Origin of the sequence: Microbacterium sp. NPDC057944 (genome assembly GCF_042887445.1) — a bacterium.
Classification (GTDB): Bacteria; Actinomycetota; Actinomycetes; order Actinomycetales; family Microbacteriaceae; genus Microbacterium; species Microbacterium natoriense.
Window position 1 is genome coordinate 675,800 of sequence record NZ_JBHVPJ010000001.1, and the last position, 112,652, is coordinate 788,451.

Below are 112,652 nucleotides of genomic sequence, written 5' to 3' on the forward strand. Positions count from 1 at the left end.
TCGCCCCGCGGCGCCGCGGGGGGCACACCAGGGCCCCCCCCCCCCCCCCCGGAGGCGCCACTTCTTGACCCCTCAACGCGAGCGCGAGCGCGTCAACGCGAGCGCGCGCGAGCGAGCGAGGGAGCGAGGGAGCGGGCGTCAGTCGACGACCCAGCCCAGGCGGTCGCCGTTCTGCTCGAGCCAGGCGTCGACGGCATCCGCTTCCTTGCCCTCGCCGTACTGGTTGACGACGAGGTCTTCCAACGAGCCGTACTGCTCGTCGTCCAGACGGATCTTCTCGATGAGCGCTGCGGCCTCGGGGAACTCCTTCGCGAAGCCCTTCGTGCCGAGGAAGTGCAGCCCCTCGGCCTCCCCCATCGCGCCCTTCGGATCCTCGAGATCCTTCACGGGGAACGCGTCGTTGGCCCAGAAGGGGCGCCACAGCGTGACCACGATGTCCTCCTGCTTCTCGGTCGCGGCCTTCAGCTCGGTGAGCATGGCCGCGGTCGAGGAGGTGAGCAGCGAGTACTCGCCGTCGAGCCCGTAGGCCGACAGCATCTTGACCGTCTGCTTCGTGAGGCCCGCACCGGGCTCGATGCCGACGATCTTGCCGCCGAAGTCCGCGCCCTTGCCCGCGAGGTCTTCGATCGAGTCGATGTCGGAGTACTCCGGCACGGCGATCGTGAGCTTCGCGTTGTCGTAGTACGCGCCGAGGTCTTCGATCGAGTCGGCGTACTTGGTCATGTACTCGGCGTGCGTCAGCTCGGGCCAGGCCGACGGGTAGAGGTCGACGTCGCCCTGAGCGAGCCCCGCGTAGAGCGGCCCCGCCTCGGTGAGAGTCTTCATCTTCACGTCGTAGCCGAGCTTGCCGAGCTGGTCCTGCAGCAGGTACGCGGTGCTGAGGCCGTCGGTCCAGCTGGGCAGGTACCCGAGCGTGATGGTGCCCTTGTCTCCCGTGCTCTGCCCACCGGTCGACCCGCCGCCGGTGAGGCCGCTGGTGCCTCCGGCGCCGTCGGTCGCGCAGCCGACGAGGGCGAGGGATGCCGCGGCGACGAGGGCCGCGGAGATGAGGATCCTGTTCTTAGGCATTCTGCAGCTCCTTCTCTTCGGCGGGCGTCTCGGGCTCAGCGGCGCTTCCGGCTGCGGATGCCGCGTCGGCGCTCTCGGCGGAGCGGCGGTGGGCCAGCATCCAGAGCAGCGACGAGGGGTTCTGCCCCAGCGAGCCGAGGGAGGCGGTGACGCGGTCGAGGAAGACGGCGATGAGCACGACGCCCAGACCGGCCTCGACGCCCTTGGCGATGTTGACGGTGGAGATCGCCTCGACGACCATCTTCCCGAGGCCGTCGGCCCCGGCCATACCGGCGATCACGGCCATCGAGAGGGCCAGCATGATCACCTGGTTCACTCCGGCGAGGATCGTCGGCATCGCGAGCGGAAGCTGGATGCCGCGCAGGATCTGCGCGGGGGTCGCGCCGAAGGCCTGACCGGCCTCGACGGTCTCGGAGTCGACCCCGCGGATGCCGAGCTCGGTGAGTCGCACGCCAGGGGGCAGGGCGAAGATGACGGTCGCGACGAGACCCGGCACCACGCCGATGCTGAAGAACACGATCGCGGGGATCAGGTACACGAACGCGGGCATGGTCTGCATGAAGTCGAGCACCGGCTTCAGCACCGCGCGCACGGTCGGGTTGCGGGCCGACCAGATGCCGAGCGGGATCGCGATCAGCACCGCGACGATCGCGGCGACGAGCACCAGGGCCAGCGTCTGCATGGCGGGCACCCACAGGCCCATCGCGACGATGAGGCCGAAGGAGATCACGGTGCCGATGGCGAGCTGCCAGGAGCGCACGAGCCACGCGATGAGGGCCGCCACGGCGATCACGACGAAGAAGTACGGCAGCAGCAGAAGGTACGTGAGGCCCTCGACGAGCGACGTCACGACGAACGAGACGACTCCGAGGAGGCCGTCGAGGTTGTCCTTGATCCAGTCGACGGCGGATTCGACCCACGTGCCGACGGGGAGATGGAAGTTCATCGGGTGGCCTCCTCGGCGCTGTCATCCGTGCGTTCGAGTCCGCGCTCCACGACGGGGAACGTCGCGGGCTCCGCGGTCCAGCCGTCGTCGAGCACGGCGTCGATCTCGGCCTGCGGCATCGGCATGAGCGGCAGGGTGAGTTCGCCCGTCGCGCCGGGGCCGGGGCCCAGGGCGGCGAGGAGGGTGACGCGGGGGATGACCCCGACCAGGCGGCCGGCGGAATCCGTCACCGCGAGCGGCACGGGGGACTCGACCGAGGGGATGAAGAGGTTCATCAGCACCTCGTCCTCGTTCACGGCGAGCGGCACCGGCTTGAGGATCGAGTCCAGCGTGGTGATGCCCTTGCGCACGAGCTTCACGGCGTCGCGGTCGGTCACGATGCCGACGAGCTGGCGGTCGCGGCCGACCACGTACGTCGCCGACATGTAGGCGTCGCGCATCTGGCGCAGCGCCGTGCGGGGGCCGGCGGTGTGCGCCACGACGGGACGAGGGCGCTCCATGACGTTCGCGGCGGTGAGCACACGGGCACGGTCGACGTCCTGCACGAACTGCTCGACGTAGTCGTTCGCGGGGTCGGTGAGGATGTCCTCCGGTGTGCCGATCTGCACGATGCGGCCGTCGCGCATGACCGCGATCCGGTCGCCGAGGAACATCGCCTCGTTGAGGTCGTGCGTGATGAACACGATCGTCTTCTGGAGCTTCTGCTGCAGTTCGAGCAGCTGCTCCTGCATCTCGCGGCGGATCAGCGGATCGAGCGCGCTGAACGCCTCGTCCATCAGCAGGATGTCGGTGTCGGCGGCGAGCGCGCGGGCGATGCCGACGCGCTGCTGCATGCCGCCGGAGAGCTCGGAGGGCAGCTTGTCGCCCTGGCCTTCGAGACCCACGAGGGTCAGGATCTCCTCGGCCTTCGCGAGACGCTCGCCCCTGGGCATCCCCTTGAGCTCCAGCGGGTAGGCGACGTTCGCGGCCACCGTTCGGTGCGGGAGCAGGGCGAAGTGCTGGAACACCATCGAGATGCGGTCGCGGCGGATCTCCCGCAGCCGCGAGGCCGGGATGCCGGTGATCGGGTCTCCTGCGACGATGACGCTGCCGTCGGTCGCCTCGTGCAGCCCGTTGAGCATGCGGATGATGGTGGACTTGCCGGAGCCGGACAGCCCCATGATGACGAAGATCTCACCGCGGTTCACGGTGAAGCCGGCGTCGATGACGGCGGCGGTTCCGGCGTCGACCACGTCGGTGCGGCTCTCTCCGGACTTCAGTCGACGGACGGCCTGGTTCGGATTCTTCCCGAAGACCTTGTACAGATGGCGCGCTTCAAGTGCGATTTCGGACACGTTTCCCCCGCGGCGCGCCCTGTGGGGCGAGCCCGCTTCGGTTACGCCCGGGTGACGTTCACGGGGCCGTTTCGAGTGCTTCGCTGTGGCGGCGCTGGCGAGGGATTTCGGATCCCTCGCAGAGAACATCGACCGTACGCCCGCGCCTCTTCGCAGCACAGCACATCGAAAGAAGGACGCGGCCGCGGACTGATCTTGGGCCGTCAGGCCCTCAACCCAACCTAACGAAATGGCCGGTCAGGGGCAAATCCGCAATTCTGATCACTGTTCGGTTTCGTCGGCTGACCGGGGGATTGAACGGGGTGGACGAGTATGGTCTCCCCCATGAGGATCTGGCTGTCGGCGTGGGAGTGGTCGTGCTGCGGAGAGCCGTTCGAGACCGGTTCGGAGGTCACGCTGGGCGTCAGCGCAGAGGTCGGAGAATGGTTCGAGAAGACCCTGGGCGAGGTGTTCGCGAGCGCCCTCGACGGCGTCGAGATGCACCACGAAGACGATCCGCTCCCGCAGGTCACGGGGATCGTGACGAGCATCGCAGTAGTCTGGCGGCGGCACGAGGACGGCGGCCGGATCTCCGATCCCGTGAACCTCGACCCGATCCCGCGGGTCCCCTGGCGCGAGGAGGGACGAAGGCCCGCCGGCTACCTCGTCGACCTGGACGTCTCACACTGATCGCCGACGCCGCCCGCCGCGCCCGCGATCAGTCGGGCAGCAGCCGTTTCGTGAGCGCCTGAACGTCGCCGTCGAGGCCGTCCAGCCGGTGCTCGACCCGATCGAGCCGCTTCTCGATGCCGACGAACCGACGATCCACCTCGTCGAAGCGCCGATCGACTTCCTCGAACCTTCGATCCACCTGCTCGAACCGATGATCCACGCTCTCGAACCTGACGATCATCTCCGTCTGCAGGCCCTCGATCTTCGTGTTCACCGTGGCAAACTGCGCGGAGATCGTGCGCATCATCAACTGCGTGGACAGCGCGATCGTTCCGGTGAGGGCTGCGGCGAGGATGCCGAGCGCGGTCCATATCTGAGGTTCTGTCACGGTGAGCACCTTTCCATCCTCCGGGCTGAGGGCTTCAGATTGCCAGCCATCGAAGTGAGGGAAAGTCCCTGTCAGCGCAGAATTCCGGATGCTGTGGAGAACTCGCGGGACGGCTCGATTGTGAAGGAGGAGTGGGGCGCTCTGCAGAGAGCGATCAGCGCCGGATGCTGCGGGTCACCGTGAACTTCGGGGTGCGCAGCACCTGCTCCGTCTCGCCGATCAGCCGCGACAGCTCCGCCCGGTATCCGAGGGAGGAGTTGTACACGGTCCACAGCTCGCCGCCGGGGCGCAGCATCCGCGCCGCCGCCTCGAACAGCCGGGTCGCCGCCCCGGTGTGGATGCTGGCGCCGAGGTGGAACGGCGGGTTCAGCAGCACGACGTCCGCGCTCGCATCGGCCAGAGCCGAACCGGCATCGTCGTGGGTGACCGTGATGCGGTCCACGAGCGCGTTCGCCTCGACGGTCGCTCGCGCCGACGCCACGGCGGACGCCGAGCGGTCCGTCGCGATCACCCGCGCCCCCGGATGGGCGAGCGCGTAGGAGACCGCGAGCACGCCGGTGCCGCAGCCCAGGTCGATCACGGTCGGCGCCCCGTCCAGAACTCCGGAGATCGGCGCCGAAAGTGACGCATCACGGCTCTCCGGGGCCCCTGTCGCCGTGCTTCTCCGGAGTTCTGGAGCCGCATCGGCGAGCGCGTCGAGCAGCACACGGGTACCGATGTCGATCCGGGAGCCGGCGAACGCCCCGCCGTGCGCGACGACCGTGAGGCCGCCGTGCACCATCGACACCGGGAACGGCGCGGCCGCGGGAGCCGGCAGCGGCGCCGAGGCCACGATCAGCCGGGACTTCCGCTCCGCCCGCTGCGGCTGCACCTCCGCGAAGCGCCGAGCGAGCACGTCGTTCTGCGCGAGGGTCATGTGCTTGACCCGCCCTCCGGCCACCAGAACGGCGTCGGGCGCGGCCCAGCGGGCCACGGCATCCGTGATCTCCTCCAGCTCCGCGAGCGCCTTGGGCAGCTGCAGCAGCACGAGCCGCGCGCCGTCGAGCAGCGAACGGTCGAGCTCGTGCGGCGCGAAGCCGCTCAGCCCCAGCTCCTCGGCGTTGCGCAGCAGGGCGCGCCGCCCCGTCGCGAGGTCCTGGTGCACGCGCACGCCGGTGCGACCGGCATCCGTCAGCGCCAGCGTGATCGCGCCGTACTCGTCGCCGATGACCGCGATCTCCTCGCCGGGGATGCCGAGCGCGAGCGCTCTTTCCACGAGCAGCAGGTCGGTGGCGTCGTGGGCCTGGAGGTTCTCGGCCTCGACGTCGGGCCATCGCCGCAGGCGGTCGTAGGGGAAGTCGGGCACCTCCCCACGATACGCGGCCGTCGCCTACCCGACCTCGCGGGCGATGCGCGCGGCCGTGCGCTCCAGCAGCGGGATGCGGTGGGCGAGATCGTCGAGGTCCTGCACCATCCGGATCGCGGTGAGCGACAGGGCGCCGACCACGCCCATCGCGGTGCGGATCGGCACGGCGACGCAGTTCACGAAGTCCTCGAACTCGGCGTCGTCGACCGCCCATCCGCGGGCCGAGATGACGTCGAGCTCGGCGTCGAGGGCGGAGCGCGAGGTCAGCGTGCGCGCGGTGTGCGCGGTCCAGTCGGTGCCGGCGAGCACGGCATCCCTCCTGTGCTCGTCGAGATCCGCGAGGATCGCCTTGCCCACCCCCGTGCAGTGCGGGAGCACGCGCGATCCGATGCGGGAGTACATCCGCACACCGCCCTGATCCTCGACCTTGTCGACGTAGACGATGGTGTCGTCGATGAGCGCGGCCACGTGCAGCGTGTTGCCGACGACCTCGTGCAGCTCGCGCAGGTGCACGGACGCCGCCCTGCGCAGGTCGAGGTTCTCGAGCGCGATCTGGGCGAGCGAGACGAGGTGGAACGCCAGCACGTACGCCCCGTCTGCCCGTCGGCGCACGTACCCCACGTCCTCCAGGGTCTGCAGCTCGCGGAACATGGTCGAGCGGTGCAGACCGAATTCGGTCGCGAGCTCCGCCACGCTCTTCGGCCTCGCCGCGATCGAGTCGATGATGAGGGCGGCCCTGCGCACGCTCTGAGACACGGCGGGGCCTAGAAGAAGGTCCGCACAAGCTCGACCACGCGGTCGTCCTCAGCGGACGCGACGACGGGCAGATAGTGCCACTTGTCGAAGGCGGTGCAGGGGTGGGAGAGACCGAGACGGACGACGTCGCCGATGCCGACCCCGGCATCCGTCAATCGCAGGAAGGTGTGCTGGTCGTTCATCGACGACACCGTCGCACCGGCGAGCGGGGCGAGGGCCGCCCCCGGGTCGGCGGCGACACCCTGCGGCGTCGGCAGCCCCTCGTCGAACGGCAGGTCGCGCTTGCCCCCGTCGAGCAGCGCGAGCCCCGGCTCGGGGTGCGAGACGACGCGGGTCCAGCCGTGCATGGCCGAGCGCAGGATGCCGTGCTCGCCGTCGTACGTCTCGTCGAGCGGGGAGATGCCCCGGTAGAAGCCGTCGTCGTGCACGATGTAGGCGCCGGAGCGGAGGGTCCAGCGGGTGCGCTCCCCACGGGCGATGGCGGGCGCGTAGACCTCGGCCACGAGGTCGAAGTACGCGCTGCCTCCGGCCGTCACGAACACGTCGCCCTCGTCGTCGTAGAGGTCGGCGAGGGAGTCGTGCAGCGCGATCTGGTCGCCGAGGTAGCGGCGCACGGCGGCGAGCGCCTCCGGCGAGCGGTCGTGCCCGAGGCTGCCCTCGTAACCGGCGACCCCGGCCAGCCGCAGGACGTCGGATGCCGCGATCAGCCGTGCGATCTCGCCGGCCTCGTCGAGGGTGCGGGCGCCGGTGCGACCTCCGGGCGCTCCGAGCTCGACGCACACGTCCACGCGGCGGGGCACGCCGATCTCGCGCAGGGCGCTCTGCATCCGCTCCACCGTGTCGACGGAGTCCGCCCAGCTGAGGAAACGGAACTCCGGGTCTGCCAGCTCCTCGGCGAGCCAGCGCAGCGAACGGGGGTCGACCACGGCGTTCGCGAGCATGATCTCCTCGAGGCCGAAGGTGCGCGCCGCGCGCACCTGATCCATGTTCGCGAGGGTGATGCCGGGGCATCCGGCGTCGAGCTGGCGCTGCCAGAGCGCAGGGGCCATCGTCGTCTTGCCGTGGGGCATCAGCTCGAGCCTCCGCTCGCGCGTCCAGGCGGCCATGACGTCGACGTTGCTGCGCATGGCGCTGTCGTCGAGCGCGATGAGAGGGGTCCAGAACTCGGAGAGGCGTGGCGCGGTGGCGAGGAACGCGTCGACGGTCATCCCGAACGCGCGCTCCGGGATACCCTTGTCTCTGGCCGAGAGGCGCTCAGCGCCGAGTCCGTCGAGCAGCAGTCGCTGTGCCATGGGTTCCTCCTCATACGGGTTCTGCGTCGAACCTACCCCCGGATGCGCCGGTGTGCACATGCTGCAACGCTCGTTGCGGGGACTGCACACGCTCGACATCATGGCACTCATGACCCCTGCCGCCACGCCGGCCCTGATCGCGATCGGGGAGACCATGCTCCTCGTCACCCCTCGCGACGCGACCCCCCTCGCCGACGCCGACGACGTGCGCCTGAGCATCGGGGGTGCCGAGTCGAACGTCGCCGCCCACGTCGCGATCCTCGGCGAGAGCTCCGCCTGGGTGAGCCGCCTCGGGGACGAGGTGCTCGGGCACCGCGTGCACCGCGCCATCGCATCGCGGGGCGTCGACACCCGCTGGGTCGGGTTCGACGCGGATGCCCCCACCGGGGTCTACTTCAAGGATCCAGGCAGCGGCGTGCGCTACTACCGTGCGGGATCCGCCGCCTCGCGCATGACGCCGGACTCCGTCGCCGCCGTGCCCCTCGAAGACGCGCGGATCGTGCACGTCTCCGGCATCACCCCCGCGCTCTCCGCGAGCTGCGCGGCGATGATCGAGGCCGTGATCACGCGGGTGTCCGCGAGCCCCGCCCTGCTGAGCTTCGACGTGAACCATCGCGCCGCGCTGTGGTCGGCATCCGATGCCGCCCCCGCGCTGCTCGCCCTCGCGAACCGCGCCGACATCGTGTTCGTCGGCCTGGACGAGGCCGAGACCCTGTGGGGATGCCGCACCGCCGCCGACGTGCGCACCCTCCTGCCCTCCCCCGCGCATGTCGTCGTGAAGGACGGCGACGTGGGTGCGACGGAGTTCTCCGCCGACGGCGTCGTGTTCGCACCGGCCATCCCGACCGAGGTCGTGGAGGCCGTCGGCGCGGGAGACGCGTTCGCCGCGGGGTACCTGGCCGGGATGCTGCAGGGTCGGTCTCCGCAGGAGAGCCTGCGGGCAGGGCACGAGCGCGCGCACCTGGTGCTGCAGTCGACCGAGGACGTAGTCGGCGCCGCGCAGACGGATGCCATGGGCTGACCGCCCGCGGTCGATGACGAGAACGGCCGCCCCCGCGGCCCGTGAGAGAAGAGACCGGCTGCCGCGGCGGCCGCGACGAGAAAGGGAAGACGATGGACAACTCCGGTTTCGAGGAGCTCTTCGGCGGCGCGCGGCTGATGGCGATCCTGCGCGGCATGGGCGTCGAGCGCAGCCTGGCGGTGTCGACGACCGCGTGGGACCTCGGCATCGACATGGTCGAGCTGCCCATCCAGACGCCGGAGGACCTCGAGGCGCTGCGCGCGGTCGCGGCGGCGGCTCGCGAACGGGGCAAGATCGTCGGCGCCGGCACCGTGGTGTCGCTCGAGCACGTCGCCCAGGCGACCGCGGCGGGCGCGTCCTTCACCGTGAGCCCCGGACTCGACCTCGAGGTCGTCCGGGCATCGCACGAGGCCGGGATGCCGAGCATGCCCGGCGTCGCCACGGCGAGCGAGGTGCAGCTCGCCCTCAAGGCCGGGCTGACCTGGGTGAAGGCGTTCCCGGCATCCGTGCTCGGGACGCCGTGGCTCACCGCCATGCAGGGCCCCTTCCCGCAGGCGAGGTTCGTGACCACGGGCGGCATGAACGCCGCCAACGCCGGCGACTACCTGAAGGCGGGCGCGAGCGTCGTCGCCGTCGGCACCGCGCTGGAGGACCCGGCGCAGCTCCCCCTCCTCGCCGCTCTGCTCGACGGCTCGGACTCCTGAGCCGCCGCACACCCCGACAACGCCTCCAGAGAGCCTCCCCGACGCCTTCGCCGGGGAGGCTCTCTCGCGTGAGACCTACCCGGCCGTGAAGGAGATGTTCGACGAGTACCAGGTGGTCAGCGCACGTTCGGCGTCTTCGCGAGCGCGATCGTTCTCGCGCTCGCCGGCCGAGGTCAGGTACGCCGGATCCTCACCGACCGAGTGCGCCGTGTCGTCAGGCTGATTCTCTCGAGACATGCCCACACGATACGTCGACAGGTCGGTCGCTGTCACGAGATCGAAGGAGGATGCAGCTTCACGCGACCTCTTGACACACCTCCCGGTTGCATGGTTACCTAGTCAAGTAACTAACCCACCAACCATCGGAGGACTCGTGATCGAAGAAGGCAAGCCCCTCTTCCTCCAGATCGCCGAGCAGATCGAGGACTCGATCCTCGACGGCTCGCTGGCCGAGGAGTCCCAGGCGCCTTCGACGAACGAGCTCGCCGCGTTCTACCGGATCAATCCGGCCACCGCAGCGAAGGGAGTCGCAATGCTCACCGACAAGGGCGTGCTGTACAAGCGCCGCGGCATCGGCATGTTCGTCGCCGCCGGCGCGAAGGACCTGCTCCTCGGGGAGCGCCGTTCCGCGTTCGCCGAGCGCTACATCGACCCGCTCCTCACCGAGGCCCGCACGCTCGGCCTCGACGCCACCGACCTCGCGGCACTGCTCGCCGAGCGCGCCGCCCGCACCGAAGGGAACCCCGCATGACCGCGGTCATCGAGGTGCAGAACCTCACCAAGAGATACCGGGACAAGAGGGCGCTCGACGACGTGTCGCTGTCGCTCGAGCCCGGCGCGATCTACGGCCTCCTCGGCCGCAACGGCGCCGGCAAGACGACGCTCATGTCGATCCTCACCGCGCAGAACTTCGAGACGTCCGGCTCCGTACGGGTGTTCGGCGAGCACCCGTACGAGAACGCCCGCGTGCTCGGTCGGATCTGCTTCGTCCGCGAGGGGCAGAAGTACCCCGACGACGCGACGCCCCGGCACGCGTTCTCGGCCGCACGCCTGTTCTTCCCGCACTGGGACCAGACGCTCGCCGACCGGCTGACCGCCGAGTTCCAGCTCCCGCTGAAGCAGCGCATCAAGAAGCTCTCGCGAGGGCAGCTCTCCGCCGTCGGCGTGATCATCGGCCTCGCCTCGCGCGCCGAGCTCACGTTCTTCGACGAGCCCTACCTCGGTCTCGACGCCGTCGCCAGGCAGATCTTCTACGACCGGCTGCTCGAGGACTACGCGGAGCACCCGCGCACCGTCATCCTGTCGTCGCACCTGATCGACGAGGTCTCCAACCTCATCGAGAAGGTCATCGTGATCGACAACGGCCGGATCATCCTCAACGAAGACACGGATGCCGTGCGCGACCGCGCCGTCACCGTGGTCGGCGACGCCGCCAGAGTCGACGCCTGGGCCGCCGGCCGCGAGGTCCTTCATCGCGAGGCGCTCGGGAGGGTCGCCTCCGTCACCACGCTCGGCGAGCTCAGCGCCGCTGATCGGGCGGGGGTCGCCGCCGCCGGCCTCGACCTCGCCCCGGTATCGCTGCAGCAGCTCGTCGTGCGGCTCACCCAGCGCGGCGACGTCACCGCCGCCGAGAAAGAGGAGGTGCGCTGATGCGACGCACACTCAACGTCGTCCGTCTGCAGATGATCAACCGGCAGACCTTCATCTGGACGCCGCTGATCATCCTGGTCGGGGCGACCCTGCTCTCGATCCTCGTGTACGCGATGATCCCGGTCGACACCCCGAAGTACGGCGGCGCCGGGCAGGCGCCGCTCTGGTACTTCATGGCGATCGGCATCGGGGCGATGACCTACACCTTCCCGTTCTCGCAGGCGCTGAGCATCACGCGCCGGGAATTCTTCCTCGGGACGATGCTCACCGCGGTGCTCGCCAGCGCCCTCATGGGGGTGCTGTTCCTGATCGGCGGCGGCATCGAGGTGCTCACGCACGGCTACGGCGTGAACGGCTACGTCTTCTACCTGGACTGGCTGTGGGAGGCCGGCCCGCTCGGCGCCTTCGTGGTCTACTTCACGCTCGCCCTCGGCCTCTTCGTGCTCGGCTTCACCGGGGCGACGATCTTCAAGACCTGGGGGCTCACCGTCCTCACGATCTCGTGGGTGGCCGTGGCGCTGCTGCTCGTCGGTCTGGGGTTCCTGGCGACGAAGCTCGACTGGTGGGGCGGCTTCTGGGAGGGCGTGATGACCCTCGGGGCCCTCGGCCTCGCGCTCTGGGGCCTCGTGGTCACCGTCGGCCTGATGGGGATCTCGTTCCTCGCCTTCCGGAGGGCGCTCCCCTAGACGATCGGAGGACGGATGCCGCGGCTGCACGAACACGTGCGGTCGCGGTATCCGCGTTTCTGCGCGCGAGGGGTCAGATCGCGTCGTCGGCGGCCAGGAGGTCCATCTGCCAGGCGCGGCCGTCCGGATCGTCCTGGTCGTGGGCGTCGACGGCCTCGGTGATGACCTCGTCGATCCGCTCCAGCAGGGTGCTGAACTCGTCGGTCGTGAGACGCACCACGCGCTGCACGAAGGCCGCGTGCACCCCGGTCGCCCGACCGGCGACGTACTCGGGGGTCCACTCGACCACGCGTCGCATCATGTCCTGATGGTCCTCGGCGAGCGAGCGGATCATGACGCTGCCGAGGGCCTCGTCCGGCACCGGGCTCTCCGGGCCGCCGAGGTTCAGCGCCAGCTTGCGCCCGACCCAGACCCGGTCGCGTCGATCGCGCGCATGCTCGGGGGCCTCCTCGATGAGTCCGGCATCCGCCAGCACCCGCAGGTGGAAGCTCGCGCTGTTCGGGGCAATGCCGAGCTCCGCGGCGACATCAGCGGCCCGCAGGTGGTCGCGGCGCGCGAACAGGGCGATCATCTGCCGTCGCAGCGGGTTCGCGTACGCCTTGAGCATGTCCGACGTCATCCAGACCGGATCGACGCGCTTCTCCTCGCTCATCACGTCAGTGTATCCGCATCCACAGTTGCGCAATAGGAGTTGCGCAACTTCTCTTGCGTAACTATCGTGTGAGCATGACCACCGTGACCGCGCCCCACAGGCTGTGGCAGAACACCCGCTACCTCACCTGGCTCCTCAGCGACACGAGCAAGGGGCTCGCGGCATCCCTCTTCGGATTCGCCGTCCCGCTGCTCGCGCTCATCATCACGAACGACCCCGCACAGGCGGGCATCATCGGCGGCGCGGGCATGGTCGCGCGGCTGCTGACCACCCTCGCGGGCGGGATCCTGGCCGACCGGCACCGCCGCTTCCTCCTCATGCTCATCGGCTCCCTGCTCGGCGTGCTGCTGTCGGCGGCCTTCATGCTCCTCGCCCTCGCCGACGCGCTCACCTTCTCGACGCTGCTCGTCATCGACGTGCTGCTCGCCGCCCGCAGCGGACTCTTCGACGTCGCCGGCGAGAGCGCCATCAAGGAGATCGTCCCCGACGAGGCGATGGGCCGCGCGCAGGCCGCGAATCAGGGACGGGATGCCGCCCTCCAGCTCGTCGGAGGACCGCTCGGCGGCCTCCTGCTCGGCGTCGGCGGGTGGCTGGTCGGCGCGGTGATGGCGGCGTGCCACCTGGCCGCGGCCCTCACCGCATGGATGCTCCGCCGGGGCGCGCGTCGCGACGGGATCGCCGACACCGGCGCGGACGCAGAGTGGGAGAGGGGAAACCCGGACGAGGTACGCGGCGGGCGGCGTGTCGAGGTCGGACACGCGGATGCCGACGCGGATGCCCTGGGTCTTCCCACCGCATCCGCAGGTCATCCGGCATCCGCGAGTCAACCGGCATCCGTCGCGAAGACGACCGCGTGGACGGAGTTTCGCGAGGGCTTCTCGTGGCTGCTCTCGCGCCCCGACCTGCGCGGCGTCCTGTTCATCACCACGATCATCAACCTCGGCTTCAACGCGGCGATCACCACGGTGATCTACTCGCTGCAGCAATCCGGATACTCCGCGGTGTTCATCGGCACACTGTCGGCGGCGCTGGGCGGAACGATGCTGCTCGGCGCCATCGTGGCCCCGATGCTCGTCCCCCGGATCAGCGCGGGAACGCTGACGATCGTGAGCCTCGCATGCGCGACCGCGGGCATCGTCGCCATCTCGATGATCACCGAGCCCTGGCTGATCGTCGGCGTGCTCGCCGCATCGGTGTTCCTGCTGCCCGCGCTGAACGCCGCGCTGATGGGCTACTTCATGGTCGCCACCCCGTCGCGGCTGCTCGGCCGGGCCAACAGCGCCGCCGCCGTGCTGGGCATGGGAGCCATGCCGCTCGCCCCGCTCATCGCCGGCTTCGGACTCGCGTCGGCCGGACGCGAGTGGACCGTCATCGCGTGCGCCGTGCTGTGCCTCGTGGCCGTGGCCCTCGCCGTCGGCAACCGCGCGCTGCGGGCGCTCCCCACCGAGTCCGGCTGGACCGCGCACGCGAAGCAGTTCGAGTAGAGCGCACCGCGCCGCACCTGCGGGAGACTGGAGCGGACCGAAGGGGACGCTCATGACACGACGATGGCGGGATGCCGTGCTCCCGACGATCGGCCTCGTCGCCGCCGCGGTCGCCGTCAGCTGGACGATCACGTTCTCGGTGCCGGTCGTGGTGCCGACGGCATCCGACACCGCCGATGTCGCCTTCGGCTGGCCGCTCCCCTGGTACCACCAGGATCTGTCGCGCTTCGCCTACGCCGACCACCCCGTCGAGGTCACGGTCGTCGGCGACCGCGCAGACCCGGTGCCGACGAGCGTCGACTGGCTCGCCTTCTCGGGGAACGTCGCCCTCACGTCGCTCGTGCTGTGGCCCATCGCCCTCGTGCTCATCCGCGGCCTCGCGCGGCTGGTCCTGCGCGCGCGGGAGAACGACGCGCCGACGGGAGAGACTTGACCCTGACACTGTGGAAGAAGGGATAACGGAAGCATGTTATCCATCGGAGCCTTCGCGCAGATCGGCCAGGTGACCCACCGGATGCTTCGGCACTGGGACACCGCCGGTCTGCTCGTTCCCGCCCACGTGGACGAGTTCAGCGGCTACCGCTCGTACGACCCTTCGCAGCTGGAGAGGCTGCATCGGATCGTCGCGCTGCGCCAGCTCGGCTTCGGCCTCGACGACATCGCGCTGATCCTCGAACAGGGGATCGACGCGGAACGGATCGCGGCCATGCTGCGTCTGCGTCGCGCCGAGGTCGAGGAGGAGCACCGGGTCGCGGCCGCCCGACTCGTGGACGTGGAGCGGCGGCTCCATCTCATCGAAAGCGAGAACCAGATGTCACAGGTCGAGATCATCGAGAAGCCCCTCCCCGCCGTGCGGCTCGCCGCGCAGACGGCATCCGTGCCCGAACACGAGGTCGGCTCCACGGTCGGCCCCCTGTTCGAGAGCCTCGAGAACGTGCTCGGCGACGAGTGCGGCGCCCTGTCGACGCCGATCGCGCAGTACAGCCTCGGCGAGGACGGCATGGACATCACGGTCGGCTACGCCTACGGCGGCGAGCGCCGCGACGGGTTCGAGCTCGTCGACCTCCCCGCCGTCGAGCTCGCGATCTGCGGGGTGCACCTCGGCGCGATGGACCGCATCAGGGAGACCTGGAGCGCGGTGCACGCCGAGATCATCGCCCGGGGCTACGTGCCCAGCGGACCCTGCCGCGAGCTCTACGTGCGCGCCGTGTCGGAGGATCAGTCCGACTGGGTCACCGAGCTGCAGCAGCCCGTCGAGCGCCCGTGACGTGTCGGGTCAGAGTGCGCCGGTGAGGGCGGCCACTCCCACCAGCACCGACACCAGGGCGAGCACGAGAGCGATGCCGATGAGCACCGCGTGCACCCGAAGGAACGCAGTGGGGCGGCCGTCGGCATCCCTCGCCCTCGGGTCCTTCGCGACCCTCTTGTAGAACTGCGGCCAGACGATCGCATTGAACGCGGCGTTGAGGAAGAGGACGACGGCGAGGGGGATCACCCCTCCACGCTAACCGCATCCGTTCGCCGGATGCGCCGCCCGTCCGCGCGGGCAGCGCATCCGGCGACGACGCGTCAGGAAAACAACCGCGTCCATGTATCACGAACCTCTTGCCGCGCTCCTTACAGGTGTGATCACAATGGGACTCATGATCGACGGCGCACCCGACGCCGATCTCGATCCGGCAGCGGACGACGGGGCGGCGCGGTGGCAGCGTGCCGCAGCCTTCTTCGACGCATGGCGAGACGGCGACAGCCGCGCGATGGACGACCTCGTGCGACTGATGACACCTGTGCTCTGGCATGTCGTGCGCGCGTACGGGCTGGAGCGGATGCTCGCCGAGGACGTGGTGCAGACCACCTGGCTCCGTCTCGTGCGCGGGCGCGAGACGATCGCCGACTCGCGCGCCGTCGCCGCCTGGCTCACCACCACGGCGCGGCGCGAGGCGTGGAAGGTCGGCAAGGCCCACGGCAGGGTCGACACCACAGAGCCGGAAGACCTCGACGCCCTCCTCCCCGAGCAGTCCTCCGCCGAGGACCATGCGGCGACCGGCGACGAGAACCGCCGCCTGTGGGCCGCGGTGCGCGTGCTCGACGACCGCTGCCAGCGTCTGCTGCGCGTCGTGGCGTTCGACGACCGCCCCGACTACGCCCGCATCGCCGCCGACCTGTCGATGCCGATCGGCAGCATCGGTCCCACGCGCAAGCGCTGCCTCACCAAGCTGCGCGACCTGCTCGACCCTTCGCCGAGGGGAGGCCTCTCGTGAACGAGCACGACGATGCGGAGCTGTTCGCTCGACTGCGGTCGATGTGGTCGGATGTCGACCCCGTTCCCGCCTTCCTGATCGACCGCATGATCGCGGCGGTCGCCACCGACTCCCTGTCGGAGGAGTACGCGCTGCTCACCATCGTGGAGCGCCCGCTCAGCGAGGTGCGCGGAGAAGCGGATGCCCTCACCCTGCAGTTCAGCGACGGCACCACGAGCATCCTGCTGCACGTCACCTCGACCGCGAACGGCCGGCGCCGGGTCGACGGCTGGGTCGACACGGCCGCTGCGGAGATCATGCTCACGCAGGGCGACGCCGTCCGCACGACGGCCCCCTCCGAGACGGGGCGATTCGTGTTCGACGACGTGCCACCCGGGCTCACCCGCGTGCGCCTGTCCACCAGGATCGGCGACGACGTGCGCACCCTGTCGACCCCGCAGTTCGAACTGTGATCCGCTCCGCGCGGGCACGAGACGCGGGCACGCCCGCACCGAGAGGATGACCGATGGATCAGCCCAAGGGATGGACCTGGCAGGACCGAGCAGAAGGGTCGATCCGCCGCGGCTCGGCGCTCGACCCGAACGTCGAGCCGGTGGACGGCATCCGGGCGTTCCCCACCGCGTATCTGCCGGAGCGCCTGCTGATCACGCACGATGACGACAACGGGGCGTACGACCAGGAGGTCAAGACCCTGCACGAGGCCGCCGGGTCGTTCGGCTGGGAGCTCGTGCTCGAGGAGCCGGAGCTGCGACGGGGGCTGACCGCCGAGATCCCGTGGTTCGTGCGCGCCCATCTCACGACACCGGATCAGCCGGTACGAGGAGAATCGCCCGTTCCACCCGACGCCTGGCGGGTCCTGCAGCGCGCCCGCCGGATCTCCCGATCGCGGATGCCGCGGACGAGCCTCGAGCACGTGCTGTCGATCGACCCGGTCGGGCTCAACCCGTTCAGCCACACGAACCCGTTCAGCCACACCAACCCGTTCAGCCACACCAACCCCGCCGGCGGGGAGCGGGGCGGGGGCGGCAGCGACGACTACCTCGCGCCGGGGCGGGGCGCCAGGCAGCCCGTCTCCTGGCTGGGCGCCGCGCCCGCACGCGGGCCCGCCCCGCGCAAGGGGCGGCGGCCGGTCGTCGCGGTGCTCGACACGGGATGCGGGGTGCACGACTGGCTCCCCGACACCATCGTCACCAGGCAGGTCGACCTCGACGGCGTGCCGGTGGGCCTGACCGACGAGGCCGACCCCGAGCGCTACCCCGATCTGTACGGCCAGCTCGACGGCGAGATCGATGCGGTCGCCGGACACGGCACCTTCATCGCGGGGTTGATCCGTCAGGCGGCCCCGGATGCCGACATCCTGTCGATCCGGATGGCCGGAGCGCTCGGAGTGGTCGATGAGAGCACCTTCCTGACCACGCTCGCCCAGGTCGTGGAACTGCTGCGCCGCCACCGCGAGAACCCGAGGACGGGTCATCCGATCGACGTGCTCAATCTGTCGCTCGGCTACTACCACGAGACCCCGAGCGACGGGCTGTTCTCCCTCACGCTGAACGCCCTGTTGACCAGGGCGCGCGAGTTCGGCTGCGTCGTCGTCTGCTCCGCGGGCAACGACGCGATCGACCGACCAGCGTTCCCCGCGTCGCTGTGGGCGTGGCCTGGCGCTGACAACGGCATCCCGACCGATGACGACGCCCCACTGGTCTCGGTGGGAGCGCTCAACCCGTCGTCCCGGTCGGTCGCGCTGTTCTCGAACGTCGGGCCGTGGGTGCGCGTCTACGCCCCGGGTGCCGCGGTGGTGAGCACGTCGCCGGGCTTCGTCGGCGGCGAACAGGCGACCTCCCGCGCCGACGTCGACGGGCTGCGCCGGGAGACGCTCGATCCCGACGACTACCGCGGAGGCTTCGCGATCTGGAGCGGCACCTCGTTCGCCGCGCCGTATGTCGCCGGTCGCATCGCCGCACAGCTCGGGGTCGTCCCCCTCGGCGGTGTGAAGACGGACGCGGCGAGGGCCGCGGTGACGAAGGTGCTCGACGCCCTGCCGGCGCCGTACGACCGCCGCTGACGCGGATGCGCGGGGATCATCCTCGCGCATCCGTGCTCGCGCGCCCTTCCGCACTTCCCCAACCGCCCGCGAGAGGGCCATGCTGGAGGAATGGCCCTGTCTGCGAGCGCACTGCACCGACGCAGCATCGAGGCAGCGAACTCCCGCCAGTTCGGTCGAGCCCGAAAAGACCTGGCCGCGGCATCCGCCCGCACCGACGATGGCGACCTCCGCGCCCGCATCGACGGCACCACGGCGTTCATCCTCGATCAGACCGGTGAGCACGCCGCTGCGGAGAGCCTCCTCCACGAGCTGCTGGGGCGCCCCGGTCTGAGCACGAACACCGTCGCACTCCTCCGGGGCCAGCTGGGCACCCTCCTCATGCACGCGGGCCGTCTGGAGCGGGCGGAGGAGATGCTGTCACAGGCGATCGCGCTTCTCGGCGACGAGACGACCGAGGTCGCGAACCTCCTGATGAATCGGTCGATGGTGCTCATGCAGCGCCATGACCTCGACGGCTGCACGGCCGATCTGCAGCGCGCGATCGCCGTGTTCTCCGCGACCGGCGCCGAGGACGCGCTCGCCCGCGCCCGCCACAACCTCGGCTATGCGGCGCTGCTCGGCGGCGACCTGGTCGCGGCGCTCGCGCTGATGACCCGCTCCCGACCGGCGCTCGCGGCCACGAGCGATCTGGCCGCCGCGATCGGCGATCTCGACCGCGCCGAGGTGCTCCGCGACGCGGGTCTCACGACCGAGGCGGAGGCTCTGCTCGCCGAGGTGGCCGTGCAGTTCGGCGCGCAGCGGATGCGGCAGGCCCGCGGCGAGGCCGAGTTCCACCTCGCCCGCTCGCAGCTGCGGCACGATCCCCGCGCGGCCGAGCGGACGGCGCGCACCGCGGTCCGCCGCTTCACGGCGCTCGGCAGCGACGGATGGGCCACCCGCGCCGAGGCGGTGCGTCTCGACGCACGGTTGCGCGCAGGCGGGAGGACGGACCCTGCGGAGTTCGCGCGCACGGCATCCGCTCTCCGTCGCCGCGGCTTCCGCACCGAGGCCACGGGGCTCACGCTGACCGCACGGCTCGGCGGGCGCGGACGGATGCCGCGCCTTCCGCCCGACGCTCCCACACCGCTGCGGATGCATGCGCAGGAGGTCAGGGCGGTGCGCGCGTCTGCGGCGGGGCGGGATCGCGAGGCGCTGCGCGCGGCCGCCGACGGGCTGGAGCTGCTCACGACGTGGCAGCAGTCGTTCGGAGCGCTCGACCTGCAGGCATCCGTCGCGATGCACGGCGCCGATCTGATGTTCGCGGGGCTCGCCGCCGCGGCGCGCACGGGCGACCCGGCCGTGCTGTTCGAGTGGTCCGAGCGCGCACGGCACCTGAGCCAGCAGGTGGCGCCCGTCCGTCCGCCGCACGACCCTGAGCTCGCCGGCGACCTCGCCGAACTGCGGATGCTGCGCGCCGATCTCGCCGGAACCGACTGGTCGGGTGACGCCAGGGTGCGCGCACTCCGGGCGCGCGTGCGCGAACGGCAGTGGTCGACGACGGGCGTCGGCGGCACCCGCACACGTGTCGAGCTCGCCGACGCGCAGGGACGGATCGCCGACGACACCGCGATCCTCGCCTATGTGTTCACCGGTGCGGAGCTGCAGTGCGTCGTGGTGACGGCATCCGACTCCCGCATCGTGCCGCTCGACTGGCCCGGCGTGCGCGGGGCCCTCGACGGCCTCCGCGCCGACCTCGACGTCGCCGCCCTCACGCGCGGCGGACCGATGGCCGCGCTGGTGGAGCGCTCGCTCGACGAGCGCCTGCGCGTCCTCGACGACGCGCTGCTCGCCCCCGTGCGCGCGGCGGTGCAGGCACGGCGCTTCGCGCTGACGATCCCCGGCATCCTCGCCGGCATCCCCTGGGCCATGCTGCCTGGGCTCTCCGGGGTCCCGTTCACCCTGGCGACCTCGGTGTCGCGCTGGCTCGCCGACCGCCCGACCGCAGACCGGACGCGAGCGCCGAGGGCCGGGTTCGCCGCCGGGCCGCGCGTCCCCCGCGCGGAGGAGGAGATCAGACGGGCGGCCGCGGCGTGGCCATCGGCGACCCTGCTCACCGCCGACGACTCCCGCGTCACGAGCGTCACCGATCTCGCGGGGGAGTCCGACGTGCTGCACATCGCCGCGCACGGACGCCACGCGACGGGCAACCCGATGTTCTCCGGACTCGAGCTCGCCGACGGCACCCTGTTCGGCTACGACGTCGACCTCATCCCGCACGTGCCGGCGACGGTGCTGCTGTCGGCGTGCGAGCTGGGTCGCTCCTCGGTGCGCTGGGGAGAGGAGGCGCTCGGCATGACGCGGGTGTGGCTGCACGCGGGCACCGGATGCGTGATCGCGGCGCCCGTGATGGTGGCGGATGCCGTGGCCGGCGAGCTCCTCTCCGCCGTGCACGAGGGGCTGGCCTCGGGTGCCGACGCCGCGGACGCTCTGGCCGCGGCATCCCTCTCCACCGGGCTGCGCGCCCCCTTCCAGTGCCACGGGAACGGATTCTGAAGATTTTCTCCAATCGCTGTATCAGAACCGGGGGGACCCGCTCCTGATCTACAGAAGGTGCCATGCGAAAGGGCTTCGAGAAGGCGGAGCGCGGGAGGCGCAGTCGAACTGGGGAACCTGTGCACTGGGGAGTGCAGGGATACGACAGGCCACCATCTGCCCGGAGGTGCCGCGGTTGCAACCGCGGCACCTCCTTCATGGGCGCCCGCATGCCGCAGCACAGGGGTCATACGCACCTCACTGCGTTTCGTCTCGCTCCGGCAAGGGAGACGGTCTCGTTGAGCGAGGGAGCGCAGCGACCGAGACGAAACGCCTCACGGTCCCCGCGACCCTGGTCGAAGTCGTACTCACCACACCCGTTTCGTCTCGCTCCGCTCGCTCAACGACCCGCGGGGAGGGGAGACCCGGCAGACGCGACTCAGGATGCCGTGATGACCTCGTACCCGGCGGCGCGCAGCGCGGCGACGGCGTCGACGTCGGCGTCTTCGTCGGTCAGCACCACGGGGAACAGCTCCACCCCGCCGACGCTGGCGAAGGCCGTGACGCCGAGCTTGCTGCCGTCGGTCACGACGACCGCACGGCGCGCACGCTCGGCCATCATCCGGTTCACCGCGGCCTCGCGCTCGTCCTGCGTGGTGGCGCCGGCCGCGGCATCCATCCCGTTCACGCCGATGAACGCGAGATCGAGCCGGACGCCGCGGAGCAGCTGCTCCACGAAGGGGCCGACGAGCTCGTAGGTGCGCGAGTGGATCACCCCTCCCGTGACGACCACCTTGATGTCGGGGCGGGTCGCGAGCTGAGCCGCGATGTTGACCGCGTTCGTGACGACCGTGATGCCGCCGCCTGCGGCGAGGTCCTCCCGTGCGGCGATGGCCGCGGCGATCGCTGTCGTCGTCGTCCCGCCCGAGAGCCCGACGACCATGCCGGGCATGACGAGAGCGGCGGCCGCCTGGGCGATACTCTCCTTCTGCTGCGTGCGGAGGTGGCTCTTGTACCGGATGGGCAGCTCGTAGGCCACCGCCTGGGCCACCGCTCCGCCGTGCGTGCGGGTGAGCAGCCGCTGCTCCGCGAGGCTGTCGAGGTCGCGGCGGGTGGTCGCCGGCGATGCGCCGAAGCGCTCGACAAGCTCCTCGACCGTGACCTCGCCGGCGTCGGCGAGCAGGTCGAGGATAGCGTTGAGACGGGCGGCGCGCTTCATGTCACCATCCTGCCCGACCCGGCGCCGCGGTCGTCCTCACGATTCCAGGGCGAACAGCCGGAGCATCCGCGCGGCCTCGTCGGCCAGCGCCTCGCGCGCGGGCTTCAGGTACTTGCGCGAGTCGACGAGCGTCTCGTCGGCGGCGAGCGTCGACCGGACGGCCCTGGTGAAGAAGCCGTTCAGGTGCGTCGAGACGTTGATCTTCGTCATGCCTGCGCGCACGGCGTCGGCGATGACGGCATCCGCCACACCCGAGGAGCCGTGCAGCACCAGGGGCACGGAGAGCGCGGCGTGCAGACGGGCGATGAGGTCGAGGTCGAGGGATGCCGAGCGGTCGAGCATCGCGTGCGAGGAGCCGACCGCCACGGCCAGCGCGTCGACGCCCGTCGCCTCGACGAAGGCCCTGGCCTCGTCGGGGTCGGTGCGGACGCCGGGCGCGTGCGCGCCGTCCTTTCCGCCGACCTCGCCCAGCTCTCCCTCCACGTAGACGCCCGCGGCGTGCGCGCGTGCGGCCACCGCCGCGGTGAGGGCGACGTTGTCGTCGTAGGGGAGGGCGCCGCCGTCGAACATGACCGAGCCGAAGCCGAGGGCGATCGCCTCGTCGACGAGCTCCGGACGCTCGGCGTGGTCGAGGTGGACGGCGACCGGAGTCGATGAGCGCCGTGCGACCGCGAGCGTCGCGAGCGCAATCGGCTCGAGGGCGCCGTGGTAGTCGGCGCAGTTCTGCGAGATCTGCAGGATCACCGGGAGTCCAGCCAGCTCCGACGCGCGCACCAGCCCCTCGGCGGTCTCGAGGTGGATCACATTGAACGCGCCGATGCCGGTGCCGCGGGTCGCAGCATCCGTCACGAGTTCACGGGCGGAGACGAGGGTCATTCGCGGTCCTTCTGTTCGTACGGGCGCACGCTCAGTCGTGCGTCGAGGTCGGGCCAGGTGTCGGAGATCTCGCCGGCGAGGGGCATCAGCACCGCCGCGGCCGACCAGGAGGTCGCGCGGCGGAGGATCCGCTCGGGGTCGCGCTCGCCCTCCGCGTAGAGCACGGCGCATGCCGCGACACCGGCGTCGCCGGCGCCGGTCGGGTTGCCGGCGAGAGGCGCGTCGAGGCGGGCGTGCACGACGTCGGATGCCGTCACGGCGAGCATCCCGTCGGCCCCCAGCGACAGCAGCACGAGCTCCACGCCGCGCGCGATGAGCGAGCGGGCGCCCTCGACGGGGTCGGCGATGCTCGTGGCGTCGACGAGCTCCGCGGCGTTGGGCTTGAGGACGGACGCTCCGGCATCCGCCGCCTGCAGCAGCGCGGGGCCGGAGGTGTCGACGATGACCGGCACCCCGGCGTCCCGGCCGACGCCGATCAGGAGCGGGAGGAGCGTGCGGGGAGCACCGGGCGGAAGGCTCCCCGAGATCACCAGGACGTCGGCGGCGGGCAGCCGTTCGACGACCTCGGCGAGCAGGGCGCCCCATTCCTCGTCGGTCGGGTTGACGCCGCGCTCGTTGACGACGGTGGTGTCGCCGAGGTGCTCGTCGACGATCGCCACGCTCTGCCGCGTGGGTCCGGCGACCTGGACGAGCGCGTGGGGCACTCCGGAGAGCACGAGCTCGTCGGCGAAGTCGGCGCCCGCCCTGCCGCCGACCGTGGTCACGGCGACGACGTCAGCGCCCTGCGCGTGCGCGACTCTGGCGACGTTGAGGCCCTTGCCTCCGGCGCGTGCGGCGCCGGCATCCGCCCTGTGCGTCTCGCCGACCGTGAGGCGGTCGACGCGCCAGGTGAGGTCGAGCGCGGGGTTCGGGGTGACCGTGAGGATCATACGAGCTCCCTCGCGCGCAGCGCGGCGCCGATCAGCCCCGCGTTTCCGGAGAGCTCGGCGGGTACGAGCTCGGGCAGGCGGTGGAAGCTCAGTCGTGCGGCGAGTCGCGAGCGCAGTTCGTCGAACAGCGCCCCGCCGGCGCGCGACAGACCTCCGCCGATCACGACGGCCTCGGGCGCGACGACCGCGGTGAGTTGCGCGAGCGACATGGTCAGCGCGTCGAGCGCGGAGTTCCAGATGTCCGCTGCGATCTGGTCACCGGCGGCCGCGCGGGCGATCACGTCCTTCGCGCCGTCCGGCGTGACGCCGGTGGCTTCACGGTAGCGGCGGGCGATGGCTCCGGCCGAGGCCACGGCCTCCAGGCATCCGCGGGCGCCGCACGCGCAGATCGGACCGTCGGCGATCGGGGAGTGCCCGATCTCTCCGGCGTACCCGCCTGCGGTGTAGGGGACGCCGCCCACGAGGAGGGCGCCCGCGATGCCGGTGCCGATCACGAGGACGACGGAGTTCGCATAGGCGCGGGCGCCGCCGAGGCGGTGCTCCGCCCAGCTCGCGGCGCGCACATCGTGGTCGAAGCCCACGGGGAGACCCAGCTCCGCGGCCGCGAGGTCGCGGATGGGCGCGTCGTGCCACCCCAGGTTGCTGGCGAAGACGCCGAGCCCGGCATCCGCGTCGACGATGCCGGGAACCACGAGGCCGACCGCCTGCGGCACCACGTCGGGGTGGTCGGCCGTGAGCTCGGCGGCGAGCACGCCGAGGCGCTCGATCAGCACGCCGGTGCGGTCACCGTCGGCCACCGGCGTCGGCGTGCGGCGGAGACCTCGCGCGATGCCGTCGGCGTCGAACAGCGCGGACTTGATGTCGGTGCCGCCCACGTCGAACGCGAGCACCGGCGCCCCCTGTCCGAGCGACCGCACCGAGGCGAGTCGCTCGCCGGAGGCGTCCTTCACGACATCGGGTACGGGTGCGGTGTCGCTCGGATCAGGGGAGGCCATCATGCATCCAGGATGACGGAACGCGAGAGGTTGCGGGGCTGGTCGGGGTCAAGCCCGCGCACGACGGCGCGGTCGAGGGCCACGCGGTGCAGGCGCACGAGGTCGGCCATCGGGTCGATCGGGTTCTGCACGAAACGCGCCCCCGTGGCCTCGACCTGCGCCGCGAGCCCTTCGGGGGCCTCGCCGAACTGCCAGGTGACGCGGCCGGGGGCGGCGATCGCGATCGGGCCGTGGCGGTAGTCCATCGACGGGTACGACTCGGTCCACGACTGCGAGGACTCGCGCATCTTCAGCGCCGCCTCGTGGGCGAGGCCGATCGTCCAGCCGCGTCCGAGGAAGGAGTACTGGTCGGCATCCCGCAGTCCGTCGTCGTCGACGCCGGCGAGCACGCCCCTGGCGTCGTCGATCGCGCTGGTGAGGTCCTCGCCGAGCGAGGCGCGGAACAGTGCGAGGGCGGTCGTGGCGAAGCGGGTCTGCACGACCGACTTCTCGTCGGCGAACGGCAGCAGCACGGCCTCGTCGACGAGCGACACCAGCGGCGAGGTGGGGTCGCCGATCACGCCGACGACGGGGACGCGGCCCTTGATCTTCTCGACGAGCTCGAGCACCTCGGTGGTCGTGCCGGAGCGGGTGAGGGCGACGACCGCGTCGTAGTCGCGGTCGATGAACGCCTCGGATGCCGCGAACGCGTCGGTCTCGCCGAGGCCGGCGTTCTCGCGCAGCGCGGCGTAGGACTGGGCGATGAACCAGGAGGTGCCGCATCCGACGACCGCGATGCGTGCGCCGGCCGCCGGGAGGAGCGCCTGCTCGTCGCGCAGATCGGCCGCCCGCGCCCAGGTGTCGGGCTGCGAGTTGAGCTCTTCGCGCATGTGCGCGCCGGGCAGAAGTTCGGTCATGATCGACCCCTCCAGAGGAAAGTTTGCGTGATTGTGATTGTTTGAAGCTTGATTCGATCATAGTATGTCGTCAAAGAAGATCATTGCAAGGTTCTTCTTGATTTTGTTTGTTCTCCTGACAAATAATCGAACAAGTTCCACCGCCTCTCCGCTGATCCCGTCGACGAAGAGGTCGCCCAGAGCCCATCCGGCTCACATGGTCCCCCTTCCCGCAAGATCGGGGATCACACGCACCGTCGCGTGAAAGTGTTCGCGACTGTGCACTACCCGCCTCTCCACTGGAGGGCAGACCACCGCTCTCCTCCGAGGCGGCGGACACACACAGTGAGGAATGCAATACACATGAAGAAGTCACTGCGATTCGGCGCAGCCGCTGTTGCGGCCGTCGCCACGCTCTCGCTCGCTTCGTGCGGGTTCGGCGGCTCCACCGGCGGCGACGGCGGCGGCGATGCCGGCGGCGCGACCACGCTCGACCTCCTCGTCCCCAGCTACTCCGACGCCACCAAGGGCCTCTGGGAGGACGTCATCAAGGGGTTCGAGAAGGAGAACCCCGACATCAAGGTGAAGCTCGAGGTGCAGTCGTGGGACAACCTCGAGAAGGTCGTCTCCACCAAGATCCAGGCGAACGACGCCCCCGACATCTACAACGGCGGCCCCTTCGCCGGCTTCGTCGGCGATGACCTGCTGTACCCGGCCAAGGACGTCGTCTCGGCGGACACGTACTCTGACTTCCAGGACGCCTTCCTGAAGAACGCCGAGGTCGACGGCACCGCCTACGCCCTCCCGCTCATCGCATCGGCGCGCGCCCTGTTCGTGAACAACGCACTGCTGAAGCAGGCCGGTGTCGAGGCTCCGACCAACTGGGACGAGCTGCTGGATGCCGCGACCAAGGTCTCCGCACTCGGCGGCGGCGTCTCCGGCTACGGCATGCCGCTCGGCTCCGAAGAGGCTCAGGCCGAGGCGGCCGTGTGGCTGTGGGGCGGCGGCGGCTCGTTCGGCGACGCGAAGGACATCACGATCGACACCCCCGAGAACCTCGTCGGCGCCGAACAGATCAAGAAGATGATCGACGCGGGTGCGACGCAGGCCGACCCGGGCTCCACGCAGCGTTCGCCGCTGATGGACATCTTCATCCAGGGCAAGATCGGCATGCAGGTCGGCCTCCCGCCGACGGTCGGCCAGATCGAAGAGGGCAACCCCGACCTCGACTACTCGATCGTCCCGATCCCGACCAAGGACGGCTCGCCGTTCACGCTCGGCGTCATGGACCAGCTGATGGCGTTCCAGAACGACGGTGACAAGAAGGAGGCGATCACCAAGTTCTTCGACTACTACTACTCCGCCGACGTCTACGTGCCGTGGGTGCAGGCCGAGGGCTTCCTCCCCGTCACCAAGTCGGGCGCCGAGAAGCTCAACGGCGACGAGAAGCTGAAGCCGTTCCTCGACGTGCTGCCGGACGCGCAGTTCTACCCGTCGACGAACCCCAAGTGGTCGGCCACCGACGGCGCCTTCAAGTCGCTGTTCGGCCAGCTCCAGTCGCAGTCCGCCGCTGACGTCCTGAAGCAGATCCAGGCCCAGGTCGACGCGGGCTGATCCGCCGGAAAGGGAGAGGTTCGGGTACAACCATGAGCCAGACAACAGAGTCCTCGAACCTCGCGGGGGCGGCTGACAGCCGCCCCCGCACCCCGAAGGCCTCCGGCGCCGCACGCGGCAAGCCGGGCATGAAGGATCTCCTCCAGGCGCTGCCCTGGATCGCACCGGCCCTGGTGCTCATCATCGGCGTCGTGCTCTTCCCCGCCGGCGTGATGTTCTACAACTCGACCCGCGACATCTCGCTCTCGGGTCTCGACAAGGGGTCGGTCGGCCTCGAGAACTTCGCCACAGTGTTCGCATTCGCGGAGTTCTGGCCGATCTTCTTCCGCACCATCGTGTGGGTGGTGACCGTGGTGCTCTTCACGGTGCTCATCTCGCTCGCCCTCGCGCAGATCCTGAACAAGGCCTTCCCCGGCCGGCAGATCGTGCGGATGGCCGTGATCGTCCCGTGGGCGGCATCCGTCGTCATGACCACGATGGTCTTCTACTACAGCCTCGAGCCGTACTTCGGCATCTTCAACAAGTTCCTGTACGACATCGGGCTGTCCGACGACCAGGTCGGCTTCGGCTGGACCAAGAACCCCACCACGGCGTTCATCTGGTCGATCGTGATCGCGATCTTCGTCTCGCTCCCCTTCACGACCTACACGATCCTCGCCGGGCTCCAGACGGTGCCAGCCGACACCCTCGAGGCCGCGAAGATGGATGGAGCCGGAGCCACCCGCACCTACTGGACCATCGTCGTCCCCCAGCTGCGCAGCGCCCTCGCGGTCGCCATCCTCATCAACATCATCAACGTGTTCAACTCGCTGCCGATCCTGAAGGTCATGACCGGGTCGATCCCCGGCTACGGCGCCGACACGATCATGACGATGATCTTCAAGTACATCGAGCTGCAGAAGAAGGTCGACGTCGCCAGCGCCCTGTCGGTCGTCGCCTTCCTCATCGTGATCGTGATCGTCGCGATCTACGTCAAGGCCGTCAAGCCCATGAAGGAGGTCTGATCATGACCGTGACCGAGACCGCCCTCGTCACCACCCGCGGCACCGGGGCCCGTGCTCCGCAGATCGGCCGCAAGCGCCGCTACACCGAGGACCAGGTGTCGCTGCCCCGCGTCATCCTGCGCATGGCCGCCGGCCTGCTGGTGCTCCTGATCTTCGTGCTCCCGTACCTGATCATGTTCTTCGGCTCGGTGAAGACCAAGCCGCAGATCCGCTCCGTGAATCCCACCTACTTCCCCACGGAGTGGCACTGGGAGAACTTCGTCACGATGTGGTCGACGCCCGAGACGCCGCTGCCGTACAACCTGATCTCGACCATCATCATCGCCGTCTTCGCGACGCTCCTGGTGCTCGTCGTCTCACTGCCGGCCGCGTACTACACGGCCCGGTTCAAGTTCCCCGGCCGCATGGTGTTCCTGTTCCTGGTGATCGTGACGCAGATGCTGCAGCCCGCGGTGCTGACCTCGGGTCTGTTCCGTCAGTTCACGACACTGGGGCTCGGCGACACGTGGGCCGCGATGATCTTCATCAACGCCGCGTTCAACCTGTCGTTCGCGGTGTGGATCATGCATTCCTTCTTCGCCGGCATCCCCAAGGAGGTCGACGAGGCCGCGCAGATCGACGGCGCCGGGCGCTTCACGGTGCTGTTCAAGATCAACCTGCCGCTCGTGTGGCCGGGCATCGTGACCGCGATCGTGTTCACCTTCGTGGCCTGCTGGAACGAGTTCGCCGCATCGCTCGTCATCCTCTCCACCGACAAGAACCAGCCGCTCTCCGTGGCGCTGACCAAGTTCGTCGGCCAGTACGAGACAAGCTGGCAGTACGTGTTCGGCGTCTCGATCGTCGCGATCCTGCCGGTGGTCATCCTGTTCATGCTCATCGAGAAGCGCCTCGTCGGCGGCCTCACGGCGGGCTCCGTGAAGTAGGCCCCCGTTCGCCAGAAGGGCCCCGGATGCTGCGGCATCCGGGGCCCTTCTGCTGCGGGTCCTGGGGCGCTGTTTCCCGCGTTGCGCGCCCCTGCATGCGCTGCTCTCCTCCGGGTCGCGCGGCCCATCCCCGGGTTTGCGCGGCCCATCTCTGCACGCGCTGCACTTCTCCATGTCACGCGGCCCATCCCTGCACGCGCTGCAGACATATCGACAGCGTCTTCAGCGAACAGCAGCGCGGACCTACCCCGTCCGGGCCGGAACCCAGCGAACAGCAGCGCGAACTCAATCGAACAGCAGCGCGAAACCCAGCGAATAGCAGCGCGATACCCGACGGAACCCGACGCGACACGACGCGGGAGCGGATCAGTGAGCGGATGCCGTCCGCAGCTGGTCGGGGCTCCAGCGCACGCCGAGCGCCGCCGTGAGCGCGAACTGCGCCACACCCGTCGAGATGACGGCTCCCGCGTCGGCGTACCTCACCGGCACGCGCGCGGTGCCCGTCGCCGCGTAGTCGAGGTCGGCGCGCACGAGCTCCAGGAAGGGCTCGCCGAGCGCCCGCACGGGGCCGCCGATCACGACCTCCGCTGCGTCGAGCACCGCGGCGATGAGCTTGATCGTGCGGGCGAGCGCCCTGGCGCCCTCCGCGAACACGTGCTCGTCGACGCCCGCGGCGAGCGCGGTGATCACGCCGTCGTCCATGGCGTCGGTGAAGTCGTCGCCGAGCATCGCGGTCATCGACGACGCCGACTCCAGGCATCCGTAACGCCCGCACCGGCATTGCCGCGCCTCGTCGCCGAACTCGACCTGCACGTGCCCGATCTCGCCCGCACGGTCGCGGGGACCGGGGGCGAGCTCCCCGTCGAGGGTCACGGCCGCGCCGATGCCCACGCCGATGTGGATGAAGAGGCGGTAGCCCGATGCCTCATCCTCCATGGCGGCCTCGGCGATGGCCTCGGCATCCACGTCGTTCACGAGCAGGACGGGAACGTCGAGCAGCGACTCCAGCCGCTCGGCGAGGGGCACGTCGCTCCAGCCGAGCTGCACGCTCTCGAGCACCGAACGCCCGTCGGTCGTTCCGGGCAGCTGGGCGCCCGCGATGAGCAGCCGGTCGCCGTGCTCGGCCGCGATCTGCGCGACCGCGTCGCGGATCAGATCGTCGCGGCTCTCCGCCGTGTATTCGATCCGGCGCGTGTCCACCTCGGAGCCGTCCAGCGCCACGAGGGCGAGGCGTGCATCCGTCGGGCGGATCACCATGACGAGGATGAGGTGGTGCGCGGCATCCACGCTCAGGGTGGTGGCCCTCTTGCCGCCGGTGCTCGCGGCCTGCGCCCCCTCGACGACGAGGCGGCTCTCGATGAGCTCGGCGACCAGGGAGGATGCCGTGGCGGCCGTCAGCCCCGTCGCGCGGGCGATGCCGGCCCTGGTCTGCGCCCCTGACCCGCGGAACACGAGCTGCAGCGCACGGCGGAGGTTCGCCCGGCGCACGGACGCCTGCGTGTCGAGAGCATCATCGCTGTTCAGCATGGGCGGATTCCGTTGTCGAAAATGGTTGACAGGGATCGGGTCACTGCGTACCCTCGATCATAGTTTATTCAATAAACTAAGTTGACTGCCCCGGGCGGATGAGTGCTGCACACACCGTCGTCCGCCCGGGGAATCATCTCAGCGGCCTTCGGCGGCTTCGGTGTGATGACGGATGACCTCCGCCACGACGAACTTGAACCACTTCTCCGCGAACTCCGGGTCCAGATGGGCCTGCTCCGCGAGAGCGCGCAGTCGAGCGACCTGCTGCTCCTCGCGCCCTGGGTCGGATGCCGGCATCGCATGATCCGCCTTGAGGTGCCCGACCTGCTGCGTCGCGCGGAAGCGCTCGGCGAGCATGAAGATGAGCGCCGCATCGATGTTGTCGATGGTCGCGCGCAGTCGGAGAAGTTCGGACTTCGGGTCCACGGCGTCGGTCATGGTCTTACTCTACGGTCCCGCACCCGCCCGCTATCGTGAGCACATGAGCGAAGAAGAATCGGCGCCGTCCGAGAGCGCCACGGGCGCAGCATCCGTCCCCGTCGAGGAGACGGCGGCACCCGCCGCGCAGGCCCCTGCCCCGCTCACCCCGCGGCCGGTGGTGATCGAGCCGATGACGCCGAGCCGCTCGTTCTGGACCCGCATCGACCGCCCGTTCGTCTTCGGCTTCCTGGTGACGCTCGGGGGCCTCGGGGCGATCGTGCTCGGCCTCGCGGTGACGAGCCTGTCGACCGTGCTCATCTACATCGCCCTCGCCCTCTTCGCCGCCCTGGGCCTCGACCCGGCGGTGCGGTTCCTGGAGCGCAGAGGACTCTCCCGCTCGATCGCGGTGCTCGTCGTCATCCTCTCCCTGATCGTCATCGTGGCGCTCATCCTCTGGATGGTGCTCCCCATCGTCATCGAGCAGGTCGCGAGCTTCGTGCGCTCGGTGCCCTCGATGATCCAGGACTTCACGCGCAGCGACATCTACGCCACGCTCGAGAAGCAGTTCGGCGACCAGTTCGAAGACCTCGTCGCCGACATCCAGAAGTTCCTCACCAACCCGGGCAACATCGCCACGATCGGCGGGGGCGCGCTCAAGATCGGCGCCGGCATCGCGACGGGCATCTCCGGGGCGATCGTCGTGCTCGTGCTCACGCTGTACTTCGTCGCCACGCTCCCCGGCATCAAGACCTCCCTGCTGCGCCTCGCCCCCGCCCGTGACCGCGCCAGGGCTGCCGACATCACCGAGCAGATCACCGACTCAGTCGGCGGCTACGTCATGGGGATGGTCGTGCTCGCGTTCTTCAACGCACTGCTCGCGTTCCTGCTCTACCTGTTCCTCGGTCTGCCGTTCCCGCCGCTGATGGCCACGGTCGCGTTCTGCATCACCCTGATCCCGCTCGTCGGCTCGGTGATGTTCTGGATCATCGGCACCGGCCTCGCGCTGTTCACGAACCCGCTCGCCGCGCTGGTCTTCGGCATCGTGTACCTCGTGTACATGCAGGTCGAGGCGTACGTCATCACCCCGCGCGTGATGAACAGGGCGATCTCGATCCCCGGCTCGCTCGTGGTCATCGGCGCACTCGCCGGCGGCACGCTGCTCGGACTCCTCGGCGCACTCGTGGCGGTGCCGGTCGCGGCATCCATCCTCATCATCATCAACCAGGTCCTGGTGCCCCGGCAGGACGCCCGGGTGTAGTCGCAGCCCCGCTCTCGCATCGCGCGAAGGGGCGCATCCCGGGTCGATTCGGGATGCTCTGCGCTCTTCTAGGGGGTCAGAGATCCTGGTCGAGGATGCCGACGAACCGGCTTCCGACGCCCTCGAAGTAGCCGCGATGCAGCCCGTCGGCCGGTTTCGGGAGTTCGTCGGATGAGTGCTGGCGGCAGATCACGGAGGTGAACTCGGGCCACCACTTCTTCGGTCTCGCTGCCTCGGAATAGCCGCACACATCGCAGGTCAACGTGACCCAGACGGGGCGCGCGCCCTTCTTGCGGTTCGATCGGGACTGCACGAGCCATGCGGGCGGATCCTGCTCGAGCGCCGCGAGCTCGGACTCGCTCACGCCGTCGCCGAAACCGTGACGGTCGGCCATCTCCAGGGAGATGTCGAGCCGCTGGGCGAGATCGCGCTTCGAGATCATGCCGAAGTTTCCGTTGCCATACGCTCCATCCTCTCAGGCCGCTCCCTTCGGCCACACCGCACGTACACGGAAGGGGCCTTCGGACTGTCGTCCGAAGGCCCCTTCCGCACTCGATCAGACCAGGCCCTGCTCCTTCAGCCAGGCCTTCGCGATGTCGGCCGACGACTTCTGGTCGACCGTGCTCTGCACGTTGAGGGCGACGAGCTCATCGGCGGTGAGCTTGGCGCTGATCGCGTTGAGCACCTTCGACACCTTGTCGGAGATGTCGCTCGACACGATCGGCACGACGTTGGAGGCGAGGATCATGTTCTTCGGATCCTCCAGCGCCACGATGTCCTTCGTCTGGAAGGCCGGGTCGGCGGTGTAGATGTCGGCGACCTGGATCTCGCCCGCGAGCAGCGACTCGAGCGTCGTCGGACCGGTGGCCGAGAAGTCGAGGCTCACGCCGTAGATCTCCTTGGCCGCGGCGGGGCCGTAGGGGCGCTGCTCGAACTCGGGCGCGGCGCCGACCGTGACCGGCGTCGTGACCTTAGAGAGGTCGGCGATCGTCTTCAGGCCGTGCTCCTCGGCGAAGCTCTTGAGCACGGTGTAGGTGTCCTGGTCGGACGCCTCCGCGTAGTCGAGAGCGGTGAGCCCCTTGGGCAGCGCCTCCTTCAGAGCCGCGTACACGTCATCAGGGTTGGTGACGTCGGCGCCCTTGTCGAGGTACTCCAGCAGGCTGCCGGTGTACTCGGGGAAGACGTTGATCACCCCCGACTCGACCTCGGGCATGTACGCGTCGCGCTGACCGATGTTGAGCTTCTTCTCGACCGTGAAGCCGGCATCCTCGAGCGCCTGGGCGTAGATCTCGGCGATGATCTCGTTGGAGTAGTACGCCTGCGAGCCGACGACGATCGTGTCGCCGCCCCCGCTGGAGCTGGACTCGGACGGGGTGTCGAGCGGGTTGCTCGATCCACACGCCGAGAGGGCGAGTGCGGCGGCGGCGACCAGGCCGACCGCGAAGGCTGTGCGCGTGCGTCGTGCTGTGAACATGACTTCCTCTTCTCTGGGACTTCTGGGGTGTCGAGTGCTGTGGACGGATTCAGGCGGTGGCGGATGCCGCGACCGGCGCGGCGGCACGGCGGCGTGCCGGTCGACCGGTGCGCAGGCCGCGCGGAACGGCCGCGTGCTGTGCGGACGCGAGGAGCAGATCGACCAGGAGCGCCAGGACGGCGACGATGATCGCCCCGCCGAGCACCTGGTCGAAGCGGCGCAGCGGGATGCCCTGGATGATCGGCCAGCCGAGGCCGCCGAGATTGACGTACGCCGCGATGGTGACGGTGGCGATGACCTGCAGCAGCGCCGAGCGGATGCCGCCGACCAGGAGGGGCAGGCCGAGCGGAAGCTCCACCTTGAAGAAGATCTGCCACTCCGTCATGCCCATCGCCCGTGCCGCGTCGATCACGCGGCGGTCGATCGCCTCGAGCCCGGTGTATGCACCGGCGAGCAGCGAGGGGATCGCCAGCAGCACGAAGGTGATGACGGCCGCCTCCGGCACGTGGAGCACGCCGAGGAGCAGGACGAGCAGCACCATGAGCCCGAACGCGGGGATGGCGCGGGCCGCCCCCGAGACGGCGACCGCGATCTCACGGCCCCTTCCGGTATGGCCGATGAGCCAGCCCGCGGGCAGCGCGATCGCGGCGGCGATCAGCACGGAGACGAGCGTGAGGGCGAGGTGCTGGCCGAGCAGCACGGGCAGCGCGTAGCGTCCCTGCCACTGCTCGGGGGCGAACATCCAGGCGATGGCCTCGGCGAAGAGGTTCATGCGGCAGCCCTCGTGGTGACGGCGCGCGCGGTCGTCACCCGCGAAGAGGTGGAGCTCGCGCGGGTCCACGGCATGAGCGCCGTGCCGATGAGCAGCAGGATCAGGTCGATCACCAGGGCGATCACCACGACCGCGATGACGCCGGCGAACACCTCGGCGATGATGCGCCGTTCGAGACCGTTCGTGAAGAGATAGCCCAGGTTCGTCACGCCGATCAGGATGCCGACGGTCGCGAGCGAGATCGTGCTGACCGCGGTGACCCGGAGCCCCGCGAGGATCACCGGCCCCGCGAGCGGGAACTCCACGGCCCAGAACCTGCGGAACGGCCCGTACCCGATGGCCGTCGCCGCCTGTCGCACGTCATCGTCGACGGAGTCGAGGCCGTCGGACACCGCACGGACGAGGATCGCGACGGCGTAGATCGTGAGCGCGATCACGAGGTTGGTCGGGCTGGTGGCGAGGTACCCGAACGCCGCGGGCATGAGGATCAGCAGTGCAAGAGAGGGGATCGTGTAGAGCAGGCCCGTGAGCACGATGATCGGCCCGCGCACCAGCCGATACCGCCACGCCACCCATCCCAGCGGTAGCGACAGCACGAAGCCGAGCAGGATCGGGATGATGCTCTGGCGCAGGTGGTCGACCGTGAGCTCGAGGATCAGGCCGAGGTTGTCGACGATCCAGTTCACGGGGCCCCCGCCCCCTCGACGGGCTCGGGCACGGGGAGGCCCGCAGCATCCGATCCGACGATCGCGCCCTGCGTTCGGCCCTCGGAGTCGACGACGACCGTGCCGCGCGGAGTCTGCTTGAGGTGCAGCGCACGATGCCCGCGGTCGGCGCCGATGAAGGCGGAGACGAAGTCGTCTGCGGGATTCTCGATGATCTCGCTCGGGCTGCCCACCTGCACGATGCGCGCGCCCTTGTCGAGGATGACGACCTGATCGCCGAGCAGGAAAGCCTCGTCGATGTCGTGCGTGACGAAGACGACCGTCTTGTCGAGCTCGCGCTGCAGCCGGATCGTCTCCTGCTGGAGGTCGGCGCGGACGATCGGGTCGACGGCGCCGAAGGGCTCGTCCATCAGGAGGATGTTCGGGTCGGCCGCGAGCCCGCGCGCGACGCCGACGCGCTGCTGCTGGCCGCCGGAGAGCTGGCTCGGGTACCGGTCGGCGAGAGCGCGGTCGAGCCCGACCGTGTCGAGCAGCTCCCTCGCGCGCTCGTGTGCCGCCTTGCGGGCGACGCCGTTGAGCCGCAGCACCGTCGCCACGTTGTCGATCACGCTGAAGTGCGGCATGAGGCCCGAGTTCTGCATCACGTAGCCGATGCTCCGCCGCAGGGCCACGGGGTCGCCGCCGAGCACGCTGACGCCGTCGATCTCGACCTCGCCCGACGTGGGCTCGACCATGCGGTTGATCATGCGCAGCAGCGTCGTCTTGCCGCATCCGGACGATCCGACGAACACCGTGGTCTTGCGCGACGGCAGCACGAGGCTGAAGTCGTTCACGGCGAGAGTGCCGTCGGGGAATCTCTTGGTGACGTTGCGGAACTCGATCACGACGTTCTCCAGTCGGGGGTGCGCGCGACGTGCGCGATCAGGGTGCGACCTCGACGCCCGGCGCGAAGGCGACGTAGCCGGAGAAGTCCTTGCCGACACGGTCGAAGGCGGTCGGATACGGATGCGGGTAGGACCATGCGAGGTCGGCGTGCAGCTCGCCGCCGGCCTGCACCGAGTAGTACTGACACACGCCCTTCCACGGGCAGGTGTACGGGGTGGGGCTCTCCACGAGCGCCCCCTCGACGACGGATGCCGGCGGGAAGTACCAGTTGCCCTCGATGCGGATGAGATCGCTCTCGTCGGCCTCGGCGATGACGGTTCCTGCGAGTACAGCCTTCATGGTCCTGCCTCCTCGGATGTGGTTTCGAGCGTATAAGAGGTCACGGACATCAGGGCCGGGATCGCCCGGAGTCCGTCAATGTGCGACACATTCCCGCACCTGTTCGGAGCCGCCGCGCGTTCGGATTGCCTGCGCGGAACCCCGGATGCCGGTCGCATCCGCGCGGTGTCCGCCGACGAAACGGACTGCCGGCCGACACTCCGCAGCCGATGCGCTCACCGCGCTCATGCCGACTCCCCGTTCACGCCGACTCCCCGTTCACGCCGACTCCCCGCTCACGCCGACTCCCTGCCGTAGCCCTCCAGCAGCCGCAGCCAGACCTCGCTGATCGTCGGGTACGCCGGCACCGCGTGCCACAGCCGCGCGATCGGCACCTCGCCGACCACCGCGAGCGTGGCGGTCTGCACGAGCTCCGCCACCTCGGGCCCGACGAAGGTCGCGCCGACCACGACATCCCGCTCCGTGTCGATCACGAGCCTGGCCTGCCCCGCGAAGCCGTCTTCGTACAGGCTCGCCCCGGCGACCCAGCCGAGGTCGTAGTCCACGACGCGGATCGGGAGACCGGCATCCTGCGCCGCTTTCTCCGTCAGCCCGACCGAGGCGACCTCGGGGATCGAGAACGTCACCTGCGGCGCGGCGGCGTGGTCCGCCGTGGCGACATGGCGGCCCCAGGGCGCGTCGTCGACCTCGCCGCCGAGCGCGCGCGCCGCGATCACGTCTCCGGCGGCGCGCGCCTGGTACTTGCCCTGGTGGGTGAGCAGCACGCGTCCGTTCACGTCGCCGACCGCGTACAGCCAGTCGACCCCCGGCACGCGCAGGGTGTCGTCGACAGCGATCCACTTCCCCGGTTCGAGGCCGACCGTCTCCAGCCCGATGTCGTCGCTGCGCGGGGACCGCCCCGTCGCGACCAGGACCTCGGATGCCGTTACGGTCGAGCCGTCGGACAGCTCGATCCGCACCCCCTCCTCATCGCGGCGCACCGACGACGTGCCCGTCGACAGGCGCACGTCGACGCCGAGCTCCTTCAGGCCGGCGGCGACCCGCTCTCCGGCGAAGGGCTCCATCCCGCCCAGCAGCCCGCCGCGAGCGATGAGGGTGACCGTCGAGCCGAGGGCGGCGTAGGCGGTCGCCATCTCGACCGCGACGACCCCGCCGCCGATGACCGCGAGCGACTCCGGCAGCTCCTTCGCGCTGGTGGCCTCGCGGCTCGTCCACGGCGCCGACTCGGCGAGTCCGTCGATGGGAGGGACGACGGCATCCGATCCGGTGCTGATCGCGACGGCGTGCCGGGCGTGGAGCACGCGCTCGGTTCCATCGGCATCCGTCACCGTCACCTCGCGCTCACCCGTCAGGCGGCCGTGACCGCGCGCCAGGTCGATGTGCGCCGACTCGAGCCAGCGCACCTGGCCGTCGTCAGACCAGTTGCTGGTGAAGGAGTCGCGGCGGGCGAACACGGCGGCGACGTCGAGCTCTCCGGTGACGGCCTCGGCGGCGCCTGCGACGTGCTGCGCAGCCCGCAGCGCCTGCGCCGAGCGCAGCAGCGCCTTCGAGGGCATGCACGCCCAGTAGGAGCACTCGCCTCCGACGAGCTCGCTCTCCACGATGATCGCGGTGAGACCGCCCTGCACGGCGCGGTCGGCGACGTTCTCGCCGACCGGACCTCCGCCCAGGACGATCAGGTCGTACTCGTCGGTCTTCTCAGCAGTCATGCGTCGCACCTCTCCGTCGCCCAGTCTTGCTCAAGAGCAACGCGGAGTCACGGGGGTCTTGTTCCACCCGCCCGCCAGAACTCCGGAGATCCATCAGGTTCGGTGGCCCGCACGTGCGCCCCGCCCCTGAACCGCGGTGGTTCTCCGGAGTTCTGGCGGATGCCGCCGCGAACAGAGCGCCGGACGGACAGGCGTCCGCACCGAACACGCATTCGGGGGGCCGATGCGACCGCCGCGAACAGAGCCCCGGCGCGGTCAGCCCGCCGACACCTCCCGCGGCGCGAGCCGGGGAGCCAGCACCGCCGCAGCCAGGCCGATCGCCGCGGCCAGCGCGAACACCGCGGTGAACGGGTCGGCGACCGCCGCCGTTCCGGCGAACAGCACCCCCGTGAGCGCGAGCGCGAGCGCGCTGCCGAACGAGTCGGAGACGGTCATGGCCGCGCTGTTGAACCCCTGGTCCTCGGTCGAGGACATCCCCAGGGTCAGCGCGCTGCTCCGCGGACTCATGAGACCCATGCCGGCGCCCGCGACGATCCAGGCGACGACGATCACGATCGCCTCCGCCCTGAGCGCCGTGGCGACGAGCGACACCCCCACCCCGGCGAAGACCAGGGCGGTGCCGATCCGCACCGCCACGACGCTGTCCAGGCGCGCCCCCATGCGTCCCTGCACCGTCGCCGCGATCGACCACGCGAGTGCGCCGCCGGTCAGGGAGAGGCCGGCGATCGTCGGCGAGAGACCGTAGCGATCCATGAGCAGGTAGGGGATGTAGATCTGGGCGCCGAAATACGCCGCCGCGGTGAGTCCTCGCACCAGGATCACCGACGGGAGTCCTCGTCGGGCCCGCAGCGCCCCTGCCGGCAGCAGCGGGCGGACGGCGATCAGCGCCACGACGACGGCCGCCGCGGCGAGCGCCGGTCCCGCGCCGGGGACGTCTCCGAGCAGGTTGAGGCCGAGCACGGCGAGAGCGGCCAGCAGCGACCATCCGAGCCGGCCGAACGCCCAGGGCGTCGCCGCGTCGCCGCTCCGGGCGAGACCGCGGAGCGCCGGCACGACCATGAGGAGAGCGACGAGCACCAGCACCACGACGCCGAGGAACACCCAGTGCCAGCTCCACAGCTCGGTGACCGCGCCCGCGACGGACGGCCCGATCAGCGAGGGGATGACCCAGGCGGCGGCGAAGCCGGCGAAGATCGCGGGATGCAGGTCACGGGGGTAGACCTTCGCGACGACGACGTACAGCGCCACCATGAGTCCGCCGCTGCCGAGGCCCTGCGCGAAGCGGCCGACCACCAGGACCGCCATGCTGGGGGCGAGCCCGGCGACGAGGAGTCCGGCGACGAAGACCGCCACCGAGGTGTACAGGGGCTCGACCGGTCCTCGGCGATCCGCCCAGTTGCCCGCGACGACCATTCCGATCACGCCCGTGGCGAGGGGGCCGGCGAAGGCGAGGGCGTAGAGCCGCTCGCCGTCGAGCTCGGCACTCACGGTGGGCATCACCGTCGTGACGGCCAGCGACTCGAACGCCCCGAGGAAGACGAGCGCGCACGCGCCGATGGTGATCCAGAGGTACGCGCCGCTCATGATGCCGGGGGCGGCGGCCTTGGCGGTCGACACCCCTCCCGTGTCGAAGGTCATGGGTTCGACGCTAGAACCTCAACAATGGTTGAGGTCAAGCGGGGGATGCTCGGCACGTCGGCACGCCCGCGCAACCGATACATTGGAGTCTTTGCCGATGAGGAGTTTCCCGATGGATTGCGTACTGGCGGAGACGGGCACCGAGCCCAGTCTCCTTCTTCTGATCGTGGGCGTCGTGGCCGCCGTGACCGGAGCCGTCCTGCTTCTCCGAGGGAGGGGCCCGCGTCTCGTTCGGAGCACCTTCGCCCTCGGCGCGATCCTGCTGGGAGCAGCGGCCTTCACGGGGCTCGCCGCCGAGCCCGCGTCCGCGGCCGCGGATTGCCCTCCCGCACAGTCGCAGGCGCAGACGCCAGCACCAGCACCGGCACCGGCGGAGACGCCGTCACCCTCGCCGTCGCCGTCCGAGACGCCGATCACACCCCTCGTGATCGACGGCGAGGTCACCGCCGCGGTCGTCCAGACGTTCGACCAGGCCAGCGGAGTGTCGACGCTCGACTACACGGGATCCTTCGGACCGAGCGCCGCATCCACCGCCGCCATCCCCGCGGGGTCGACCGTGGAGTTCACGATCGTCAACCATGAGATCAACGGGGATCTGGGTACGGGCAGCGGGGCGATCGACCCTCGCCTCACCTGCACCCCTTCGTCTCTCCCCACGTCGCTGAACGCGGGAGGGGTCTTCGAGGAGACCGTCGTCGTGTCCTGCCAGACCACCGCGGCTCTGAACCCCGGGGACGCCCCCGCTGGCATCTCCCTGAGGGTGAGCCCCAGCCACAGCGGGTCGATCACGTCCGCCGTGGTGACCCTGCCCGGCGACGCCGACGCCACGAACAACACCCGCAGCCAGACGGTCGTCGGCCCCTGAACCGCCCGTCCCGGTGAGCGCAGAGCGCGGGGTCGCGGCGATCGCCTCGGCCCCGTGCTGACCTGCCGAGGACGCTGCCTGAGCACGCTCCACAGCCGCACGCACGTCGCCCCTGACGACGCGGTGCTCACTCCGCGCGCGGCATCAGCGCACAGGGCGACACCCTTCGACGAGACAGAGCTCACCGCGCGCGACCTCAGCGCACGGGCAGGAAGTGCGTCGGCGTGGGTGCCGGGGCCCGGTGGCGGATGCCGAGGGGCGCGCCCGTGCGCTCGTCGAGGTCGATCAGGCTGATCGTGTCGGAGCGCTGACCGGCGACGAGCAGCTTGCCCTGGTGCACGAGGTGGTGCCTCGGCCAGTCGACCCCGGAGTCGGCGAGCGCGATCGACTCGAGGGCCTCACCGGCGCCGCGCACGCGCAGCGCCGCGATCGTGTTGCTGCCGCGCAGCGCCGTGTAGAGGAACTGCCCGTCGCGCGTGCGGGCGAGCTCCGCGGGGAAGTCGACGCCGATCTCGGCGATCGGGCTCGACAGCACGGACGACACGACCGCCCAGGTGCCGTCAGGGCCCGCCGCGAGCGTGAAGACCTCGCAGGAGTACTCGGTGACCACGTGCAGATGCCCGCTGGGGTGCACGACCATGTGCCGCGGCCCCGTGCCCTTCGGCAGCACGACCTCGTGATCGAGCGCGAGGCCGCCGGCGGTCTGCCGCCAGATGCGCACGAGGTCGAAGCCGAGGTCGGTGGTCGCGATGCGGCCGTCGGGCAGGAAGGCGGCGGCGTGCGCGTGCGACTCACGGCCCTCGTCGCCGTAGGGGTCGGATGCCGCGGCCGCGGTTCCGGCCGGGGCTCCGGCTTCCGCCGCGGGCTCGCCCAGGAGCGCCGCGCGCAGTTCTGCGGCCTTGTTCGCGGCATCCGGGATCGGTCGTCCGGCGGCGTCGAGGCCGATGCGCACGACCCTGCCGTCTCCGTAGCAGCTGGCGATGAGCGAGGAGCCGTTCGGGGCGACGGCGACGTGGCACACGTACTGTCCGGCCTCGACGGGCTCGCCGAGCGGGGTGAGCGAGGACTCCCCGCTGCGGGCGAACGCCTGCACGGCGGCATCCCCCTCCAGCGCCGCGTAGACGATGTCGAGCGTGGGGTGCTGCGCCAGCCACGACGGCGACGGGGTCGACGTGACGGCGCCGCGGTAGCTCAGCGACGTCTCCGCGCCCTCATCCCCCGCGAGCAGGCCGATGCCGTCTGCGATGCCCTCCATCGCGGGGCCGTATCCGCCGAGCCAGAACCGCGTCATCCGTGTCTCCCTCTGTCACCGTCGATCCGGAAACCGCTTGCCGGACCGGGGACCAGCGTACGCCGGTCCCCGATCGCGCGCGCTCAGTCGAGCAGATCGTGACGGACGATGACCTGATCGCGCTCGGGGCCGACGCCGATCACCGAGATGCGCGTGTTGCTCATCGCCTCGAGTGCGAGCACGTAGTCCTGCGCGTTCTGCGGCAGATCCTCGAAGGTGCGCGCGACCGAGATGTCCTCGCTCCAGCCCGGGAAGTACTCGAGGATCGGGGTGGCGTGGTGGAAGTCGGTCTGGTTGACCGGGACCTCGTCGAACCGCACGCCGTCGACGTCGTAGGCGACGCACACGGGGATCTGCTCGAGTCCGGTGAGGATGTCGAGCTTGGTCAGCACGAGGTCGGTGATGCCGTTGATGCGGGTCGCGTAGCGCGTGATGGGGGCGTCGTACCAGCCGACGCGACGCGGACGGCCCGTGGTGGTGCCGAACTCGAAGCCCTGCTTGCGCAGCCACTCGCCCTGCTCGTCGAACAGCTCGGTCGGGAAGGGACCGGAGCCGACGCGCGTCGTGTACGCCTTGACGATACCGACGATGCGGTCGAGGGCTCCGGGGCCGACGCCGGATCCGGTGGACGCCCCGCCCGCCGTCGCCGACGAGGAGGTCACGAACGGGTAGGTGCCGTGGTCGATGTCGAGCATCGTCGCCTGGCCGCCTTCAAACACGACGACCTCGCCGCGCTCGAGGGCCTGCGCGATGAGGTAGCCGGTGTCGGCGACCATCGGGCGCAGACGCTCGGCGTAGGACAGCAGGTCCTCCACGATCTCGTCGGCGGTGATCGCACGGCGGTTGAAGATCTTCACCAGCAGGTGGTTCTTCTGGTCGAGGGCGCCCTCGACCTTCTGACGCAGGATGTTCTCGTCGAAGATGTCCTGCACGCGGATGCCGACGCGGTTGATCTTGTCGGCGTAGGCCGGACCGATGCCGCGGCCGGTGGTGCCGATCATGCGCTTGCCGAGGAAGCGCTCGGTGACCTTGTCGAGCGTGCGGTGGTACTGCGTGATGATGTGCGCGTTCGCGCTGACGCGCAGGCGCGACACGTCGATGCCGCGGGCCGCGAGGGCCTCCAGCTCGAAGAACAGCACCTCGAGGTCGATCACGACGCCGTTGCCGATCACGGGGTTCACCCCGGGCGACAGGATGCCGGACGGCAGCAGGTGCAGGGCGTACTTCTCGTCGCCGACGACCACGGTGTGCCCGGCGTTGTTGCCGCCGTTGAACTTGACGACCCAGTCGGTGCGCTCGCCGAGCAGGTCTGTGGCCTTGCCCTTGCCCTCATCGCCCCACTGGACGCCGACGATAACGATTCCTGGCATGGGAGACCCCCTTGCTTTCGCCGGGTTTGCACCGGCTGATGAGCTGGCCCTCTTCGGGCGACTCCATCCTATCGAAGGCTGGTTTCGGTCTTTCCGGGAGGAGCAGCCGCGCACGCTGGCGCGAATCCGTCGAGGGTTGGCGCTCCGGCCGGTCGACGGATGTCGGTGACCCGGAGCAGGATCGAAGGATGCCGGACACCGCCCAGAACCCCTCCACACGTCCGCCGCGCACGGGCGCACAGGGACCGCTCGTGCTCGTCGCGGCCCTGGTGACGGTGGTGCTGTGGGCCTCGGCGTTCATCGGCATCCGCGGGGCCGGTCCGCACTTCGACCCCGGAGCGCTCGCGCTGCTGCGCATGGCCGTCGGCGCCGTCGCCCTCGGGCTCATCGCGCTGCGCCGCGGCATCCGCCCTCCGTCTCGGCGGCAGATCCCTCTCGTGGTGCTGTGGGGCGTCGGCTGGTTCTGCGTCTACAACCTCGCGCTCAACGCCGCCGAGCGCACGCTCGACGCGGGCACGGCCGCGATGGTCGTGAACCTCGCCCCGCTCATGGTGGTCGTGTTCAGCGGGCTGTTCCTGCGCGAGGGCTTTCCGCGGCCCCTCGTCATCGGCGCGCCGATCGCCTTCCTCGGCGTGGTCCTGATCGGCATGAACACGTCGTCCGGAGACGGCTTCGACCTCACCGGCCTGCTGCTCGCCCTGCTCGCCGCCGTCATGTACGCAGGGTGCACGCTGCTGCAGAAGCACCTGCTCAGCGCCGGAGCCGACGCGACCACGCTGACGTGGTTCGGCGCCGTCGCGGGCACCGTGGCGCTCCTCCCCTGGACGGGCAGCCTCATCGGCGCACTGCAGACCGCACCGCTCGACGCGACGCTGTGGGTCATCTACCTCGGCATCTTCCCCACCGCGATCGCCTTCACGACCTGGGCCTACGTGCTGCAGCGGAGCACGGCGGGCCAGACGTCCGCCACCACCTACGTCGTCCCGGCGATCGCGATCCTGATGTCGTGGATGATCCTCGGCGAGGTGCCGACCCCGCTGATGTTCCTCGGCGGGGCGCTCTGCCTGCTCGGCGTGCTCGTCACGCGGATGACGTGGGGGCGGCGGGCGACGACAGCGCCCTGAGGGGTCGCCGAACACCGCCGCGGGGCAGGAACGCCCCGACCGGCTCTCAGAGCGCCGTGTCGACCCCGACGCCGTGCTGCGTGCGGAACCAGCGCTCAGCGGCATCCGCGTCGCCCAGGAGCATCGCGCTGCGCATCTCCTCGAAGCACTCGGCACGCATGGCGGCCGACCCCTCCTGCTGGCGGACGTGGCGGAGGTTGCGCGCCACGAGCAGGTTGGTCTCCGACATCATCCTGATGAAGACGGGGTTCCCCGACTTCGCCACCAGGAAGCCGATGAACGCCTGCGACTCGGTCATCAGCGCGTCGGAGTCGTCGGCCCTGGACGCCGCGATCATGCGGTCGAGGAAAGACACGGCCTCGACCAGCTCGTCGGCGCTCATCCGCCGCATCGCGAACTGGAGAGCGGTGCTCGCCTGCATCCCGATGTGCTCGAGAGTGCTGAGCACGTCGTCGTCGGTGACCTGGGTCACCCTGGTGTACCGGCTCGGCGACACCTCGACGAGCCCGACCCACGTGAGACGCTGCAGCGCCTCCCGAACGGGCGTGCGGGAGATGCCCAGAGCTGCGGCCACTTCCTTGTCGTTGACCTTCTCGCCCGGCTCGAGCACTCCGTCGACGATCGCGGACCCCACGAGGTCGAAGATCTGATCCGCCAATGCCATGCCCTCGACGGTGAACGGCCCCAACCGCGCGTCGAGTGACAGATTCGTATCCGTCATCTTGCTTTCCCAGCTCCTTCATCGGCGCCCACGGTCCCCTCGCGGCGCGCCGTCGATGATACGCCGCCCAGCTTGGGGCCACCTGGCAGCCGCGCGCTACAGTGTCGATCGGAGGACCGATGACAACCTGGTGGCCCTACGCACGACTCGCAGCGGCAGCTCTCGGCCTGGCGGCGATCATCCGTCAGCTGTGGCTGGCGATCGGCAACGCCCTCGCGGCACAGACGGAATGGGCGAGTCATCTCCCCACCGTCGTGACGAACTTCTTCAGCTACTTCACGATCCTCTCCAACCTCGCGGCGGTGCTGGTGCTCATCGCCGGAGCGGTGTGGGCTCTCCGCACGCGGGGCTCCGATACCCCGGAGCCCCGCTGGCTGGCCACCGCATTCGCGTGCGCGAGCACCTACATGATCGTCACCGGCATCGTCTACAACCTCCTGTTGAGGCAGTACCCGATCGCCGGCATCTCCGACGTCTGGACCAACGAGACACTGCACGTGATCATCCCCGTCGTGATGCTCGCAGACGTGCTGTTCGCGCCGCGGCGGCGAGCGCTCGGCTGGGCGACGATCTTCGAGGCCGCGATCTTCCCGATCGCGTGGGCCGTGTACACGCTGATCCGCGCGAACTTCATCACCGCCCCGATGGACGGCAACCCGTGGTGGTACCCCTACCCCTTCCTCAACCCGAACATCCAGCCCGGCGGCTACGTGACGGTCGCCCTGTACATCGTCGGCATCGCGGTCGCCATCATCGGCGTCGCGGCATTCGTGGTGTGGGTCGGCCGGCGCCGCGGCATCCGCCCGAACTGAATCGGCGCTCGCACCGAAGCTGAATCCCGGTATATTTGCTGGAGCATGCGCCGGCAGGGAGTGGTCGGCGCAGCGCACACAGGGCCACGGGCTCGCGATGAAGGGATCGGTCGGAGATGCATCAGGGGCAGGAGGGGCCCGATCCCGACGTCGCCGCGCCCGCAGGCGCCAGCAGGAAGGACAGCCGCCACGCGGCCGATTCGACCGCTGCTCTGCCCGCGGCAGGCGCGGTCGCACGCGCGCACGCCACCGTCGCCGGCTGGTCGCGCGGTCGCAAGGCGCTCGCGATCGTCTCCGCCGTCGGCGGCGTCGGCCTGATCTCGGTCGGCCTGCTCACCTCGGGCGGCGGCGATCTGTCGGCCCTCGCGAACATGCCGGTGACCACCTACGCCGATCGCGCCGAGACCGTGCAGGACACGAAGGTCCCCGTCGGCGAGCCCGACTCGAGCGACACGCCGGATGCCGGTGAGAAGACCGTCGACGACGATCGGGCCGACGACAAGGACGGCGGCAAGAAGACCGACGCGCCGACGTCCGAGGCCCCCGGATCCGATGCGGGCCCCGGGACTCCCGGCGGGAGCGCCCCTGGAGGGACGGATCCGGGCACGACGAACCCCGGGACGGGGACTCCGGGCACCGACCCGGGGACCACGCCGACGAATCCGGGCACGAACCCCGGGACCCCGACGAATCCGGGCACTCCGACCACACCGACCACACCGGGCACGAACCCCGGGACTCCGACGACCCCGACCACCCCGACCACGCCCCCGGCCCCCAAGCCCCTCGGGTTCGCGGGACTGGAGAAGCACTACACGCTGAGCCTCCTCGGCATCAAAGTCCTCGGCAGCTACACGCTCACCGTCACCGGTCAGCCGGGGGCATCGATCGCTGTGAAGTACGGGTCCGCCAACGCCGGAAGCACGAAGTTCGACGCGAACGGGCGGGCATCCATCACCCTGGGCGCGTCGCTCATCGACCTCGGTCTCTCCAACCCCACGATCCGCGTCTCGTACTCCGACGGCACGGCGGGCGCGGCCATCGAAGCACCCCGCGACTCGATCTGATCAGGAGCCGGATGCCGCGGCATCCGTCATGGGGACTTCTCTCCGGGACCATACGGAGGAGACCCGGTTACGCTGGTGCGGGGGATCGTCGTCGTGTCCCCGTGCGATCGAGGAGACACTGATGAACGAGCCGTACGCGCCCGGCCCCGCCACGGGTTCCACCCCGCCCCCGCCGCCCGCTCCACCGGCTCCGCCCGCACCGGCGATGCACGCCGCACCGCCGGCTCCTCCCGCCCCTCCTGCCCCCGCGACGCGGGCCGAGGCCGCATCGACCGCCCCCGCCGCGCCTCCGACTCAGGGACCCTCTTCCGACGAGCTCGCCCGCGCCGGGCGCGTGCTCCAGGTCGTCTCCGACGCGTACTCGGCCAAGATGGTCGGCCAGGAGCGTCTGCGCATGAGCCTGCTGATCTCGCTCATCGCCGGCGGCCACATCCTGCTCGAGAGCGTCCCCGGCCTCGCCAAGACCACCGCCGCGAGCACCCTCGCCGACACCGTCAAGGCGCGGTTCAAGCGCATCCAGTGCACCCCCGACCTGCTGCCCAGCGACATCACGGGCAACCAGATCTACGACGCGGCCACCGGGTCGTTCCGCACGGTGCTCGGCCCCGTGCACGCGAACTTCGTGCTGCTCGACGAGATCAACCGCTCCAGCGCGAAGACCCAGAGCGCCATGCTCGAGGCCATGCAGGAGCACCAGACCACCATCGGCGGGGAGGTGCACCACCTGCCGAAGCCGTTCCTCGTGATCGCCACGCAGAACCCCATCGAGCAGGAGGGCACGTACGAGCTCCCAGAGGCGCAGATGGACCGCTTTCTGCTCAAGGAGATCGTCGAGTACCCGAGCCCCGCCGAGGAGTTCGAGATCCTCGGCCGCATCGACTCGGGCGTGCTCGACCCCGACCGGCACGTCGAGAGCGCCGTGAGCCTCGACGACGTGCGGCTGCTGCAGGACGTCGCCTCGCGCATCTACGTCGACCCCGCCATCCGCAACTACATCGTGTCGCTGTCGTACGTGACCCGGAACCCCGCGCCGTACATCGGCGAGGAGCGCGCGCGGTACATCAAGTACGGCGCGAGCCCGCGCGCGAGCATCGCCTTCCTGCAGGCGTCGCGAGCGCTCGCCCTCCTCAACGGCCGCGCACACGTGCTGCCGGAGGACATCAGGGCGCTGCGCCACCTCGTGCTGCGCCACCGCGTGCTGCTGACGTTCGAGGCCGACGCCGAGGGCATCCGCAGCGAGGAGATCATCGACCAGATCTTCGCCGCCGTGCCCACCCCCTGAGAGCCCGCATGCCCAGCCTGATCACCCAGGTGAAGAGCAAGCTCTTCATCCACTCGTCGCGCAAGTCGCTGCACGCGCTCGACGGCGCCTACGCGTCGCTGCTGCACGGCCGAAGCCTCGACTTCGAGGACCTGCGCAAGTACGAGTACGGCGATCAGGTGCGCGACATCGACTGGCGCGCCACGGCCCGCCAGGGGACTCCGCTGGTCAAGCGGCACAGGGCGCAGCGCATGCACACCATCCTGTTCGCCGTCGACACCGGCCGCTCGATGGGCGCCCTCGCGCACGACGAGCGATCGAAGAAGGAGCTCGCGATCCTCGCCGCCGGTGTCCTCGGCGTGCTGGCGCTGCGCCACGGCGACGACTTCACGACCGTGTACGGCGACTCCGCCGGCATCCGCCGCCTCGCTCCCGGTCGCAGCGAGGGCGCCCTCGAGCACGCGCTGCGCACCATCGACTCCGCGATCGACGACAGCAGCGCCCCCAGCGACCGCGATGCCCTGCTGTCGTTCATCACGCGCACGATCTCGCGCCGCATGATCGTCGTGATCGTCACCGACGAGGCGCCGGTGACCGAGGACACGGAGCGGATGCTGCGCCGCCTCCGCGTGCAGCACGACGTGCTGTGGTTGACGGTGCGCGACGCCGAGGTCGTCCTCGACCACGCGACGCGCACGGTGCGCAGCGACGTGGACACGATGTGGGACGTGCCCGACTTCGTGCAGGGAGACGCCGAGATCGTGCGCGAGCTCACGGCGCAGACCGAGGCGGATGCCGCGCACCTCGCCGAGACCCTGAAGGGTCTGGAGATCAGCCACTCCGTTCTCGACGGCCAGGACGACGCCGTGACGCAGCTCCTGCAGCTGCTGAACCGGAGGTCCCATGCCCGGCTCTGACGAGCTCTACCCTCCGTTCCAGTACTCCGGCTGGTGGCTTCTGCTCGCCTTCGGCATCCTGGCGGTGCTCATCCTGGCCGCGTGGCTGCTCATCGTGCTGACCCGACCGCGCCGCGGGGTCGCCCAGCCGGATGCCGCGCACCCCGGGCCGCTCACCGTCGACGTGCTCTCGCAGCTGCGCATCGAGTACCTCGACCGGATCCAGCTCGTCGAGGCCGACTACCGCGCAGGGAAGCTCTCCGCCCGCAACGCGAACCTCGAGCTGAGCAGGGTCGTGCGCACCTTCGTGAACGAATACAGCGGGCTGGAGGCCCCCGTGCTCGCTCTGGACGACCTCGTCGCCCGCGGCGTGCACCCGGCGCTGATCGACGCCATGGGGCGCCACTACTACCCCAGCATCTTCCGCCCCGGTCCCGCGATCGATCCGGTCGCCGGCACCGAAGCCGCCAGGACGGTGGTGCGCTCATGGCACTAGCGAACGGGTGGATGATCCTCATCGCCGCCGGGGTCGTGCTCGCCGCCGTCGCGATCGGGCTGCTGCTCGGCCTGCGGGCGCGCGCCCGCACCGCGGCGGGAGAGCGGGCGCGCATCGCCCGCGCAGAGCGGCTGAGGTCGCTGCCCACGTTCCGTTCCGCCCTCCGTCGGCGGGTGCTCGGGCTCTCCGGCATCCTGATCCTCGGCGCGGTCGCGACGCTCGCCGCCGGCGCCGTCGCGGCGAGGCCGATGTCGTCGCAGACGATCCAGCCCGTGAACACGAGCCGCGACATCATGCTGTGCCTCGACGTGTCCGGGTCCATGAGCGAGGTCGACGTCGAGGTCCTCTCCGTCTTCGAGGAGCTGCTCGACGGCTTCAAGGGCGAGCGCATCGGACTCACGATCTTCAACAGCTCCCCGGTGCAGGTCTTCCCGCTCACCGACGACTACGCGTTCATCCGGGAGCACCTGCGAAGCATCCGCGAGAGCTTCGACTACGCCGACGAGATCCCCGAGCACTGGGTCGGCACCCTCAACGGCGACGGCGCCTCGCTCATCGGAGACGGCCTCGCCGCGTGCGCCATGGGCTTCGACCACCCCGACGACGAGCGCTCGCGCTCCGTCATCCTCGCCACGGACAACGAGATCAACGGCGCCTCGATCGTGACCCTCGACGAGGCGGCCGCATACGCCGGCTCGAACGGCGTGCGGGTGTTCGCCCTCAACCCGGTCGAGGGCAAGGACGCCGACGTGAGCGCCCAGCTCGCGCGGGCCGCCGAGAGCACCGGCGGCCAGGCGTACGGTCTGCGCGACACCACCACGGTCGGCGACATCATCACCCAGGTGCAGAAGCAGGAGGCCACCGCGCTCAAGGGGCAGGCCAGGGTCGTCTGGACCGACACCCCGAACCTGTGGATCGTCGTGCTCATGATCGTGACGCTCGCCTTCGTCGTCGTGGTCTGGAGGGTGCGACTGTGATCTTCCAGCCCGTCCTCAACGTCTTCCTGCTGCTGCTCTTCTTCGCGCCTGCGGTCGCGCTCGTCATCTGGGTGCTGACCCGGCGGAGCGAGGAGACCCGCGCCCCGCGCTGGCTGTGGGTCATGCGGCTGGTGATGCTGCTCGCGTGCTTCGCGATGCTGCTGCGCCCCGGCATCCCCGGGGGCTCGACGCAGACCCTCGCGACCGACACCGACATCGTGCTCGTCGTCGACACCACCGCGAGCATCGTCGCGGAGGACTGGGACGGCGGTGAGCCGCGCCTCGACGGCGTGCGCGCCGACATCCAGGCGATCGTCGCGGAGTACCCCGGCGCGCGCTTCGCGCTCATCACCTTCGACGCGGCCGCCGATCTGAGGATGCCGCTCACCACCGATACCACGGCGCTGATCTCCTCGCTCGACGTGCTGCGCCCCGAGGTCACCAGCCAGTCGCGCGGCAGCTCGGTCGGGATCGCGAACCGGATGCTCGACGACACCCTCTCGCAGGCCGCGAAGTCGTCTCCCGACCGCTCCCGCATGGTGTTCTACTTCGGCGACGGCGAGCAGACCGACGGCGGGACCCCCGAGTCGTTCGCCAGCAGCGCGAAGCGGACGGATGCCGGCGCGGTCTTCGGCTACGGCACCGAGGAGGGCGGGCCCATGCGCCTCACCACCGGCGGGGTCGACCCCTCAGCCGACGGCGGGTACATCCAGTACCAGGGCGAGGACGCGACGTCGGTGATCGACGAGAAGAACCTCACGACGATCGCGGAGCAGCTGGGCGTGCCGTACGAGCACAGGACGGTGGACTCCGCGCCGACGCTGCCCGCGGCTCCGTCGACGACCACGAGCTACGCGGCCTCGGGCGAGACGGGGAACGTCACCGAGCTCTACTGGATCGCCGCGCTCGTCATGATGGCGTTGCTCGCCGTCGAGCTCGCGCGTGCCACCATGCTCGTCGCCCGACTCCGGCTGCTGAGAGCGCCGGGGGCTTCCCGGTCGCCGAGCGAGCGCAGCGGGACGACGCGCCTCGACCAGAGCACGGGCGGTGAGTCATGACCGACGCACAGGCGGCGGCATCCGCTCTCCTCGCGGCCAACCGGCGACGCCGACTCGTCCGCCGGTGGGTCGCTGTCGGAACCCTTCCGCTGGCTCTCGTCGCGCTGCTCTTCGTGGGAAAGCTGCTGAGCATGTACGCCTTCGCCCACCAGGCGATCAGCTCGTACGTCGTCGACGACTACGCGGGCTCCGAGGCATCGGCCCGCAACCAGGAGTTCCTGAACTGGTTCGAGCCGTACAAGGCGCCCTTCAACGTCGGCACGGCGCTCGCGGGGGCCGAGAAGCTCCCCGAGGCCCGCGCGAAGCTGGAGGAGTCGCTGGCCCTCGCGCACGGCCTCGAGGTGTGCACCGTGAGGATCAACCTCGCTCTCGTCATCGAGCGCCAGGGAGACGCGGCACGCGAGGGCGGCGACGGCGCGGCCGCCGCCGAGTTCTACGGCGAGGCGCTGACCGTGACCGCGGAGACGCCGGCGGAGTGCGACAGTGAGGATGCGCAGAAGCAGTCGTCCGACCCTGACCGCGACATGAAGAAGACGACGGACGACCTCGAGGACCGCCTGAAGCAGAAGCAGCAGGAACAGCAGCAGGAGCAGCAGCCGAAGCCGGAGGAACAGCCCCAGAAGCCGCAGCCCTCGGAGGACAAGCTCGAGGACCTCAAGGAGAAGCTGGAGCAGGGCACGCAGGAGCGCGACCAGCAGCAGAACGGCGATGAGCCCGGCGGCTCCGGGACGGACAGGCCATGGTGATGGACAGGGAGAAGCAGCGCCAGCGCTACATCGCGGGCACGGAGGGCGCCCCTCCCGTGCCGCCGCCCGGCGGGTACCGCGGGGCACGGCGTCAGCAGGGCCCCGCGGTCGCCCCTGGCGCGCCGTATCCGGCCGTCCCTCCGGCATCCCCCGCGGGGGCGACCACTCCTGGTGAGGAGAAGAGGCCGGCCTCGGCGTTCGGCTGGGTCACGCTCGGCGTCGCCGCCCTGTTCGCGGTGATCCTGCTCGGCACCTTCCTCGCCGGGGCGACGGACGCCCTCTACGGCATCACCATGATCGCGCTGCAGCTCGCCGTTCTCGGCGTCGTGATCGCCTCCCTGTTCTCGGCACGCGCGCGGATGCTGGGCGGCATCGCCCTGATCATCACCCTCTTCTTCAACGTCGCCACCGTCGGGGGGATCAGCGCCCTGCGGACCTCGGCTGCCGGCACCTACGACGGCGTGAAGAGCGACGCGCAGAAGCACGAGGAGGCGTACCCGGGCATCAAGGGCACCGACCCGCAGGATTCTCTGAACCAGCAGTCCCTCGAAGAGGTGCGCGCCTCGGCAGACAGCCTGTTCGCCGACATCCGCACGGCTCTGACGGAGGAGTTCGGCTACGAGTGGGTGCAGGTCGGAGACGAGGACATCCGCCCGGAGCGCAACGGCTACGGCGGCGAGTCGATGCTCAGCGAGTACACGACCGCGAGCTGGGCGACCACCGAGCCGATCCAGGACTTCGACCGCAAGACGGCCGTGATGGGCGTGATCCAGAACGTCGTGATCCAGCACGGGATGTACGGCCTCTACGCGTTCAACGACCCCTCGACATCGAGCATCGACCCGTCGATGATGGCGAAGCTGTACGGCAGCGACGACCCGCGCACCCAGCACACCTGGGAGTCGTACTCCGAGAACTACCCGGAGCCCCTGCGGTTCTACGCCGACATCTACGACCTGTCGAACGATCAGGACGGCAGCTTCCTCACCACGAGGCAGGCGCAGAACGCCCGCACCGGCGAGCCGCTCGAAGGGCTGCAGCTGACGGTCATCGCCAGCGGTGTGCTGAGCGACGCCGACCGGGACGCGTTCGTGAAGAAGCTCGAGGAGTACCCGGGGTTCCCCTGAGTCGTCGGGAATCGCCGGAGAGCGCCTACGCCCTGGACCGCGAGGACTCCGGTTCCAGCCTGCCCAGGAAGTTCAGCACCACCTGGAGGCGATCCCTGACCTGCCACTTCGACATGACCTGACCCAGATACACCTTCACCGTCGCCTCGGCGAGATGGAGCTCCTCGCCGATCTCCCGGTTGGACAGACCGCGGGCGAGCAGTTCGACGATGGCGAGCTCACGCGTCGTCAGCGCTGGACGCTGAGGATGGGCGCGGGTTCCCTCCCGCTGCCATGAGGGGTCACCGACGATCCCGCGCAGAACCGTTCTGGAGGCAGCGACGTGACCCGCGACGACCTCGCCCAGGATGTAGGTGAACTCGTCTCGATCGGAGTCCTCGGAGACCACCGCGCGGGCTCCCGCACGGAAGTACTCCGACGCTCGGGTCACCCCGCCCGACGGCACGACCACGGCGACACGGGTCTCCGGCTGTCGACGCGCGAGCTGGGCGACGAACTCCTCGCAATCGCCCTTCAGCGATGCACTGTCCAGGATGAGGATGGACGCGGCTCGCTCTCCGCATGCCCGCACGATCCCACGGAGGCCGTCATCACGAGGCTCGACGACGTGCACGACGACGGAGTCGATGCCGTCGACTCCGGAGATGCGGTCTCGGATGCCGAGGGCCGTCAGAGGACTGGAGGTCACGATGACCACGTGTCGTTTCACCATCCGGTCACCACGACGCCCCGCGCGGTCCTCTCTTCGAGAGATGCCAGGTCACGGCCTCGTACCTCCCGGCGTCGCCGGGAGTCCTGCAGATTTCACTCATTGCCCAAAGCCCCCCGGCTGTATCCAATTCTTCTACCGACCTTATCAATTCGACGTCAGCGCCCACCCCTTACTTTCGTCACGATCACGAGTGGACGAAAGTCGCGACGCGCAGGGCGTCGGATCGGAGTCAGGCGCCGGTGCTCTCGGCCGGATCGGGCGACGTCCGAAGCCCCTTCAGCGCACGCACCACGGTGCGGAGCTCTCCACCGTCTCCGCTTCGGAGGAACAGGGTGACGAGGTGCGAGACGGCGACCACGACGACCGCGATGCCCGCGACCGGAGCGGCGACGAGAAGCGGCGTGAACGGAATCGCGAGCAGCAGCGGAGACAGAGGGCCTGCGGCGATCACGATCAGATCCGCCGCCGTGCCCGTGGAGCGCCAGATCAGTCGCGCCGAGGTCGGGGTCGCCCGCAGCAGGACAGGCTCCTCCGGCCCCGCGACGAGGCGCAGCGCCACCACGTGCCCGGCCTCGTGCGCGATCATCGAGACCCCGACGATGATCAGACACACGCACGCCCACCACAGCAGGGAGTTCTGCAGCATCCCGGCCGCGACGGAGACGAGCACCGCGGCGATGCACATCAGCGGATGCAGGAGCGCCAGGCGCAGCGCCGTCGCGCCTCCACCCCTGAGCCACCCTGACGGCAGCGGCACGGCGGTGACGAGCTCTACGGCGAAGGGCCCCGCGCCCCTCCCCGTCTGCGTCACGGATGCCAGACCCAGGTCGATGGCGCGGCGAGCCGACTCGAGATCGCTCGACGTGGAACCGTCGCCCACGATGAGCGGGGGCGACGGAATCCGCATCGCGAGGTCCGGGTACTCCCACCCCTCAACGGACACGATGACTCCGTCGATGGGATCGAGCCGGACTTCACGCACCCGCGTCGACCCGCTCGCCGCTCCTCGACGTCACGAGAACGTACATGCCGAGCGCGAGGAACAGCCACACCAGAGCGGGAAGAACCGGTGACTCGATCTTCGCCTCCGCGAAGACCCATCGTGTTCCGAAGGTCGACAGCGTCCACAGGCCCGCCGTCGTCGCGGAGGTGACGGTCGCCGACAGCGGCTGATCGACGGAGAAGGGCACGAGGACTCCGGCGAGCGCCGCGGAGCACCACATGCCCAGCCCGAGCATGGCGACGTCGAGGAGACGCTCTCCCGGAAGCCCGGCAAGAGCCATCATCACCAGATAGGGCGCGGCCATGACCGCCGACACGAGGAAGCACGCGACGAGTTTGGAGACCACCCAGAGCCGGGGGCGCCCGAGCACGGCGCCGCACCAGTGCGAGCGTCTCGTCGACCCGTACGAATACGCGCCGAGGGCGAACGCGACCACGACCGGGAGTGCGACGACCTGGTCCACTGCCGCGCTCGCCTCCGGCTGGAGGAACATCAACGGCAGCGCCACCGTGCTCAGACCGAGAACGAGGGATGAGACGACGAACTGCGGCAACCGGGTCAGCACGGCCACCTCGAACAGGAGAGCGCCCGTCCAGGATGAGCCGCGCTCGGGGATCCGGACTGAGGGCGATGCGTAGACCCGCCCGTCGAGCATGACCGTCGATCGGAGGACGGCCACCACGAGACCGACGGCGAGCAGCGACCACAGCGCCACGGCGCCCCAAGCGACGAGCTGTCTCGTCGCGTCACTGGCCTCCGGCTGCAGCACCTCGCTCATCGCCCGGGGGAGCAGGAGCAGAGACCAGAGATCGTCCCCGTCGATGCTCGGGCGGGGGATGAGGTCGCCCCCTGCCACGGCGAACACCGCGAGCAGGGTCACGCCGACCGCGAGCGCGAGCGAATAGGCGAGAGGCATCCGCGTGACGCGGATGAGGACGTCTCGGACGGTGAAGAACAGGCCGGGCACGAGCAGCGCGGTCAGCACGATCATGCCGAGGAACGCGCCCACCGATTCGATGCGGAATCGGGTCGGATCGACGAGCTCGACGAGCATCGGCAGCGTCGGAAAGCCGAAGACGATCGCGACCGCGAGCCCGAAGCCCATCGCGGGGAGGAGGGTGCCGACAGCAGACCGCCAGCGAGTGACGGGCAGGACGACGAGAACATTGGAGAGTCGGTCGCGCGGAGGCAGACTGGAGCACACGACGAGGAAGTACACCGTGGTCCCCGTCATCAGGCCGGCGAGTATCAGTCGGAGCAGAGAGCGCTGATCAGTGAGGGTCGCGGATGCCGGCGCCACCGATGCGACGAACGCCCCGAGCGTCCAGGCGAGGAAGGCGCTGAAGGCGACCATCGCCGCCCCGAACACGGCGACCGAGATCAGCAGTGTCCGCTCCCGGATGCCGAAGACCGACGCCAGCTCGCGCCGCCACAGACGAGCGCTGGTGCTCGCGATGGCGCCGACCTGACCGCCGCTCATCTGACCGCTGCGCGCGAACGCGCATAGACGGCCAGTGCGACACCGCCCAGCGTGATCACGACGATCATCAGCACGATCCCGACGAAGTTCGGCTCGAATGCGAGCCCCGGCGAACCGGTGGACGAATCGGCCCAGACCAGGAAGACCCCGGGGATCTCGATCCGAGTGGACTGCGTGAAGGCGAGGATGCTGGAGACGGCGAGGACGAGGATCGTGACGAACGTCCCCAGCGCGAATCCGACGATGCCTCCGAGTACGGCGGTTCTGGTCATCAGATGGTCCTTTCGAGCGAGTCTGCGATGAGCTGCTTCTTGCGGTCGGCATCCGCCTCGCGACCCGTCATCACGAGGAAGGCGGTCTCGAGGGACTCCCCGCGTCCGTGCCGATCGACCAGCTCCGACGGCGCCCCTTGGCCTGCGACGCTGCCGCGGTCGAGGATCACGACCGAGTCGCACATGGACTCCGCCCTCGCCAGGTCATGCGTCGCCATGAGGACCGATCGCCCGCTGCGGGCCATCGACTCGACCAGATGGCCCACGACGGCCGTGGCATCGGGGTCGAGACCTCGGAACGGCTCATCGAGGATCAAGAGCTCAGGCGAGTGCATGAGTGCCGCCGCGAGCTGGACCTTCCGCTTCATGCCGTGCGAGTACTCGAGGATCTGCTGCTCGACGGCATCGAGGACATCGAGGGAGTCCATGATCTGCAGACCGCGGTCGAGATCGGAGCGACCTCGCATGCGATCGTGGAAGGCGAGGTACTCCCGTCCGGTCAATGCCTCGGGGAGAGGCAGGTCGTCCGGAGCGAATCCGAGCAGCAGCTTGGCGCGCGGCTCGGTCGCGGTGATGCCCCCGACGGTGACGGTGCCATCGTCAGGGGTCACCACGCCAGTGAGCATGTGAAGACAGGTCGACTTTCCGGCCCCGTTCGGACCGAGCAATCCGGTCACCGAGCCGGCTCTCACCACGAAGCTGACGGAATCGACGACCGTGTTCCTTCCGTACCTCTTGGTGATGCCTCGTGCTTCCAGGCCGTCGACCGACGTCATCATGCTCCTTCTGTCGTCATTCCTACTTGAAGCAGCCCAGTCGGTACACGCCGCCCTTGGGCCCCGGCACCGCCAGCCCCGGCCAGCCGAGCCCGTTGGACTGGCAGAACCAGATGTAGGCCGCGATGGCCCCGATGACGACGGCGAGCGCAAGGAACGCCGCCACGGCGACCACGATGATCACGATCGCCGGGGCGATCGGGGTGACGCGGAGCTCCGCCTCGATGGAGCGGGCGACCCGCTGTCGGACCATGCCGACGACGCTTGCCGCCTCGACGAGAACTGGGATACTTGAGATGGAAGGCGGAATCAGACTTGTCATTGGTTTTCCCTTTCAATCGGTGCCGCTCTCCTGCATGAGAGCGGCACCACCTTATCCACGGGCGGATCCTCCGCTGAACAGACTTTCGTGTACGTCCTTACGACTTTGGTCGGCGACGATCGCGGCGGCAGAGTCCGACCGGGGTTCGCATCGTCGGCGCAGACGCCTGATCCGACGGCATCCGCTCCCCGCCGAAACAGCCGACACGCCGCCGATAGACTGGGAAGCATGTCCAAGGTTCTCCAGTCCCTGCCCGTCGGCGAGCGCGTCGGCATCGCCTTCTCCGGAGGACTCGACACCTCCGTCGCCGTCGCATGGATGCGCGACAAGGGCGCCGTCCCGTGCACCTACACCGGAGACCTCGGACAGCCCGACGAAGACGACATCGAGTCGATCCCCGGGCGCGCGCTCGAGTACGGGGCAGAGGTCGCCCGCCTCGTCGACGCGAAGACCGCGCTGGTCGAGGAGGGCTTCGTCGCCCTCGCCTGCGGCGCGTTCCACATCCGCTCCGGCGGCAAGACCTACTTCAACACCACGCCCCTCGGCCGCGCCGTCACCGGCACGATGCTCGTGCGCGCCATGAAGGAGGACGGCGTCGACATCTGGGGCGACGGCTCCACCTACAAGGGCAACGACATCGAGCGGTTCTACCGCTACGGTCTGCTCGCCAACCCGCGCCTGCGCATCTACAAGCCGTGGCTGGACGCCGACTTCGTCACCGAGCTCGGCGGCCGCAAGGAGATGAGCGACTGGCTCGTCGAGCACGGCTTCCCGTACCGCGACTCCGCCGAGAAGGCGTACTCGACCGACGCGAACATCTGGGGCGCGACCCACGAGGCCAAGACGCTCGAGCACCTGAACGTCTCGCTCGAGACCGTCGACCCGATCATGGGCGTCAAGTTCTGGGACCCTTCGGTCGCCATCGAGACCGAAGACGTCACCGTCACGTTCGAGGCCGGCCGCCCCGTCGCCATCAACGGCGTCGAGTACAGCGACCCGGTCGAGCTCGTCCACGAGGCCAACCGCATCGGCGGACGCCACGGCCTCGGCATGAGCGACCAGATCGAGAACCGCATCATCGAGGCGAAGTCGCGCGGCATCTACGAGGCCCCGGCCATGGCGCTGCTGTTCATCGCCTACGAGCGCCTCGTCAACGGCATCCTGAACGAAGACACCCTCGCGACGTACCACGAGCAGGGTCGCCGCCTCGGCCGCCTCATGTACGAGGGCCGCTGGCTCGAGCCGCAGTCGCTCATGCTGCGCGAGTCGATCCAGCGCTGGGTCGGCCTCACGATCTCCGGTTCCGTCACGATCCGCCTGCGCCGCGGCGACGACTGGACCATCCTCGACACGGTCTCCCCGAACCTCTCCTACGGCCCCGAGAAGCTGTCGATGGAGCGCGTCGGCGACGCCGCCTTCGGCCCCGTCGACCGCATCGGCCAGCTCACGATGCGCAACCTCGACATCGCCGACTCGCGCGCACGTCTGGAGCAGTACGCGGGCCTCGGCCTCGTCGGCGGCGCGACCGGCGAGCTGGTCGGACGCGTGACCGCGGGCGAGTCCACCGAGATCACCGGCGCCGTCGAGGGCTCGGTCTCCGAGGCCGACGAGACGCTGGCTGACGCCGTGGACACGGCCTCCGAGGGCGCCGCCTTCGACTCCGGCACCGACTGACACGTCGGTCGCTGAAGAGGGGGCGGATGCTGCGGCATCCGCCCCCTCTTTCTGCGTCGGCTCTGCGATCGGTCCGCCGGAACTCCGGAGATCTGCGTGAACCTCCACCGTCGGCGGCGGGTCTCTCCGCGGAGAACACGCCGAGCGGCCCCGCCGAGTCCACGATTCTCCGGAGTTCCGGGTCAGCGCGCGGGGTCAGCGTCGACGACGACGTATCTGTGGTGCGTCCCCTCGACGTCGAGCACGACCGTGACCTCGTCCTGCTGTTCTCCGCCGACGGTGATCACCGCCGTCGCACCCGACGGCGCCTCCGTCACCAGCTGCGCGACCCTGGTGGCCGCGGCATCGCCGAGAACGCGCTCGCCCTCCGCATCGGAGAGCATCGTGATCGACACGGCACGAGCCCTGGCCTGCGCCGCCGCCGCGTTCAGAGCGGGATGCTGCAGACGTGGAGAGCGGATGCGGTCGCGGATCGCGCCCTCCAGGATGCGGATGCCGGTGAGCGCCTCCTCCATGAGCTCGCCGCCGTCGCGCAGCATCCTCAGCATGGGCGAGACCTGCGCGCGGATCGCATCGAGCTCTCGCTGCAGGTCGCCTGACGCGGCGTCCAGCGCCCGGGTCATGCGCTCCGACTCGGCAGCCGCCGAACGATGCCTCCTCTCGCGGCCGACCATCCCGCGCAGGATGCCCCGCCACAGAAGCCCGAGCACGGCGACCGACACCGGGATCGCGAGCATGTTGGCCACTCCGCCGGCGTCCTGCCCTCCGATCTCCGCCCAGATCAGCACCGCGGCGACCTGCAGCGCCGTCCCGCTCAGACCCGTCACGAGGTTTCCGCGGGCGACCTGGAGCGCGACGAGGTACGCCGCGTAGTCGATGAGCCAGACGTCCTTCGCCGCGGTGCCCTCGATCAGCACGAGGAGCGTGATCGACAGCGTCGCGGCGGGGATGCTCAGCGCCCTGAGCCCCGTGAGCGGACGGTCCCGCGGATCCGTCAGCAGGACGGCGCCGGCGAGCGCGACGAGATAGGCGAGCATCAGCAGCGGGCGCGGCGGCGAGAAGTGACCGGCGAGGGCTCCGCTGGCCACACCGCTCGCCCACACCGCGACCATCACCCATCGCGCGGCGCGCGATGCGAGCCCCGACGCCCCGGTGCCCGTCGTGTTCACGGCATCCACGTCAGGATCACCTCCGTCCCGTCACCGGGCGCCGACCTGACCTCGGCGCTCCCGCCGGCGACGTCGCTCATCCGCCCCACGATGCTCCCGGAGAGGCCGAGACGGCCGGCAGCGGCGCTGGCCGCGTCGAACCCGACGCCGTCGTCGCGCACCACCGCCCTGATCGCGCCGCCCTCGACGCGGACGTCCACGTCGATGTTCTGCGCCTGCGCATGCCTCACGGCGTTGCGCAGCGCCTCGGCCGCGGCGCCCATCACCGCGGCGAGCGCCCGCACCGAGACGACCTGATCGTCGCCGGACGCGACCATCCTCGCCGTCGGCGCCACCCGCTCCAGGCGGACGCGCAACTGATCGGATGCCGCCCGCCCGTCGACCTGGGCGGTGTCGGCATCCGATGACGCCGCATCCAGCACGGTCAGCGCGTGCAGGGCCTCCTGCCGGAGGATGTCGGGCGCCGGACCGCGGAACAGGAGCGCGGCGGTGAACACCGACAGCACGTCGTCGTGGACGAAGCGGCTCAGCTCGGCCCTGCGGTGGGCTCTGGCGTCGCTGCGCGCCTGCAGCTCGGCGGCCTCGCGCGCGGCGGTCTCGGACTCGTGCAGGTTCGCCAGGGCGTTGCGGATGCCGTAAAGGATCACCGTGAATCCGATGTTGCTCATGTGCACCGGGGTGGCGACCGCGACGGCCTCGGAGACGCCGCCGGTGAAGATCCACGAGGAGAGGGCGACGGTCGCGCCGGATCCGACCGACAGGGAGAACGCGAGCGGGGCGCGGAAGGAGACGGCGAGCAGGCTGACCGCCGTCGGCTCCAGCAGCCACACCCACGGGATCACCGCAGGGTCGGTGCCGCGGTAGGCCGCGAAGGAGAGCAGCTGCAGTCCGATCACGAGCAGCGAGGCGCTCGGCCAGGCGACCCGCAGCACGCTCATCGGGAGCACCCGGCCCAGCGCGGCGAGCAGGAGGAAGGCGGCGATCGCCAGCAGGCCGAGGGCCGTCCACCACTCGGCGAAGTCGTCGAACTGCGCGACGAGCGGAGGCGCGGGGCTGCCGACGAACAGGATCGAGATCACGGCGAGCGTGGAACACAGGGAGATGAGCCACCCCACCTGACGATTCGCCCGCACCGTCGCCGCGGAGGCGCTCCGCATCAGCCGTCCCGTTCGACCAGGCCGTCTTCGACGGCGCGACGGAAGAGGTCGACCTTGGTCGGCGCCGCACGGTCGACGGATGCGTACTTCGTGCGGATGCGGCGGATGTGGTCGAGCACCGTGTCGCGGGAGATGAAGAGCGCGGCGCTGACGCGCTCCGCGGTCTCGCCCGAGGCGTAGAGCGCGAGGACCTCCGCCTCTCTGGCGCTCAGATGGGCGCTGACGAAGGCGCGGTCCTCGACGAGAGCGGCCGCCCAGTCAGGGGTCGCCACCTGGCCCCCGCTCAGCACCGTGAGCACCGAGCGCACCAGCGCGACCGGCACCTCCGACTTGCGGATCATCCCCGCGACGCCCGCCTTCGCCGCCTCGCGCACGAGCCGCGGCTGCTCGCCGCTGGTGTAGGCGAGGACAGGAGCCCCGGTGCGGGAGAGCAGGCGCATGTTCTCCGCCGGCGTGGAGCCGTCGGCGAGTTGGAGGTCGAGCAGGATCAGGTCGAATCTCCCGCCCCGCGCGAGCACGGCGGCCGCGGTGGATGCGCTGGCGACGACGTGGAGGTCGGGATGGGAGTTGATGATCGCCGTGACCCCCAGGGCCACCGCCGGGTGGTCGTCGATGATGGCGATGCGCGCTTTCATGCTTCTCGAACTCCCCAGGTGGATGCGTGCGGCACTACGCCCCCCACGGGGAAACTACCGCACTCCGATGCCGCTCCGCCACGGCGATATACCAAAGCGGGACCGTCGCCCCGGGGACCGAGGACCCTTCTCCCGACGTGCCCTCTCACTGTGGCACGGCTCCGCACTCGGCACCCCTCGAACTGACTGCCCCGATACCGTTGACCCGTCAGAACTGACTGCCTGTGAGTCCGCCCCATTAACTTGCACAACACTGTGCACTATAAGTTACGATAGTGACATGACCACCCGTGCACCCCGCCGCGATGCCGTGGAGAACCGCGCCGGCATCCTCGACGCCGCCCGCTCGACGCTGGCGAGCGACCCGCACGCCTCCGTCGACGTGATCGCCCGGAGCGCCGGACTCTCGCGTCGCACCCTCTACGGGCACTTCGACGACCGCGACGCCCTGATCCGCGAGATCATCTCCAGCGGTGCCCAGCGGTTCAACGCGATCGCCGAATCGGTGTCGGACCCCGACTGCCGCATCGCCCTCGCCCGTCTCGCCGCCCGCCTCTGGCGCGAGGCCGCGCATGTGCAGGTCGCCGCGGCGCTCGCCCTCGACGAGGCCCACGTCGAGCACACCGCCGACGCGCTCGTCCCGCTGCGCCGCACGGTCGCGAACCTCGTGACACGCGGGCAGGAAGACGGGAGCTTCCGCACCGACCTCGCCGCCCCCACCCTCGCGCGGCTGATCGAGGAGACCGCCCGCACGGCGATCGCCCGCACGGACGCCGCGAGCGAGGGCGCATCGAACCTCGCCGTCCGCGCCGTCCTCAGCATCGCCGGGCTCTCCTGGCGAGAGGTCGACGCCCTGCTCGCCGCTCATCCCGACATCATCACGACAGAGGCCCCATCATGAGAGATGTCACGTGGAGAACTGCGCTCGACACGACGATGAGCGCGCCGGAGGGGGCACGATGCACAACTCGCTGAGCGTCTTCCGGCGCGACGTCCGCCGCATCGCACGCGTGAGCAAGGCCTGGATCATCATCGTCGGCGTCATCGTCACGCCGTCCCTCTACGCGTGGTTCAACATCATCGCCTTCTGGGATCCGTACTCGAACACGCAGAACGTCTCCGTCGCGATCGTCAACCAGGACGAGGGGGCGACCTCCGACCTCACCGGACACATCGACGTCGGTGGCGAGCTCGTCGGCCAGCTCAAGGAGAACGACCAGCTGGGGTGGGAGTTCGTCGACGAGGACGAGGCCATGGACGCCGTCCGGAGCGGGAAGAGCTACGCGGCGATCATCATCCCCGCGGACTTCAGCCGCGACTTCGTCAGCATCACCACCGGCGACTTCCACCGCCCCGCTCTGCAGTACTTCGTCAACGAGAAGGCGAACGCGATCGCCCCGAAGATCACCGATGTCGGCGCCTCGACCCTCGACACCCAGATCAACAGCACCTTCGTGTCCGTCGTCGCCGAGGCCGTCACCGAGCAGCTGAAGAACGCGGGAGGAGACGCCGAGGCCAGGCTCGGGGATGCACGCGACGGGACGGTCGCGGCCCTCGACGACGCCGTCGGCAAGGTCGACACCGCCCGCCAGCGCATCACGGAGCTGCAGACCGGCCTGACCGGCGCCCAGTCCGGAATCGACAGCGCCGCGGTCGCGCTGCGCGATGTCGACAAGACCCTCGGAGAGGTGCAGAGCGCCGTCGCCCAGGCGCAGAAGATCGCCGCCGAGGCGCAGCAGGAGCTGCTCGCGTTCACCGATGAGGTGACCTCCGCCTACGTCTCCGGCGCCACCCTGCTCGCCGACGCGTCATCGAAGATGAACACCTCGATCGCCACGCTGTCGACGGGCCTGCACAAGGCGAACGTCGCGGTGGGCGGGGCGATCAGCGACCTCTCCGCGGTCATCGACTCCAACGCCAAGGCCCTCGACGAACTCCAGGCTGCGCTCGACGCCACCACCCCGGGATCCGACGCCGCCCAGCGGCTGAGCGAGGCGATCTCCGCCCTGCAGGAGCGCAACACCGCAGACGCGCAGGTGCTCGCACAGCTGAAGCAGCTGAACACCGACGTCTCCTCCACGATCGACTCCGTCACGGCCTCGGCGGATGCCGTCGATGCCGCCGTCGGCACGGCGGCGACCTCGGCCGGCGCCATCAGGGATGCGCTCACGCAGAGCATCCCTCAGCTCAACCACGCGATGTCGGTGCTGTCGTCCAGCGCGGATTCCTTCTCGGCCGCTCTGGGCGCCCAGCGCACCCAGCTGACGCAGGCGCAGGGACTGCTCGCCGGCCTCAAGACCCAGCTCACGTCGACCACCGCGGCACTCACCGCTCTCGACGACAACCTCGCCGCCGCGCAGTCCGGCCTCGGCGGGGTGCGCACCGACATCCTGGCGCTCAGCGCCGCCGACATCTGGAACCGGCTCAGCACGATCAGCGGACTGGACGCCGACCAGATCGCCCGGTTCATGGCCTCACCCGTCGAGGTCGAGGAGAACGTGCTGTTCCCGACGAAGTCATACGGATCGGCCATGGCCGCACTGTTCACCAACCTGTCGCTGTGGATCGGCGCGTTCGTGCTGATGGTCATCATGCGGCTCGAGGTCGACACCGAAGGGGTCGAGGGGGTCTCGGTGCGCCAGGCGTACCTCGGGCGCTGGATGCTGCTGGCGTCGATCGCCGTGTTCCAGGCCGTGCTCGTCTGCGTGGGCAACCTCGTCATCGGCGTGCAGACCGCGAACCCGTTCGCCTTCGTCGGGACCGGCGTGCTGATCGGCCTGGCCTACCTCAGCATCATCTACGCGCTGTCCGTGTGCTTCGGCATCGTCGGCAAGGGCCTGTGCATCCTGCTGGTGATCTTCCAGATCCCTGGCGCATCGGGGCTGTACCCGATCGAGATGATGCCGGACTTCTTCCGCGGGCTGTACCCGTTCCTGCCGTTCACCTACGGCATCGACGCACTGCGCGAGACCATCAGCGGCTTCTACGGCGGCCACTACTGGCGGTTCATGGGAGCGCTGGCCGTCTTCGTCGCACTGGCGTTCGTGCTCGGGCTGTTCCTGCGCCGCCGGCTGGGCAACTTCGCGCTGCTGTTCAACACCCGCCTCGCCGAGAGCCAGCTGTTCGTGAGTGAAGACGTGCAGATCACCGGCCGCCGGCGCACGCCGGAGATCATCCGCGCTCTGACCGACGGCGCCGGCTACCGCGCAGAGGTCGCGCAGCGCGCCCGACGGTTCACCGATCGGTATCCGACGGTGCTGCGCCTCACGCTGATCGTCGGCGTCGGAGGGATGGCCCTTCTCGCCCTCGCCGCGTGGCTCACGCCCGGCGCGAAGGCGACGATGCTCGGCCTGGGCGCGCTGTGGTGCCTGATCCTCATCGCCTTCCTGGTGACGCTGGAGTACGTCAAGCAGAGCATCCATCAGGCCGCCGAGGTGGCCGACCTGCCCGAGACAGACCTGCGCGAAGCTCTCGTCGTCGAGAACGGCCGCGGGGCGCTCCTGCTGGCCGACGCCGTCCCCCACGCGGGCGCCGAGGCCTCACCCGCTCGCACCGCCGTGCTGGAGCGGCCGGATGCCTTCGTCGATGACGCGGCCGACGACACGGCCGTCCTGGAGGAGCTGTTCATCGCCGACGGCATCGATCGCGAGCCCGACGCCGAGGCTCCCGACACCGAGGTGCTCGACGCACCGGCAGAGGCAGACGCCGACGCGGAGCCCCTGCAGACCGAGACGGATGCCGGACCGATCGACGCCGAGAAGACGGACCCGCCGGAGACCGGCCACGACGCGCACGACGGGGAGGACGACAAGTGAAGAACATCCTCAGCGTCTTCCTGTTCGACCTGCGACGGGCGACGAGCAATGTCATGACGGTCATCGTGCTGTTCGGCCTCGTCGTCATCCCCTCGCTGTTCACCTGGTTCAACGTCATCGCGAGCTGGAACCCGTTCGACAACACCAAGAACCTCACCGTCGCCGTCGCGAACACCGATGACGGGTATCAGAGCGATCTCATCCCTCTCCGCATCAACGTCGGCGAGCAGGTGCTGTCGGCGCTGCGGGCGAACGACGATCTGAACTGGGTGATCACCTCGGAGGAGAAGGCGATCGACGGCGCGAAGTCGGGCGAGTACTACGCCGCGATCGTGCTCCCGCCGAGCTTCAGCGCCGACATGATGACGTTCTACTCGAACGGCTCCGAGCGCACCTCGATCGAGTACTACACCAACGAGAAGAAGAACGCCCTGGCCCCGAAGATCACCGAGCAGGGTGCGGGGGAGGTCACGACGAGCATCAACGAGGTGTTCACGGAGACCCTCAGCGAGGCCGCGCTGAACATCATCACGTCGCTCTCCGGCTACCTCGACGACGCCGACACCCAGGCGATGCTGTCCCGGCTGCAGGCCCACGTCAGCCAGGTCGCCGCGCAGCTGCGTTCCGGGTCGGCGACGGCCGACATGTTCACCTCCCTGATCGCTTCGAGCCGGCCGCTGGTCGACAGCGCGTCGGCGCTGGCGACGGCATCCGGTGATGCGCTCCACGACGCCACCGGTGCACTGGGCGGCGGAACGGATGCCGCTCGAACGCTGAAGGACGTCCTCACATCCACCACGGCGTCGCTCGGCGACGCCCTCTCCGGCACGGCCGACAGCTACCAGGCCGTCGCCGACAGCATCGACGACGTGTTCGCGTCGATGAGCACCCAGTCGGGCGACGCCGCCGGGGCCGTCGGCGCCGTCGCGACGCGGGTCCAGACGCAGATCGACCAGTACCAGGCCCTGCGCGACACCCTCGTGAACGACGTCCGTCCGCAGCTGCCTCCGGCGACGCTGGACGAGTTCGACCGCGCCGTATCGCGGATCGAGGCCGCCATCGTCCGGCAGCAGGACCTGCACGACACCCTCGTGCAGACCGCGACGGACATCACCGACACGAACGCCGACGTCCAGGGCCGGCACCAGGAGATCACGGCTCTGATCGCGAGCGCGAAAGCGGCCGTGGAGGATGCGCGGAACGCGTACACGGGCAGCCTGCGGCCGAAGCTCGACGCCCTCGCCGACACCCTCTCGACCATCGGCGGCAGCATCGACTCGATCGAGTCGGATCTCTCCTCCGTGGCCGACTCGCTCTCCGGCTCGGACTCGCTGCGCACGGCGCTGACGAACGCCGAGTCGTTGACGACCGAGATCTCGGGTTCGCTCACCGAGACCGCCGATCGGTTCGACGCTCTCGCCGCCGCGTTGACGAAGGCCATCGACACCGGCGACCTCAGCGAGCTCACCGCGCTGATCGGCGCGGACCCGCATGCGCTCGCCACCCATCTCGCCGAGCCCGTCGAGCTCAAGCGGGTGCCCGTCTACTCGGTCGTGAGCTTCGGCGCCGCCATGACTCCGCTCTACACGACCCTCGCACTGTGGGTCGGAGCACTGCTGATCTCGGTGTCGATCCGCGTCGACCCTCCCCGTGGCGAGGGCTCCGGCCTGCCGGCGCTCTCCCCCACCCAGACGTATCTCGGCCGGTTCGGCATCTTCGCGGTCGTCGGGTTCCTGCAGAGCTCCCTGGTGTGCCTCGGCAGCGTGCTGTTCACTCAGGTGGAGCCGAAGCATCCGTTCCTGCTCATCCTGACCGGCTGGGTGATGTCGCTGGTGTTCACCCTGATCGTCTACACGTTCGTGGTGACGTTCGGGAACGCGGGGAAGGCGCTGGCCGTGCTGATGCTCGTCGTGCAGATCTCCAGTTCCGGTGGCGCCTACCCGCTGCAGGTGCTCCCGCAGTGGTTCCAGAACATCAGCCCGTTCCTTCCCGCGACGCACGCCGTCAACGCGATGCGCTCCGCGATCGCCGGCATCTATCACAACGACTTCTGGGTGTCGCTGGGCTGGCTGTCCGCCTTCATGCTGCCCGCCCTGCTGCTCGGTCTTGTGCTGCGTCTGCCGCTCATCGGCTTCAACCAGAAGCTGCTGCGCGCGCTGGCGTCCACGAAGCTCATGTGAGTCCCTGAGGGCCCCGGCCCTGAGTATGATGCGAGAACGCGTACTGACACGCGTCCTGGGGCTCGTGGGACTGAGTCTCACGACGCCACCCGAAAGAGTTCTCGACGATGACAACCGATTCGCCGGCTGCGGCCGCACCCTCGCGCTCCTCGCTGCCCGTCCGCATCGGGCGCATCGCGTTCCTCGTCCTCGCCGGCGTCGTCGTCATCGCGGTCGCCGCCGCCTTCTTCCTCACGTGGACGATCCAGCGCTCCTTCCCGCAGACCGACGGCGCGGTCGAGCTCACCGGGCTGACGTCCGAGGTCACCGTGCAGCGCGACGAGCGCGGCATCCCCACCATCACGGCGGACACGACGCATGATCTGTTCTACGCCGAGGGATACGTGCACGCGCAGGACCGGTTCTTCGAGATGGACTTCCGCCGCCATGTGACGTCCGGCCGCGTGGCCGAGATGTTCGGGGAGTCCCAGGTGGGCACCGACTCGTTCCTCCGCACCCTCGGCTGGCGCGAGGTCGCCGAAGCCGAGGTCGAGGCGATGGACGACACCACCCGCGGCTACTACGAGTCCTACGCCGATGGGGTCAATGCGTACCTCGCCTCGCGCTCCGGCGCCGAGCTCTCCCTCGAGTACGCGGTCCTCGGTCTGCAGAACGCCGACTACTCGCCCGAGCCGTGGACCCCCGCCGACTCGGTCGCCTGGCTCAAGGCGATGGCGTGGGACCTCCGCACCAACGTCGAGGACGAGACGGAGCGGGCGCTGCTCGCCTCCCAGCTCGCCGACGGATCCGCGACCGACGCGGAAGTGTCGTCGGCGCTCGATCAGCTCTACCCTCCGTATCCCTTCGACGAGAACCCGGTGATCGTGCCCAAGATCTCGACGGTGCCCGCGGTGGGGACGGACGCGGATGCCGTCGCCTACACCTCCGACGGCGCCGACGACGAGGTGCAGCGGGCGAGCACGACGATCGAGTGGCAGCAGGCGTCCGACGTGATCGAGGCCGCCAGCCTCCTCGTCGGCGACGTGGGCGAGGGCATCGGCTCGAACTCGTGGGTGGTGTCGGGCTCCCTCACCGAGAGCGGCCTCCCGCTGCTCTCGAACGACCCCCACCTCGGCTCGGCGCTCCCCTCGGTCTGGTACCAGGTGCAGCTCAAGTGCACCAAGGTCACCGACAGCTGCCCCTTCGACGTCGGCGGCTTCTCGTTCTCCGGACTCCCCGGCATCGTGATCGGGCACAACCAGCAGGTCGCGTGGGGCTTCACCAACCTGACCACGGATGTCACCGACCTGTACATCGAGAAGATCGACGGCGATCAGTACTGGCGTGACGGCGCCCTCGTGCCCCTCGAGGAGCGCACCGAGACGATCAAGGTCGCGGGCGGAGACGACGTCACCCTGAAGATCCGCTCCACCGTGCACGGACCGATCATCTCCGGGCTGGTCGACGACTTCACCGCCCTCGCCGACGACCCCGACCCCGCTCTGAGCGCGGGCGGCGCCGCGGCATCCGCCCCGTCGAGCGAGACCGAGTACGCCGTCAGCCTGCGCTGGACCGCCCTCGACCCCGGCACGGCCTCGACCGCGATCTTCGCCCTCTCGACCGCGAAGGACTTCGGCGACGTCCGCCGTGCGGCATCGCTGTTCGATGTGCCGGCGCAGAACCTCATCTACGCCGACACCGAGGGCAACATCGGCTACCAGGCGCCCGGCCGCCTGCCGATCCGCGGGGCCGGAGACGGATGGATGCCGCAGCCCGGCTGGGACAGCGCCTACGACTGGACCGGGTTCATCCCGTTCGAGGAGCTGCCGGTGTCGTACAACCCGAGCTCGGGGTACATCGTCACGGCCAACAACGCGATCGTCACCGACGACTACGCGCACTTCCTCACCAAGGACTGGGACTACGGCTACCGGGCGGGCCGCATCGCGCATCTGATCGAGCGACGAGCGGCTGAGGGCCCGCTGTCGGCCGCCGACATGCGCGACATCCAGATGGACAACGAGATGTGGATCGCGAAGAGCCTGACGGCCGCGATCGCAGACGTCGACGTGAAGGGAGCGGGTCCGAAGAAGGCGGTGGCCCTGCTGGACGGCTGGGACGCCCAGAACGACGCCACCTCCGCCGCCGCCGCGTACGCGAACGTGCTGTGGTCGAACCTCGTGCAGAACATCTTCGGCGAGCGCGAGCAGCCGCTGCCGATCGACGGCCAGGGGCGCCTGTTCACCGTCGTCGCTGCCCTGCTCGACGACCCCGCGGACCCGCTGTGGACGAACCCTCAGCTGAAGGTCGACGGCATGGACGAGATGCTGGCCCTCTCCGCCGAGGAGGCCTACGACGAGCTCGCCGGGCTGCAGGGCGACGACGTCTCCCGGTGGAACTGGGGCGACCTGCACGCGCTCAGCCTCGCCACCTCCACGTTCGGCTCCTCCGGCATCGCGCCGATCGAATGGCTCTTCAACCGCGGGCCCTACCCCGTCGGCGGCGGAGGGTCCGTCGTGAACGCGACCGGCTGGAAGCTCGGCACCTCCTACGCCACGACCACCGTGCCGTCGATGCGCATGGTCATCGACCTCTCCGACTTCGACTCCTCGACGTGGATCCACCTGACCGGAGCATCCGGCCATGCCTTCGACGCGCACTACACCGACCAGACCGCCGACTGGGCCGCAGGCGTGCAGAAGCCCTGGGCCTTCTCCCCGAAGGCGGTGGATGCCGCGACCGTGAACACCCTCGTGCTCACTCCGGCTGGCTGACCTGCGCCGTTCGGGCGGGGTATCCTTCGGGGCCGGCGCGCGGGTGCGGCTCAGACGGACGCCGCAGCGGAGTCGGATGCGGCGGCGGCACGACGGGCGATGACCCAGGTTCCTGACGCCGCGGCGAGGAAGATCACGGCCAGCATCGCCCACCCCGCGAAGCCGAAGGTGATCGCCGTGGCGTTCACCACGAGGGGGGCCGCGAGCGAGCCGAGCGAGAACCCCATGCCGAAGACGCCCTGGTACGCCCCCGCGCGCTTCGGGTCGGCGAGCTCGAAGCTGAGCCCCCAGCCGCCCGCCTGGGAGAGGATCTCCGCGAACGTGTAGGCGACGGTCGCGGCGACCAGCAGCAGGATCGCCGCCCACGCCGGCACTCCCGCCGCCAGCGCGTAGACGAGGCAGGCGACGACGATCAGGCCGCCCGCGATCAGGGTGACACGGCCGGCGGTGCGCAGGTCGTGGGTTCCGCGCGACGCACGCACCTGGAACATCACCACCAGGACGGTGTTCACGATCAGCAGCGCGGCGAACGTCACCTCTGGGGCGGCGGTCTCGCGAGTGATCCACAGGGGCACGCCGACCTCGAAGACGCCGAACTGCATCGCGAAGACACCCGTCAGGACGGTCAGCGCCAGGTACCGCGGGTTGCGCCAGGGAGAGCGTCGGCTCCAATCCGTGCGCTCGGCGAGGGCGGCGGCCGCGGCATCCGTGTCGATCGAACCGGTGGCGGTGACCGAGGGCTGCGGGGTCGCGCGCGCCGGTGCATCGACCTCGGCCGTCAGGCGCAGCAGCGGCAGAGAACCGACCGCGCACAGCAGTCCCGCCCCCACGATCACGATCCGGTAGGCCTCGGCCGTTCCCAGAGCGAGCGCGAACGCGCCGATCGCCGACCCCACGGCAATCGACACGTTGGTGACGGTGCGCAGCACGGCACGGGCATGCACCCGCCGTTCGGCCTGGAAGCCCCGGGCGATGATCGCCGACCGCGCCGAGTACCCCATCGAGTCGAAAAAGCCGGAGAGCGACGCCAGCAGCAGGGCCGAGGTGAAGTCGCCCGCGAACGCGTAGGCGGCGAGCAGCAGACCGCCGAGAGCCTCGAACACGAAGGTGAGCCGACGGGCGCTCCAGCGGTCGGCCGACCATCCGCCGAGGAAGGACGCCACGACACCGCATCCGCTCGACACCGCGAGGACGATCGCCGCCTCGCCCGCGCTCAGACCGACGATCTGCGTGAAGAAGAGGACGGTGACCGCGAGGAAGACGCCGCGGCCGATGCGAGACACGGCCACCGCCGTGACGAGGGCGCGGAGCACGGGATCGCTGAGGCTGTGGGCGATGCGGGCGGCGAGGCCCTTGGCCCCCTCCTCCGTCTGCGCCTCGTCGGCGTCTGGGCTGGAGGAGGGCACGATTCATCCTCGCACGGAGGGCGGCCGACCCCGCCGTTCCGGCCTGCGCCTTGTACATCTCCCCGTGCGCGGGGAGGGGTCTTCGGGTGCGGGAGCGGCGGCCGAGTCGTCGAGGGCGATCCGCGTCGACTAGCGTGGATGGGTGCCGAATCGCCTTCTCGCTCCTCAGGATGTTCCGGCACTGCTCGCCGAGTTCGAGCACGGCGGCGCGACCCTGATCACCGAGACCTTCGGGACCGGAGAGCGCACCTTCATCCTGCTGCACGGCATCGGCATGGGGCGCAGCGTCTACCTCGACGTGGTGCAGCGGCTGCGCGGGCGGGTCATCGCGGTCGACCTCCCCGGTTTCGGCGAGGCCCCCGAGCCCACGCGCACCCTCACCATGGAACGGCACGCCGATCTCGTCGCCGCCTACCTCCGCCACGCCGACGAAGCTCCGGTCGTCGTCATCGGACACTCGATGGGCAGCCAGATCGCCGCTGAGCTCGCGGCCCGGCATCCGTCCCTCGTGTCCGGCGTGGTGCTGGCGGGTCCGACGGTCGACAGCGCCTCGCGCAGCATCCGCGCCCAGGCCTCGTACCTGCTGCGCGACCTGCTCGGCGAACGGCCCGTCGTGCTCTGGCGCGGCGCCCGCGAGTACCTTCGCGGGGGACCGAACCTGCTGCGGAAGATCCGGGCCACCATCGTGCACGAGCCCGAGAAGGCCTACGCACGCATCGACCGCCCGACCCTCGTGCTGCGCGGCGAGCACGACCCGCTCGCGCCGATGAGCTGGTGCCAGCAGATCCTCACGCACATCCCGGGCGCCGAGCTCGAGGTGATCCCCGACCACGGCCACGGCACGCTCATCAGCGACGCCGGCCCCGCGGCATCCTTCATCCAGCGCTTCGCCGACCGGCTCTGATCCGGCCCTGGTCCAGGCCTGGCGCGGTTCCGATCCGGGTCAATTGCGGTCTGATTCGGGTCTGGTGCGGGTCTATTGCGGCCTGATCCCGGGTCGGTTCCCGGTCTGGTGCGAGTCTGAGACCGGCCTGATCCCGGGTCTGCTCCCGGTTTGGTGCGAGTCTGATTCCGGTCTGGTCCCGGGTCTGGTCCCGGGTCTGAGGCGACCGGGGCGGCGCGGTTCGGCGTTCACAACTCCTCACAAAATGCTCAGGAGAGCCGGATGCCGGGGGTTCTGACCCTGTTCACCTCAATCTGTGAGGAGTTGTGAACGGTTGGCGGCTGTGAGATTCGTCCCGAGAACACTGATCGCCGTAGCCAGCGACCGGCGCACCTGATCCGGAGCGTCCATGATCTCGCTCGCGAGAGGCCTCAAGGTCACGTAGCCGAGCTCTGCCGCAGCCATGTCACGGCGCCGATCCTCGACCTGCTTGTCCCATCCCTCATGGAACTCCTTGCTGTCGCACTCGATGATCAGCCAGCCCTCGACGACGAAGTCGACACGGCCGACACCCGCCAACAGCATCTGCGTCTCAAAGCGCACGCCCAGCGAGCGCAGGATGAGCCGCATGTACGTCTCCGGCCCTGACTCCGCTGACGGATCCACAAGCACGAGCAGGGATCTGTACCGAGACGGCAGCTCCGCGAAGACCTCTTCGAGTTGACGCCGAGTCATCACACCGTGATGCAGCACGCTATCCAGGGTGGCCAGCGCCGCACGAGGGTGCTGACAGCGGATCCCCTCGCGCACCGCATCGAAGACGGATGCGGCGTGCAGAGATCGTTCGCCCCCTCCGGTGTACCAGTGCACACGGGTACGCGAGCTGAGCGGCATCCGAAGGCGTGAGGCCCCATGTGCGACCTGCACGTGCAGTCGGTCGCAACGATGGACGAACACGCCGAAAGTACGGAGCAGTGAAAGGCACGATAGCCGTCCCCCGATCCGCACTGCCTCGATGACATCGTCATTCGTGCTCGGATCCGCGTACCGGTCCCTCCGGATTCGGCAGAGGATTCCGTTCCGCACGGCCGTCGCGATCTGACGTCCGCTCATGCCGTGCTCACGCAGTTCGGCTCGCCTGAAGACGACAGGGGCGTACGCGTTCACGACACGCTCTCTCACGGATGTTCTCGGTCGGATCATCGCTGAAGTCTGGCAACAGCGAAGAGATCGGGGAGCGCCGGTTAGGCGATTGTGAACAAGTTTGCCCCGAGGGCGACTTGGGGAGGAGAAGTGGCATCGATGGGCCGCGTTCACAACTCCTCAAGGATCGTCGCGGCCGGCGGCGGGAGTGGCGGGACTTCCTGCAGGGAGAGAGGTCCGGCAGCGAACTTTGAGGAGTTGTGAACAGACGCGCCGGATCCACATGCACGGATCGGCCGGTGCCGAATCGGCCGGTGCCGGATCGGCCGGTGCCGGATCGGCCGGCCTGCCCGGGAACGGCTACCCGGCGCCGGGTGGGGTCTGCTTCGAGTCGGCGAGCTCGTCGACGACGAGGTGACGCTGGTCGATCGATCCGTTGCGGTACGCCTGGCGACCGACCATGTGCGCCGACAGGGGTGCGGTCGCGAACTGCATCAGCACGATGGGCGCGACGAGCACGAGGCCGAAGAGGATGCCGCCGACGGAGCGCTGCGACAGCGCGATCGCGATGCAGATCAGCAGCAGTCCGAGCACCTGGGGCTTGGTCGCCGCGTGCAACCGCGACGGCACATCGCGGAAGCGGAGGAGACCGACCGCCGCCGACAGGCACAGCAGCGCCCCGAGCAGGATCAGCACGAGGACCGCCACGTCGATGACGGCATCCGGGATCATGAGACCGAACACGTTCATGGTGTCGTGTTGTCCCTTCTCGCGACGAAGCGGGCGACGGCGATGGAGCCGAACACCCCGATCGCGGCGATGATCAGCAGCACGGGGATGCTGCGAGTGTGTCCGTTGATGGCCATCTCAGCGCCGAGCACGCACATCACCTCGGTGAGGAGCACATCCGACGCGACGGCGCGGTCGAGGATCGAGGGGCCTCTGACGATGCGGATGACGGTGAGCACGGCCGCGACGCCGAACACGACCATGATGACTGCGAGCAGGATGCTCATCGCGACGCCTCCGCCCTTTCGTCCTCTTTCAGCGCACGATACTGCGCCGGGTCGCCGAGCGCACGGACGATCCGCTTCTCCCACAGGAGCACGCCGGCCCTCTGCTTCTCGACGTCGGCCATGCTGCGAACGCCGATCACGTGCAGGTAGAGGATGCGGCGGTCGCGATCGGCCTCGACCACGAGAGACCCGGGGACCAGCGATGACGCGACGGCGACGTGCGTCATCATGAGGTCGTCGGAGTAGCGCAGCTGCACGGCGATGATCGCGGTGCCCGGCTGCCGCCGGAAGTCGAACACCTGCACGGCCACGGAGAGCGCGCCCCGCAGCACGGCGAACAGGAACTGCACGCCGAGGGTCACGGCGTACCAGACGTTGATGCGGCCGGAGAGCTCCACCGTCGGCAGCCGGAAGACACGGGTCACGAAGATCGCGACGACGAGACCGGTGACGAACGACAGCAGCGTGAACTGCGCCCACAGCAGCATCCAGAGCACGACGAGCCAGGCGAGGAACGGCAGCTGCACGCCGAGGTCCCGCCAGAAGTGCCGGCCGCTGTCGGGGCTCATCCGTCGACCTCGTCTTCCAGCTGCACGAGGCTCACCGGCTGCAGCAGCGCTTCGCCGATGCGGTCGCAGAGCGCGTAGAGGGGTCCGGCGAACACGGTCAGAGACACCGTGACGGCCACCATCCCCGCCGTCGCCACGGTCATGATCGCGGGGATGCGGCGGCGCTCCTGCTGCTCATCGGCGGCGGGGGCGTTGCCCAGGTGCGAGATGCGGCCCTCGGTCTCGGAGGAGTCCTCCTCCTCGCGCCAGAAGGCGAGGTTCCACGCGCGCATCAGGGCGTAGAGCGTGAGCAGCGAGGTCACGATGCCGCCGACGATCAGCACGATCATGAGCGGGGTCCCCACGGATGCCGCGGCCTCGAACAGCGCGAACTTGCCGATGAACCCGGAGAACGGCGGCAGACCGCCGAGGTTGATCGCGGGGATGAAGTAGAGCACGGCGATCACCGGCGCGACCTTGAGCAGCCCCTTCACCCGCAGGATCGACGTGCTGCCCGCTCGACGCTCGACGAGGCCGACCGCGAGGAACAGGGTCGTCTGCACGATGATGTGGTGGACGATGTAGTACACCGTCGCCCCGATCGCTGCGGGGGTCGCTATCGCGAGTCCGAAGATCATGTACCCGACGTGGCTGACCAGCGTGAACGACAGGATCCTCTTGAGCTCGGCCTGCGCCACCGCACCGAGCACGCCGACGATCATGGTCGCGAGGGCGATGATCAGCAGCAGCGTGTTGATGCTGTTGTCGGCGAACAGCTGCGTCTCGGTGCGGATCAGCGCGTACACGCCGACCTTCGTCAGCAGGCCCGCGAAGACGGCGGTGACCGGGGCGGGCGCCGTCGGGTAGGAGTCGGGGAGCCAGAACGACACGGGGAAGATCGCGGCCTTGATGCCGAAGGCGATCACGAGCATGAGGTGCAGGACGAGCTGCGTCTCCTGCGGGAGCTCCGTCATCCGCTCGGCGATCTGCGCCATGTTCACGGTGCCGAGGGCTCCGTAGATCATCGCGATCGACGCGAGGAAGAGGATCGACGACACGAGCGACACGACGATGTAGACGGCGCCGGTGCGGATGCGCGATTCGGTGCTCCCGAGCGTGATGAGCACGTACGACGCGACGAGCAGGATCTCGAATCCCACGTAGAGGTTGAAGAGGTCGCCGGCGATGAAGGCGTTGAAGATGCCCGCCGCGAGGATCAGGTACGAGGGGTTGAAGATCGAGATCGGGGTCTCTTCTGCGCCGTCGGCGACACCCTGGCCGATCGAGAACAGGAGCACGGCGAGCAGCACGATGCTCGACACCAGCACGAGCAGGGCGGCGAGCCGATCGACGTACAGCACGATGCCGAACGGCACGGGCCACCCGCCCACCGAGACCGCGAGCGGACTGCCCGCATCGACCGCGACGAGCAGGACGGCGGCGATCACCGAGACGACGACGAGGGTCACGACCGTGACGATCGACTGCACGCGGGCGTTGCGTCCGAAGATCAGGGTCACCGCCGCGCCGAGCAGCGGCAGGGCGACGAGGAGGGGGATGAGGGCGGTCACGTGCGGTCTCCCCCATCGTCGGATGCCGTCGGCCGGTCGACCGGGGCCTCATCGTCGATCGCGGGGTGATCGCGCATGTGCAGCACCGTGATCGGGGCGGTCTGCACGCCGACGAAGTCGGTGGTGACGTCGTCGTCGGTGTAGTCGCCCTCGTCGTCGCCCATGAGGTCTTCCTCGGCATCCGTGCGTCCGCGGATGGCGATGTCGTCTTCGTCGTCCTCGACCGTGTCGGCCTGGCCCAGCTGCCAGGAGCGGTAGATCAGGGCGAGCAGGAACGCCGAGACGGCGAAGGTGATGACGATGGCGGTGAGGGTCAGCGCCTGCGGCAGCGGGTCGCTCATCTCCCCCTCCGTGCCGAAGAACGGCGCGTTGCCCGGCACTCCCATGACGATCAGCAGCAGCAGGTTCGTCGCGTTGCCGAGCAGCAGGAAGCCGATGAGCACGCGGGTCAGGCTGCGCTCGAGCATGGCGTAGACACCGCACGCGAACAGCACGGCCATGATGACGATGAGGGTCAGCGAGACATCCATCAGATGTTCACCCCTCTCTCGCGCATCTCCTGCGTCTGCCTGTCGACCTCGGCGCCGAGGCTGCGCAGCACATCGAGCACCAGGCCGATCACCACGAGGTACACGCCGATGTCGAAGATCGTCGAGGTGACGAACTCCATGTGTCCGAGACCGGGGATCTCCCTCTCCCAGAACGTGCTGGTGAGCGGGGAGAGGCCGAAGAACAGCGGCACGACGGCGGTGCCGACGGCCAGCACGAGCCCCGCTCCGAGGAGGCGTCCGGCATCCGTCGGCGCCGCCGCACCCAGCTCCCAGCGCCCGCCGGCGATGTACCGCATCACGAGCGCCATGCCGGCGACGAGGCCTCCGGCGAACCCGCCGCCGGGGAGGTTGTGGCCGGAGAACAGCAGGAAGATCGACACGACGATGATGGTGTGGAACAGCACGCGGACGATGACCTCGAGCAGGATCGACCGGTTCTCCGGTTTCATCTTCGACCCGCTCACGAGCCAGGCGCGCGGGCTGCTGCGGTTCTCGGAGGTCTGGAAGCGCACGCCCTCCGTGGTCTCCACGAGCGGCCGACCCCGCGTCGCCCGCCGCGCGGACCTCGGGAGGGTCTTGGTCGCCGCGAGCAGATCGGCGCGATGCGTGACGAAGACGAGGGATGCGACGCCCGTCGCGGCGAGCACGAGCACGGACAGCTCGCCCATCGTGTCCCATCCGCGGAGGTCGACCAGCGCGACGTTGACCACGTTCTTGCCGTGACCCAGCTCGTAGGCGAGCTTCGGGAACATCTCGGAGATCGGCTCGGCGACCCTGGACTGCGTGGCCACGACGGCGACCAGCGCCATCGTCACGCCCACGCCGATCCCGAGCAGCGCCCGAGGGATGCGGCCGACGGAGGCGTTGTGCTCGCCCATCCGCGCGGGAAGCCTCCGCAGCACCAGCGCGAACGTGACCATCGTCACGGTCTCGACGAGCACCTGCGTGAGGGCGAGATCGGGGGCGCCGCTGGTCGCGAAGAGGGCGACCATGCCCAATCCGGTCACCGAGACGAGGACGACGCCGGTGTAGCGCTTCTGCGCGCGCACGGCGAAGATGCCCGCGACCGCCATGAGCGGGGCGGCGGCGATCTGCGCCGGAGTGTGCCACGCCGAGAGCTGGAACCGGTCGATGTCGCTCGCGAGCAGCGCGGTGACCTCGGCGGCGACGAACACCACGAAGATCGTTCCGACGTAGACCGGCAGCGAGCCCCGCTGGGTCAGGGTCGTGCTGAGCACGGAGAGACGGTCGATGCCGCGCATGGCGAGGTAGTAGGCATCGGCGGCGGTGAACGGCAGCACGCGCGGCTTGCGATCCCAGCCGGTGCGGCGGGTGAGCAGGAACAGGCCGATGCCGAGCAGGATCGTGAGGATCGAGATGCCGAGAGCCGGTTCGAACCCGTGCCAGAGGGCGAGATGGCCCGGTCCTTCGACGGCCTCCCCCGCGTGGTCGAGACCGGGGGCCGCGGTGACGGCGTACCCCTGCAGCGCGACGTCGAGCGCCGGGGCGCCGATGCCGGCGGCGAGGGTGAGCCCGGCGAGGATGATGGGCGCCGCGAGGAAGCCCACGGGCGGATCCGGCCATGCCGTCTCCGGCATCCGATCTCCGCGCTGATCGCGCTTCGTGAAGAACGCGCCCCAGAGGAAGCGCGTGCCATATGCCGCGGTCAGCATGGAGCCGACGGCGATGCCGATGATCGCGACCAGACCCCACGGCGAGCCGCCCTGCGCGTCGTCGAGGAGTGCCGTGAGGGTCGACTCCTTGGCGACGAATCCGATCGTCGGCGCGATGCCGGCCATGGACGCCACCGAGATGAACGCGGTCGCAGCGAGGATCGGCGCCTGTCTGCCCACGCCGGAGAGCTCGGTGATGTCACGGGTGGAGAGCTGGCGGTCGATGATGCCGACGATGAGGAAGAGCGCCGACTTGAACAGCGCATGGCCGATCACCAGGGCGAGGCCGGCGAGGGCCGACGCCTGCGTGCCGTATCCGACGACGACCGCGAAGAAGCCGAGCTGACTCACGGTGCCGAAGGCGAGGATGCGCTTGAGGTCGGTCTCGCGCAGGGCCTGGATGCCGCCGAGAAGCATCGTGAAGACGCCGAGAGAGATGACGATGGGGCGCCACGGCCCGCTGAACGCGAAGATCGGGGCGAACCGGGCGATCAGGTAGATGCCGGCCTTCACCATCGCGGCCGCGTGCAGGTACGCGCTGACCGGCGTCGGGGCCGCCATCGCGCCGGGGAGCCAGAAGTGGAACGGGAACAGCGCCGACTTGCTGATCGCGCCGATCAGCAGCATCACGATCGCGGCATCCACGATCGGTCCGGTCGGCGCCAGGGCGAGGATCTCGCGGATGCTCGAGGTACCGGCGTCGACGACGAGGAGGACAACGCCGACGAACATGACCAGGCCGCCGAGGGTGGTGACCAGCAGCGCCTGCAGGGCGGCGCGTCTGCTGGCCGCGCGGCGCCGGTAGTGGCCGATGAGGAGGTACGAGAGGATGCTCGTCACCTCCCAGAACATCACGAGCATGACGAGGTCGTCGGTGAGGACGAGTCCGTACATCGCGCCGGCGAAGCCGAGCAGGACGCCGGCGAACTGGCCGATCCCCGCGGAGTCGTCGTGGAAGTACCAACGGCAGTAGTAGAGCACCAGGGCGCCGACGCCGGTGACGATGAGGGTCAGGACCCAGCCCAGGACGTCCATGTGCATGGACATGTTCAGCCCGAGCTGCGGGATCCAGGACACGGTCTCGAAAGGCGAGGCGCCCGTGTCGAGGACCTGCGGCGTGAGCACGAGGGCATGGATGAATGCCGCGGCGGGAATGAGCGCGGCGACGATGAACGCGCGCGCGCCGATCCAGCGCACGAGAACGGGCATCAGGAGCGATCCGAGGAGGAACACACCGAGGAGGGTCAACATGATCGTGGCTCCCTCTGGGCTCGTCGGCCTTGCGGCACTGGCGGGCGGGTGTCCGTCCAGTTTACCTGGGCGAAAGGTGTGAGCGTGCGAGAGTTGTCCCATGCGACGCGCCTGGACCCGTGAGCTTCTCGGCTGGTTCGCCGCGCTCGGCGTATCGATCGCCGTCGCCGGGCAGGTCGCGGCATCCGCTCGTTCCGAGCTCCTCTTCCGCGACGGGGACTCGCTGATCGTCGCGATGTTCGCCCGATCCGCCCTCGCCGGAGGACCGCTCGACTGGGCCATGTCGAGCGTGCTGTTCCTCCCGGAGTCGGGCGTGTTCGCCGGTGTCGACGCCCTGCTGCCGCTCGATCTCGACGGTCTTCTCGCCGTGAACGCGGTCGTGAATCTGCTCGCCCTGTACGGCGTGATCCGTCTCACGGCCGGCCGCAGACACGAGGGGAGCGCCCCTGTCGCGTGGTCCCTGGTCGCCCTGTGCGCCTTCGGGGTGCTGGCCGCGACGGAGACCTCGGCGTCGAGGGATGCCCTGGAGCTCGCCTCGCTCCAGCTCACGACGACCTACTACTCCTCGACCGTGGTCGCCCTCATCGCCGTCATCGGTCTGATGCGACGCGCGCTCGATCGCCCCGGGCCCGTCTGCGTCGTCGCGGTCGCTCCGATCGCCGCCGTCGCGACGCTGACGAACCCGCTCTTCGCGGTGTGGGCGACGGTTCCGCTCACGGTGCTCCTGGCGATCGGCTTCTTCCGATCGCGGGCGAGGGGGCGGATGCTGCTCCTGCTCGCCGTACTTGTCGGCGGCACGGCGCTCGGCTTCCTCGCTCGTATTCCGTTCTCGGCATGGATCGCGAACACCGGTGCGGGATACGCGCAGCCGGAGCTGTGGATGCAGTCGATCGGATACTACGGCGGCCTGCTCGGCGACCGCCTGTCGACTCCGCTGGGCCTCCTCGGCGCGCTCGTCACCGCCGCCCTCATCGTGCTCGCCGCGTTCAGGACCGCCCGAGCCTCCACCGACGCGGAGAGGTTCGTCGCGGCGGCGGGATGGATGCTGCCGCTGCTCGTCACGCTCGGTGCGATCGCGCTCGGCACCCACGCGGCGCGGTACCTTCAGCCCATCGCGTTCGCCCCGCTGCTCGCTCTCGTCGCCGCACCTCGCGCCCTGCGCCTGCCGGAGCGTCCCGCGCGCCAGGCGGCCGCCGTCGCCTCGATCGTTCTACTCGTGGCCGGCGGCCTCAGCATCCCTCGGCTTGCCGCGGCCGCGCAGGCGCCCGATCCCGACCTCACCTGCGTGACCGACTGGGTGAACGCCTCGGGACGGACCGGCGCCGGGCAGTTCTGGAGCGTCCGGCTGCCGAAGGCGCACCTCGACGACCCTGCGCAGCTGGTGCAGGTCGACAACAGGCTGAACGCGTACGCCTGGCTGGTGAACCGCACCGACTTCGCGGTGGGCGAGGTCTCGTTCCTCGTCGAGGATGCGCAGAGCGTGCAGTGGGAGCTGCCGACGCCGGCCGTGCCGGAGAGCGTCGTGCCGTGCGGCCGCTACCGCATCCTCGACTACGGCTCCACGACGCTCCCGCTCGGCCCGCCGCACAGCTGAGGCCGAGTCGTCGGCGTCTCGTCTCGGTCGCTCCGCTCCCTCGCTCGACGACCGAGCCCGCGGCTCCCTGCGCAGCCTCGCTGGTCGTTGAGCGAGCGGAGCGAGACGAAACGCGGTGAGCGCCCGTGCGACCTCAGCCCCGCGGAGCCGCGGTCGTCGTGCCCTCGCGGAAGCGGCAGGTCAGGTGCTGGGTGATGCCTGGTTCGCCGCGGAGCATCCGCGCGACCTGCTCGCCCGCCGCACGCCCCTTCTCGACGGCGGGCTGCACGCTCGTGGTGAGCACGGGCCCGCCGAGCCCGTCGACGGCGATGCCGTCGAAGCCGGCGACGGAGAGGTCCTCCGGTACTCGCAGCCCCAGCTCCTCGGCGGCGCGGATCACTCCGACGGCGAGCAGGTCGCTCTGGGCGAGCACGGCTGTCGGGCGGCTCTCGGCGTCGGCGAGCAGCATCCGTCCGACCAGGAGACCTTCGTCGATCAGGCTGCCGGATGCCGAGATCGCCGGCGCGTCGGGGAAGACCGACCTCATGCCGGCGAGGCGGTCGATCGTGACGTCGACCGTCGCGGTGCTGATCCGCTGCGGGGTCACCGGGAGTCGGTCGCGCGCGGTGTCGAGTGGGAGGGTGACCAGGGCCACGTCCTCATGCCCGAGCTCCCGCACGTGGCGGGCGACCGCGGCGGCGGCATCCGCGTTGTCGAGCGTGATCCGCGGGATGCCCTCTCCGGCATCCCCCTCGATCACGACGACGGGAAGACCCCGGCCGCGCACGATGTCGAGCGAGGCGCGGGTGCGCCCTGAGCATCCGATGAGCACCACGGCGTCGACCGGCGCGTTCGCCAGCGGAGACCCGTCGCTCTCGCCCGGATCGTCGCGCATGAGCAGGATGCCCGCGCTGAGGTCGGCGAGGCCGTCGGTCAGTCCGTCCATCATGGCGGTGGTGACCGGGTCGAGGAAGGCCGCACGCAGATGCCCCTCGAGCACGACGGCGACGATGCCGCTGCGTCCCCTCCGCAGGGAGGCGGCACGCGGATCGGGGCCCGCGTAGCCGAGCTCGGCGGCGGCGGCGAGCACGCGCTCGCGCGTCCCCGCCGAGACCTTGGCCTTGCCGCTGAAGACGACGGAGGCGGTGGATGTCGCGACGCCGGCCTCGCGCGCGACGTCGGCGATCGTCGCTCGTCGCGGGCTGTCCTGACTGCTCATACTTCGAGGATACCTCCCCTGGTTTCGCGGGATCGAATCGATTCGATAGAGTGTCCGGCATGGACACCGCCCTCACTCGCCCCCAGTTCGTGCGCTGGCGCGCCGCGATCTTCGCGATCTTCCTCGCGAGCGGCCTGTCGATCGCGACCTGGGCCTCTCGCGTGCCCGACATCAAGCTCGCCCTCGACATCGACAACGCCCAGATGGGGCTGCTGCTGCTCGGCATGGGCGTCTCGTCGATCATCGGCATCTCGACGAGTCCCGCCGTCATGGCGCGCACCGGTGCGCGGGTCGGGATGCTCGCGACGATGCTCACGTTCGCGGTCGGGCTGACGCTGGTCGGCGTGGGCACGAACGTGATGGGCTCGGCGCCCATGGTCGTCATCGGCCTCGTGCTGTTCGGGTTCGGCAACGGCTCCCTCGACGTCATGATGAACGTCGAGGCCACGGCCGTCGAGCAGCAGATGGGCAAGACGATCCTCCCGGTGTTCCACGCCTTCTTCAGCTTCGGGACGGTGATCGGAGCGGGTCTCGGCGCCCTCGCCGTGCACCTCGGCGCGAACGTGTCGATGCACTCCTTCGTCGTCGCCGGCGTCATCGCCGTCCTGGCTGTCGTGTGCTTCGCGAACGTCCCCGTGCGCGAAGCCGCGCTCGACCCGTCTCCCGCGGAGAAGCCGCACTGGCGCGAGCGGATGCACGTGGCGCTGGAGGCCTGGCGCGAACCGCGCACCTACGCGCTCGGCGTCGTGATGCTGGGCATGTCCTTCGCCGAGGGCGGGGCCAACGACTGGCTCGCGCTCGGCGTCTCCGAAGACCACGGCGCCGGTCCCGCCGCCGGCGCCGCCGCCCTCGCCACCTTCTCGGTCGCGATGACGGTGGTCCGACTCTTCGGCGGTCCGCTGGTCGACCGCTTCGGCCGGGTCATCGTGCTGCGCATCCTCGCGATCACGGCGGCGGGCGGCATCCTGCTCTTCATCCTCGCGCCGAACACGCCCCTGGTCTTCGTGGCTGCGGCGCTGTGGGGCATCGGGGCGTCCCTCGGGTTCCCTCTCGGCATGTCGGCGGCGGCCGACGACCCCGCCAAGGCCGCGGCACGCGTGAGCGCCGCCGCGACGATCGGCTACATCGCCTTCCTCGGTGGCCCCCCGGTGCTCGGATTCATCAGCGAGCACGTCGGGCTGCTGAACACCCTGTACATCCTCGTGGTGCTCGCCGCGCTCTCCGGTCTCTTCTCGGCGGCGGCGCGGCCGCTCCGCGCCGACGAGATGACCGAGCCGGAGAAGCAGGGCTAGCGCAGGACGCCGCCAGGGAGCGAGCGCTCCCCGGCGGGCGTGCGCTGCGGACTACGCCTCGAGAACGCTGTCCGATCGGGCGCCGACCTCGACGGCGACCACCGCGACGACCGCCCCGGCGGCGACCAGCGCGACGGCCCAGAGTCCGGGGGCGAGGATGCTCGCCGCGATGACGATCACCCCGACGAGCACGGTGACGTTGCCGGCGACGGTGAGCGAACGGCGAAGCGTGAGCCACCAGACGGAGAGGAAGTACAGGCCGACGGGCACGCTGAGCATCGCCGCGGCCGCCTGGTGGGCGAGGTCGGAGTCGCCGCCGACCTGATCGACGGCGATCTCGATCCCCGCGGAGAAGGCCCCCGCCGCCGCGAAGATCACGTAGTGGAAGTAGCCGAAGGCGAGGCTGGACCGCAGCCCCGCGATGTGCTCGTGGTGCTCGCGGGCGAAGTAGACCCACCACATCGCCGCGGCGATGACGAGTCCGGATCCGGCGATGACGAGCAGCGCGTCGATGTGATGCCCCGTGTCGATGGCGTCGACGACCGCACTCGCGGAGGCCAGGATCGACTCCCCGAGAAGGATGAGGGTGAACAGGCTGTAGCGCTCGGCGATGTGTCCGGGGTTCCACGGTGCGGGCTTGCGCGACTCCGCCCACACGGGGATCGCGATCTCCGCCGCCGCGAGGAGGAAGAAGGCGGCGAACCCCACGGCATCCGGGACGAAGAGGCGGATGATCCACAGGATCTGGACGATCACGATGGCGACCGCGTACCGCAACGCGGTGGAGCGGAGCGCGGCGTCGCTGGCCGCAGCGCGCAGCCACTGCCCGACGAGGGCGAGCCGCATGATGACGTATCCGATCGTGACGACGGTGAAGTCGTGCTCGCCCATCGCGGGCGCGGCTCCGGCGGCGAGGATCAGGACGCCCGCCATCTGCGCGATGGTCATCACCCGGTAGAGCCAGTCGTCGGTCGCGAAGGACGTCGCGAACCACGTGAAGTTCATCCACGCCCACCAGATCGCGAAGAACACCATCAGGTAGCCGAGCACACCGGTGCCCGCGTGCCCCTCCGCCTCCAGGTGATGGAGCTGCGCGGAGGAGAACGACACCGCGACGACGAACACGAGGTCGAAGAACAGCTCGAGCGAGCTCGCGGCCCTGTGCGGCTCGTTCGGGTCTCGCGGTCGCATGCGCGACAGCCCGATGCGGGCGAGGAATGCTGATCCGGTGCGGTCCGTCGACATGTTCACTCGATTCGTGCGTGAGGGACGAGGGTGTTCAGCCCTCGCGGATGGTCATGGAGGCGATCTTGCTTCCGTTCAGGGCGAAGCGGAACGACGAGGGTCCGTTCGCGAAGGAGCTGCGCCAGTCGCCGATCACGGTCACCGTCGCGCCTTCGACGCTGACGCTCTCGGCCGTGAAGGTGCCGTGCGCACCGAGGAGTTCGCGGTCGCTCCACGTCTTGATGGCGTCCAGCCCGTGGTACCTGGTGCCCCAGTCGTCGACGAAGGCGTCGAGCGTGAAGGCGCAGATGAAGGCGTCATGGTCCTGCCCGTTGACGGCGGTGAGGAAGGAGGCGATGGGCTCCGGAATTCGAGGGGTCGTCATGGGGTGCTCCAGTTCTCTGATCCGGCGGATGCCGTTGCGTCTGGTCCACTCCGCTCATCACGATCGGAACGGCCAGCGCGCTTACAAGGAGAAGGAGCGAGGAGGCTCCCGAAAGTGATGCGCACACCATCCGTAGAAATACGGTTACCCCGCCGCGGACGGCTTGTTACGGTGGCCGCGGGGAGTCACCCTCTCCACTCGACACGAACCGATTCTTGGAGGAAAACATGTGCAGAGACACACGCTGGGGCTTCGCCTTCGGACTTCTCGGCTGGGCGATCATTCACGACTACTGCCTCTACAGCTGATCCCGCCGCTTCTCGGACAGGGCGCTGCGCCGAGCGAGCCCGAGAGCCATCAGAACGAAGAGCCCTCGCCTGCACCGGTGGGGGCTCTCTGCTCGGCGAGGGAGCTCGACACGTCCGGACGTCGACGGGTGGATCCATCGCGGATGCAGGTCACGGCCGTCGCCGGTCGCCGTCGCGCACGAGAGCGGCGGCGTGAGAGCGACTGCGGGCGCCCAGCTTGGCGAGCACGCTCGACACGTGCGTCTTCACGGTCGGCACGCTGATCCCCAGCCGCTGGGCGAGCTGGGCGTTGGACCACCCCTGGAGGATGCCGTCGAGCACCTCCTGCTCGCGCGACGTCAGCTCGGGCAGCGCAGGGGTCGCGATGGCCGACGGACTCCCCACGCCCTGCGCCGCCGCGGCGAGCGCACGTCGCGTCACCCGGGGGTCGAGCGCCCCTTCACCCGCGGCGACCGCACGGACCGCGGCGACGAGAGACGACGCATCCACGGTCTTGAGCAGGAACCCGGCCGCCCCTGCCCTGATCGCCCCGAACACCAGCTCGTCCTCATCGAAGCTCGTCAGCACCAGAACGTCGCTCAGGCCCTGCCCCACGATCTCGCGTGTCGCGGAGACGCCGTCGCGCCCCGGCATCCGGAGGTCCATGAGCACCACGTCGGGGCGCAGGGCTGCGGCGTTGCGCACCGCCACGTCTCCGTCGGCGGCCTCACCCACCACGCGGATGCCGTGCGACTCGAGCATGATGCGCAGGCCCGCGCGGATCGCACCGTGATCGTCGGCGAGGAGCACGGTCGGGGCGCTCATACCGGCCTCGCGGGCAGCTGCGCCTCGACGAGCCAGCCGCCGTCGTGCGGCCCCGCGGAGAACCTGCCGCCCAGCGCCTCCACCCGCTCGGCGAGCATGCTCAGGCCCCAGCCGCCGCCCTCGTAGCCGGCCGCGACGAGGGGCGCGCCGCCCCGGGACTCCACGCGCACCGCGATCACGGCATCCCTCTCCTCCATCGTCACATCGACCTCCGCGCCTCCGGCGTGACGCAGGCAGTTCGACAGCGCCTCGCGCACGACGCGCACCACGGCCTGCTCGGTGGGACCCGTCAGCGTCGTCACGCCGTCTGCCGACACCCGCACCCGGAGTCCCGCGCGGCGCGCATCGTCGGCGAGCGCCTCGACATCGGCCAGCCGGGGCGTCGGCGAGAGCTCTCCGTCGCCCCTCCGCAGCACGGCGATCATCGAGCGCAGCGCTCCGTGGGCATCGATGCCGGCATCCCGCACCGCCTGCAGCGCCGCACGATCGGCCCTCTCGTCGGCCGGCGTCGACAGCGCGGCCTCCGCCCTGATCGCCATGGCCAGCACGTGACCGGCGACGACGTCGTGGAGCTCCTTCGCCATGGTCTCCCGCTCGCGCAGCACGGCCTCCGCACGATCCCGCACCGCCGCGGCCGCCGCCTCCTCTGCGCGCTGGCGGTGGAGGTCGGCGAGCTCGTTCGCCTGCGACACGGCGACCGCCCACCAGTAGTCGGTGCCGACGAAGGCCCCGAACTGGACCGCCACCAGGAACGCCGTGGGGGCGGACGCCTCCGACACGAGGAGCGCGACCACGAAGAGCACCACGACGCTGAGGATCATGGCGATGAGGATCCTGCGCCGCGCCCGCGGGGAGGCCATGAACGCCGCCGTCCACAGCACGTCGAGGAGCACGACGAGCGGGCCGAGCCCGCCGGTGGTGAACAGGTCGACCGCGAACACGACCGTCGCGGCGATCAGCGAGAGCCACGGAGCGCGGTGCTTGGTCAGGACGAGGATGCAGGCGGGGAGCGCCGTCGCCAGAGTCCACCAGGGAGAGGCATCCGCGGGGAGCACCGAGAAGATGCTCCAGATGCCGCTGAAACCGAGGAACGCGGCGAGCGCGCTGAGCAGGGCGATGAGGAGGGCGTCGACCGGCCGCCGATGCGACAGATACCACTCGCGGATGCCGCCGGCCCTCGCCTCCTCCATGCGTTCATGCAACCACGGCTGGCCGTTCCCCGCATCCGACCAAGGTATGAGGAGCGGCGGGTGCCACCGCGACCTTCGCCCGATCCGCGCGGGGGCGAGCGCGGAGAGGCTGGTCGCATGGAACTCTTCGGCGGACTCCCGCTCCCCCTCTCCCTGGCCCTTCTGGCGCTGATCGACGGGCTGAGCGTCGGCACGCTGCTCATCCCCGTGTTCCTCCTCCTCAGTCCGGGTCGCGTGCGGGCCGGACGCATCCTGCTCTACCTCGGCACCATCGCCGCGTTCTACCTCGTGGTCGGACTCCTCTTCCTCTGGGGCCTGGTCAACCTCGTCGACGTCGCCTCCGACTTCCTCTCCTCCTCGGCGGGGCTGATCGTGCGCCTCATCGTCGGCGCCGCGCTGCTCGTCGTCGCGTTCGCGATGCCGACCGGATCGAAGGCCCGCGAGGCCGCGTCGGCATCCACGGCCTCGGGCGCCACGGCATCCGACGCCACAGCATCCGGTACGGCACCCGGTACGGCATCCGGCGGTGCCGTATCCGCCGCGCGCACCGATCCGCTCACCCCTCCTCCCGCTGCTGCCGCTCCTCCCGCCGGCGGCGCCGTCCCCGCGCCCGCCCCGTCGTCCGGACGCATCACGCGATGGCGCGAGCGCCTGCTGGACCCTCGCACCCGAGGAACGGCGGTCATGGCGGTCGCGATCGCCGCGGGCCTCGTGGAGGTCGCGACGATGCTCCCCTACATCGTCGCGATGACGATGCTCGCGGATGCCGGCGTGAGCACGCCGTTCCGCGTGCTCGCGCTGGTGGGCTACTGCGCGCTCATGGTCGCCCCCGCCGTCGTCCTCCTCGTGCTGCGCATGGTGGCCGCCCCTCTGGTGCAGCGGCCTCTCGAGCGCTTCGCCGCGTGGATGGAGCGCACCGGCGCCGAGAACACCGCCTGGATCCTCGGCATCATCGGCTTCCTGATCGCACGCTCCGCCGCGACGGAGCTCGGGATCTTCGAAGCGATCGGGACCATGCTCGACCGGTGACCGTCCCCGACGGTCCGGCGCGACCGGACGCGGTCGCGACGAAGTAGGCTCGACGGGTGCGTCTCGTCATCGCCCGCTGCTCCGTGGACTACACCGGGCGGCTCAATGCTCATCTCCCTCTCGCCACGCGCCTCCTGGTGCACAAGGGCGACGGGAGTCTGCTCGTGCACTCCGACGGCGGCAGCTACAAGCCGCTGAACTGGATGAGCCCGCCGTGCTCGCTCTCGCCCGAGGAGCCCGGTGAGGAGGAGGCCAGCGCGGGTGTCGTCGAGGTCTGGCGCGTCACGCACAAGAAGACCGGCGACGCGCTGCGCGTGCAGATCTACGAGATCCTCCACGACTCGAATCACGACCTCGGCATCGACCCCGGTCTGCAGAAGGACGGCGTCGAGGCGGATCTGCAGCGGCTCCTCGCCGAGCAGGTCGAGCTCGTGGGCGAGGGGACCACGCTCGTGCGGCGCGAGTATCCGACGGCGATCGGCCCCGTCGATCTGCTGGTCCGGGATGCCGAGGGCGCGGCCATCGCGATCGAGGTGAAGCGCCGCGGCGACATCGACGGCGTCGAGCAGCTCACCCGCTACCTCGAGCTGCTGGGCCGCGACCCGCACCTCGCCCCGATCACCGGCATCTTCGCCGCGCAGGAGATCAAGCCTCAGGCTCGCGTGCTCGCGGAGGATCGCGGCATCCGCTGCCTCGTCCTCGACTACGACGACATGAAGGGGATCGATTCGGGCGCGCCGCGCCTGTTCTGACCCTCTGCCTGCCGCATCGCGGTCAGGAGATCAACGCCCCTGTCCGTCCGGGCGCTCGGCGATGAACATCGACCGCTTGAGCTCCAGGACGTGCGCCCGCGCGGTCCGCGCGGCCCCGAGGGCATCCCCCTCTTCGATCGCCGCGAGGATGCGCCGATGCTCGTCGTTGCTGTCGCGCAGGTACGCGATCGGGTACGGCACGAAGTAGTCGTAGAGCTGGTCGGCGATGCGGCTGTGTTCGGCGAGAGCCCAGTCGAGACCCGAGGCCGCGGCGACAGCACGGTGGAACGCACGATCCGCGTCATGGAACTCCGCCCAGTCGCCGGCAGCCACCGCATCCTCCAGAGCCTGCGTCGCCTCGTCGAGCGCCCGTGCTCTCGCTCCGTCGCGCACGGTCCCTGCCGCCTCCGCCGCCAGGGCGGACTCGATCAGCGCGCGCTCGTCGATCAGCTGAATCACGGTCGACGTCCTGTCGCGGAATCCACGCACGGAGTCGTCCTCCTGCCACGTCCGCGGATCGATCGGGTCGCTCACGAACGTCCCCCCGCCCCTGCCGCGACGGCGCTCCAGGATCCCCTGGTCGGCGAGGGTGCCGAACACGCGCCGGAGGGTCATCAGGCTGACGTTCAGCGCCCGGGCCGTGCTCTCGTGCGGCGGCAACTGTTCGCCCGGCTTGAGCAGCCCCAGCTCGATCGCCAACAGGATCCGCGCACGCACCGCATCCGTCGCGCTGAGCGGCCGGACCCCGTCCAACGGGCCCGAGGTCAGGACGTCGCGCTCCGCTCGTTCGGTCATCGGCGCCCCTCTGTGTCGATCCGCGCCCGCATCGGATCCCGAGCACTTCCACCGAGGGTACGCCCGCGTCGCCGGGCCCGCCTAACCCTCCTGCCGCGCCTCCGCGAGCCGGTTGCCCCCGCCGAGCACGACCCCGAGGAGGAAGACCGTCGGCGGGAGGCAGGCGAGGAACACCGAGAGCCCGACGCTGCCGCCGGTCACGAGCGTGAAGTTCGACAGCACGACCCATCCGGCGGCGATCAATCCGATCACCGCGGCGGCGGGCACCAGCACCGTCGTGACGACGTGTCCCTCCCGCAGTGAGGGATGCCGACGGAAGAACACCAGGACCGCGATGCTCGTCATGAGCATGAGGAGCACCATCCCGACGGTCGCAACCCCCGCCATCGAGCCGAACACTCCGACGAGAGGCTCCACGCCTCCGATGATGAACGCCACCATGATGACCGTCGCCGTCACCGTCTGTACGAGCGACGACACCGCCGGCGAGTGGTGCCGCGGGTGCACGGTGCCCCAGCGCGCCGGGAGGACGCCCTTGCGCGACAGGGCGAACTGGTAGCGGGCGATGACGTTGTGGAACGAGAGCACGCAGGCGAAGAGGCTCGTCACGAGCAGCACCTGGACGATGTCCTGGACCAGCCAGCCGAGATAGCGACCGGTCATGTCGGTGAGCATGTTGGCCTCTCCCGCCAGCGTCGCCCTCGCGAGATCGACGATACCCTGCCGGCCCCCGCCCACGACCATCGCCCAGCACGACAGACAGTAGAAGACGCCGATGATGATGACGGCGAGGTACGTCGCCCGCGGGATCGTCCGCTCCGGATCCCGCGCCTCGTCTCGGAACACCGCGGTCGCCTCGAATCCGATGAACCCGGTCAGCGCGAACAGCACGGCGACCGAGAGCCCCGGTGCGAAGGCGTTCGCCGGGTCGAAGGTGTCCCATACAATTCCCTCCGCGCCTCCGGTCGCGAAGATGACGGTGTCGAGCACGATGACGACGCCGATCTCCAGGACCAGCGCGATGCCGAGGACCTTGGCCGACAGGTCGATGTGCCGATATCCGAGCACGGCGACGAGCGCGACGGCGGCGAGGGAGTAGACGCCCCAGGGGATCGACGGGCCGCCGAAGTGCTGCACCAGATCGTCCACCGCCCACCCGAGATAGCCGTAGATCCCCACCTGGATGGCGGTGTACGCGAGGAGCGACACGAACGCCGTCCCGAGACCGGTCCGACCGTCGATCCCCTTCGTGACATAGGAGAAGAACGCGCCGGCCTCCTTCACGTGCGGCGTCATCTTCACGAAGCCGACGGAGAACAGCAGCAGGACCACGGTCGCGATCACGAAACCCACGGGGGCGCCGATGCCGTTGCCCAGGCCGATCGCGATCGGAGCGTTGCCGCCGATCACCGTCAGCGGCGCGGCCGCGGCGATCACCATGAAGACGATCGAGCCGGTGCCGAGCCTGCCGCGGAGCCGGTGCTCCGTGGTCGTCTGATCTGCACTCATGAACTGTCCCTCTCGGTCGTGATCCGGGTGCGGATACCGGGCGTCCTGCCGGCTCCTTGGGGGTCGGGGGCGACGACGAGTCCTGGGCGCCGGTCCCGAAGATACGGATTGCGCGCCTGAGCGCTGCGCACCTCCGCCGGATCGATCCTGGCGAGGAGCAGCGCGCGCTCCTCCGGGCCGGCGGCGGCGAGGACGCGTCCGGAGGGGTCGACGATCGAACTCAGTCCGACGTAGTCCAGCTCCTTCTCGGAGCCGATGCGATTCGCGTAGGCCACGTACACCTGGTTCTCCCAGGCGCGGGTGCGGATGACGTGCTCCGCGATGAACTGGTACGGCGCCATCTGGGCCGTGGGCACCAGCACGACGTCCGCGCCGGCGGAGGCGAGCGCGCGGACCGTCTCGGGGAACTCCACGTCGTAGCAGATCAGCAGGCCGATCCTCACGCCGTGCAGCTCGACGATCGGACCGAGGGCGTCACCCGGCTCGAAGAGCGAGACATCCAGATCGCCGAAGAGGTGGGTCTTGTCGTAGCGCGCCACGACATCGCCGTGCTCCGACACCAGGACCGCCGAGTTGGAGATGCCCGCCGCAGCGGGCAGTCCCGTGCCGATGAGGAGCGCGATCCCCTCGCTCCTCGCGATGTCCCGGATGCCGTCGACGAGCTCGTCCCGCGCGACATCGGCCAGCTGCGCTCCCACGTTGTAGCCCGTGAGGTACATCTCGGGCGTCATGAGGAGCTGCGCACCCTGTGCCGCAGCATCCCGCGCCGCCTCGCGGATGAGACGGAAGTTCGCCTCGACGTCGGCGCCGACGCCCTCCGCCTGGAGCACGGCGACAGTGAGTCCGTTTGAATAGATCATTGCGAACACTTTAGCCACGCGTGGGCTTCCCGTCCAGAGTCAACCTCAGGCTCACGCCCAGGGCACTCGGCGAACGACGAGACTCCATCCACGGCCATCGGGGCAGAGAAGGTGCCCGTAGGCTGGAGACATGCCCCACTCCCCCTATTCCTGCGTGCTGTGGGACGTCGACGGCACCATCATCGACGCCTCGGTCGGCATCCTCCGCCGCCTGAACGTCGCGCTCACGCACTTCGGGCACCCGGCGCCGACGCGGGACGACCTGGTGCACTGGATCGGCCCGCCGATGTTCCAGTCCTTCCAGGTCCAGGCCGGCATGACCCCCGAGGAGTCCGCCGATGCCGTGGCCTTCTACCGCTCACTGGGCAAGGCCGACGGGTACACCACCGATGTCGCGACCTATCCCGACGTCCCCGAGATCATCCGCGAACTCCACGCCGCCGGGGTGCCGCAGGCGACCGCGAGCTCGAAGCCGGAGAACCAGGTCGACGCCCTCGTCGACCACTTCGACCTACGCCCGTACTTCCTCGCCACGGTGGGGGCGACGCCGGATGAGGCGACGCTGGCGTCCAAGGCCGACATCGTCGTCGAGGCACTGAAGCGGCTCCGTGAGCGCGGTGCCGACACCTCGCGCCCCGTGCTGATCGGCGATCGGCACCACGACGTCGAGGGCGGGAACGTCAACGGGGTGCCCGTGATCTTCGTCGAATGGGGCTTCAGCGACGAGCACGAGGGAGACGATGCCGCGTTCCGCGTGTCATCCCCCGACGAGCTGAAGGCCCTGCTGCTCGTCTGACTCCGGCGATACGACGCCCTCTCGAGTGGAGACGGTGCGCCGCCCGCTCGGAGGGAAACAGGCGCCCCCGTTCAGGAGGAGAACTCCGCCTCGGGAGGAGGAATCCGCGCCGATCCTCAGCCCGAACGCGCGAACTCAGCCCGAACGCGCGACCCGTAAGCCCCCAGAAAGCACACGACTCCCCGCCGGATGCCGCAAAAGCGGATCCGGTCGGGGAGTCGTCGAGTATTCCGGCCTCAGAGAGGACGGATGTTCTCGGCCTGCAGGCCCTTGGGGCCCTGCGCTACATCGAACTCGACGCGCTGGTTCTCGTCGAGCGAGCGGTAGCCGGATGACTCGATGGCGGAGTAGTGCGCGAAAACGTCAGCGCCGCCGTCGTCGGGGGAGATGAAGCCGAAGCCCTTCTCCGAGTTGAACCACTTGACCGTGCCCTGGGTGCTCATGTACTGCCTGTTCTGCTGATGAAGAAGCCGACGCAGGTATGCCCCGACATCGCTAACGCTAGTGGAGCAGCGGCTGAGCGGAAGGGCCGGGGTCACCCCGTAACAGAAATGTTGCACGAGCCGTCACACCGCGTCACAGAGGATCCGCGGAAAACTCGCCCGGAAAATTGTGTGGCCCTCACCGCGGGGGGAGCGATGAGGGCCGAAGACGACCGGAGGGTGCGTCAGAAATCAGCCTACCCCCTCCGAAGAGGTTTTGTCCCCCATTTGGGGGACATTCTCGAAAAATCTCAGCGGAACGATAGCGGCCCCCTCGAGCAGCCCATTGGGGACTGAACTACTCGAGAGGGCCCAATCGCATGCACGGACCGTCTTGCCTCTGGGGAAGGCTTCCCGTCTTCTGGGGAAAGACGGAGACGATCGATTCCCCTGTGCACGCACCTACACCATAGGGGACGGACGACGATCTCGCCATGACCCCGATACCGGTGAAAACGGACCTGGATTCCCCCTCGATGAAGGGGTACCCTGCGGACGCGACCGCCCATAAGATGTGGCCGTGCTGAGAGATTCCTCACCGCAGTTCCGCGAGGCGGGCGGCAACGCCGAGCGGCGAAGACTCGCGCTGATGCTGCGTGCCGCCATCATGCGCGGAGACTTCCCGGAGGGAAAGCTCCCTCGGGAGTTCGAGATCATGCGCGACTACGACGTCAGCCGCGCTGTCGTCCGAGACGTGCTGCAGCAGCTCAAGGAGACGGGCGTCGTCAGCCGCACCCACGGGGTGGGCACGCACGCCGACATCGGATCCGTCTTCGGCCTGTACGAGTTCCATGGCGTCGACGTCATCCCGGAGCAGTCGACCTATCCGCGCGTTGTCGATCGCACGATCATCCCCACACCTCCGGTGGCGAAGGAGCGGATGCCGGAAGCCGGCCCGCAGGTGCTGCGAGTCGAGTACCTCGCCGCCCCCGCCGACTATGCGAGCGCCGTCTCCACGAACTACTTCGCCCTGCCGAAGGCCGCGAGCCTCGAGACCGCGCCGTTCGGCCACAACATCTACCAGTTCCTCCACAACGGCGGACTGCGGCTCTCGTCCTCCGAGTTCCTGATCGGCGCGATGCTCGCGGACCAGTCGGTGGCCACGCGATTGAGCGTGCTGCCTGGTAGCCCGCTGCTGAGCCTGGAGCAGGTGATGTACGACGAAGACGGCGTGGCGTTGAGCTTCTCCACCGTGGCCCTGCGGGCAGACCGGGTCGCCTTCTTCTCCCGCGTCGGACGCTCGGACGGCGGCGATGCCCTCCGCCCCTTGAATGAGAGCGCGGTGCCCGACCTCGGTTTCGGCTGATCCGCGGAGACGCGGACGGCAACCGGCTCAGATCGCTGCTGCGCGCGTCCGTCGGCGCAGCCGCCCCTGACTGACCGCGATGCCGAGGATCACCACCACAGCTCCGGCCGGCTCGTTCCAGGAGATGTGCTCGCCCCGCACGAGGACGCCGAGAGCCACGCCGATCACCGGCGTGAGGTAGGTCACCGTGGATGCGTTGGTGGCACCCCACGCGGTCACGATGTTCGTGTTCCAGACGTAAGCCACGCCCGTCCCCAGAACGCCGAGGGCGAGCACGGCGACGATGACGGGGGCCGACAGATCGACCTCTCCGCGAGCGACGACCGGAGAGAGCACCAGCATCACCGCCGCTCCGAGACCGACCTGCACCGTTGCGACAGGTATCGCTCCGAGCCTGCGCGGCGTGACGAACCGACGGAGGTACACGAACGCGATGCCGTAGCTGAGGGTGGCGCCGAGACAGGCGAGCTGGGCGAGCACGGATCCGGCGCCGAGCCCCTCCCAGGGTGCGAGCACGACGACCACTCCGAGGAAGCCGATGAGGATCCCGAGCAGGGTCGTCCTGGTCGGACGCTCCTCACGGAGCGCGATCAGCGCCACCAGCATCGTCATCAGCGGGGTCGTGGCGTTGTAGATGCTCGCGAGACCGGAGGAGATGTCCTGCTGCGCCCACGCGAAGAGAAGGAAAGGGATGACGCACAGCAGGAGCGCCACCACGAGCAGGTGCGCCCAGATCATGCCCGGCGGCGGCAGTCGATGACGGCCGATGACGCAGACCGCCGCGAGCGCCAGCGCTCCGGCCACGAGCCGGCCGAGCACGACCTGCGCAGGGGAGAGCCCGGTCAGTGCGATGGCGACGAAGAGGAAGCTCGCACCCCAGGTGAGAGCCAACAGGATGAACTGCAGCAGCACGCCGCCGCGCCTGATCTGCGTGGCGCCCGTGGCTGCATCCGTGTTCGGCATCCGCTCTCCTCCGCATCGACGTCCCGCGTCGCTGCGTCCAGCCTGGACCGCTGCCGTGCGGAGCGCTGGCGGGTATCGGCCATCGCACCCGACGCTCGGCCTCCCGACGCTCGGCCTCCCGACGCTCCGGCAGCTCCCGTGCTCCGCCAGCCCCGCCAGGCCCGTTGCTCGTCTACCGAACTGCGGGACGCGGCCGCGCGATCGCCACGGCGATGGCGAGACCGCCGATCAGGACGGCGAAGGCGCCCCAAGGCAGCGCGGGCGCGCCCGGCGCCGAGGGGAGGGAGATCTGATCCGCCTCCGCCGTCTGCGCGTCGACGCGTTCGCCGCGGACCAGCAGCCGGTGGGTGTTGACCCCGGTGGGCGTGCAGGTCAGCAGGGTGACGTAGTCGTGCCCCGGCGACTGCCGCAGCAGATCGCCGTCGTCGGGGAGCACGGTCTTGATCTGGTCGACGCGGTAGACCAGCGTCTCGCCGGCGACGTCGATGGCGAACTCGTCGCCCAGGTCGAGCTCGTCGAGACGCGTGAACAGACTCGCCCCCGGGATCCCGGAGTGGCCGGTCAGCACGGAGTGCGTCCCCTCCCCGCCGACCGGGAGGCCGGAGCCGTACAGATGGCCGATCCCGTGTGCGAGGGTGTCTTCGTCTGTGCCGTGATAGATCGGCAGGTCCACCCCGATTCCCGGAATGCGGATGCGCGCCATCGGAGCTCCGGGGGCGAGCGAGAGCTGCTGCAGGTAGTCCGCGCGTCCGTCGTCGACGTCGTCTGCCCCGCCCTCCGCATTGAGCGTGTAGGGATCACGGAGCGGTCCGTCGGGAAGATGCTCGTTGTAGTCGCGGGCCGCGTCGATCATTCCGCCGAGCTCGGAGGAGGTCGAGTCGGATACCGCCTGCGCGTACCCGGAGACCGTGGACGCGTGGGTGAGGTCACTGATCCAGGTCGCTCCGGAGGGGTAGGCGATGAGGCCCGCACCCGCCATGACGATCACGGCGACGGCGACGCTCATCGGAGACCACCGACGCCCGACGGATGCACGCCGGGTGCGGCGCGTGAGCGGAGTCGCGTCCTGCGGTTCGGCGGTGACGATCATGAGGGAGCTCCGAAGTCGAGGCGGGGGCGACCCGATAGGCGGGTCGCCCCCGAGGACGGTTCGGTTCGAGCCGATCCATCCCAGAGGCGGGGGCGACCCGGGGAGGTGGGTCGCCCCCGAGGATGATCCGGTTCGAGCCGCATCATCCCCTGGAGAGGGGACAGCCGGGGAGAGGAAAGGCTGCCCCCTCGATGGCGGCGGTGTGGGGACTCCGCCGTCTCGGGTGGTCAGGCGTTACGACGACGCTTCACGACGAGGAACACGACACCACCGGCGATGAGGCCGATGCCGGCCAGGTAGAGCAGACCGGTGCCCGTGCCACCCGTGAACGGCAGCTGGAAGCCGCCGTTGTGCGGCACGTTGGTCACGGTCAGATCGATCCCCGCTGCCGTCGTGGCGGCGGTGACGGTGAACTCGATCGGAGCAGCGAGCAGCTCGTAGCCGCTCGGCGCCTGCACCTCGACGAGGTAGTACTGCAGGTAGCCGGCGTCACCCGGTGCGACCGTGGCTCCGTTGGCGAAGTCGCTGTACCGCAGACCCTCGATCGTGAGGGTGCCGTCCGCGTTCACGACCTCGAACTCGGTGTCCCCGTTCAGGGTGACCGGGTTCGTCTGCGCCGCGGCATCCGCCGCCGAGGTGAACACCTGGAAGACGGCGCCGGTGAGCGCCGCGCCGCCCTGACCGACCTTCGCGACGGTCAGGCCGCCCCAGCGGGTCTCGACCTCGGGGGTCGTGGTGGGTCCGCCGGGCTCGCCCGGGTCGATGTCGAAGCTGGCGGCGTTCGGGTAGACGAGCGCCTGGTTGGCGATCTCGCCCACCGCGTTCACCGTCGTGACGATGTCGACGACGACCTGCGTGGTGGTGTTCGCGGCGAGGATCGCGCGTCCTGCAGCGGTGAACTCGACCGTGACGGCGTTCGTCCCTGCGTCGTGGACGATCGTGTAGTCGGTGCCCTCGGCGATCGTGGTGCCGTCGGCGAGCGTGACCGTGGCGGCGACGTAGTCGAGCTTGGGGTCGAGCACGTCGACGATCTTGAAGCCGTCGATCGGGTTCGCGTTGGGGATGTCCGACGTGATCGTGAACGACACCTCATCGCCCAGCTGCACGGCATCCGCATCGTCGACGGTCTTGGTGGCCGTCGTGATCGCGTTCTTCGGGTAGACGTGCACGTCGTACAGCCAGTTGTCCCGGTTGTCGGGATCGGTCAGCGGCACCGAGACGAGGAACGGCGCCGACGGCGTCACGCCCGCGGGGAAGCTGGTCTCCTCGACGAGGTACAGGCCGACGGGGAGGCCGGTGAACGACGCCTGACCTGCGGCATCCGTCACCAGCGACGAGCCCGCCGCGAGCGTGTATCCCGCACCGGTGATCGACCCATCGGGATCTGCGGCGTCGAACACGCCCGACAGCGTCGAGGCGTTCGCCCAGCCGCTGTTGGTCGACAGGTCGATGCCGGTGACCTGCCGCGCCTGGAACTCGACCCCGGGGAGCGGGGTGAGGCCGGTGGTGTCCACCGCGGTGCCGTTGTTCGGCAGGCCGGTGGGGGTGTCGGGCGCTTCGAGCTTGTGCACGGTGATCGAGCCGGTGGCGTTCGGGTCGACCAGCGGCGCCGCTGCCGCCGGTGCCGCGAGGCCGAGCCCCAGGAGCACCGCGGCGGCGCTCGCTGCGAGGCCGACGCGGAGTCCGCGTCGTGCCGGATTCATGGTCTTCATGTTTCTTCCCCCTTGGGTCGGGTCTTGCGTTTCTCGGGTATTCGGGTGGGCGCGCATGTCACGCCCGGGGACCGCGTGAGGTGACGGCGAGTGCTCGTCGTCGTCGCGCGAGGTTGAGGGTGCCGGCGGTGGTGCCGGCGAGGAGGAGGGCGAGGCCGATCAGGTAGATCCAGGAATCGCCGGGCCCTCCGGCGTCGGGAAGGTCGAGAGCGGGAACGTCTTCGACACGGATCGTGCGGATGCCGTCCACATCCACCAGCTGCACGTTCGAGGAGACACCGGCGCCGAGCGTGATCGTGCCATCAGCGGCGACCGCGAACGGCACCCGCCCCGCCAGCAACGCGAACCCGTCCAGCGCCCGCGTCTCCTCCAACCAATACGTCCCCGCCGTCAACGTGACATCACGGAACAGACCCGTCACCGGAGTCCCACCCGACACCGCCGCCGGCACCGGATCCACCAGCGCCGTCCCCCCGGTCGCCGCGGAGAAGATCGCCCACGACGACCCATCCATCGGCACCACCGCACCCGTCGACGCCTCACCGACCTTCTGGACCTGCACCGGCGTCGGCGTCACCTGCGACGTCGTGCACGCCGACCCACACGGCTGCGGCGGCACAGGCTGACCCGGCGCACCCGCCGTTCCCGACACCACGTTCCGCAGCGTCGAAGACCAGGCATCCGAAGAGATCGTTACCCGATACGTCAGCATCGCCGTCGAGGATGCCGGCAGAGTGAACGACGCGGTCGTCAACTGGGTTCCCACCGGATTCGACACCACGACAGGGGGTCCTCCCGCGATGACCAGCTGCGCGGAACCCGCGACGAAGGTCGCGTCGTCGAGCACATCGGAGAGATCATCCGTCAGCACGGTCCCCGACACCGCCACCGCCGAGGTGTTCGTCGCCGTGACACGGTAGGTGATCACCTCACCGGGCTGCACTCTCGCGCCCGCAGCGAGCGGATCGGTGCCGCGCAGAGCTTGCTTCGCCAACGTCCAGGTCGGGATCGGGGTGTTCGTGAACACGCACACGATGTGGGATCCGGCCTGCGTCGCCGCCGGCATGGTCACGGTTCCACTGGCCCCGGTGCCGCTCGCGACGACGGCGTTCCCGTTGCTCGGGTTCCGGCATTCCCAGCTGCTCCGGTAGTTCGCGAGAACTGCTCCTCCTGACGGCGTCTCAGTGATCGTGTAGGTGCGTCCAGGAACTCCCACGATGGGACCTGCCGATGCGGCGGGAGCGGTCTGCAGGCCGGTCGAACTGCCGGTGGTCGTCCCCGTGTTGCCGGACGTGACGCCGTTGCCCGTGATGGTGACCGTGAACTGGTCGCCCGGTGCGTAGCGTCCGTCGAAGTTCTTGCGCAGGGTGAGCGTGCTGTTCAGAGTGCATGAGCTCAGATCGCTCACCAGAGTGTTCGCTGTGCCGTTCGGATTGAGGATGTTCGCGCTCGAGGACTGCGCCCCGGAGTTCGGATCGACCCGCGACAGCACCCTGTTCGCGCCGCTCGTGTGCTGGGTGTACAGGTAGCCATCGCTACCGAACGCGATTCCCTGGAACTGGGCCGACGCCGGTGCCGGATACGCGAGCACCCGAGCACCTACGAGGCTTCCGTCGCTCGGCGGTGCCTCCACGACCACCAGCTGATTCCCTGTCGCTCCGCTGCCCGTCGACATCACGATGAAAGCGCGCCCCACGCTGTCGAAAGCGAGATCGCCGTTCGCGCCCGATGCCACGCCTGGAGGGGCGGTCACCCGGAACTGCTGCCCCAGCGACGTGTTCGTCACCGGATCGAACGCGTAGAAGAAGTACTCGGTGCCGGTCACCCCACCCACGTAGAACAAGCCGTTGGTCGGGTTGATCGCCCCCATGAACAGATTCGCTGACACCCCGGGAATCGTCCCGAGGGTGGATGCCACGCCCGTCGTGGAGTCGAGGCGATACACGACCTTCGTCCCCGATTGGGTCGCCGTGTACGCGTACCTCCCGTCGGGCGTCAGCGCGAGGCTGTTCATCAGAGCGGAACCACCCGCAGGGAAGAACCCCTCCTGAACCGAAGCTCCCGTCGTGCGGTTGATCGCCAGGACTGCCCCGCTCGTGTTGAGGCCGTAGATCACATCAGCCGTGCACCGGAATCCGGTCGAGAAGGCCGCGGTCGTCGTGCTCTGATCGTTCGTCGGGTTGGGGTCCAGCTCGTTGCCGATCACTCGCGCCGAGTTCGTGAGCAGCCCTGTGGTGGCAGCCGCGACCGTGCCGTTCACCGTGATTGTCCTGGTCGCCCCGACGGCCAGTCCTGCGAGCGCGCACCGGAGGACACCGGCCGCAACCGTGCACCCTGCGGTCGGCGAAGAGCCTCCGGTCACACCGGCGGGGAGCGTGTCGGTCACCTGATAGCCGGAAGAGGCGCCGGGGCCGTTGTTCGTGACGGTGAGCGTGTAGGTGATCGCCGCACCTGCGGTGTAGACCGCCGGACCGGTCTTCACGATTCCGAGGTCGACATCGAGACCGGGTATCGCGGTGCCGTCGTTGTTGCCCGATGCCGGCCCCGTCGTGGTCGACACGAGGGTGAAGGTCGGCGTCGCCGCCGTCGGGTTGGCGATCGCGACCTGATAGATGATCCCGGTGGTGTTGTCAGACAGGCCGATGTTCCCGTTGCCATACACCCACTGCGCCCCGAACGCCGCGTTCACGCCCAGCCCCAACGCCCATGAGCTCACCTGACCCGTTGCGGGATTCATCCGGTAGATTCGGTCGGTCTGACTCACCCCCCAGAGGAAGCCGTCCTTCCAGACGATGTCGGAGAGGTTCGGAACGGCGGTCTGCAGAGTGATCCCGGTCGCGGTCCTCGTGGCCACGTTGATGGCGCCGATGTAGGTTCCTGCTCCCCCCGTGTAGCGCACGTAGAGCACCCCGGCCGTCGCGCCCTGCCCGAAGGTGCCCTCGTTGTAGATCTGACCGGCCGGGGGAGTCGCGAGACCGGAGATCGCACCGAGAGACGTGATCACCCCGCCCTGACCGATCCGGATCAGCGTCGTTCGGTTCGCCGTGTCCCGCTGGACCCCGTAGAGGTAGTTGTCGGTCGTGTTGAATCCGATCGCGTTGTAGCCGATCGCCGCCGTCGCGCCGATCGGAGTGAACCCGACGGACCCCGCCGTCTGCTGCGCGGCATAGAGCCTCGTGGGGACGTCCTGCGCGACGAAGACCGTGGGGATGTTCGGATCGAACGGGTCTCCCGGAGCGGCAGACGCCTGAAGCGGCCGCGACAGCGGCACGAACACCACAGACATGAGGATCGCGATCACGACGAGTGACAGCGGTCTCCGCCAGTTCCCCCGTCGGTCGAGATCCACGATGTCTCGTGATGCGCGCACGGTTCCTCCCCAGATTCGGCTCGCGTCGAGGGGCGTCAACCAGAGGACTCGGGTATCACGGGAACGCTCCCAGCGCGTACCAGGGAAAGCTAGTGAGCAGCCGGTGTCGAGCGACAAGGGGCTCTGTCTCGTTTTGGTTACGCCGGAGAAAGTACCGGAAACAAAAGCCGTCATCGCTCGTTCCGCCGATTCTGCAAGTCAGGGATTCCCTCAGTACTGGGGATTGCCGCACGCCTCTGCCGCTTCGATCGCACAAAGCCGGCGGTGGTGCCGGCGAGGAGGAGGGCGAGGCCGATCAGGTAGATCCAGGAATCGCCGGGCCCTCCGGCGTCGGGAAGGTCGAGAGCGGGAACGTCTTCGACACGGATCGTGCGGATGCCGTCCACATCCACCAGCTGCACGTTCGAGGAGACACCGGCGCCGAGCGTGATCGTGCCATCAGCGGCGACCGCGAACGGCACCCGCCCCGCCAGCAACGCGAACCCGTCCAGCGCCCGCGTCTCCTCCAACCAATACGTCCCCGCCGTCAACGTGACATCACGGAACAGACCCGTCACCGGAGAACCACCCGACACCGCCGCCGGCACCGGATCCACCAGCGCCGTCCCCCCGGTCGCCGCGGAGAAGATCGCCCACGACGACCCATCCATCGGCACCACGACCCCGGTCGACGCCTCACCGACCTTCTGGACCTGCACCGGCGTCGGCGTCACCTGCGACGTCGTACACGCCACCCCACACGGCTGCGGCGGCACAGGCTGACCCGGTTTGCCTGCGGTTCCGGACACCACGTTCGTCAGGGTCGCCGACCAGGCATCCGCCGCCACCGTCACCCGATACGTCAGCACCGCCGTCGTGCCGCCGGGCAGACCGAACAGACCCGTGACCAACTGCGTTCCCGCGGGGTCGGACACGGCGACGGGCGGGCCGCCCGCGATGACCAGCTGCGCGGAACCCGCGACGAAGCTCGCGTCGTCCAGCACTGCGGAGAGATCATCGGAGAGACGGGCCCCGTCGAGGATCGCGCCTGAGGTGTTGGTCGCCGTGACACGGTAGGTGATCACGTCTCCCGGCTGCACTGTCGCGCCGGTCGCCAGCACCTCGGCGCCTCGAAGCGCCTGCTTCGCGAGCGTCCAGCTGGGGAGCGCGACGTTCGTGAACACGCACGTCACGTGCGAGCCCGCTGCCGAACCCGCCGGCATCGTGACGGTTCCCGTGGTACCGGTGCCGCTGGCCACGAGCGCACCCCCGTTGCGCGTGTCGACGCACTCCCACCGGGTTCGGTAGTTCGCCGCCACTGCTCCGCCACTGGGCGTCTCGGTGATCGTGTAGGTACGCGCAGGCACTCCCACGACAGGGCCCGCCGACGAGGCGGGAGCGGTCTGCAGTCCGGTCGAGGCGCCCGAGGTGGTGCCGGTGTTTCCGAGAGCGGTGCCGTTGCCCGTGATCGTGACCGTGAACTGGTCGCCGGGTGCGTACCGACCGTCGATGTTCTTCTGCAGGGTCAGGGTGTTCCCGAGGCTGCAGGAGGCGAGGTCGTTGACGAGGGTGTTGGCCGTTCCGTTCGGGTTGAGGATGTTCGCACTCGACACCACCGCACCGGAGTTCGGATCGATGCGGGTCAGCACCCGGTTCGTCGCCGTCGTGTGCTGCGTGTAGAGGTATCCGTCGGACCCGAACGCGGCCCCCTGGAACGCCGCCGTCGCCGGGGAGAGGTTCGCGAGCAGCCGCGTCGTCGCGACCGTGCCGTTCGTGGGCACCGTCTCGATCACCAGCAGCTGGTTCGCCGTCGCCGTCCCGGTGCCCGACGACGACACCACCGACGCCCGCCCCAGACTGTCGAACGTCAGATCGCTGTACACGAAGCCTGTGATCGGAGACGGGATGCGGAACCGCTCCCCCAGAGAGGTCCCCGTCACCGGATCGAACGCGTAGAACACGTACTGCGAGCCCGAGTTCCCCCCGACGTAGTACATACCGTCAACTGGGTTCACCGCCCCCATGAACAGGTTCGTCGCCGACGCCTGCGGAATCGACCCCAGCACCGCCGCCAGACCCGTCGTCGTGTCGTACCTGTAGACGTTCTTCGTCCCCGTCTGCGCGACGGCATACGCGTACCGTCCATCCGCCGACAACCCCAGACCGTTCAGCACGATCGACGCACCCGCGGGGAAGTATGCCTGCTGGGTGGACGCACCCGTGAGTCGATTGATGCCGAGCACTTCGCCCGAGGCGTTCAGGCCGTAGACCACATCGGACGTGCAGGAGAACGGCGCGACCACGAACGTCACCGCAGCGCAGGCCGGAAGGTCGATGCCCAGATGGGCGGTGATGTTCGCGGCGCAGTTGCTGTAGGTCCCGGCGGTGTTCGAAGTGACATCCAGGGTGATGGTGCACGACGCCTGCCCGGCGTTGAGCCTCCCGTTCGACACGACGACGGATGACGTCCCTGCGGCCGCGGCGACAGTCGCGGTGCACGTGCCCCCCACGTTCGCGGGCGAACGCACGACCAGGCCGGCGGGGAGAGAATCCGTGAACGACCAGCCGACCTTCTCCGCGAGCTCACTGGTGTTGGTGACCGTGAGCGTCAACGTGGACGCGCCGCCCGTCGGAACGGATGCCGGACTGAACGACTTGTCGAGCTGCGGGGTCACGTCCAGCACGCGGATGTTGTCGAACGCGCCGTCATTGCCGATCCCATTGCCCTGGACGTTGCGCATGGTGATGCCGAGAGTGGCGCTCGTGTAGAGCATCGAGCCGTTCGCCGGGAAGCGACCGTAGCTGACGGAGCCGCCGAAGGCGGTCGTGGTCAGCCGTCGCGAGTCCGTGCAGGGGTTGATGGCCGAGCTGGAGACCGGTGTCTCAGTGCCTGCCGCATTCGTCAGGTAGAACCGGAGCGACGGCTGGTTGCCGGCGCCGCAGTTGGTCGCGGCCGCATCCACAGAGAAGGTGACGAACCGTCCGTTCGACGGCACCGAGAGCTGAGAGCTGATGAACTGGCGGGCATTGGCCGGACCGTTCGAGGACGTGTTGCTCGATACCGCGCGGTTGGTCGTCGAGTTCTGCGGACTGTTCAGCAGCCCGAGGGCTGCAGCCTTGCGCTGCACCTCCGTCCACTCCGCCGGGCGGCCTCCGCAGACGCTTCCGCCGGGGAACGCATCCGTCTGGCTCAGGATGAAGCCGTTGCACGCGGTGGCGTCGAGCCAGAACGGATCGGCCGAATAGGTCGCTCCGGACGCGGAGACGTAGTTCTCGAGCTCTGTGACTCCCGCGCCCTGCTGGAAGTCCTCCTGGAAGAGGACGGCAGGTGCGCCGGGCACTCCCGGCGAGCCCGGCGCGGCCGATGCGGTCTGGGTTCCGCTCATCACGTCGACCACGCCGAAGAACGTGGCCAGCATCGCCACCACGACCACCGCGGCACTGGCACGGGTGGTGCGTGAGCGACGGATGCCGGCGCTGCCGACGGGGCCTCTCAACGGGTTCACGAGCGTCCTCCCCAGAACGGTGCGGCAGAGCCTTCGACCCTCGGGTGGGTCGGAGTCGGGTCCTCTGCGATCGCAAGGGAAAGCTAGCGACGGCTGTCGTCTCGCCACCAGAGTGCCGGGGTTGCGCTAGCGTTGCGCCTCTCGGAAGCCCGAGATTTCAAGGACCTGATCGACGTTCCGCCGTTTTCGACCAGGCGTGGTTCCCCCAGTTCGAGGGGGTTGCGTTCGTTGCGCCGGTCATGCGCTGGTGCTCCGTCGGCGGCTCCGCAGCGGCCCGAGTAGCCTGGTGCGGTGACCATGCTGAACAAGGACATGACGCTGTGCATCTCGCTCTCGGCGCGTCCGAGCAACAACGGGACCCGGTTCCACAACTTCCTGTACGAGGAGCTCGGCCTCAACTGGATCTACAAGGCGTTCGCGCCCACCGATCTCGCTCAGGCGATCGCAGGAGTCCGCGGCCTCGGCATCCGCGGCTGCGCGATCTCGATGCCCTACAAGGAGGACGTGATCGCGCTCGTCGACCGCATGGACGCATCGGCGACGGCCATCGACTCGGTGAACACGATCGTGAACGACGACGGCGTGCTCACCGCGTACAACACCGACTACTCCGCGATCGCCCAGCTCATCGAGCGCAATGCCCTCGACCCGGACTCGTCCGTTCTGCTGCGGGGTTCGGGCGGGATGGCCAAGGCCACGGCGGCCGCCTTCCGCGACGCGGGCTTCTCCCGCGTGACGATCGTCGCCCGCAACGAGCAGAACGGGCGGGCCCTGGCCGACCTCTACGGCTTCGCGTGGACGGCGGATGCCGCAGCCGCCACGGCCGACGTCATCGTGAACATCACGCCCATCGGCATGGCCGGAGGCGCCGAGGAGCACTCGCTGTCGTTCACCGAGGAGCAGATCGCCGCGGCATCCGTGGTCTTCGACGTGGTGGCGCTGCCCGCTGACACTCCGCTCGTGAAGGCGGGGCGCGCCGCGGGCAAGACGGTGATCAGCGGTGCGGAGGTCGCGACCCTGCAGGCGCTCGAGCAGTTCGTGCTCTACACCGGCATCCGCCCGACACCCGCGCAGGTGCAGGCGGCCGAGGAGTTCATGCGAGCGCAGTAGCACCCCGGGGAGCGACTGTTCAGGTCGCGAACCTGGTCGCGATTCGAGCCGATTCGCGACCAGATTTGCGACCTGAACGAGCGCGGCGGCGAGCAGCGTCCAGGTGCAGCTCGAGTCGGAGGACGAGTGGTCAGGCTGCGACGGTGCGCAGGGTCGCGGTGGTGGCCGACGGGGTGGAGGAGCGCGCGGTGAGGGCGGCGATAGCCATCACGACGAGGCCGGATGCCGTGATCGCGGCGCCGATCCAGATGGGCGAGGTGTAGCCGAGACCCGCCGCGATGCCGAGGCCGCCCGCCCAGGCTCCCAGCGCGTTGCCGACGTTGAAGGCCCCGATGTTGGCTCCGGAGGCCAGCGTGGGCGCCCCGCCGGCGTACTGCATGATGCGGCTCTGGAGTCCGGGAACCGTGCCGAAGCCGAAGGCCCCGAGGAGCACGAGGACGGCGATCGTGGCCGGCTGCGACCAGGCGAGCAGCGCGAAGGCGACCAGCACGACGAGGAGAGCGGCGGTGAAGCCGAGGAGAGTGCGGTCGATGGAGCGGTCGGCGAGCCGGCCTCCCACGACGTTGCCTACGACGAGGCCGACGCCGAAGAGCACGAGCAGCCACGGCACGGCGGATGCCGCGAAGCCGGTGACCCCTGTGAGCGTGTAGGCGATGTAGGTGAAGGCGCCGAACATGCCCCCGTAGGCGAGCACGGTGACGGTGAGCGAGAGCCAGACCTGTCCGGAGCGGAAGGCGCGGAGCTCGTGCCGCAGGCTCACGGTCGCCCCGCCGGCACGCGGGACGGTGACGAGAGCGGCGATGCCGGCGAACGCGAGGATGCCGATGGCGGAGATCGCCCAGAACGTCGCCCGCCACCCGAACTGCTGGCCGATGAAGGTGCCGAACGGCACGCCGAAGACGTTGGCCGCGGTGAGTCCGGTGAACATGATCGCGATGGCGCGCGCCTTCTTGTCCGGGGCGACGAGGTCGGCGGCGACGACCGAGCCGATGCCGAAGAACGCTCCGTGGCACAGGGCGGCGATGATGCGGCCGATCATGGCGGTCGTGTAGTCGGGTGCGAGGGCCGTGAGCGCGTTGCCGGCGATGAAGAGGACGACCAGTCCGAGCAGCACCGGCTTGCGGGGCAGCCTCGTGGTCGCGGCCGTCAGGCCGAGGGCTCCGACGACCACGCTCAGCGCGTAGCCGGAGATGAGCCAGCCCGCGGTGGCCTCGGTCACGCCGAAGCTCGCTGCGACCTCGGGGAGGAGGCCCATGATCACGAACTCGGTGAGTCCGATTCCGAAGGCGCCGATGGCGAGTGCGATGAGTCCGAGTGGCATGGGGTGCTCTCTGCTAAAGTAGTTGCGTACGCGGGATATTGCGTTGCGAGCACTAATCATTGCACACGCAACTATCCCGCGCAAGCAACTACTTTGGGAGGACACATGGGCATCTCCGACGACGCCGTCGAGATCCGCGCCCGCGGATGGCGCACGCTCGCCGCCCTGCACGGCATCATCGAGGCCGAGCTGGAGCGCGCGCTCGGCGCCTCCGTCGACCTCTCCGTCGTCGAGTACACCGTCCTCGACGCGCTCAGCAGGCAGGACGGCTGGCACATGCGGATGCAGCAGCTGGCGCGCGCCACCGCACTGAGCCCGAGCGCCACGACCCGCCTCGTCACCCGCCTGGAAGACCGGGGGCTGCTGACCCGCATCCTCTGCGCAGACGACCGCCGCGGCATCTACACCGAGCTCACCGCGGCCGGTCAGTCGCTCTACGAGAAGGCGCACCCCATCCACGACGAGGCCTTGGAGCGCACGCTCGGCGAGGCCGCGGATCAGCCCGAGCTGGCCCCCGTCGTGCACGCGCTGCAGGGGAGCGTCGCGCTCGCCTGACCGACGTTCCGCCCGTCAGCTGGAGTAGGGAGAGTACGGCGACCCCGGCGCACCGCGCGAGGCCAGGTCGGTGTCGACTCCGATCTGGATGCCGTCGCGATCGGCATCGACCGTCGGAGTGATGAATCCTCCGCCGAGCGTGTCGAGGTCTGACCGACCGATCTGATACAGGTCGAACTCCGATCCGTTGCTGCTGGCGTCGACCCAGTCCGGCTTGTCATCGCCGTCGGTGTTGCGCAGCGCGGCGAACTCCGGGCGGAGGACGCCGGAATCGGGTGACGTCTCGAGATCGTCGAGCAGCCCGTTGGCGCCGAATGAGAACGTCGGGTCGAAGACGCCGTCGTGATCCGCGTCGAAGAGGTCGATCTGCGCCCGCGTGAACGCCCGACCCTCCATGAGATCCAGGATGCCGTCGTTCTCCGAGTCGAGATCGAGGTAGGTCGACACCCCGTCTCCCAGCACCGGGATGATGAGGAGATCGCCGTCGACGTCGTCGTCTTCGAATCTGCCGTTGCTGTCGAGGTCCTCCTCGGCGTCGAGGACGCCGTCGTTGTCGGAGTCCAGATCGCACGCGTCGACGACGCCGTCACCGTCGCTGTCGCCCGTGGACGACTTGTCGTTGACCGCGAAGCATCCGCCCGCCACCGCGCTGAGGGTTCCGGTCGCCTGATTGTTGTCGGTCGGCGTCTCGCCGCCGCCCGTGCCCGCCGTCACGATCGCCCGCACCGTCAGCGGAACTCCGGCGCCCGCGCCCGTCGGGGTCACCGTGAACGCGATCGACAGCGAGGATCCCGGCGCGAGCACGACATCGGCCACGACGGTCCACGGCACACCGGGAGCGCCGCCGCCCGTGATCGAGAAGGAGCCGTTCTGCACGTCGTAGGTGACCCCGTCGACCACGACCTCGGTGGCCGATGCGTCGAGCTCGACGGCGAATCCGGTCGCGTCGAGGAACTCGACGGAGAACTCGATCGGGCCGCTGGTGGCGACCGGCCCGGCGTTCGACACGGAGACCACCACCGGGGTCGATGATGCGATCGGCTCCGCCGGGGTGATCACCGTGGGAGCCAGATCCGGATGCTGGACATTCGGCGCCGACGGCGAAGGGCTCGGAGATGCAGAGGGCAGGACACACGCCGCCGAGGCCGAGGGCGCCGGCGTCGCGACGACGCCGAGCGCGACCGCTCCGAGCACCGCGAGCACGCCGACGGCGAGGAGCCCTCGACGTCGCGCGCGGGAGCGGAGGAACAGCAGCGCGCCGGCGACGACCAGCACGACGGCGACGGCGATCAGGGGTGCGGATCCCTCGCCGCCGGTGGCGGCGAGTACGCAGTCCTTCGGGTCCATGTGCTGCTCCTCGATTCAGAGAACGTGCGACGTCCTCGCGGGAGGCCCCCGTCGTGCGCGATTCTACGGATACCCTAGGCCCATGAGCGCGCCTCGCACCGCACGAAGATTCCTCGGCCGACGGACCCCGGCGGTCATCGCCATGTCTGCGATCGTCGCACTGACCCTCTCCGCCTGCTCGTTCGGCGGAGACGACGGCGGCGGCACGAACGGCGAAGGCCAGGGCTTCCCCGACGACGGGTGCACCCACGTCACCATCGCGACCTCCTCCGAGAAGGTCAATATGCTCGACGCGCTCGCGACGGCGTTCAAGGACTCGCCCGAGCACAAGAAGCTCGGCACGTGCGCGACGGTCCGCCCGATCAACGTCTCGTCCGGCAACGCCGCGCGCTATCTCACCTCGGGAGACGACTGGCCGAGCGACGACCACGACCTGTGGCCCACGCTGTGGTCGCCGGC

Annotated in this window: 104 protein-coding genes (1 of these 104 cut by a window edge); 43 read left to right on the forward strand and 61 right to left on the reverse strand. The window is 69.7% G+C overall.

The window, feature by feature from the left end; all coding sequences use genetic code 11:
* Window positions 1–138 precede the first annotated feature (138 nt).
* The 3 genes from ACFVRO_RS02990 to ACFVRO_RS03000 are packed head-to-tail and all read right to left on the reverse strand — an operon-like array spanning window position 139 to window position 3,348.
* Window positions 139–1,068: a glycine betaine ABC transporter substrate-binding protein gene (locus ACFVRO_RS02990; protein WP_386949079.1), complete on the reverse strand. Its 930-nt coding sequence runs from the start codon at window positions 1,066–1,068 to the stop codon at window positions 139–141.
* Window positions 1,061–2,014, reverse strand: coding sequence for an ABC transporter permease (locus tag ACFVRO_RS02995; protein ID WP_386949080.1), 954 nt, complete (start codon window positions 2,012–2,014; stop codon window positions 1,061–1,063). Before ACFVRO_RS02995 ends, ACFVRO_RS02990 begins: the two co-directional genes overlap by 8 nt.
* Complete coding sequence (locus tag ACFVRO_RS03000; protein WP_386949083.1) at window positions 2,011–3,348, reverse strand: glycine betaine/L-proline ABC transporter ATP-binding protein; 1,338 nt, start codon at window positions 3,346–3,348, stop codon at window positions 2,011–2,013. Before ACFVRO_RS03000 ends, ACFVRO_RS02995 begins: the two co-directional genes overlap by 4 nt.
* 324 nt (window positions 3,349–3,672) lie before the next feature.
* On the opposite strand from ACFVRO_RS03000, the gene ACFVRO_RS03005 reads away from it, so the two are divergent.
* Window positions 3,673–4,017, forward strand: a complete 345-nt coding sequence (locus ACFVRO_RS03005; protein WP_386949086.1) for a DUF6578 domain-containing protein — start codon at window positions 3,673–3,675, stop codon at window positions 4,015–4,017.
* A gap of 28 nt (window positions 4,018–4,045) precedes the next feature.
* Here ACFVRO_RS03005 and ACFVRO_RS03010 read toward each other — a convergent pair whose 3' ends face one another.
* From ACFVRO_RS03010 to ACFVRO_RS03025, 4 genes are all read right to left on the reverse strand, one after another.
* Window positions 4,046–4,387, reverse strand: a complete 342-nt coding sequence (locus ACFVRO_RS03010) for a hypothetical protein (protein WP_386949088.1) — start codon at window positions 4,385–4,387, stop codon at window positions 4,046–4,048.
* 154 nt (window positions 4,388–4,541) lie between these two features.
* On the reverse strand, window positions 4,542–5,732 hold the full coding sequence (locus ACFVRO_RS03015) for a class I SAM-dependent methyltransferase (RefSeq protein ID WP_386949091.1): 1,191 nt from the start codon (window positions 5,730–5,732) through the stop codon (window positions 4,542–4,544).
* Between the two features lie 24 nt (window positions 5,733–5,756).
* Complete coding sequence (locus ACFVRO_RS03020) at window positions 5,757–6,488, reverse strand: IclR family transcriptional regulator (protein WP_386949093.1); 732 nt, start codon at window positions 6,486–6,488, stop codon at window positions 5,757–5,759.
* Window positions 6,489–6,496: 8 nt separating this feature from the next.
* The gene (locus ACFVRO_RS03025; protein ID WP_386949096.1) at window positions 6,497–7,780 is read right to left on the reverse strand and encodes an alanine racemase; all 1,284 of its coding nucleotides are present in this window, start codon (window positions 7,778–7,780) and stop codon (window positions 6,497–6,499) included.
* Between the two features lie 100 nt (window positions 7,781–7,880).
* Between ACFVRO_RS03025 and ACFVRO_RS03030 the strand changes: the two genes are divergently transcribed.
* Entirely contained in the window at window positions 7,881–8,801 is a 921-nt protein-coding gene (locus ACFVRO_RS03030) for a sugar kinase (protein ID WP_386949098.1), read from the forward strand.
* Between the two features lie 92 nt (window positions 8,802–8,893).
* Window positions 8,894–9,505 (forward strand): bifunctional 4-hydroxy-2-oxoglutarate aldolase/2-dehydro-3-deoxy-phosphogluconate aldolase, encoded by a 612-nt coding sequence (locus tag ACFVRO_RS03035; protein ID WP_344013563.1) that lies wholly within the window; start codon window positions 8,894–8,896, stop codon window positions 9,503–9,505.
* A gap of 75 nt (window positions 9,506–9,580) precedes the next feature.
* On the opposite strand, the gene ACFVRO_RS03040 is transcribed toward ACFVRO_RS03035, so the two are convergent.
* Window positions 9,581–9,742, reverse strand: coding sequence for a hypothetical protein (locus tag ACFVRO_RS03040; protein WP_223587381.1), 162 nt, complete (start codon window positions 9,740–9,742; stop codon window positions 9,581–9,583).
* Window positions 9,743–9,878: 136 nt separating this feature from the next.
* Between ACFVRO_RS03040 and ACFVRO_RS03045 the strand changes: the two genes are divergently transcribed.
* Genes ACFVRO_RS03045 through ACFVRO_RS03055 form a run of 3 tightly spaced genes read left to right on the forward strand, consistent with a single transcriptional unit; the run spans window position 9,879 to window position 11,841 of the window.
* A complete protein-coding gene (locus ACFVRO_RS03045) occupies window positions 9,879–10,256 on the forward strand; it encodes a GntR family transcriptional regulator (protein ID WP_105675753.1) in 378 nt (125 codons plus the stop codon).
* Entirely contained in the window at window positions 10,253–11,155 is a 903-nt protein-coding gene (locus ACFVRO_RS03050; RefSeq protein ID WP_386949101.1) for an ABC transporter ATP-binding protein, read from the forward strand. The genes ACFVRO_RS03045 and ACFVRO_RS03050 overlap by 4 nt, the downstream gene beginning before the upstream one ends.
* The gene (locus ACFVRO_RS03055) at window positions 11,155–11,841 is read left to right on the forward strand and encodes a hypothetical protein (RefSeq protein ID WP_386949103.1); all 687 of its coding nucleotides are present in this window, start codon (window positions 11,155–11,157) and stop codon (window positions 11,839–11,841) included. Before ACFVRO_RS03050 ends, ACFVRO_RS03055 begins: the two co-directional genes overlap by 1 nt.
* A 73-nt stretch (window positions 11,842–11,914) precedes the next feature.
* Here the strand turns inward: ACFVRO_RS03055 and ACFVRO_RS03060 are convergent, their stop codons facing one another.
* A complete protein-coding gene (locus tag ACFVRO_RS03060) occupies window positions 11,915–12,493 on the reverse strand; it encodes a helix-turn-helix domain-containing protein (protein ID WP_223587383.1) in 579 nt (192 codons plus the stop codon).
* 74 nt (window positions 12,494–12,567) lie between these two features.
* Between ACFVRO_RS03060 and ACFVRO_RS03065 the strand changes: the two genes are divergently transcribed.
* From ACFVRO_RS03065 to ACFVRO_RS03075, 3 genes are read left to right on the forward strand one after another with little or no spacing between them, the layout of a single operon-like run.
* Window positions 12,568–13,977: an MFS transporter gene (locus ACFVRO_RS03065; protein WP_386949106.1), complete on the forward strand. Its 1,410-nt coding sequence runs from the start codon at window positions 12,568–12,570 to the stop codon at window positions 13,975–13,977.
* 52 nt (window positions 13,978–14,029) lie between these two features.
* On the forward strand, window positions 14,030–14,410 hold the full coding sequence (locus tag ACFVRO_RS03070) for a hypothetical protein (protein ID WP_386949109.1): 381 nt from the start codon (window positions 14,030–14,032) through the stop codon (window positions 14,408–14,410).
* 33 nt (window positions 14,411–14,443) lie between these two features.
* Window positions 14,444–15,244 carry a MerR family transcriptional regulator gene (locus ACFVRO_RS03075; protein ID WP_105675763.1) on the forward strand — a complete coding sequence of 267 codons (801 nt, stop codon included), beginning with the start codon at window positions 14,444–14,446 and terminating at the stop codon, window positions 15,242–15,244.
* Between the two features lie 9 nt (window positions 15,245–15,253).
* On the opposite strand, the gene ACFVRO_RS03080 is transcribed toward ACFVRO_RS03075, so the two are convergent.
* The gene (locus ACFVRO_RS03080; RefSeq protein WP_105675765.1) at window positions 15,254–15,472 is read right to left on the reverse strand and encodes an SCO4848 family membrane protein; all 219 of its coding nucleotides are present in this window, start codon (window positions 15,470–15,472) and stop codon (window positions 15,254–15,256) included.
* A gap of 148 nt (window positions 15,473–15,620) precedes the next feature.
* Here ACFVRO_RS03080 and ACFVRO_RS03085 point away from each other — a divergent pair, with 148 nt between their 5' ends.
* From ACFVRO_RS03085 to ACFVRO_RS03100, 4 genes are all read left to right on the forward strand, one after another.
* Complete coding sequence (locus ACFVRO_RS03085) at window positions 15,621–16,238, forward strand: RNA polymerase sigma factor (protein ID WP_258132631.1); 618 nt, start codon at window positions 15,621–15,623, stop codon at window positions 16,236–16,238.
* A complete protein-coding gene (locus ACFVRO_RS03090; RefSeq protein ID WP_386949112.1) occupies window positions 16,235–16,690 on the forward strand; it encodes a hypothetical protein in 456 nt (151 codons plus the stop codon). The genes ACFVRO_RS03085 and ACFVRO_RS03090 overlap by 4 nt, the downstream gene beginning before the upstream one ends.
* A 53-nt stretch (window positions 16,691–16,743) precedes the next feature.
* Window positions 16,744–18,300 (forward strand): S8 family serine peptidase, encoded by a 1,557-nt coding sequence (locus tag ACFVRO_RS03095; RefSeq protein WP_386949115.1) that lies wholly within the window; start codon window positions 16,744–16,746, stop codon window positions 18,298–18,300.
* Between the two features lie 90 nt (window positions 18,301–18,390).
* A complete protein-coding gene (locus ACFVRO_RS03100; protein WP_386949118.1) occupies window positions 18,391–20,814 on the forward strand; it encodes a CHAT domain-containing protein in 2,424 nt (807 codons plus the stop codon).
* Between the two features lie 418 nt (window positions 20,815–21,232).
* Here ACFVRO_RS03100 and ACFVRO_RS03105 read toward each other — a convergent pair whose 3' ends face one another.
* From ACFVRO_RS03105 to ACFVRO_RS03125, 5 genes are read right to left on the reverse strand one after another with little or no spacing between them, the layout of a single operon-like run.
* Window positions 21,233–22,012, reverse strand: a complete 780-nt coding sequence (locus tag ACFVRO_RS03105) for a DeoR/GlpR family DNA-binding transcription regulator (protein WP_344013585.1) — start codon at window positions 22,010–22,012, stop codon at window positions 21,233–21,235.
* Window positions 22,013–22,048: 36 nt separating this feature from the next.
* Window positions 22,049–22,888: a ketose-bisphosphate aldolase gene (locus ACFVRO_RS03110; protein WP_386949121.1), complete on the reverse strand. Its 840-nt coding sequence runs from the start codon at window positions 22,886–22,888 to the stop codon at window positions 22,049–22,051.
* Complete coding sequence (locus ACFVRO_RS03115; protein ID WP_386949124.1) at window positions 22,885–23,817, reverse strand: 1-phosphofructokinase family hexose kinase; 933 nt, start codon at window positions 23,815–23,817, stop codon at window positions 22,885–22,887. Before ACFVRO_RS03115 ends, ACFVRO_RS03110 begins: the two co-directional genes overlap by 4 nt.
* Window positions 23,814–24,815, reverse strand: a complete 1,002-nt coding sequence (locus tag ACFVRO_RS03120) for an ROK family protein (protein ID WP_386949127.1) — start codon at window positions 24,813–24,815, stop codon at window positions 23,814–23,816. Before ACFVRO_RS03120 ends, ACFVRO_RS03115 begins: the two co-directional genes overlap by 4 nt.
* The gene (locus ACFVRO_RS03125) at window positions 24,812–25,708 is read right to left on the reverse strand and encodes an SIS domain-containing protein (RefSeq protein WP_105675782.1); all 897 of its coding nucleotides are present in this window, start codon (window positions 25,706–25,708) and stop codon (window positions 24,812–24,814) included. The genes ACFVRO_RS03120 and ACFVRO_RS03125 overlap by 4 nt, the downstream gene beginning before the upstream one ends.
* A 342-nt stretch (window positions 25,709–26,050) precedes the next feature.
* On the opposite strand from ACFVRO_RS03125, the gene ACFVRO_RS03130 reads away from it, so the two are divergent.
* The 3 genes from ACFVRO_RS03130 to ACFVRO_RS03140 are packed head-to-tail and all read left to right on the forward strand — an operon-like array spanning window position 26,051 to window position 29,228.
* Entirely contained in the window at window positions 26,051–27,301 is a 1,251-nt protein-coding gene (locus ACFVRO_RS03130) for an extracellular solute-binding protein (RefSeq protein WP_386949130.1), read from the forward strand.
* Window positions 27,302–27,333: 32 nt separating this feature from the next.
* A complete protein-coding gene (locus ACFVRO_RS03135; protein WP_105675786.1) occupies window positions 27,334–28,305 on the forward strand; it encodes a carbohydrate ABC transporter permease in 972 nt (323 codons plus the stop codon).
* Window positions 28,306–28,307: 2 nt separating this feature from the next.
* Entirely contained in the window at window positions 28,308–29,228 is a 921-nt protein-coding gene (locus tag ACFVRO_RS03140) for a carbohydrate ABC transporter permease (RefSeq protein ID WP_181155931.1), read from the forward strand.
* Between the two features lie 366 nt (window positions 29,229–29,594).
* On the opposite strand, the gene ACFVRO_RS03145 is transcribed toward ACFVRO_RS03140, so the two are convergent.
* Both ACFVRO_RS03145 and ACFVRO_RS03150 read right to left on the reverse strand, forming a co-directional pair.
* Window positions 29,595–30,755 carry an ROK family protein gene (locus ACFVRO_RS03145; RefSeq protein WP_386949133.1) on the reverse strand — a complete coding sequence of 387 codons (1,161 nt, stop codon included), beginning with the start codon at window positions 30,753–30,755 and terminating at the stop codon, window positions 29,595–29,597.
* Window positions 30,756–30,893: 138 nt separating this feature from the next.
* Window positions 30,894–31,193 carry a chorismate mutase gene (locus ACFVRO_RS03150; RefSeq protein ID WP_386949136.1) on the reverse strand — a complete coding sequence of 100 codons (300 nt, stop codon included), beginning with the start codon at window positions 31,191–31,193 and terminating at the stop codon, window positions 30,894–30,896.
* A 43-nt stretch (window positions 31,194–31,236) separates the two neighbouring features.
* Here ACFVRO_RS03150 and ACFVRO_RS03155 point away from each other — a divergent pair, with 43 nt between their 5' ends.
* A complete protein-coding gene (locus tag ACFVRO_RS03155) occupies window positions 31,237–32,433 on the forward strand; it encodes an AI-2E family transporter (protein WP_386949139.1) in 1,197 nt (398 codons plus the stop codon).
* Between the two features lie 76 nt (window positions 32,434–32,509).
* On the opposite strand, the gene ACFVRO_RS03160 is transcribed toward ACFVRO_RS03155, so the two are convergent.
* The 8 genes from ACFVRO_RS03160 to ACFVRO_RS03195 form a co-directional block, all read right to left on the reverse strand.
* Window positions 32,510–32,875: a hypothetical protein gene (locus ACFVRO_RS03160; protein ID WP_386949140.1), complete on the reverse strand. Its 366-nt coding sequence runs from the start codon at window positions 32,873–32,875 to the stop codon at window positions 32,510–32,512.
* A 114-nt stretch (window positions 32,876–32,989) separates the two neighbouring features.
* Complete coding sequence (locus ACFVRO_RS03165) at window positions 32,990–33,907, reverse strand: ABC transporter substrate-binding protein (RefSeq protein ID WP_386949143.1); 918 nt, start codon at window positions 33,905–33,907, stop codon at window positions 32,990–32,992.
* Between the two features lie 49 nt (window positions 33,908–33,956).
* Window positions 33,957–34,679: an ABC transporter permease gene (locus ACFVRO_RS03170; protein WP_386949146.1), complete on the reverse strand. Its 723-nt coding sequence runs from the start codon at window positions 34,677–34,679 to the stop codon at window positions 33,957–33,959.
* The gene (locus ACFVRO_RS03175; protein WP_386949149.1) at window positions 34,676–35,365 is read right to left on the reverse strand and encodes an ABC transporter permease; all 690 of its coding nucleotides are present in this window, start codon (window positions 35,363–35,365) and stop codon (window positions 34,676–34,678) included. Before ACFVRO_RS03175 ends, ACFVRO_RS03170 begins: the two co-directional genes overlap by 4 nt.
* Window positions 35,362–36,228 (reverse strand): ABC transporter ATP-binding protein, encoded by an 867-nt coding sequence (locus ACFVRO_RS03180; protein ID WP_386949152.1) that lies wholly within the window; start codon window positions 36,226–36,228, stop codon window positions 35,362–35,364. The genes ACFVRO_RS03175 and ACFVRO_RS03180 overlap by 4 nt, the downstream gene beginning before the upstream one ends.
* Window positions 36,229–36,265: 37 nt before the next feature.
* Window positions 36,266–36,568, reverse strand: coding sequence for a DUF427 domain-containing protein (locus ACFVRO_RS03185; RefSeq protein WP_105675802.1), 303 nt, complete (start codon window positions 36,566–36,568; stop codon window positions 36,266–36,268).
* 275 nt (window positions 36,569–36,843) lie between these two features.
* Window positions 36,844–38,277, reverse strand: coding sequence for a dihydrolipoyl dehydrogenase family protein (locus tag ACFVRO_RS03190; RefSeq protein ID WP_386949155.1), 1,434 nt, complete (start codon window positions 38,275–38,277; stop codon window positions 36,844–36,846).
* A gap of 255 nt (window positions 38,278–38,532) precedes the next feature.
* Complete coding sequence (locus ACFVRO_RS03195) at window positions 38,533–39,915, reverse strand: MFS transporter (RefSeq protein WP_181155932.1); 1,383 nt, start codon at window positions 39,913–39,915, stop codon at window positions 38,533–38,535.
* 112 nt (window positions 39,916–40,027) lie between these two features.
* On the opposite strand from ACFVRO_RS03195, the gene ACFVRO_RS03200 reads away from it, so the two are divergent.
* Window positions 40,028–40,780 carry a hypothetical protein gene (locus ACFVRO_RS03200; protein ID WP_386949158.1) on the forward strand — a complete coding sequence of 251 codons (753 nt, stop codon included), beginning with the start codon at window positions 40,028–40,030 and terminating at the stop codon, window positions 40,778–40,780.
* Window positions 40,781–40,976: 196 nt separating this feature from the next.
* On the opposite strand, the gene ACFVRO_RS03205 is transcribed toward ACFVRO_RS03200, so the two are convergent.
* Window positions 40,977–42,071, reverse strand: a complete 1,095-nt coding sequence (locus ACFVRO_RS03205) for a lactonase family protein (protein ID WP_386949161.1) — start codon at window positions 42,069–42,071, stop codon at window positions 40,977–40,979.
* A gap of 83 nt (window positions 42,072–42,154) precedes the next feature.
* Complete coding sequence (locus ACFVRO_RS03210) at window positions 42,155–43,441, reverse strand: adenylosuccinate synthase (RefSeq protein WP_105675810.1); 1,287 nt, start codon at window positions 43,439–43,441, stop codon at window positions 42,155–42,157.
* Window positions 43,442–43,629: 188 nt separating this feature from the next.
* Here ACFVRO_RS03210 and ACFVRO_RS03215 point away from each other — a divergent pair, with 188 nt between their 5' ends.
* A complete protein-coding gene (locus ACFVRO_RS03215; RefSeq protein ID WP_386949164.1) occupies window positions 43,630–44,565 on the forward strand; it encodes a DMT family transporter in 936 nt (311 codons plus the stop codon).
* A gap of 46 nt (window positions 44,566–44,611) precedes the next feature.
* Here ACFVRO_RS03215 and ACFVRO_RS03220 read toward each other — a convergent pair whose 3' ends face one another.
* Window positions 44,612–45,286, reverse strand: a complete 675-nt coding sequence (locus tag ACFVRO_RS03220; protein WP_386949167.1) for a GntR family transcriptional regulator — start codon at window positions 45,284–45,286, stop codon at window positions 44,612–44,614.
* A 119-nt stretch (window positions 45,287–45,405) separates the two neighbouring features.
* Here ACFVRO_RS03220 and ACFVRO_RS03225 point away from each other — a divergent pair, with 119 nt between their 5' ends.
* From ACFVRO_RS03225 to ACFVRO_RS03265, 9 genes are all read left to right on the forward strand, one after another.
* Window positions 45,406–46,098 (forward strand): Pr6Pr family membrane protein, encoded by a 693-nt coding sequence (locus ACFVRO_RS03225; RefSeq protein WP_386949170.1) that lies wholly within the window; start codon window positions 45,406–45,408, stop codon window positions 46,096–46,098.
* 116 nt (window positions 46,099–46,214) lie between these two features.
* Window positions 46,215–47,165 carry a hypothetical protein gene (locus ACFVRO_RS03230; RefSeq protein WP_386949172.1) on the forward strand — a complete coding sequence of 317 codons (951 nt, stop codon included), beginning with the start codon at window positions 46,215–46,217 and terminating at the stop codon, window positions 47,163–47,165.
* 121 nt (window positions 47,166–47,286) lie between these two features.
* Window positions 47,287–48,447, forward strand: a complete 1,161-nt coding sequence (locus ACFVRO_RS03235) for an AAA family ATPase (RefSeq protein ID WP_386949174.1) — start codon at window positions 47,287–47,289, stop codon at window positions 48,445–48,447.
* Window positions 48,448–48,455: 8 nt separating this feature from the next.
* Window positions 48,456–49,343, forward strand: a complete 888-nt coding sequence (locus ACFVRO_RS03240; RefSeq protein WP_386949177.1) for a DUF58 domain-containing protein — start codon at window positions 48,456–48,458, stop codon at window positions 49,341–49,343.
* Window positions 49,330–49,818, forward strand: a complete 489-nt coding sequence (locus ACFVRO_RS03245; protein WP_386949180.1) for a hypothetical protein — start codon at window positions 49,330–49,332, stop codon at window positions 49,816–49,818. Before ACFVRO_RS03240 ends, ACFVRO_RS03245 begins: the two co-directional genes overlap by 14 nt.
* Window positions 49,819–49,829: 11 nt before the next feature.
* The gene (locus ACFVRO_RS03250; protein ID WP_386949183.1) at window positions 49,830–50,795 is read left to right on the forward strand and encodes a VWA domain-containing protein; all 966 of its coding nucleotides are present in this window, start codon (window positions 49,830–49,832) and stop codon (window positions 50,793–50,795) included.
* Window positions 50,792–51,853: a VWA domain-containing protein gene (locus tag ACFVRO_RS03255; protein ID WP_386949186.1), complete on the forward strand. Its 1,062-nt coding sequence runs from the start codon at window positions 50,792–50,794 to the stop codon at window positions 51,851–51,853. The genes ACFVRO_RS03250 and ACFVRO_RS03255 overlap by 4 nt, the downstream gene beginning before the upstream one ends.
* A complete protein-coding gene (locus ACFVRO_RS03260; protein ID WP_386949189.1) occupies window positions 51,850–52,599 on the forward strand; it encodes a hypothetical protein in 750 nt (249 codons plus the stop codon). The genes ACFVRO_RS03255 and ACFVRO_RS03260 overlap by 4 nt, the downstream gene beginning before the upstream one ends.
* A complete protein-coding gene (locus ACFVRO_RS03265) occupies window positions 52,593–53,726 on the forward strand; it encodes a hypothetical protein (RefSeq protein WP_386949191.1) in 1,134 nt (377 codons plus the stop codon). Before ACFVRO_RS03260 ends, ACFVRO_RS03265 begins: the two co-directional genes overlap by 7 nt.
* 25 nt (window positions 53,727–53,751) lie before the next feature.
* Here ACFVRO_RS03265 and ACFVRO_RS03270 read toward each other — a convergent pair whose 3' ends face one another.
* From ACFVRO_RS03270 to ACFVRO_RS03295, 6 genes are all read right to left on the reverse strand, one after another.
* Window positions 53,752–54,414, reverse strand: a complete 663-nt coding sequence (locus ACFVRO_RS03270) for a LuxR C-terminal-related transcriptional regulator (RefSeq protein WP_386949194.1) — start codon at window positions 54,412–54,414, stop codon at window positions 53,752–53,754.
* A 253-nt stretch (window positions 54,415–54,667) separates the two neighbouring features.
* Complete coding sequence (locus tag ACFVRO_RS03275) at window positions 54,668–55,381, reverse strand: hypothetical protein (protein ID WP_386949197.1); 714 nt, start codon at window positions 55,379–55,381, stop codon at window positions 54,668–54,670.
* A gap of 31 nt (window positions 55,382–55,412) precedes the next feature.
* On the reverse strand, window positions 55,413–56,921 hold the full coding sequence (locus ACFVRO_RS03280) for a hypothetical protein (RefSeq protein ID WP_386949200.1): 1,509 nt from the start codon (window positions 56,919–56,921) through the stop codon (window positions 55,413–55,415).
* Complete coding sequence (locus ACFVRO_RS03285; protein WP_386949203.1) at window positions 56,918–57,193, reverse strand: hypothetical protein; 276 nt, start codon at window positions 57,191–57,193, stop codon at window positions 56,918–56,920. Before ACFVRO_RS03285 ends, ACFVRO_RS03280 begins: the two co-directional genes overlap by 4 nt.
* Window positions 57,193–57,972, reverse strand: a complete 780-nt coding sequence (locus tag ACFVRO_RS03290; RefSeq protein ID WP_386949206.1) for an ABC transporter ATP-binding protein — start codon at window positions 57,970–57,972, stop codon at window positions 57,193–57,195. The genes ACFVRO_RS03285 and ACFVRO_RS03290 overlap by 1 nt, the downstream gene beginning before the upstream one ends.
* A gap of 19 nt (window positions 57,973–57,991) precedes the next feature.
* Entirely contained in the window at window positions 57,992–58,222 is a 231-nt protein-coding gene (locus ACFVRO_RS03295; protein WP_386949209.1) for a hypothetical protein, read from the reverse strand.
* Between the two features lie 297 nt (window positions 58,223–58,519).
* Between ACFVRO_RS03295 and argG the strand changes: the two genes are divergently transcribed.
* The gene (gene argG / locus ACFVRO_RS03300) at window positions 58,520–59,965 is read left to right on the forward strand and encodes an argininosuccinate synthase (protein WP_386949212.1); all 1,446 of its coding nucleotides are present in this window, start codon (window positions 58,520–58,522) and stop codon (window positions 59,963–59,965) included.
* A gap of 182 nt (window positions 59,966–60,147) precedes the next feature.
* Here argG and ACFVRO_RS03305 read toward each other — a convergent pair whose 3' ends face one another.
* The 3 genes from ACFVRO_RS03305 to ACFVRO_RS03315 are packed head-to-tail and all read right to left on the reverse strand — an operon-like array spanning window position 60,148 to window position 62,926.
* On the reverse strand, window positions 60,148–61,143 hold the full coding sequence (locus ACFVRO_RS03305) for a hypothetical protein (protein ID WP_386949215.1): 996 nt from the start codon (window positions 61,141–61,143) through the stop codon (window positions 60,148–60,150).
* The gene (locus ACFVRO_RS03310; RefSeq protein ID WP_386949218.1) at window positions 61,131–62,291 is read right to left on the reverse strand and encodes a sensor histidine kinase; all 1,161 of its coding nucleotides are present in this window, start codon (window positions 62,289–62,291) and stop codon (window positions 61,131–61,133) included. Before ACFVRO_RS03310 ends, ACFVRO_RS03305 begins: the two co-directional genes overlap by 13 nt.
* Window positions 62,291–62,926 carry a response regulator gene (locus tag ACFVRO_RS03315; protein WP_386949221.1) on the reverse strand — a complete coding sequence of 212 codons (636 nt, stop codon included), beginning with the start codon at window positions 62,924–62,926 and terminating at the stop codon, window positions 62,291–62,293. The genes ACFVRO_RS03310 and ACFVRO_RS03315 overlap by 1 nt, the downstream gene beginning before the upstream one ends.
* A 280-nt stretch (window positions 62,927–63,206) precedes the next feature.
* Here ACFVRO_RS03315 and ACFVRO_RS03320 point away from each other — a divergent pair, with 280 nt between their 5' ends.
* The 4 genes from ACFVRO_RS03320 to ACFVRO_RS03335 all read left to right on the forward strand — a co-directional run bounded on the left by ACFVRO_RS03320 (window position 63,207) and on the right by ACFVRO_RS03335 (window position 71,674).
* Window positions 63,207–63,827 (forward strand): TetR/AcrR family transcriptional regulator, encoded by a 621-nt coding sequence (locus ACFVRO_RS03320; protein WP_386949223.1) that lies wholly within the window; start codon window positions 63,207–63,209, stop codon window positions 63,825–63,827.
* A 58-nt stretch (window positions 63,828–63,885) separates the two neighbouring features.
* The gene (locus tag ACFVRO_RS03325; protein ID WP_386949225.1) at window positions 63,886–66,741 is read left to right on the forward strand and encodes a YhgE/Pip family protein; all 2,856 of its coding nucleotides are present in this window, start codon (window positions 63,886–63,888) and stop codon (window positions 66,739–66,741) included.
* Window positions 66,738–68,921: a YhgE/Pip family protein gene (locus ACFVRO_RS03330; protein ID WP_386949228.1), complete on the forward strand. Its 2,184-nt coding sequence runs from the start codon at window positions 66,738–66,740 to the stop codon at window positions 68,919–68,921. Before ACFVRO_RS03325 ends, ACFVRO_RS03330 begins: the two co-directional genes overlap by 4 nt.
* Before the next feature lie 107 nt (window positions 68,922–69,028).
* Entirely contained in the window at window positions 69,029–71,674 is a 2,646-nt protein-coding gene (locus ACFVRO_RS03335) for a penicillin acylase family protein (RefSeq protein WP_386949231.1), read from the forward strand.
* Between the two features lie 50 nt (window positions 71,675–71,724).
* Here the strand turns inward: ACFVRO_RS03335 and ACFVRO_RS03340 are convergent, their stop codons facing one another.
* Window positions 71,725–73,080 carry an MFS transporter gene (locus tag ACFVRO_RS03340; protein WP_386949233.1) on the reverse strand — a complete coding sequence of 452 codons (1,356 nt, stop codon included), beginning with the start codon at window positions 73,078–73,080 and terminating at the stop codon, window positions 71,725–71,727.
* Window positions 73,081–73,222: 142 nt separating this feature from the next.
* On the opposite strand from ACFVRO_RS03340, the gene ACFVRO_RS03345 reads away from it, so the two are divergent.
* The gene (locus ACFVRO_RS03345) at window positions 73,223–73,984 is read left to right on the forward strand and encodes an alpha/beta fold hydrolase (protein WP_386949236.1); all 762 of its coding nucleotides are present in this window, start codon (window positions 73,223–73,225) and stop codon (window positions 73,982–73,984) included.
* A 288-nt stretch (window positions 73,985–74,272) separates the two neighbouring features.
* Here the strand turns inward: ACFVRO_RS03345 and ACFVRO_RS03350 are convergent, their stop codons facing one another.
* From ACFVRO_RS03350 to ACFVRO_RS03380, 7 genes are all read right to left on the reverse strand, one after another.
* Window positions 74,273–74,833 (reverse strand): endonuclease domain-containing protein, encoded by a 561-nt coding sequence (locus tag ACFVRO_RS03350; RefSeq protein ID WP_386949239.1) that lies wholly within the window; start codon window positions 74,831–74,833, stop codon window positions 74,273–74,275.
* Window positions 74,834–75,466: 633 nt separating this feature from the next.
* A complete protein-coding gene (gene mnhG, locus ACFVRO_RS03355) occupies window positions 75,467–75,856 on the reverse strand; it encodes a monovalent cation/H(+) antiporter subunit G (RefSeq protein WP_386949241.1) in 390 nt (129 codons plus the stop codon).
* Window positions 75,853–76,122: a monovalent cation/H+ antiporter complex subunit F gene (locus ACFVRO_RS03360; RefSeq protein WP_105673480.1), complete on the reverse strand. Its 270-nt coding sequence runs from the start codon at window positions 76,120–76,122 to the stop codon at window positions 75,853–75,855. Before ACFVRO_RS03360 ends, mnhG begins: the two co-directional genes overlap by 4 nt.
* The gene (locus ACFVRO_RS03365; RefSeq protein WP_105673479.1) at window positions 76,119–76,691 is read right to left on the reverse strand and encodes a Na+/H+ antiporter subunit E; all 573 of its coding nucleotides are present in this window, start codon (window positions 76,689–76,691) and stop codon (window positions 76,119–76,121) included. The genes ACFVRO_RS03360 and ACFVRO_RS03365 overlap by 4 nt, the downstream gene beginning before the upstream one ends.
* Complete coding sequence (locus ACFVRO_RS03370; protein WP_386949244.1) at window positions 76,688–78,241, reverse strand: Na+/H+ antiporter subunit D; 1,554 nt, start codon at window positions 78,239–78,241, stop codon at window positions 76,688–76,690. Before ACFVRO_RS03370 ends, ACFVRO_RS03365 begins: the two co-directional genes overlap by 4 nt.
* On the reverse strand, window positions 78,238–78,771 hold the full coding sequence (locus ACFVRO_RS03375; protein WP_105673477.1) for a Na(+)/H(+) antiporter subunit C: 534 nt from the start codon (window positions 78,769–78,771) through the stop codon (window positions 78,238–78,240). Before ACFVRO_RS03375 ends, ACFVRO_RS03370 begins: the two co-directional genes overlap by 4 nt.
* Window positions 78,771–81,716, reverse strand: coding sequence for a Na+/H+ antiporter subunit A (locus ACFVRO_RS03380; protein WP_386949247.1), 2,946 nt, complete (start codon window positions 81,714–81,716; stop codon window positions 78,771–78,773). The genes ACFVRO_RS03375 and ACFVRO_RS03380 overlap by 1 nt, the downstream gene beginning before the upstream one ends.
* A gap of 100 nt (window positions 81,717–81,816) precedes the next feature.
* Here ACFVRO_RS03380 and ACFVRO_RS03385 point away from each other — a divergent pair, with 100 nt between their 5' ends.
* Window positions 81,817–83,310: a hypothetical protein gene (locus tag ACFVRO_RS03385; RefSeq protein WP_386949250.1), complete on the forward strand. Its 1,494-nt coding sequence runs from the start codon at window positions 81,817–81,819 to the stop codon at window positions 83,308–83,310.
* Window positions 83,311–83,443: 133 nt separating this feature from the next.
* On the opposite strand, the gene ACFVRO_RS03390 is transcribed toward ACFVRO_RS03385, so the two are convergent.
* On the reverse strand, window positions 83,444–84,508 hold the full coding sequence (locus tag ACFVRO_RS03390) for a LacI family DNA-binding transcriptional regulator (RefSeq protein WP_386949253.1): 1,065 nt from the start codon (window positions 84,506–84,508) through the stop codon (window positions 83,444–83,446).
* A 59-nt stretch (window positions 84,509–84,567) separates the two neighbouring features.
* On the opposite strand from ACFVRO_RS03390, the gene ACFVRO_RS03395 reads away from it, so the two are divergent.
* A complete protein-coding gene (locus tag ACFVRO_RS03395) occupies window positions 84,568–85,800 on the forward strand; it encodes an MFS transporter (protein ID WP_386949255.1) in 1,233 nt (410 codons plus the stop codon).
* A 51-nt stretch (window positions 85,801–85,851) separates the two neighbouring features.
* Here ACFVRO_RS03395 and ACFVRO_RS03400 read toward each other — a convergent pair whose 3' ends face one another.
* The 4 genes from ACFVRO_RS03400 to ACFVRO_RS03415 all read right to left on the reverse strand — a co-directional run bounded on the left by ACFVRO_RS03400 (window position 85,852) and on the right by ACFVRO_RS03415 (window position 89,711).
* Window positions 85,852–87,045: a low temperature requirement protein A gene (locus ACFVRO_RS03400; RefSeq protein WP_386949257.1), complete on the reverse strand. Its 1,194-nt coding sequence runs from the start codon at window positions 87,043–87,045 to the stop codon at window positions 85,852–85,854.
* Window positions 87,046–87,079: 34 nt separating this feature from the next.
* Window positions 87,080–87,409 carry a nuclear transport factor 2 family protein gene (locus ACFVRO_RS03405; protein WP_386949259.1) on the reverse strand — a complete coding sequence of 110 codons (330 nt, stop codon included), beginning with the start codon at window positions 87,407–87,409 and terminating at the stop codon, window positions 87,080–87,082.
* A 458-nt stretch (window positions 87,410–87,867) separates the two neighbouring features.
* The gene (locus ACFVRO_RS03410) at window positions 87,868–88,521 is read right to left on the reverse strand and encodes a response regulator (protein WP_386949262.1); all 654 of its coding nucleotides are present in this window, start codon (window positions 88,519–88,521) and stop codon (window positions 87,868–87,870) included.
* The gene (locus ACFVRO_RS03415) at window positions 88,518–89,711 is read right to left on the reverse strand and encodes a sensor histidine kinase (protein ID WP_386949264.1); all 1,194 of its coding nucleotides are present in this window, start codon (window positions 89,709–89,711) and stop codon (window positions 88,518–88,520) included. The genes ACFVRO_RS03410 and ACFVRO_RS03415 overlap by 4 nt, the downstream gene beginning before the upstream one ends.
* Before the next feature lie 117 nt (window positions 89,712–89,828).
* On the opposite strand from ACFVRO_RS03415, the gene ACFVRO_RS03420 reads away from it, so the two are divergent.
* The gene (locus ACFVRO_RS03420) at window positions 89,829–90,740 is read left to right on the forward strand and encodes a GAP family protein (RefSeq protein ID WP_386949267.1); all 912 of its coding nucleotides are present in this window, start codon (window positions 89,829–89,831) and stop codon (window positions 90,738–90,740) included.
* Window positions 90,741–90,796: 56 nt separating this feature from the next.
* Entirely contained in the window at window positions 90,797–91,492 is a 696-nt protein-coding gene (nucS, locus tag ACFVRO_RS03425; protein ID WP_105673469.1) for an endonuclease NucS, read from the forward strand.
* A gap of 30 nt (window positions 91,493–91,522) precedes the next feature.
* On the opposite strand, the gene ACFVRO_RS03430 is transcribed toward nucS, so the two are convergent.
* From ACFVRO_RS03430 to ACFVRO_RS03440, 3 genes are all read right to left on the reverse strand, one after another.
* Window positions 91,523–92,287, reverse strand: coding sequence for a GntR family transcriptional regulator (locus ACFVRO_RS03430; RefSeq protein ID WP_386949270.1), 765 nt, complete (start codon window positions 92,285–92,287; stop codon window positions 91,523–91,525).
* Between the two features lie 81 nt (window positions 92,288–92,368).
* Entirely contained in the window at window positions 92,369–93,796 is a 1,428-nt protein-coding gene (locus tag ACFVRO_RS03435) for an APC family permease (protein WP_386949273.1), read from the reverse strand.
* Window positions 93,793–94,656, reverse strand: a complete 864-nt coding sequence (locus tag ACFVRO_RS03440; RefSeq protein WP_386949276.1) for a carbon-nitrogen hydrolase family protein — start codon at window positions 94,654–94,656, stop codon at window positions 93,793–93,795. Before ACFVRO_RS03440 ends, ACFVRO_RS03435 begins: the two co-directional genes overlap by 4 nt.
* A gap of 130 nt (window positions 94,657–94,786) precedes the next feature.
* Between ACFVRO_RS03440 and ACFVRO_RS03445 the strand changes: the two genes are divergently transcribed.
* Complete coding sequence (locus ACFVRO_RS03445) at window positions 94,787–95,452, forward strand: HAD hydrolase-like protein (RefSeq protein ID WP_386949279.1); 666 nt, start codon at window positions 94,787–94,789, stop codon at window positions 95,450–95,452.
* A 236-nt stretch (window positions 95,453–95,688) separates the two neighbouring features.
* On the opposite strand, the gene ACFVRO_RS03450 is transcribed toward ACFVRO_RS03445, so the two are convergent.
* Window positions 95,689–95,895, reverse strand: coding sequence for a cold-shock protein (locus tag ACFVRO_RS03450; protein ID WP_046014597.1), 207 nt, complete (start codon window positions 95,893–95,895; stop codon window positions 95,689–95,691).
* Window positions 95,896–96,454: 559 nt separating this feature from the next.
* Here ACFVRO_RS03450 and ACFVRO_RS03455 point away from each other — a divergent pair.
* On the forward strand, window positions 96,455–97,240 hold the full coding sequence (locus ACFVRO_RS03455) for a GntR family transcriptional regulator (RefSeq protein WP_386949282.1): 786 nt from the start codon (window positions 96,455–96,457) through the stop codon (window positions 97,238–97,240).
* Between the two features lie 27 nt (window positions 97,241–97,267).
* Here ACFVRO_RS03455 and ACFVRO_RS03460 read toward each other — a convergent pair whose 3' ends face one another.
* The 5 genes from ACFVRO_RS03460 to ACFVRO_RS03480 all read right to left on the reverse strand — a co-directional run bounded on the left by ACFVRO_RS03460 (window position 97,268) and on the right by ACFVRO_RS03480 (window position 107,860).
* On the reverse strand, window positions 97,268–98,203 hold the full coding sequence (locus tag ACFVRO_RS03460) for a DMT family transporter (protein ID WP_386949285.1): 936 nt from the start codon (window positions 98,201–98,203) through the stop codon (window positions 97,268–97,270).
* Window positions 98,204–98,375: 172 nt separating this feature from the next.
* The gene (locus tag ACFVRO_RS03465; protein ID WP_386949288.1) at window positions 98,376–99,293 is read right to left on the reverse strand and encodes a class C sortase; all 918 of its coding nucleotides are present in this window, start codon (window positions 99,291–99,293) and stop codon (window positions 98,376–98,378) included.
* A 227-nt stretch (window positions 99,294–99,520) separates the two neighbouring features.
* On the reverse strand, window positions 99,521–101,005 hold the full coding sequence (locus tag ACFVRO_RS03470) for a SpaH/EbpB family LPXTG-anchored major pilin (RefSeq protein ID WP_386949290.1): 1,485 nt from the start codon (window positions 101,003–101,005) through the stop codon (window positions 99,521–99,523).
* A gap of 58 nt (window positions 101,006–101,063) precedes the next feature.
* The gene (locus ACFVRO_RS03475; RefSeq protein WP_386949292.1) at window positions 101,064–104,375 is read right to left on the reverse strand and encodes a DUF6923 family protein; all 3,312 of its coding nucleotides are present in this window, start codon (window positions 104,373–104,375) and stop codon (window positions 101,064–101,066) included.
* A gap of 170 nt (window positions 104,376–104,545) precedes the next feature.
* The gene (locus ACFVRO_RS03480; protein ID WP_386949295.1) at window positions 104,546–107,860 is read right to left on the reverse strand and encodes a hypothetical protein; all 3,315 of its coding nucleotides are present in this window, start codon (window positions 107,858–107,860) and stop codon (window positions 104,546–104,548) included.
* 291 nt (window positions 107,861–108,151) lie between these two features.
* On the opposite strand from ACFVRO_RS03480, the gene ACFVRO_RS03485 reads away from it, so the two are divergent.
* A complete protein-coding gene (locus ACFVRO_RS03485) occupies window positions 108,152–108,970 on the forward strand; it encodes a shikimate 5-dehydrogenase (RefSeq protein WP_386949298.1) in 819 nt (272 codons plus the stop codon).
* 130 nt (window positions 108,971–109,100) lie between these two features.
* Here ACFVRO_RS03485 and ACFVRO_RS03490 read toward each other — a convergent pair whose 3' ends face one another.
* On the reverse strand, window positions 109,101–110,291 hold the full coding sequence (locus ACFVRO_RS03490; protein WP_386949300.1) for an MFS transporter: 1,191 nt from the start codon (window positions 110,289–110,291) through the stop codon (window positions 109,101–109,103).
* 105 nt (window positions 110,292–110,396) lie between these two features.
* On the opposite strand from ACFVRO_RS03490, the gene ACFVRO_RS03495 reads away from it, so the two are divergent.
* Window positions 110,397–110,846 carry a MarR family winged helix-turn-helix transcriptional regulator gene (locus tag ACFVRO_RS03495; RefSeq protein WP_223585430.1) on the forward strand — a complete coding sequence of 150 codons (450 nt, stop codon included), beginning with the start codon at window positions 110,397–110,399 and terminating at the stop codon, window positions 110,844–110,846.
* A gap of 15 nt (window positions 110,847–110,861) precedes the next feature.
* On the opposite strand, the gene ACFVRO_RS03500 is transcribed toward ACFVRO_RS03495, so the two are convergent.
* Window positions 110,862–112,193, reverse strand: a complete 1,332-nt coding sequence (locus ACFVRO_RS03500) for a thrombospondin type 3 repeat-containing protein (protein ID WP_386949302.1) — start codon at window positions 112,191–112,193, stop codon at window positions 110,862–110,864.
* Window positions 112,194–112,275: 82 nt separating this feature from the next.
* Here ACFVRO_RS03500 and ACFVRO_RS03505 point away from each other — a divergent pair, with 82 nt between their 5' ends.
* On the forward strand, window positions 112,276–112,652 hold the 5' portion of the coding sequence (locus tag ACFVRO_RS03505) for a substrate-binding domain-containing protein (protein ID WP_386949305.1). 1,468 nt of this gene lie beyond the right edge of the window; only the first 377 of its 1,845 coding nucleotides appear in the window; its start codon is at window positions 112,276–112,278; the stop codon falls past the right edge of the window.

What these genes read in the sequence shown, in the direction of transcription:
- ACFVRO_RS02990 (WP_386949079.1), bottom strand. Translation starts at nt 1,068, where the DNA reads ATGCCTAAGAACAGGATCCTCATCTCCGCGGCCCTCGTCGCCGCGGCA.
- ACFVRO_RS02995 (WP_386949080.1), bottom strand. Translation starts at nt 2,014, where the DNA reads ATGAACTTCCATCTCCCCGTCGGCACGTGGGTCGAATCCGCCGTCGAC.
- ACFVRO_RS03005 (WP_386949086.1), top strand. Translation starts at nt 3,673, where the DNA reads ATGAGGATCTGGCTGTCGGCGTGGGAGTGGTCGTGCTGCGGAGAGCCG.
- ACFVRO_RS03025 (WP_386949096.1), bottom strand. Translation starts at nt 7,780, where the DNA reads ATGGCACAGCGACTGCTGCTCGACGGACTCGGCGCTGAGCGCCTCTCG.
- ACFVRO_RS03030 (WP_386949098.1), top strand. Translation starts at nt 7,881, where the DNA reads ATGGCACTCATGACCCCTGCCGCCACGCCGGCCCTGATCGCGATCGGG.
- ACFVRO_RS03035 (WP_344013563.1), top strand. Translation starts at nt 8,894, where the DNA reads ATGGACAACTCCGGTTTCGAGGAGCTCTTCGGCGGCGCGCGGCTGATG.
- ACFVRO_RS03040 (WP_223587381.1), bottom strand. Translation starts at nt 9,742, where the DNA reads ATGTCTCGAGAGAATCAGCCTGACGACACGGCGCACTCGGTCGGTGAG.
- ACFVRO_RS03050 (WP_386949101.1), top strand. Translation starts at nt 10,253, where the DNA reads ATGACCGCGGTCATCGAGGTGCAGAACCTCACCAAGAGATACCGGGAC.
- ACFVRO_RS03055 (WP_386949103.1), top strand. Translation starts at nt 11,155, where the DNA reads ATGCGACGCACACTCAACGTCGTCCGTCTGCAGATGATCAACCGGCAG.
- ACFVRO_RS03060 (WP_223587383.1), bottom strand. Translation starts at nt 12,493, where the DNA reads ATGAGCGAGGAGAAGCGCGTCGATCCGGTCTGGATGACGTCGGACATG.
- ACFVRO_RS03065 (WP_386949106.1), top strand. Translation starts at nt 12,568, where the DNA reads ATGACCACCGTGACCGCGCCCCACAGGCTGTGGCAGAACACCCGCTAC.
- ACFVRO_RS03070 (WP_386949109.1), top strand. Translation starts at nt 14,030, where the DNA reads ATGACACGACGATGGCGGGATGCCGTGCTCCCGACGATCGGCCTCGTC.
- ACFVRO_RS03075 (WP_105675763.1), top strand. Translation starts at nt 14,444, where the DNA reads ATGTTATCCATCGGAGCCTTCGCGCAGATCGGCCAGGTGACCCACCGG.
- ACFVRO_RS03085 (WP_258132631.1), top strand. Translation starts at nt 15,621, where the DNA reads ATGATCGACGGCGCACCCGACGCCGATCTCGATCCGGCAGCGGACGAC.
- ACFVRO_RS03095 (WP_386949115.1), top strand. Translation starts at nt 16,744, where the DNA reads ATGGATCAGCCCAAGGGATGGACCTGGCAGGACCGAGCAGAAGGGTCG.
- ACFVRO_RS03100 (WP_386949118.1), top strand. Translation starts at nt 18,391, where the DNA reads ATGGCCCTGTCTGCGAGCGCACTGCACCGACGCAGCATCGAGGCAGCG.
- ACFVRO_RS03105 (WP_344013585.1), bottom strand. Translation starts at nt 22,012, where the DNA reads ATGAAGCGCGCCGCCCGTCTCAACGCTATCCTCGACCTGCTCGCCGAC.
- ACFVRO_RS03110 (WP_386949121.1), bottom strand. Translation starts at nt 22,888, where the DNA reads ATGACCCTCGTCTCCGCCCGTGAACTCGTGACGGATGCTGCGACCCGC.
- ACFVRO_RS03115 (WP_386949124.1), bottom strand. Translation starts at nt 23,817, where the DNA reads ATGATCCTCACGGTCACCCCGAACCCCGCGCTCGACCTCACCTGGCGC.
- ACFVRO_RS03120 (WP_386949127.1), bottom strand. Translation starts at nt 24,815, where the DNA reads ATGATGGCCTCCCCTGATCCGAGCGACACCGCACCCGTACCCGATGTC.
- ACFVRO_RS03125 (WP_105675782.1), bottom strand. Translation starts at nt 25,708, where the DNA reads ATGACCGAACTTCTGCCCGGCGCGCACATGCGCGAAGAGCTCAACTCG.
- ACFVRO_RS03130 (WP_386949130.1), top strand. Translation starts at nt 26,051, where the DNA reads ATGAAGAAGTCACTGCGATTCGGCGCAGCCGCTGTTGCGGCCGTCGCC.
- ACFVRO_RS03135 (WP_105675786.1), top strand. Translation starts at nt 27,334, where the DNA reads ATGAGCCAGACAACAGAGTCCTCGAACCTCGCGGGGGCGGCTGACAGC.
- ACFVRO_RS03140 (WP_181155931.1), top strand. Translation starts at nt 28,308, where the DNA reads ATGACCGTGACCGAGACCGCCCTCGTCACCACCCGCGGCACCGGGGCC.
- ACFVRO_RS03145 (WP_386949133.1), bottom strand. Translation starts at nt 30,755, where the DNA reads ATGCTGAACAGCGATGATGCTCTCGACACGCAGGCGTCCGTGCGCCGG.
- ACFVRO_RS03150 (WP_386949136.1), bottom strand. Translation starts at nt 31,193, where the DNA reads ATGACCGACGCCGTGGACCCGAAGTCCGAACTTCTCCGACTGCGCGCG.
- ACFVRO_RS03155 (WP_386949139.1), top strand. Translation starts at nt 31,237, where the DNA reads ATGAGCGAAGAAGAATCGGCGCCGTCCGAGAGCGCCACGGGCGCAGCA.
- ACFVRO_RS03160 (WP_386949140.1), bottom strand. Translation starts at nt 32,875, where the DNA reads ATGATCTCGAAGCGCGATCTCGCCCAGCGGCTCGACATCTCCCTGGAG.
- ACFVRO_RS03165 (WP_386949143.1), bottom strand. Translation starts at nt 33,907, where the DNA reads ATGTTCACAGCACGACGCACGCGCACAGCCTTCGCGGTCGGCCTGGTC.
- ACFVRO_RS03170 (WP_386949146.1), bottom strand. Translation starts at nt 34,679, where the DNA reads ATGAACCTCTTCGCCGAGGCCATCGCCTGGATGTTCGCCCCCGAGCAG.
- ACFVRO_RS03185 (WP_105675802.1), bottom strand. Translation starts at nt 36,568, where the DNA reads ATGAAGGCTGTACTCGCAGGAACCGTCATCGCCGAGGCCGACGAGAGC.
- ACFVRO_RS03190 (WP_386949155.1), bottom strand. Translation starts at nt 38,277, where the DNA reads ATGACTGCTGAGAAGACCGACGAGTACGACCTGATCGTCCTGGGCGGA.
- ACFVRO_RS03195 (WP_181155932.1), bottom strand. Translation starts at nt 39,915, where the DNA reads ATGACCTTCGACACGGGAGGGGTGTCGACCGCCAAGGCCGCCGCCCCC.
- ACFVRO_RS03200 (WP_386949158.1), top strand. Translation starts at nt 40,028, where the DNA reads ATGGATTGCGTACTGGCGGAGACGGGCACCGAGCCCAGTCTCCTTCTT.
- ACFVRO_RS03205 (WP_386949161.1), bottom strand. Translation starts at nt 42,071, where the DNA reads ATGACGCGGTTCTGGCTCGGCGGATACGGCCCCGCGATGGAGGGCATC.
- ACFVRO_RS03210 (WP_105675810.1), bottom strand. Translation starts at nt 43,441, where the DNA reads ATGCCAGGAATCGTTATCGTCGGCGTCCAGTGGGGCGATGAGGGCAAG.
- ACFVRO_RS03215 (WP_386949164.1), top strand. Translation starts at nt 43,630, where the DNA reads ATGCCGGACACCGCCCAGAACCCCTCCACACGTCCGCCGCGCACGGGC.
- ACFVRO_RS03220 (WP_386949167.1), bottom strand. Translation starts at nt 45,286, where the DNA reads ATGACGGATACGAATCTGTCACTCGACGCGCGGTTGGGGCCGTTCACC.
- ACFVRO_RS03225 (WP_386949170.1), top strand. Translation starts at nt 45,406, where the DNA reads ATGACAACCTGGTGGCCCTACGCACGACTCGCAGCGGCAGCTCTCGGC.
- ACFVRO_RS03230 (WP_386949172.1), top strand. Translation starts at nt 46,215, where the DNA reads ATGCATCAGGGGCAGGAGGGGCCCGATCCCGACGTCGCCGCGCCCGCA.
- ACFVRO_RS03235 (WP_386949174.1), top strand. Translation starts at nt 47,287, where the DNA reads ATGAACGAGCCGTACGCGCCCGGCCCCGCCACGGGTTCCACCCCGCCC.
- ACFVRO_RS03240 (WP_386949177.1), top strand. Translation starts at nt 48,456, where the DNA reads ATGCCCAGCCTGATCACCCAGGTGAAGAGCAAGCTCTTCATCCACTCG.
- ACFVRO_RS03245 (WP_386949180.1), top strand. Translation starts at nt 49,330, where the DNA reads ATGCCCGGCTCTGACGAGCTCTACCCTCCGTTCCAGTACTCCGGCTGG.
- ACFVRO_RS03250 (WP_386949183.1), top strand. Translation starts at nt 49,830, where the DNA reads ATGATCCTCATCGCCGCCGGGGTCGTGCTCGCCGCCGTCGCGATCGGG.
- ACFVRO_RS03260 (WP_386949189.1), top strand. Translation starts at nt 51,850, where the DNA reads ATGACCGACGCACAGGCGGCGGCATCCGCTCTCCTCGCGGCCAACCGG.
- ACFVRO_RS03265 (WP_386949191.1), top strand. Translation starts at nt 52,593, where the DNA reads ATGGTGATGGACAGGGAGAAGCAGCGCCAGCGCTACATCGCGGGCACG.
- ACFVRO_RS03280 (WP_386949200.1), bottom strand. Translation starts at nt 56,921, where the DNA reads ATGAGCGGCGGTCAGGTCGGCGCCATCGCGAGCACCAGCGCTCGTCTG.
- ACFVRO_RS03285 (WP_386949203.1), bottom strand. Translation starts at nt 57,193, where the DNA reads ATGACCAGAACCGCCGTACTCGGAGGCATCGTCGGATTCGCGCTGGGG.
- ACFVRO_RS03290 (WP_386949206.1), bottom strand. Translation starts at nt 57,972, where the DNA reads ATGATGACGTCGGTCGACGGCCTGGAAGCACGAGGCATCACCAAGAGG.
- ACFVRO_RS03295 (WP_386949209.1), bottom strand. Translation starts at nt 58,222, where the DNA reads ATGGTCCGACAGCGGGTCGCCCGCTCCATCGAGGCGGAGCTCCGCGTC.
- argG (WP_386949212.1), top strand. Translation starts at nt 58,520, where the DNA reads ATGTCCAAGGTTCTCCAGTCCCTGCCCGTCGGCGAGCGCGTCGGCATC.
- ACFVRO_RS03310 (WP_386949218.1), bottom strand. Translation starts at nt 62,291, where the DNA reads ATGCGGAGCGCCTCCGCGGCGACGGTGCGGGCGAATCGTCAGGTGGGG.
- ACFVRO_RS03315 (WP_386949221.1), bottom strand. Translation starts at nt 62,926, where the DNA reads ATGAAAGCGCGCATCGCCATCATCGACGACCACCCGGCGGTGGCCCTG.
- ACFVRO_RS03320 (WP_386949223.1), top strand. Translation starts at nt 63,207, where the DNA reads ATGACCACCCGTGCACCCCGCCGCGATGCCGTGGAGAACCGCGCCGGC.
- ACFVRO_RS03325 (WP_386949225.1), top strand. Translation starts at nt 63,886, where the DNA reads ATGCACAACTCGCTGAGCGTCTTCCGGCGCGACGTCCGCCGCATCGCA.
- ACFVRO_RS03335 (WP_386949231.1), top strand. Translation starts at nt 69,029, where the DNA reads ATGACAACCGATTCGCCGGCTGCGGCCGCACCCTCGCGCTCCTCGCTG.
- mnhG (WP_386949241.1), bottom strand. Translation starts at nt 75,856, where the DNA reads ATGAACGTGTTCGGTCTCATGATCCCGGATGCCGTCATCGACGTGGCG.
- ACFVRO_RS03360 (WP_105673480.1), bottom strand. Translation starts at nt 76,122, where the DNA reads ATGAGCATCCTGCTCGCAGTCATCATGGTCGTGTTCGGCGTCGCGGCC.
- ACFVRO_RS03365 (WP_105673479.1), bottom strand. Translation starts at nt 76,691, where the DNA reads ATGAGCCCCGACAGCGGCCGGCACTTCTGGCGGGACCTCGGCGTGCAG.
- ACFVRO_RS03375 (WP_105673477.1), bottom strand. Translation starts at nt 78,771, where the DNA reads ATGGATGTCTCGCTGACCCTCATCGTCATCATGGCCGTGCTGTTCGCG.
- ACFVRO_RS03380 (WP_386949247.1), bottom strand. Translation starts at nt 81,716, where the DNA reads ATGTTGACCCTCCTCGGTGTGTTCCTCCTCGGATCGCTCCTGATGCCC.
- ACFVRO_RS03385 (WP_386949250.1), top strand. Translation starts at nt 81,817, where the DNA reads ATGCGACGCGCCTGGACCCGTGAGCTTCTCGGCTGGTTCGCCGCGCTC.
- ACFVRO_RS03390 (WP_386949253.1), bottom strand. Translation starts at nt 84,508, where the DNA reads ATGAGCAGTCAGGACAGCCCGCGACGAGCGACGATCGCCGACGTCGCG.
- ACFVRO_RS03395 (WP_386949255.1), top strand. Translation starts at nt 84,568, where the DNA reads ATGGACACCGCCCTCACTCGCCCCCAGTTCGTGCGCTGGCGCGCCGCG.
- ACFVRO_RS03400 (WP_386949257.1), bottom strand. Translation starts at nt 87,045, where the DNA reads ATGTCGACGGACCGCACCGGATCAGCATTCCTCGCCCGCATCGGGCTG.
- ACFVRO_RS03405 (WP_386949259.1), bottom strand. Translation starts at nt 87,409, where the DNA reads ATGACGACCCCTCGAATTCCGGAGCCCATCGCCTCCTTCCTCACCGCC.
- ACFVRO_RS03410 (WP_386949262.1), bottom strand. Translation starts at nt 88,521, where the DNA reads ATGAGCGCCCCGACCGTGCTCCTCGCCGACGATCACGGTGCGATCCGC.
- ACFVRO_RS03415 (WP_386949264.1), bottom strand. Translation starts at nt 89,711, where the DNA reads ATGGAGGAGGCGAGGGCCGGCGGCATCCGCGAGTGGTATCTGTCGCAT.
- ACFVRO_RS03420 (WP_386949267.1), top strand. Translation starts at nt 89,829, where the DNA reads ATGGAACTCTTCGGCGGACTCCCGCTCCCCCTCTCCCTGGCCCTTCTG.
- ACFVRO_RS03430 (WP_386949270.1), bottom strand. Translation starts at nt 92,287, where the DNA reads ATGACCGAACGAGCGGAGCGCGACGTCCTGACCTCGGGCCCGTTGGAC.
- ACFVRO_RS03435 (WP_386949273.1), bottom strand. Translation starts at nt 93,796, where the DNA reads ATGAGTGCAGATCAGACGACCACGGAGCACCGGCTCCGCGGCAGGCTC.
- ACFVRO_RS03440 (WP_386949276.1), bottom strand. Translation starts at nt 94,656, where the DNA reads ATGATCTATTCAAACGGACTCACTGTCGCCGTGCTCCAGGCGGAGGGC.
- ACFVRO_RS03445 (WP_386949279.1), top strand. Translation starts at nt 94,787, where the DNA reads ATGCCCCACTCCCCCTATTCCTGCGTGCTGTGGGACGTCGACGGCACC.
- ACFVRO_RS03450 (WP_046014597.1), bottom strand. Translation starts at nt 95,895, where the DNA reads ATGAGCACCCAGGGCACGGTCAAGTGGTTCAACTCGGAGAAGGGCTTC.
- ACFVRO_RS03460 (WP_386949285.1), bottom strand. Translation starts at nt 98,203, where the DNA reads ATGCCGAACACGGATGCAGCCACGGGCGCCACGCAGATCAGGCGCGGC.
- ACFVRO_RS03465 (WP_386949288.1), bottom strand. Translation starts at nt 99,293, where the DNA reads ATGATCGTCACCGCCGAACCGCAGGACGCGACTCCGCTCACGCGCCGC.
- ACFVRO_RS03470 (WP_386949290.1), bottom strand. Translation starts at nt 101,005, where the DNA reads ATGAAGACCATGAATCCGGCACGACGCGGACTCCGCGTCGGCCTCGCA.
- ACFVRO_RS03490 (WP_386949300.1), bottom strand. Translation starts at nt 110,291, where the DNA reads ATGCCACTCGGACTCATCGCACTCGCCATCGGCGCCTTCGGAATCGGA.
- ACFVRO_RS03495 (WP_223585430.1), top strand. Translation starts at nt 110,397, where the DNA reads ATGGGCATCTCCGACGACGCCGTCGAGATCCGCGCCCGCGGATGGCGC.
- ACFVRO_RS03500 (WP_386949302.1), bottom strand. Translation starts at nt 112,193, where the DNA reads ATGGACCCGAAGGACTGCGTACTCGCCGCCACCGGCGGCGAGGGATCC.